This window comes from Arthrobacter burdickii, assembly GCF_030433645.1.
GTDB classification, from domain to species: Bacteria; Actinomycetota; Actinomycetes; order Actinomycetales; family Micrococcaceae; genus Arthrobacter_D; species Arthrobacter_D burdickii.
On sequence record NZ_JAROCG010000002.1, the window covers coordinates 629,454 to 744,273 of the forward strand.

Consider the following 114,820-nt stretch of genomic DNA (forward strand, 5'->3'; position numbering starts at 1 on the left):
GGGCAGGCGTCTCCCTCCTGTCCGCGCGGAAGCTGTGGCGGGCCATGGGCTTCCCCAACATCGGGGACGACGACGTCGCCTTCACCGAGAAGGACCTCCACGCGCTCACGACGATCATCGACATGGTGCGCCAGGAGCAGCTCACCGAGGACGCCGCGATCTCGATCACCCGTGCGGTGGGACAGATGACGGACCGCATGGTCGTGTGGCAGATCGAGGCGATCGTCGAGGAGATGGTGGCCCAGCGCGGACTCACGGACGCCGACGCGCGCAAGACGCTCGTGTCCGAGCTTCCCGACCTCCTCGAACCGCTCGAGAAGACGCTCGTGTATGCGTGGCGCCGCCAGATGAACGCCGCCGTCCAGCGGCTGGCCCTTCGCGCGGAATCGGGCCTGATCTCCAGTGAGGCCGGGCGCGACGGCGACGAACAGGACGCACCGCTCCCGCTGGCGCGGGCGGTCGGGTTCGCCGACCTCGTCTCCTACACGAGCCTGTCGCGGCGGATGAACGAGCGCACCCTGGCGCAGCTGGTGCAGCGCTTCGAGAACAAGTGCGCGGAGATCATCTCCGTCGGCGGCGGCCGGCTCGTGAAGACCATCGGGGACGAGGTGCTCTACATCGCGGAGTCACCCGAAGCCGGTGCCGAGATCTCGCTGGCCCTCGCGAAGGCCTTCACCGAGGACGAATTCCTTCCCTCGGCGCGGTGCTCCCTCGTCTGGGGGCGGGTGCTGTCCAGGCTCGGCGACATCTACGGTCCGACGGTCAACCTCGCGGCCCGGCTCACCGCGCTCGCCGAGCCCGGGGAGGTGCTCGTCGATTCCGCCACCGCGGCGACCCTCGAGCACAACGAGAAGTTCGTCCTGACGCCGCACGAGCCACGGCAGGTGCGCGGTTTCGGCGAGGTGCGGCCGGTGACCCTCGCCCGGGGGACCGGCACGGGAATCGTCCTCGACTAGCGGCAGGACCCGCCGACGCCGCGGAATCTATCGGGAGGCAAACCGGCAGTGCAGAATGGGGGAATGACCGACCAACCCCTCAGTACCCCCCAGGCCGGCCCCCCGCGGGACGTGCACCTCGCCTACGGCTTCGCGACGGATCGGGGATTGCGGAGGGAACTGAACGAGGATTCCCTGATCGCCTCCGAGCCGGTCTTCGCCGTGGCGGACGGCATGGGCGGCCACGCAGCCGGAGAGGTCGCCAGCGGTATCTGCGTCCGGACGCTGGGCAACAGCCCGATTCTCGGGCGTCACCTGCCCGAGTTCTCCGCCGCGGAGCTGGAGGAGCTCATCGACGACGCGGACCAGGAGATCCGCCGGCAGGCAGGCGGACTGGCGGGGACGACACTCAGCGGCGTCGTGCTGGTCCAGGAGGAGGGCGTGCCCTCCTGGCTGTTCTTCAACGTGGGCGACTCGCGCACCTACCGCCTGAGCCGGGACAGGTTCGGACAGATCTCCGTGGACCACTCGGAGGTCCAGGAGCTCGTGGACACCGGCAGCATCTCGATGGAGGAGTCCCGCACGCACCCCCGCCGGCACGTGGTCACGCGGGCACTCGGCACGGGGGACGACTCCGAGGCGGACTTCTGGCTGATGCCCGTCGAGGACGGCGACCGCATCCTGGTCTGCTCGGACGGCCTGAGCGGCGAGGTGTCCGATGACGCCATCTACGACGTCCTCAGCTCCGTCGCGGATCCACAGGAGGCATGCGAGGAGCTCGTCGAGGCGACCCTCCGCTCCGGGGCGCGCGACAACGTCACACTGATCGTCGTGGACGCACACGTCGACGGTGCGGCGGGCGCGGGTGTCCCTCGAGGGGGGATGTTCGCGGCCGACGTCGGTCACGTGGTCCCCACTGGCGGCGGCGGCGGCGCCGGCACCGACGGCGGCGCCGGCAGCGGCACCGGCACCGGCACCGGCACCGACACCGGCACCGACACCGGCACCGGCACCGGCACCGACACCGGCACCGGCACGCAGCCGGACGACGTCGTGCGCGCGAACGGCTCGCACGCCGTCCTGCGGTCGGACGCGGCGCCCGGCTTCCCGCACCAGTAGCACCGGGCGTTCCGCCGGCTGCCCGGGCCGGCCCTTTCGACCTGCCGTCCCGAGTGACCGCCCGCCTCGGCGCCGGCAGCGGCCGCCGGCGGGCCGCGGCAGTGGCCCGCCCTGTAGCCGTAGGGCAAGATGGGAAAGTGACCACAGGAACCGAAGACGCAGCCGATACCGCCGGAACCGTGGACCGGAACCCGCCGGGCGAGGAGCTCCGCGAGGAGTACGCCCAGCTCGCCGAGGAGATCCGCGCCCACCGCATCGCGTACTACCAGGACGCCGCCCCCACCATCTCGGACGCGGAGTTCGACACCCTCTTCCGGCGGCTCGAGGAGATCGAGGCACTGCACCCGGAACTCGTCGCCAACGACTCCCCGACTCAGGAGGTGGGCGGCGAGGTCTCGTCCGCCTTCGCCCCGGTGCAGCACCTCGCCCGCATGTACAGCCTCGAGGACGTCTTCTCCCTCGACGAGCTGAAGGCCTGGCTGGACCGGGCGTCCGCCGGCGTGGAGCAGCGCAACCCGGGAGCCACCATCGCGTGGCTGACGGAACTCAAGATCGACGGCCTCGCGGTGAACCTGCTGTACCGCAACGGTGAGCTGGTCCGCGCAGCCACGAGGGGTGACGGCGTCACTGGTGAGGACATCACGCACAACGTCCTGACCATCGCTTCGATACCCCAGCACCTGGCCGGGACCGACCATCCGGAGGAGGTGGAGATCCGCGGCGAGGTGTTCTTCCCCACGAAGGAGTTCGCCCAGCTCAACGAGCGCATGGTCGCCGCGGGCAAGGCGCCGTTCGCCAACCCGCGGAACGCGGCCGCGGGGTCGCTGCGGCAGAAGGACCCGGCCATGACGGCCGAGCGCCCGCTCGACATGTACGTCCACGGCATCGGCGCCCGCACCGGGCTGTCGGCCGGGACGCAGTCGGAGACCTACGACCTGCTCAAGGCCTGGGGGCTCCCGACATCCCCCTACTACAAGGTGCTCGCGACGCAGGACGAGGTCATGGCCTTCATCGAGCACTTCGGGGAGCACCGCCACGACCTCCTTCACGAGATCGACGGCATCGTGGTGAAGGTGGACAGCTTCGCCCTGCAGCGTGCGCTCGGGCACACCTCCCGCGTACCGCGCTGGTCGGTGGCCTACAAGTACCCGCCCGAGGAAGTGAACACCAAGCTGCTGGACATCCTCGTCAACGTGGGGCGGACGGGACGCGTCACCCCGTTCGGACTCATGGAGCCCGTCAAGGTCGCCGGGTCCACCGTGGGCATGGCGACGCTGCACAACCAGGAGGTCGTGAAGGCGAAGGGGGTCATGATCGGCGACATCGTGGTGCTGCGGAAGGCCGGTGACGTCATCCCCGAGATCGTGGGGCCGGTCATCGCGCTGCGCGACAAGCAGGACCCGCCGGTGCGCGAGTTCGTGATGCCCACCGAGTGCCCCTCCTGCGGGACGACGCTCCAGCCCGCCAAGGAGGGCGACGTCGACATCCGCTGCCCCAACGCGCGGTCCTGCCCCTCCCAGTTGCGTGAGCGCGTGTTCCACCTCGCAGGACGCGGTGCCTTCGACATCGAGGCCCTCGGCTGGGAAGCGGCGATCGCGCTCACCCAGCCCGCCGAACCCGAGGTCCCGCCCATCACCACCGAGGCCGAGATCTTCGACCTCACACCGGAGAAGCTCGCGGACGTCCGCATCGAGCGGGACAAGAAGGTCAAGGGCGTGGTGACGGGCCGCGAGCTCGTCCCCTACTTCTACTCGAAGGGGACCGCCAAGAAGCCCTCCGAGCCGAGTGCCACGACCCGCAAGCTCTTCACCGAACTGGAGAAGGCGAAGAAGCAGCCGCTGTGGCGCGTGCTGGTGGCGCTGTCCATCCGCCACGTGGGGCCGACGGCGTCGCGCGCCCTCGCCACCGCGTTCGGATCGATGGAGCGGATCCGCACCGCGAGCGAGGAGGAGCTGGCGAATGTCGACGGCGTGGGCCCCACCATCGCCGCAGCCCTCAAGGAGTGGTTCGCGGAGGACTGGCACCGCGAGATCGTGGACCGCTGGGCGGCAGCGGGCGTGCGCATGGAGGACGAGGTCGACGAGAGCGCCCCGCGGACGCTCGAGGGCCTGACCATCGTGGTGACGGGTTCCCTGCAGCAATACAACCGCGACGAGGCGAAGGAAGCGATCATCACGCGGGGCGGCAAGGCTGCCGGCTCGGTATCGAAGAACACGAGCTACGTGGTGGCGGGGGAGAACGCCGGCACCAAGCTCGAGAAGGCCGAGACGCTCGGCATCCCGGTCCTCGACGAGGACGGCTTCATCGCCCTCCTCAGCAACGGTCCGGCCGCCGCACCCTCCGTCGGCGGTGCCGTCGACGAAGCCGGCCAGAAGAACATCGGCGAGGACATCGACGAGGACACCGAGGTGGCCGAGGAGCTGCAGGCGGGAGCGGGCGCAGGTCCCGCCCGGGGCGGGGACACCGCGTGAGCGACGGGGCAGGGGACCCGGCAGCGGACCGGGTAGCGAAGGGCCCGACGGTCGCTCCGGAAGCCCTCCTGCACCTCGCGCGGCAAGCCGCCGCTGCCGGTGCCGGAGTCCTTGCGCGTCGGGACCCTGGGGCGCTCGGCGCCACCAGCAAGAGTTCGGACAGCGACTGGGTGACGGCGTTCGATGTCGCGGCGGAGCAGGCGGTACGCGCCGTCATCGCCGACTCACGGCCGCACGATGCCATCACCGGCGAGGAGTTCGGCACCACCGTACCCTCGGGCGCCGAACCCCACGGCGCCCGGATCCGCTGGTCCATCGACCCCCTCGACGGCACCACCAACTTCATCCGCAACATCGTCTACTACGGCACCTCCGTGGCTGCCGCGGACGTGGACGGCACCTGGCTCGCCGGCGTCGTGCACGCCCCGGCACTGTCCCGGATCTACTGGGCCTCCCGCGGCGGCGGCGCGTGGGTCAGCGACCACGGCGCGGTGCGGCGCCTCACCGGCCCGACGGCGGACAATGGCCGCATCCTCGCCACGGGATTCGCGTACGACCGGCCCACACGCTCGGCCCAGGTCGCGGAGCTCGGCCCGCTCCTCGAGGAATTCGGTGACCTGCGGCGCCTCGGGTCGGCAGCACTCGACCTCTGCCTGGTGGCCGACGGGACCCTCGACGCCTTCGTGGAACGAGGCCTGAACGAGCACGACTTCGCCGCGGGCGCCCTGATCGCCGAGGAAGCCGGCGTTCCGGTCCACCGGCCGGCGCTGCGGCCCATGCTCGACGGCGGTCCCTCGGAGGCTGAACGGCTCGCCGCGGTCACGGCGGCCGGCCCCGCCGACTTCCTGGCGGCGGCCCGCCGGGCGTCCCAGCTTCCCGAAAGGCAACCATGACAACGTCCAGCCCAACCCCCGAACCGATGCCCAAGCCGACCCCCGAGCCGGCCCCCGGTGCACCGCCGTCCTGGCAGAAGGTCCTCTCCACACTCGCCGGCGAGCGGGCCCGCACACTGTACGCCCGCGCCGTGCTCGGCCAGCCCCTCGACGCGGCCCCGAAGGAGGTGCAGCGCCTCGTCGACGCCGGGCTCCTCACGGACGACCTCCATGTCAACGGGCAGCTCTTCAAGGCGGTCCTCGCGGCCGCCGCACCCGGCACGCCCAAGGGCGTCGACCGTTTCTTCCGCGAGGGACGCATCGACGGCCTGCCGCGCGCGGGCCAGGACCGCGAGGACCTCCTGTCCCACCTCGCCGAACGGCTCATCCCGGCGGACGAGGAGATCAGCGAGCCCGAGGTCAACCGCCTGCTCGCCACCGTCACGCACGACATCCCCACCCTCCGGCGGGCCCTCGTCGACTACGGGTACATGGAGCGGTACCCGGACGGCACCGGGTACCGGCGGGTGACCGAGGCGTCCTGACCTACGGCTGGGTTCCTCGTCGCCGGTGATGGCTCGGGACGACGCCACCGAGTGGAGCAGGGCCGGGTGCCCCCGCTGCTGAGCCGGGGTCAGGAGCGGGTGTCGTCGTGTGCCGGGCGCCGGGGTGCCTGGTCGGTGGCGGCCCAGGTGGCCAGGAGCTGGAGGCTGTCGTGGGAGGGGGAGCCCGGTTCGGCGGTGTAGGCGATGACGGACAGTCCGTTGTCTGAGGCGACGGCCAGTCCTTCGAAGGTCAGGTCGAGGTCTCCGACGATCGGGTGGTGCACGTTCTTGGCGCCGGAGTGGTGCAGGCGGACGTCGTGGGCGGCCCAGAGGGTGCGGAAGTCATTGCTGCGGGTGGACAGTTCCCCGACGAGGTCACTGAGTGCCCGGTCGTAGGGATCCCGTCCTGCCGCGCTGCGCAGGAGCGCGACGGTCTGCCGGGCGGCGTCGTCCCAGTCCCGGTAGAAGGTTCGGGACCGGGGGTCGAGGAACAGGAACCGGCCGAAGTTCGGCGGCCGCTGCGGCTGGACGTACATCTCGGAGTAGAACGCGGCACCGAGTTGGTTCGAGGCGATGAGGTCGAGACGTTCGTTCTGCACAATGGTCGGCAGGGCGGTCATGGCGTCGATCATCCGCTGTACGCCCGGTCGGACCTGCTGGGCCCGGACCGGTCCGCGTCTGCGTTGCGGGGCGCCCTGGTTGGCGGTCCGGACGAGGTCGTAGAGGTGGGTGCGTTCGGCGTCGTCGAGGCGCAGTGCCTGGCTGATGCCTTCCAGGACTGCTTCGGAGACGCCTTTGGCGTTCCCGCGCTCCAGGCGCACGTAGTACTCGGTGCTCATGCCGGCCAGGAGGGCGACTTCCTCACGGCGTAACCCCGGCACACGCCGCTGGCGGTGCCCGAACACCGGCAGGCCGGCCTGCTCGGGGGTGATCCGGGCGCGCCGGGTGGTCAGGAACTCCCGGATGTCGTTGGCGTTGTCCACCCTTCGACGCTACGCGCGATCCCCGGGGTTAGGGGGTTCCTGTCATTAACCGGATAGGCAGGGACTCCCTCGTGTTCTGGAGGCGGCGTTCACTGGAAGAACAACCAGCAAGAACACCGATAGAACAACACCAGAAGGACATCATCATGACTGATCAGGAAGTCTGGTTCATCACCGGAGCAGCCCGCGGCATGGGCATCGACATCGCCCGCGCCGCCCTTGAGGCCGGCCACGCCGTCGTCGGCACCGCCCGAGATGCGTCACGGGTCATCGAGGTCCTCGGTGAGCACGAGAACCTGCTGGCCGTATCCCTGGACATCACCGACGAGGCCGCGGCGAAGGCTGCGGTCGATGCGGCTGTTGCGCGGTTCGGTCGGATCGACCGGCTCGTGAACAACGCCGGGAACTTCTACGCGGGGTTCTTCGAGGTCCTCAGCCCTGCCCAGTTCCGCCAGCAGATGGAGACGAATTTCTTCGGTCCCCTGAACGTGACCCGGGCCGTGCTGCCGGTGATGCGCGCCCAGCGCAGCGGACATGTCATCACGTTCAGTTCCACCGCCGGGCTCACCGGGCAGGAGTTCGTCGCCGCGTACTGCGCCTCGAAGTTCGCCCTCGAGGGCTGGATGGAATCCCTGCGCTTCGACGTCGCGCCCTACGGCATCGACACCACGATCGTCGAGCCCGGGTTCTTCCGCACCGAACTGCTCGTCGAAGGCGCGTCCACGCTCTGGCCGGAACTGTCCATCGAGGACTACGACCAGCGCACGAAGGACACCATCGAGGCGTGGCAGTCCATGAACGGCAAGCAGGGCGGGGACCCCGCGAAACTCGCCGCCGCCCTGATCACCGTCGCAGCCGAGGCCCAGCCGCCGCTGCGCTGGCTCGCCGGCGCCGACGCCGTCCAGACCGCAGAGGACAAGGCACGCCTGCTCCTGGAACAGGCCGACGCCTACCGGGACCTGTCCTCCTCCCTCGCCCACGACTGAGGGACGGCCGCTCACCCGCAGGCCCCGGGTCCGCGCGCCGGACGGGTCCCTGCCCGTAGCGCAGATCGGACGGCGGGTGACCGGTCCTCAGCGGCCTCGGAACACCTGCGCCACGTGGCAAAATGGGCCGGTGACTCCAACACCCTCCGGGAGCGCCCTGCGCGATTCCCTCATCAGCATCCGGCCGATCCGCACCGAGGATTACGACGACGTCCGCCGCATCACGCGCGGTGCCTATCTCGAGGCCGGCTATTTCGGCGATGAGTCGCATCCCTACATGGCGGTGCTGGCCGACATCGAGCACCGCGCCGAGCACGCGGAGGTCTGGGTCGCCGAGCGCGACGGCGTGGTGGTCGGCTCGGTGGCCCTGACCTTCGCCGGACAGCGGTACACCGACATCGCGATCGAGGGCGAACTCGAGTTCCGGATGCTGGCCGTCGATCCTGCCGTCCAGCGGGCCGGTGTCGGCCGGGCCATGGTCGAGCGCATCATCGAGCACGCCCGCACCCTTCCCGGCATCGAGGCGGTGAGCCTGACGAGCGGCTCCGACATGGTGCGTGCCCACCGCCTCTACGAGTCGATGGGCTTCGTCCGCGTCCCCGAGCGCGACTGGGAGGTCCCCAACGAGGACATCCTGCTCTGGGTCTTCCGCCTGGCACTCTGACTCCCCGGCACCACCCGGGCGCCGTCGTCGTCGCCCGTTCCTGATGCCGGCTGCCACACGCGCCAGCACTAGACTGGAGGCAGATACCCACTTCCGACTTCCAGGGGAGATCCATGGCTGAGATCAACCGGGACGACGTCGCGCACCTTGCACGGCTCGCCCACATCGACATGAACGACGACGAGCTCGACCGCATGGCCGAAGAACTCGCCGTCATTGTCGATGCCATCAAGACCGTGAGCGAAGTGGCGGGCGACGACGTCCCCGCCACGAGCCACCCCATCCCGCTGAGCAACGTGTTCCGCGACGACGTCGTGGGGGACACCCTCAGCAACGAGGAAGCGCTCCTCGGCGCACCCGACAACGCCGATGGACGCTTCAAGGTCCCTGCAATCCTGGACGGGGAGTAACCCATGACAGACCTGATCCACCTCACCGCCGACGCCCTGGCACAGAAGCTCGCGTCGAAGGAGGTCTCCGCCGTCGAGGCTACGCAGGCCTACCTCGACCGCATCGGTGCCGTGGACGGCGCCATCAACGCCTTCTTGCACGTCAACACCGACGAGGCCCTGCTCGTCGCCGCCGAGGTCGACAAGGCCCGCGTGGACGGCGACACCCTGCACCCCCTGGCCGGCGTGCCGATCGCGGTGAAGGACCTCATCGTCACCAAGGGCCAGCCCACCACGGCCGGTTCGAAGATCCTCGAGGGCTGGCAGAGCCCCTATGACGCCACCGTGGTCCGCAAGCTCCGCGCGGCGAAGATGCCGATCCTCGGCAAGACCAACCTGGACGAGTTCGCCATGGGTTCCTCCACCGAGCACTCGGCGTACGGTCCGACCCGCAATCCCTGGGACCTCGACCGGATCCCCGGCGGTTCCGGCGGTGGATCCGCTGCGGCCGTCGCAGCCTTCGAGGCGCCGCTGGCCCTCGGCACCGATACCGGCGGCTCCATCCGCCAGCCCGGCGCCGTCACGGGAACCGTCGGAGTGAAGCCGACCTACGGCGGGGTCTCCCGCTACGGCGCCATCGCCATGGCGTCCTCGCTCGACCAGATTGGCCCGGTGTCGCGGACGGTCCTCGACAGCGCCCTGCTGCACGAGGTCATCGGCGGCCACGACCCCCACGACTCGACGTCGCTGACCGACCCGGTCGGCGCGCTCGTCGAGGCCGCCCGGCTCGGGCAGGTCGACGGCATGCGTATCGGCGTCATCAAGGAACTGCAGGGCGAGGGCTACCAGGCCGGCGTCCTCACCCGCTTCCACGAGTCGCTCGAGCTGCTGCGCTCGGCGGGCGCGGAGATCGTCGAGGTCTCCTGCCCCAACTTCCGGTACGCGCTCGGCGCCTACTACCTGATCATGCCGTCGGAGGCCTCCAGCAACCTCGCCAAGTACGACGGCGTGCGCTTCGGCCTCCGCGTGGTGCCCGACGGCGCCCCGACGATCGAACGCGTCATGGGCGCGACCCGCGCCGCCGGCTTCGGCCACGAGGTCAAGCGCCGCATCATCCTCGGCACCTACGCACTGAGCGCCGGCTACTACGACGCCTACTACGGTTCGGCGCAGAAGGTCCGCACGCTCATCCAGCGCGACTTCGCCGCCGCGTTCGAGCAGGCCGACGTGCTGATCTCGCCGACCGCCCCGACCACGGCCTTCAAGCTGGGGGAGAAGCTCGACGATCCGCTGGCGATGTACCTGAACGACGTCGCGACCATCCCCGCGAACATGGCCGGGGTCCCCGGCCTGTCGCTGCCCGGCGGCCTCGCGGACGAGGACGGACTGCCCGTCGGCATCCAGCTCCTCGCCCCCGCCCGCCAGGACGCACGCCTGTACCGCGTGGGCGCCGTCCTCGAATCGCTGCTCGAAGAGACGTGGGGCGGGCCCCTGCTGGCCCAGGCCCCCGAGATTGCAGGTGGGAAGTAATGACTGCTGTAACCGATGAGGTCCTGTCCTTCGACGAGGCCATGGAGAAGTACGATCCCGTACTCGGGTTCGAGGTCCACGTGGAGCTCAACACGAAGACCAAGATGTTCTCCTCCGCGCCCAACGCGTTCGGCGACGTCCCCAACACGAACGTGACGCCCGTGGACCTCGGCCTGCCCGGCGTCCTGCCCGTCGTCAACGGCGTGGCCGTGGAATCCGCGATCAAGATCGGCCTCGCGCTGAACTGCAAGATCGCCGAGAAGTGCTACTTCGCGCGGAAGAACTACTTCTACCCGGACACCCCGAAGAACTTCCAGACCTCCCAGTTCGAGGACCCGATCGCGTACGACGGGCACATCGACATCGAGCTCGCCGACGGCACCGTGTTCCGCGTCGAGATCGAGCGCGCCCACATGGAGGAGGACGCCGGCAAGCTCACGCACATGGGCGGCTCCACGGGCCGCATCCAGGGTGCAGAGTTCTCCCTCGTGGACTACAACCGCGCCGGGGTCCCCCTGATCGAGATCGTGACCAAGCCCATCGAGGGCGCCGGCTCCCGCGCTCCCGAACTGGCCAAGGCCTACGTCGCCGCGATCCGCGAGATCGTCAAGAACCTCGGTGTCTCCGATGCCCGCATGGAGCGCGGCAACGTGCGCTGCGACGCGAACGTCTCCCTTCGCCCGCACGGCCGCGAGAAGTTCGGGACCCGCACCGAGACCAAGAACGTGAACTCGCTGCGCTCCGTGGAACACGCGGTCCGCTACGAGATCCAGCGCCACGCCGCCGTCCTGGACTCTGGCACGCCGATCATCCAGGAGACGCGCCACTGGCACGAGGACACGCGGTCCACCACCTCGGGTCGCCCCAAGTCCGACGCCGACGACTACCGCTACTTCCCCGAGCCGGACCTCGTGCCGGTCGTGACGAACGAGGCGTGGATCGAGAAGCTGCGCGCCGAACTGCCCGAGCCGCCCGCCGAGCGCCGCAAGCGCCTGCAGGCCGACTGGGGCTACTCCGACGCCGAGTTCCGCGACGTCGTCAACGCGGGCGTGATGTCCTCGATCGAGGACACCATCGCCGCCGGTGTGAGTGCCGCCGTCGCCCGCAAGTGGTGGATGGGTGAGATCTCCCGCCGCGCCAAGCTCGCCGACGTCGAACCCGCCGACCTGGGCGTGACGCCCGAACTGATCGTGGAGCTCAACGCGCTCATCGAGTCCGGCAAGATCAACGACAAGCTGTCCCGCGACGTGCTCGACGGCGTGCTCGCCGGCGAGGGCACGCCCGCGGAGGTCGTGGAGAAGCGCGGCCTCGCCGTCGTGTCCGACGACGGCCCGCTGCTCGAAGCGATCGACGGCGCCCTCGCGGCTCAGCCGGACGTCGCCGACAAGATCCGCGGCGGCAAGATCCAGGCCGTCGGCGCGATCGTCGGTGGCGTCATGAAGGCGACGCGCGGTCAGGCCGACGCAGGCCGCGTGCGCGAGCTCATCCTGCAGCGCCTCGGCGTCGAGGGATAGCACCAGCAGCACAGGGGAGGGCGCGGTGGCGGTTCTGCCGAGGGCAGAGGTCGACATCGGGCCCTCCCTTGTCGTATCCCTGCTCGCCGACCAGCATCCCGACCTCGCCGGCCTGCCCCTTGCGCGGGCCGGGAACGGCTGGGACAACGAGCTGTTCCGGCTGGGACCGGACCTCGTGGTGCGGTTGCCCCGGCGGCAGGTCGCGGAGTTGCTGATGGTCGCCGAACAGCGGTGGCTGCAGGGCCTGACCGCGCACCTGGACGTGCCGACGTCGGCGCCGCTGCGCGCAGGAAGGCCCGGCCCGGGTTATCCGTGGCACTGGTCCGTCTGCCGGTGGATCGACGGGGCTGCCGGAACCACGGTGCCGCGGGCCGACCGCGCTCCGGCGGCCCGTGCGCTCGCGCGGTTCCTCGTGCAGTTCCAGCAGGAGGCTCCGGCGGACGCCCCGGTGAGCCCGGTGGGACGGGGCGGGCCGCTGGCGGGGCGCGACGACGTCGTGCGGAGCCGACTGGCAACGCTCCCTTCGCTGCCTTCACTGCCTTCGCTGCCTTCGCTGCCGCGCCTTCCGGTCGAGCGGTTGTTCGGCATATGGGCCTCGGCCCTCGCAGCCCCGGAGTGGTCGCGGCCCGCCCTGTGGCTGCACGGTGACCTGCATCCGGGGAACCTCGTGCTGGCGGCGGACGGCACGCTGGCCGGCGTCGTCGACTTCGGCGACCTGTGCTCCGGTGATCCGGCCACAGACCTTGCCGCCGCGTGGCTGGTGTTCGACGCCGCGGGCAGGGAGGCTTTCCGGTCGGAGCTCGATGCCCTGCGGCCGAGCGATGCCGCGACCTGGGACCGGGCTCGGGGCTGGGCGCTGAGCATGGGCAGCGCCATGGTGGCCTCCTCCGACGACTCGCCGGACTTCCTCGCGCTGGGCCTCGAGATCCTGTCGGCGGTCCTCGAGGACTGAGCTCGCCGTCGGCGGCGCCGCTCCTCGGCGTCCCGCTGCCGGTTGCTGCACCCGGCTCGGGTGCGCAAAGCCGGGGCGGCGTTCCCACGGGTCCGGGCGCCCGGCGCGGCGGCCCACCGCCGAAGGACCGGCGGCGGCCCACCCGACAGCACCACCGGCGCCCCGCTGATAGTGTGACTGCGGGCACATCCCGCCCGGCACTCGTACCGCTCAGGCCCAGCCCATCCCGCTGGACGCCAGGAGCGGCATGGAAGGAACGAACAGTGAAGGCGCTGTACAAATCCGGGGCGCATCCCGGCTTCGAGCTCGTGGACCGGCCCGAACCCGACGCAGGGTTCGGCGAGGTCAAGATCCGGGTCATGACCACCGGCATCTGCGGCACGGACCTCCATATCGAGAGCTGGGATCCCTGGGCGCAGGGCATGATCCCGGCACCCCTCATCCCCGGCCACGAGTTCTACGGCGAGGTCGTCGCCCTCGGCGGAGGCATCCGCGGCGTGAGCATCGGGGACCGCGTCTCCGGCGAAGGGCACGTCGTCTGCGGGGTCTGCCGCAACTGCCGCGCCGGCCGCCGCCAGATGTGCATTCACACCTCGAGCGTGGGGGTGCAGCGCGACGGCGCGTTCGCGGAGTTCGTCGTCGTTCCCGAGACCAACGTCTGGGTCCACGACGCGAGCATCACGCCCGAACTCGGCGCCGTCTTCGACCCCTTCGGCAACGCCGTCCACACCGCGCTGAGCTTTCCGCTCGTCGGAGAGGACGTCCTGATCACCGGCGCCGGGCCGATCGGGCTCATGGCGGTCGCCGTGGCCCGCCACGCGGGCGCCCGCAAGATCGCGATCACCGACGTGTCGGCTCCGCGGCTCGAGCTCGCACGCGGCGTCGGAGCGGACATCGCCATCGACGTCAGCCGCATGCGCATCGCCGACGCCCAGCGGGAGCTCGGCATGAGGGAGGGTTTCGACATCGGAATGGAGATGTCGGGCCACGCGGCTGCCCTGCCGGAGATGATCGACAACATGACCCACGGCGGGCGCATCGCGATGCTGGGCCTGCCCTCCGCCCCCATCGCCATCGACTGGGGCAAAGTCGTCACGCACATGCTCACCCTCAAGGGCATCTACGGGCGTGAGATGTTCGAGACCTGGTACGCGATGAGCGCCATGCTGCAGTCCAACCGGACACTGCGCGACGCCGTCTCGTCCGTGGTCACCGATTGCCTGCCGGCCCAGGAGTGGCAGCAGGGATTTGCGACAGCGCGCGACGGCGCGAGCGGCAAAGTGGTCCTCGACTGGACCACCTTCTAGGAGGCAGGAACACCATGTATTCAGCAGTCCGCGACCAGCTCGCCGGTGAACTCGACGACATCCGCACGGCCGGCCTCTTCAAGCGAGAGCGCCCCCTGTCCTCGCCGCAGTCCAGTTCCGTTACGGCCGGGGCGGACGGCGCCCGGGTGCTCAACTTCTGCGCCAACAACTACCTGGGCCTCGCCGACCACCCGGACATCATTGCGGCCGCCAAGGCAGCCCTCGACGAGCGCGGGTTCGGGATGGCGTCGGTCCGTTTCATCTGCGGCACCCAGGATCTGCACCTCGAGCTGGAACGCCGCGTGTCGGACTTCCTCGGCACCGAGGACACCATCCTGTTCTCCTCCTGCTTCGACGCGAACGGGGGAGTCTTCGAATCGCTCCTCGGTGCGGAGGACGCCGTGATCTCCGACGCGCTGAACCACGCCTCGATCATCGACGGCATCCGCCTCTCCAAGGCACAGCGCTTCCGCTACGCCAACCGCGACATGGCGGGCCTCGAGGCGAAGCTGCAGGAGGCGTCCGGGGCACGACGGCGCCTGGTCGTCACTGACGGCGTTTTCTCCATGGACGGCTACCTCGCCCCCCTCGAGGCCATCTGCGACCTCGCGGAGCGCTACGACGCGATGGTCATGGTGGACGATTCGCACGCCGTCGGCTTCATGGGCGCGACCGGCGCCGGTACGCCCGAGCATGCCGGGGTCTCCGACCGCGTGGACATCTTCACCGGGACCTTCGGTAAGGCGCTCGGCGGGGCGTCCGGCGGGTACGTCGCGGCGCGGAGGGAGATCGTGGCACTGCTGCGGCAGCGTGCACGCCCGTACCTGTTCTCGAACTCGCTCGCTCCGTCCATCGTCGCCGCGACCCTGACCGCGCTCGACCTGGTGCAGGACAGCGCCGACCTGCGCTCCACCCTGACCGCCAATGCGGCCCTCTTCCGCCGCCGCATGACCGACGAGGGCTTCGAGCTGCTCGAGGGCGAGCACGCGATCATCCCGGTCATGTTCGGCGACGCAGTGCTCGCCGCCCGTACCGCCGACGCGATGCTCGCGCACGGGGTCTTCGTCACGGCCTTCAGCTACCCCGTGGTCCCGAAGGGCGCCGCCCGGATCCGCGTCCAGCTCTCCGCGGCGCACACCGGCGAGGACCTCGAGGCCTGCGTCCGGGCCTTCGTCGCCGCGCGGGCCGAGGTGAGCGGGGACCAGCCGGACGCCGCCGGCGGGGACCAGCCGGACGCCGGGGCCCCCGGTGCACATCCCGGGGACGGGGCGTAGGCTCCCGGGCTCCGGGTGGCATCTGAAGGGGGACGTCCGTCCTAGGATGAGCGGATGAGTTCCCTCGAGTGCGATGTCCTGATCATCGGTGGCGGAATCGCCGGCCTGTCGCTGGCCTCCGTGCTGGCACCGTTCGCCAGCGTGGCCCTCGTCGAGTCCGAGCCCACGCTCGGGTACCACACGTCGTCGCGCTCTGCGCGGCAGCTCATCCCGAGCTACGGTCCGGAACACGTGGTGGACCTGACCCGCCGCACGCTGGACCTGCTGGCAGGGGTGCAGTCCTCCACCGGACTTCCCCTGACGGTGCCCCGGTCCTTCCTGCTCATCGGTTCCGCGGCGGACGTCGCGGCGGAGGCGAACTCCTCGATGCGCAGTCTGGCCAAGGCCGAGGCCCTCGAGCTGTGCCCGCAGCTCCGCCCGGAATCGTTCGAGGCCGCAGCCCTTGATACCGACTGCGTCGGCACCGACACCGACCTCCTGCTGGAGTACCACCGCAGGAGCGCCGGTGACGACGGCGTCATCATCCTTCCGGGCTCTCCCGTCACGTCCGCCCGCTACGACGGCGCGGGCTGGAGCGTCCGCGCGGGCTACCGCACGATCAGCGCCGGTGTGGTCGTCAACGCCGCCGGGGCGTGGGCGGACACGGTCGCCGAACTCTGCGGCGTCGGACCCCAGGGCCTCGTCCCGCTCCGGCGTACCGCCGCGATCGTCGCGGCGGACAACGCGCCGCGGATGGGGACGCCCATGGTCGCGGCCGCCGATGACTCGTTCTACTACCGGCCTGACGCTGAGGGGGTGCTGATCTCCCCGAGCGAGGCGGAGCCCGCCGAGCCCGGAGACGCCCAGCCCCACCCGGGCGACGTGGAGGCGCTCATCGACCACCTCGGCACGGTCACCACCCTCGGTATCACGTCGGTCCTGCGATCCTGGACCGGGCTCCGGACGGAGCGGGCCGGCGGTCTGCCCGTCGTGGGCTTCGACCCCGGCCACCCCGGCTTCTTCTGGCTCGCCGGGCAGGGCGGCTACGGTTTCCAGACGTCGTCGGGCATCGCAGAGCTCGCGGCCGTCCTGCTCACCGGCGCCGATCCGGTGGACCTCGGAGCCGACCCCGCCCGGATCGCAGCGGCAGCCACAGCCCTCCGGCCCGCCTGAGCCCCCCGACGTCGCCGCCCGCAACGGGCGCCACGGCGGGCCGGACCACGTCCCGGCGGCGAGGAGTTTCCGTACAGTAGGAACCGGAGACCGCCGGCACGCGTCGGCGGGCCGACTGCCGGTACATCGAACGTAGGGAACGGATCATGTCAGCAAGTGGAGGCAACAAGGCGATCATCGCGGCCCTCGCCGCGAACCTCACCATCGCCGCACTCAAGTTCGTGGCCTTCGCGCTCACGCGCTCGTCGTCCATGCTCGCCGAGGGCATCCACTCCGTGGCAGACTCCGGCAACCAGCTGCTCCTGCTCGTCGGCGGCAAGCGGTCCAAACGGCAGGCCAGCCCGGAGCACCCCTTCGGCTACGGCCGCGAGCGCTACATCTACGCCTTCATCGTGTCGATCGTCCTCTTCAGCGTCGGCGGGCTCTTCGCGCTCTACGAGGCGTACCACAAGTACCTCGACCCCCACCCCATCGAGGGGTCGTTCTGGTGGGTGCCCCTCGCCGTGCTGATCGGCGCCATCATCGCCGAGGGGTTCTCGTTCCGCACGGCCATCAAGGAGTCCAACCACACGCGCGGCAGCATGAGCTGGGTGCGCTTCGTGCGGACGGCGAAGTCGCCCGAACTGCCGGTGATCCTGCTCGAGGACTTCGGCGCCCTCGTAGGCCTGGCGTTCGCCCTGTTCGGCGTCTCCATGACGCTGCTCACCGACAACGGCCTGTGGGACGCCGCCGGCACCGCGATGATCGGCGTGCTCCTCGTGGCGATCGCCGCCGTCCTGGCCATCGAGACCAAGAGCCTGCTGCTCGGCGAATCGGCGTCCGCGCCGGCCGTGGCGAAGATCGAGGCAGCCATCAGTGACGGCGGGTCCACCCGGATCATCCACCTCAAGACCCTCCACCTCGGCCCGGACGAACTGCTCGTCGCCGCCAAGATCAGCGTGGAGAGCCAGGAGAGCGGCGCGCAGATCGCCGCCGACATCAACAGGGCCGAGGAGAGGATCCGGGCCGCCGTCCCCATCGCCACGACCATCTACCTCGAGCCCGACCTGTACGACCCGAGGGCCGCCTCGACGCCCTCAGCGAACGGAAGCTCCACCAGGCCCCTGCCCGGCAGCGACTAGCCGGCACAGGTCTAGGATGGGCGCATGAACGTCATTGAAACACCCCTCCCGGGTATCGGAGTGCGGCGCGAGATCCTCACGGGCTCCGGCCGGAGGGTGGGAATTGTCGCCCAGCGCGACGGCGACCTCGACCTGATCATCTCCAAGGCGGGGGACCCGGATGCCTGCGTCGCGTCCATCCCGCTCACCCCGGACGAGGCCGCCACCATCGGCAATCTCCTCGGCTCGCGGCAGCTCGTCGCGCAGCTGACGGAGGAGCACCGGGACCTGCCCGGCGTGACCACGCGCCAGTTCCTCATCGAGCGGGGCTCGCCCTTCGACGGCCGTCCGCTCGGGGACACGCGCATGCGCTCCCGGTCCGGGGCGTCGCTCGTCGCCGTCCTCCGCTCCGGCCAGGTGCAGGCATCGCCCACGCCCGACTTCACCCTCGCCGCCGGTGACCTGCTGGTGGTGGTGGGCACGTCCGAAGGCCTCGACGCCGCGGCGGACATCCTGCGTAACGGCTGAGCCGCCGGTGCACACGACCGCCCTGACCCTGATCGAACTCGGCGCCATCCTCCTGTTCCTCGGTATCCTCGGGCGGCTCGCCGGCCGGATCGGGCTCTCGCCGATCCCGCTCTACCTCATCGGGGGCCTGTTCTTCGGGCAGGGCGGCTTCATCGAACTCCAGGGCGTTTTGGAGTTCAGCGAGGTCGCCAGCGAGATCGGCGTGGTCCTGCTGCTGCTGATGCTCGGCCTCGAGTACACGGCGAAGGAACTCGTGACCGGCCTCCGCCAGTCCTGGCTTGCCGGGATCGTGGACTTCGTCCTGAACTTCACCCCCGGAGCCCTCGTCGCCGTCATCCTCGGCTGGGGCTCCGTCGCCGCGCTCGTGATGGGCGGCGTCACGTACATCTCCTCCTCCGGCATCGCGGCGAAGGTCATCGGCGACCTCGGCAGGCTCGGCAACCGAGAGACACCCACGGTCCTCGCGATCCTCGTCTTCGAGGACCTCGCCATGGCCATCTACCTGCCGGTCCTGACCGCGGTCCTCGCCGGGCTCAGCTTCGCCGGAGGGCTCGGGACCGTCGGGATCTCGCTGCTCGTCGTCACGCTCGTGCTGGTGATCGCCCTGCGCTGGGGCAACGTCGTCTCGGCCGTCGTGGACAGCACCGACCGCGAGGTCTTCCTCCTGACCCTCATCGGTGCCGCGCTCCTCGTCGCAGGACTCGCCTCGGCGCTGCAGGTCTCGGCGGCCGTCGGCGCGTTCCTCCTCGGCATCGCCATCTCGGGCGCGACGGCGGAGAACGCCGCGCGCATCCTCGAGCCGCTGCGCGACCTGTTCGCGGCCATCTTCTTCGTGGTGTTCGGGCTGAACACCGACCCGTCCTCGATCCCGCCGGTCCTCGGCGTCGCGCTGCTCCTGGCCGTCGTCACGTCGGCGACGAAGATCGCGACCGGCTGGTGGGCCGCCCGGCGGCAGGGCATCGGCCGGATGGGCCGGGCACGCGCGGGCAGCGCGCTCGTGGCGCGCGGGGAGTTCTCGATCGTGATCGCCGGGCTCGCGGTGGCGTCGGGCGCCGTCCTTCCGGAGCTCGCCGCACTGGCCACGACCTACGTCCTGCTCATGGCCGTCCTCGGACCGGTCCTGGCACGCCTCGCCGAGCCGGCGATGCAGCTCGTCGAACGGATCCCGAAGAGGCGTCCGCGGGAGGCCACGGGCCTGGCCTCGTGACCGCCCGGTGACAACCGGCCCGACGGGACCCTAGGAAGCCCGTCCTACCCCGGCCCCTGCCGGAAGCAGTCGGCCAGCCATGCCTGGGCCGGGCCGGTTGTCGTGAAGTGCCTGGTGGGGTAGGGCGGGTGGTGCTGCTGCTTGTAGTACGCGGTGATGATCGGATCCCCGCGTTCGGCTCCGACGATGGCCAGGGCCGCGATATCCAGCCCCGTCGCCAGGGAATGCAGCGCTTCCTCGGTGAGCGAGACCAGATGGTTGAGGCGGATGAGCATCGGTGGGCAGACCGACGGGCTGAGCTGGTGGACCCGCGCCACCAGCGCTTCCGCGACAGCGTTCGTGACATCCGTGCTGGACTCGCACTCGACCCACAGCACCTCTCCCCGCATCTCGGCCCGGAACGCCTCCCCGGGAGCTGAGGCGCCGTCCGACCCCGGGTCCTCCCGGAGCCAGGCGATCGCATCGGCTTCCTCGGTGAAGTACCGGCTCGGTGTCGCGGACCTGTAGTTGAAGGCCGTGAGTACCCTGCTCACCTCGTCGACGCCGACGACGGCTGTCCGGGTGGAACAGGTGTCGTCCACGAGCAGCTGCTTGGCTTCCGGCGTGATCCGCTCGACCCGGCCGATATACACCAGCAGCGGGCGCCTGCCCCGGGGGGACGCGGCAGTGACGGCCGCAATCGTCGATTCGATGTCCTCGGCCTGCAGGGTGACGCCGGACGCCCAGCGCAGGCACAGGAAGTCACCTGCGTCGCTCAGCGTGTAGCGCGGCAGCACCTGCTGATCTGTTGCGGTCATCTTCCCCCCGGTCCGCCGATCCCCTCCTGCCATGGTGGCCCCGGGAGCCCCTACTTTCAACCGCTCCGCAGGATGGACTCGCGACGCTACCGGCGCGGTGGGCCGGGGCCGGGCCCGTCCTAGTCGTCGAGGATCTTGCCGATCGGCTCGCGCTTCTCCGCCTGGAAGGTGTCCTCCTCGCGGCCGTACGCCCAGTAGCCCGACAGGGAGACCTGCGAGCGCGCGAGGTTCTTCTCCTTGAACAGGACGTCCCGCAGCGCCTTCATCGCCCCGCGCTCCCCGTGCACGAAGGCGTCGACGCGGCCCTCGGGCCACGGCCCGGCGGCGACGGCGTCCGCGAGCAGCGTCGTCGTGCCTGCCGCCTGCCCGTCCCGGTACAGCCAGTGCAGCTCGAGGCCCGCGGGAGCATCCAGGGGGAGGACCTCGGCGGCGCTGTCCACCTCGAGGTACGCGTGCCCGACGGCGGCCGGGTGCAGGGCCTCGATGCCGGCGGCGATCGCGGGGAGCGCGGAGTCGTCGCCGACGAACAGGTGCCAGTCGGCGTCCTGGTCCGGCGACCACTTGCCGGACGGTCCCATGAGCACCAGGGCGTCTCCCGGGGAGGCCTGCGCGGCCCAGGGACCGGCGATGCCCTCGTCCCCGTGCACCACGAAGTCGATGGCGAGGCGCCGCGCCTCGCGGTCCAGCGACCGGATGGTGTACGTCCGCTTCACGGGACGGTCGTCGGCCGGCAGCTCATCCTGCAGCGCCGCGAGATCGTAGGGCGGCACCAGCCCGAGCTCGGGCTTCGCGAAGAGCAGCTTCGCGTACATGTCCGTGGCGTCGCACTCCTGGAGGTCGGAGAAGCCGGGCCCGCCCGCGACGACCCGCACGAGGTGCGGGCTCAGCCACTGCGTCTCCTCCACGGTGAGGACGGCTTGGGGGCGCGGCGGCTTGCGGATCGATGCGGACACGGGCGAGGACATGGAGCGGCGCTTCTTTCTCGGGGAAGTAGTTAGTCCACCCTAACAAGCTTCACTGAAGAGGTGCTGGGAGCGTGCCGACCGCAGCGGCCAGCAGGGACCCGTCGTCGACCAGCATCCGGGCTGCCTCGATCTCCGGGGCGAGGTAGCGGTCCGTGCCCGGGCCCTCGACATCCTCCCGCAGCCGCGCCCGGACGGCGGTGATGGGAGCGGAGCTGCGCACACCGGCAGCACCGGCAGTGCCGCCGTCGCGCATGTCCAGCGCCCTCGCCGCGGTCAGGATCTCGATGGCGAGCACGCGGGTGAGGCCGTCGATGGCCTTCCGCAGCTTGAGCCCCGCCGCCCAGCCCATGGAGACGTGGTCCTCCTGCATCGCGGAGGACGGGATGGAGTCGACGGATGCGGGGTTCGCGAGGCGCTTGAGTTCCGAGACGATGCCGGCCTGCGTGTACTGCGCGATCATGTGGCCGGAGTCGACGCCGGGATCGTGGGCCAGGAACGCGTTGAGGCCGTGGCTGCGCGACTTGTCGAGGAAGCGGTCCGTGCGGCGCTCGCTCATGGAGGCGACGTCGGCGACGGCGATCGCGAGGAAGTCGAGCACGTAGCCCACGGGTGCTCCGTGGAAGTTGCCGTTCGACTCGATCCTGCCGTCGGGGGTGATCACGGGGTTGTCGATGGCGGAGGCGAGTTCGATCGAGGCGACGGACTCGGCGTGCGCGAGGGTGGCACGCGCCGCGCCGTGGACCTGCGGTGCGCACCGCAGCGAATAGGCGTCCTGGACCCGGGTGAAGCGGTGGCGGCCGGTCTCCGAGGTGAGCTGCTCCGCGATGAGGGGGGAATCGTGGAGCAGCGACCGGATGTTGGCTGCCGACGCCACCTGGCCCGGATGCGGACGCAGGGCGTGGAGATCCTCCGCGAAGACGGCATCGGTGCCGAGCAGTCCCTCGACGCTCATCGCCGCCGCGAGGTCCGCCGTCGTGAAGAGCCGGTGCAGGTCGGCCGCGGCGAGGACCAGCATTCCGAGCATCCCGTCCGTCCCGTTGATCAGGGCGAGGCCCTCCTTCTCGCGCAGCTGCACGGGGGCGATGCCCGCCGCCGCGAGGGCTTCGGCGGCGGGGACGAGGTCGCCGGAGCCGGTCCGGACGCTGCCCTCACCCATCAGGGCCAGGGCCACGTGGGACAGCGGCGCGAGGTCTCCCGAGCAGCCGAGGGACCCGTATTCGCCCACCACCGGGGTGATGCCCGCGGTGAGCATCGCCGCGTAGGTCTCGGCGACGACGGGCCGGACGCCCGTGCGCCCCGTCGCGAGGGTGGAGAGGCGTCCGAGCATGAGGCCGCGCACCACCTCGCGGTCCACCTCGGCGCCGGACGACGCCGCATGGCTGCGGATGAGGCTGCGCTGCAGCTGGCTCCGCTGGTCCAGCGGGATGTGCTTGGTGGCCAGGGCGCCGAAGCCGGTCGAGACACCGTAGTGGGGCGTGCCGTCGTCGACGAGGGAGTCGATGACGGCACGGGACGCGGCCATGGCGGCCAGCGCCTCGGGAGCCAGCTCGACGGCTGCTCCGTGCCGTGTCACCGCCACGACATCGGCGGGGGACAGGGGGCCTGTGCCCACGATCACGGAGTGCTGGTTCACGGTGTGCCTCGGTTCCTGCGGCGGTGCCGCTATTGCCATAGAGTGAAAAGGACGTTTCAATAAGTGAAATGCATGGCAAGGCTGAAAGCAAGGAGGGGACCGTGGCGGAATCATCGACACGCACCGTCGAGCGCGCCCTCGTGCTCCTCGGGGCGGTCTGCGACGCGGGGTCGCTGACCCTCGCGGACGCGGCGCGGGAGACGGAGCTCTCGGCGTCGACCGCCCTCCGGCTCCTGCGCACGCTGGAGGGCACGGGATTCGTCCGGCGGGACGGGCTCGGGACGTACCGGCCAGGACTCCGCGTCATGCAGCTCGGGGCGCAGGCACTCGGCCACGAGTCGCTCGTCTCCCTCGCGGAACCCGCGCTGGAACGCCTCGTGGACCAGACCGGCGAATCGGCCTACCTGAGCGTCCCGTCCCACGACGGCGAGGGCGTGTACCTGGCGATGCGTGAGGGGACGCACTCCGTCCGCCATGCCAGCTGGGTGGGACGCAGCATCCCGCTGGCGGGAACCGCCGTCGGCGCCGTCCTGACCGGGGGCCCCGCCGAAGGCTTCGTCGTCGTCCGCGACGGCGTCGAGGCGGACGTGACCGCCATCGCCGCGCCCGTCTCGCCGGGCGGCAGGGCCGTCGCGGCGCTCAGCGTCGTCGTCCCCAGCTATCGCATCACCGAGGCGGAGGCCCGCCGCATCGGAGCGCTCGTCGCGCGGGAGGCCGCCGCCCTCCTCACACCATCCGCCCGCGTCACCGCGACCGGGGACCTGACAGGAGAACCAGCATGACCAGCAGCCCCACGACCCCCACGCACGACCCCTCCCGCTCCATCCGGGCGGCCCGCGGCACGCAGCTGACCGCGAAGAGCTGGCAGACGGAAGCGCCCCTGCGCATGCTGATGAACAACCTCGACCCCGAGGTGGCCGAACGCCCCGAGGACCTCGTGGTCTACGGCGGCACCGGCCGGGCCGCGCGGAGCTGGGCGGCCTACGACGCGATCGTCCGCACGCTCGAGACCCTCGACGACGACGAGACGCTGCTCGTGCAGTCGGGCAAGCCCGTCGGCGTCTTCCGCACCAACCCGTGGGCACCCCGGGTGCTGCTGGCCAACTCCAACCTCGTCGGCGACTGGGCCACCTGGCCCGAGTTCCGGCGCCTCGAGGCCGAGGGCCTCATGATGTACGGGCAGATGACCGCGGGGTCCTGGATCTACATCGGGACGCAGGGCATCCTGCAGGGGACCTTCGAGACGTTCGCGGCCATCGCGCACAAGCGGTTCGGCGGGAGCCTCGCCGGCACCCTGACCCTGACCGGCGGCTGCGGCGGCATGGGCGGCGCCCAGCCCCTCGCCGTCACCCTCAACGGCGGCGCGGTCCTGATCGTCGACGTGAGCGAGGCGCGCCTCTGCCGCCGCGTGTCCAAGCGGTACCTGGACACTGTGGCGGACACGCTCGACGACGCCGTCGAGCAGGTCCTCGCGGCGAAGCGCGAGAAGCGCGCGCTGTCGGTCGGCGTCGTCGGCAATGCCGCCACCGTCTTCCCCGAACTGCTGCGGCGCGGGCTCGACGTCGACATCGTCACCGACCAGACATCCGCCCACGACCCGCTGAGCTACCTGCCGGAAGGGATCGCTCCCGACGAATGGGAGCGCGAGGCCTCCGCCGACCCCGAGGGTTTCACCAAGAAGTCGCAGGCCTCCATGGCCCTGCACGTCGAGGCGATGGTCGGCTTTATGGATGCCGGTGCCGAGGTGTTCGACTACGGCAACTCCATCCGCGACGAGGCGCGGAAGGGCGGCTACGGCCGCGCGTTCGACTTCCCCGGCTTCGTCCCCGCCTACATCCGCCCCCTGTTCTGCGAGGGGCTCGGCCCGTTCCGCTGGGTGGCGCTCTCGGGCGATCCCGCGGACATCGCCGTCACCGACGCCGCCCTCAAGGAACTGTTCCCCGACAACGGCCACCTGCACCGCTGGCTCGACGCCGCCGCGGAGCACGTCGAATTCGAGGGCCTGCCGGCGCGCATCTGCTGGCTCGGCTACGGTGACCGCGCGAAAGCCGGGCTGCTGTTCAACCGGCTGGTCGCCGAGGGCAAGGTCTTGGCCCCGATCGTCATCGGCCGCGACCACCTCGACTCCGGGTCCGTGGCCTCGCCCTACCGTGAGACCGAAGCCATGGCGGACGGCTCCGACGCCGTCGCCGACTGGCCCCTGCTGAATGCCCTGCTCACGACGTCGTCGGGGGCCACCTGGGTCTCCATCCACCACGGTGGCGGCGTGGGCATCGGACGCTCCATCCACGCGGGCCAGGTCTCGGTCGCGGACGGGACGGACCTCGCCGCCCAGAAGCTCGAGCGCCTGCTGACCAACGACCCCGGCATGGGAGTCATCCGCCACGTGGACGCCGGCTACGAACGGGCCCGCGAGGTCGCCGCGGAGCGCGGCGTGCGCATCCCCATGGAATCCTGAGTAGTCCCACCACCCCGCCACGACCGGAAGGTACCGCCATGCAGACCGTCTCCGCAGTCCTCGATTCCATCAGCGACATCGGCCGCGACCCGTCCCGCGGCGGGTACTCCCGGGGCGTCTACACGGGCGCCGAACGGTCCCTCCGGGAGTGGTTCGACGCCGAGGCGACGGCCCGCGGGCTGTCGGTGGAGACGGACCGCAACGGGATCCTCTGGGCCTGGTGGGACGCCACGGACAGCCGCGACGGCGCCCTCGTGACCGGCAGCCACCTCGACTCCGTCCCCGGCGGCGGGGCGTTCGACGGGCCGCTGGGCGTCGCCTCGGCGCTGGTCGCGGTGGACCTGCTGAGGGAACGGGGGGTCGAGCCGCGCCGCTCGCTCGCCGTCGCCGTGTTCCCGGAGGAGGAGGGTTCACGGTTCGGGCTGTCCTGCCTCGGGTCGCGCCTGCTCACGGGTTCGGTGGACCCCGACACCGTCCGGTCCCTGACCGACACCGACGGCACGACGTTCGCCGAGGCCTCGCGGGCCGCAGGCATCGACCCGGCGCACCTGGGCCGGGACGAGGACGCCGTCCGGCACATCGGGGACTTCGTCGAACTCCACGTCGAACAGGGGCGTGGCCTGATCGACCTGGACTCCGCCGTCGCCATCGGGTCCACCATGCTGGGCCACGGCCGGTGGCGCCTGTCCATCGCCGGCCAGGGCAACCACGCTGGCACCACCCTCATGGCCGACCGCGCCGATCCCATGATCGCCGCGGCGCAGGTGGTCCTCGCGGCGCGGAAGATCGCCGCGGAGCAGGACGGCGCGCGCGCCACCGTCGGCCGCCTCCAGCCCGTGCCGGGCGGGACGAACGTCATCGCCTCGCGCGTCGACCTGTGGCTCGACGTACGCCACGAGGAGGACGCGGTGACGGCGTCGCTCATCGAGAAGATCCACGGCCAGGCCCAGAAGATCTGCGCGTTCGAGGGCTGCCGCGCCACCCTGACGGAGGAATCGCGCAGCGGTACCGTCCACTTCGACGGTGCCCTCCAGCACACGCTGGCCTCGGCGCTCGGCCGGTCCTTCCCGGGCACGCCCACCCTGCCCACCGGGGCCGGGCACGACGCCGGCATCCTGGGAGCCATCGCCCCGACGGCCATGCTCTTCGTCCGCAACCCCACCGGCATCAGCCACTCGCCCGAGGAGTTCGTGGAGCGCGACGACGCCGACGCCGGGGCCGTGGCGCTCGCCGACGTCCTCGAAGACCTGCTGTGAGCGGACGGGACGCCCGCACGGCTCCCGCGCCGGGCCCGGACGCGGCCCGGCGCGGCGTGGTCCGCGCCGTCTGGTGCGAGCACGCCTGGCTGGACGCGGACGGCGTGGTCGACGCCGTCCGCGTGGAGGTCGACGCCGACGGGACGGTGGTCGGTGTCGCTCCGGGCGTCGCCGCGCAGGACGGCGACGTCGTGCTTCCCGGCGTCGCCTTCCCCGCGGCCGCCAACGCGCACTCGCATGCGTTCCACCGTGCGCTGCGGGGCCGGACCCACGACCGCGGGGGGACGTTCTGGACGTGGCGGGAGACCATGTACCGCGCGGCCGGAGCCCTGACGCCCGCGCTCTACGAGGACCTGGCCACCGCCGCGTACGCGGAGATGGTCGCAACCGGGTGGACCAGCGTCGCCGAATTCCACTACGTCCATCACCAGCCCGACGGCACCCCCTACGGCCAGGGGCCGGACGACGGAGGCGAGGGACCGGGCTGCGACGGGCCTCACGCCATGGAGCTGGCCCTGGCGCGTGCCGCGGTCCGTGCGGGCATCCGACTGACACTGCTCGATACCTGCTACCTCGCCGGCGGCTTCGGCACGCCCCTCGAGGACGGGCAGCTCCGCTTCTCCGACGGCACGGCCGCGCAGTGGCTGGACCGGCTCGCGTCCCTCCGCGCCACGATCTCCGTGCTGTACCCCGCGCACCAGGTGTCCGTCGGCGCCGCCATCCACTCGGTGCGGGCCGTGCCCGAGGACCAGCTGGCCGTCATCGCGCGGCACCTGCCGTCCGGGATGCCGCTGCACATCCACCTCTCCGAGCAGCCCGCGGAGAACGAGGACTGCCTCCGCGCCACCGGCACCACGCCGGCCGGGCTGCTCGGCCGGTACGGGCTCGTGAGCGAGCGCCTGTCCGCCGTGCACGCGACGCACGTCAGCGACGCCGACGTGGCGATCCTCGGGAACGCCGGGGCCGTCGTCGTCCTCTGTCCCACGACGGAAGCGGACCTCGCGGACGGCATCGGACCGGCCGGCGGGTTCCGCGGGGCAGGCGCGGTCCTGGCCCTCGGCACCGACCAGCATGCCGTCGTCGACCCGTGGCTCGAGATGCGCGCGCTCGAGCACGGCGAACGCCTGCGCACCGGACGCCGCGGGCACTTCGACCCGGCCGGGCTCCACGGCATCGCCGCGGTGGGCGGGGCCACCGCGCAGGGACGACCCGGCGCCGGGTTCCGCCCGGGCTGCGCGGCGGACTTCATGGCTGTCGACCCGCACAGCGCGCGGACGGCCGGTTCCGCGTGGGAGCAGCTCGCGTACACGGCGACCGCGCAGGACGTCACCGCCGTCGTCGTCGGGGGTGCGCTGCTGGCCCGCGACGGCGTGCATGCAACCCTCGGCAGGCCGGCCGACCTCCTGGTGGCGGCCATCGCGCGCCTCGACGAGGCCGCGGACTCCCTCTCACCCAAGGAGCACCACGAATGTCGCAGCTGATCACCAACATCGGTGAACTGATGACGCAGGACGGCGAGGCCGCGGTCCTGAGGAACGCCGCCGTGGTCCTCGAGGGCGAACGCATCAGCTGGATCGGTCCGGCCGCGCAGGCACCCGCAGCGGACGAGGCGTACGACGCCGGCGGACGGGCCGGACTGCCGGGCTGGGTCGACAGCCACACCCACCTCGTGTTCGCGGGCGATCGGACGGCGGAGTTCGAGGCGCGGATGGCGGGGGAGTCGTACGCCGCGGGGGGCATCGCCGTCACGGTCAACGCGACCCGTGCCGCCGGCGATTACGACCTCACGCGCCTGCTCCTGGGCCGCGTCGCGGAGGCCGCCGCGGGTGGAACCACCTACCTGGAGACGAAGACGGGCTATGGGCTCGACGTCGGGCAGGAGGCGCGGAGTGCGCGCATCGCCGCCGGCGCCGTCGACGAGGTGACCTTCCTCGGTGCGCACCTGGTCCCGGCCGGGTGGGATCCGGACGAGTACACGGACCTGGTGTGCGGCCCGATGCTCGACGCCGTCCGCCCATACGTGCGCTGGGCCGACGTCTTCTGCGAGACCGGCGCCTTCACCGCCGAGCAGTCCCGCCGCGTCCTGTCGGCCTGCGCGGAGGCGGGGCTCGGCCTGCGCGTCCACGGCAACCAGCTCGGCCCGGGCGACGGCGTCGCGCTCGCCGTCGAGTTCCGGGCCGCCAGCGTGGACCATGCGAACCACCTCACCGACGACGACGTCGACGCCCTCGCCGGAACCTGGGCGGGATTCCGCGCAGGCTCCGGGGCGCAGGGCACGCCGGGCACCGTGGCCACCTGCCTGCCCGCCTGCGACCTGTCCACGCGCCAGCCGTTCCCGCCCGCGCGGAGGCTGCTCGACGCCGGAGTGCAGCTGGCGATCGCCAGCAACTGCAATCCCGGCACCTCCTACACGACCTCCATGGGGTTCTGCGTCGCGACCGCCGTCCTGCAGATGGGGCTCACCATCTCCGAGGCGGTACGGGCCGCAACCGTCGGGGGAGCCCTCGCCCTGCGGCGGCACACGGGCGAGGACACCGACGGCCGGCGGGCGATCGGGTCGCTCGCCGTCGGGCACCGGGCGGACCTGCAACTCCTCGACGCGCCGTCGACCACGCACCTCGCGTACCGCCCCGGCATGCCCCTCGTGCATGCCGTCTGGCGCGCTGGCAAGCGCGTGCGGTAGGGCTACTGCCGGGCCGCCGGACTGGGAATCCCCAGCTACCGCTGGAAGGATAGCGCCATGCCTGCCGAGTCCACGTCCGCCCCGTCAGCCGTCGATACCCGGACGGATGCCACTCCGCGACGCATCACCGCGGAGCTGCTGATCGTGTTCGGACTCTCCCTCGGACAATCGGCCGTGTACTCCATCGTGAGCCTGGCGGAGAAGCTGACGCGCGGACCCCTGGCGGCGCAGACCACCACCCTGAACCCGGTGCTGAACGACCGGCCGTATTTCGACCTGACCTACCAGGTGCTGGGCATCCTCTTCGCGCTGGTGCCCGTGGCCCTCGTCCTGTTCCTGCTCAGCGGGCACGGCGTCCCGGCGTTCCGTCGCCTCGGGCTCACGCTCGACAGGCCCCTGCGCACCATCGGTCTCGGGATAGGGCTGGCTGCCATCATCGGCGTCGGGACCCTCGGGGTGTATGCCGGCGGGCGGGCGCTCGGCATCACCACGGCCCTCGTCCCGGCCGCCCTGGACGCCTACTGGTGGACCGTCCCGGTCCTCGTCCTGTCGGCCGTCCGCCACGGGGTGCTGGAGGAGGTCCTCGTGGTGGGCTACCTCTTCCTCCGCCTGCGCGAGCTCGGCTGGTCCACTCCCGCCATCGTCCTCACGAGTGCCGTACTGCGGGGCAGCTACCACCTCTACCAGGGGTTCGGGCCCTTCGTCGGCAACGTGCTGATGGGCCTGCTGTTCGCCTGGTTCTACACGCGCACGGGCCGCGTCCTGCCGCTCGTCCTGGCGCACGCGATCATCGACACGGCGGGCTTCGTGGGATTCGCGCTCCTCGGACCCGCCATCGGGATCGGCGGGTGACGGGGTCGATAGATTGGCCGACGAACTGCTCAGGGAAGGCTCACCTACGCTGATTTGCGCGCGAAAACCGTGACTAAATTATCGGCTGACCCCGGTGTTACCGTGAGTTCCACCAGCACAACGGCGGCTCCGACCGGGGCTCCACCGGACCACCAGGAGGAATCATGAGCGTCGTCACCAGTGTCTCTGAGTGCAGTGTCCACAACTGCTCGTTCAATCACGAGGGCTGCACCGCCGTCGCGATCACCGTGTCCGGGAGCGAGGAACACGCGTCCTGCGCCACCTTCATCGACACCTCCATCAGCGGCGGCCTGCCGAAGATGCTCGCGCACGTGGGAGCCTGCCAGCGCTCGGAGTGCAGCTACAACCACGACCTGCTGTGCGGCGCCCCCGCCGTCAAGGTGGGACCCGGCGCCGACGCCGCCGACTGCCTGACCTACACCCACGCCTGACGGCGCCTCCGCCCGACGCGCGGAGAGCAACAGGAAAGGGCCGGACGACTGTCCGGCCCTTTCCTGTTCGTTCTGGTGATGTCAGAGGGTGATGTCAGATCTCGATGCGGCCGTCGGCGGTCTCGAAGGTCACGGACATGATGCCCGGGGTGCCGTTCGGGGCGATCCACTGGACCTGCACGCCGTCGAGCGTCTCCTCGACAGCGGTGCCGAGCCACTCGGTCACCCGTTCGGATGATCCTGCGATGGTCAGGCAGGACAGTTTGACCGACGCCGGGCGCGCCTGGGAGGGGTGCAGGGCCTCGGTGCCCTCGTCCCAGCGGAGCAGGTAGGGGACCTGGGGATCAGCGATGAGCCCCTTGATGCCGATCTGCTGCCACGTCAGTTCCTGGCCGTCGGGGAACTTGCGGTTGCCGGGAACCGCGCTGCGGCCGAGGCGCTCCTCGAACGGGGCCAGGTCGTCCACGGCGACGCACCAGCCCATCCAGCCTCCGCCGGCCTCGGACCGCGCGCGCACGGCCTGGCCGAAGGGCGCCTTGGTCGACGCGGGGTGGTCGAGGACCTCCACGACCTCCAGGTACTGGCCGTTCACCAGGGGGAAGATCATGTTCCGGGTGCCGAAGCGCGGGTGCACGCCACCCTTCACGGGGTCCATCCCGAGGTTGGCTGCGATCCGGTCGGCAGTCGCAGCAAGTCCATCGGGTTCGCAGGCATATGAGACATGGTCCAATCGCATGCGGTTATCTTGGCACTAAGTGATGCACGTCTCGACTTAGGATCGCCTTACTCCTGCTGGTCCTCCGATGGCGTCGCCGCCGCCCGTCCGCACGCTGCTTCACGGAGGGTCATCCGGCTTGCCGGATCCGCTCCGATGGGCTTTCATGGGTGCAGGTCATGAGTGCCAGCACGAAGCCCCGGCTTGCTGGCCGGCAACCCTCCAACCGCGGTGGGGTGCCCCGGGTGAAGACCAGGTTCGGCGCTATTCCGGCGCCGTGCAAGCGCGGGCTCCTGCGGGAGCCGGTCTCCTGGAGCGGCACGCACCGGCCGGAGCACCGGACCAGGCGGGGCCCCTTCCGACAGGGAGCACCATGTCCAACGATTGGTCTTTCGAGACACGCCAGATCCACGCCGGCCAGGTACCGGACGCAGCCACGGGAGCGCGTGCGCTTCCCATCTACCAGACGTCGTCGTTCGTCTTCCCGAGTGCCGAGAGTGCCGCCAACCGGTTCGCGCTGACGGAGCTCGCGCCCATCTACACGCGCATCGGGAATCCCACGCAGGAAGCAGTGGAGACGAGGATCGCCAGCCTCGAGGGCGGAGCCGGCGCCCTGCTGCTCGCCTCGGGCCAGGCCGCCGAGACCTTCGCGGTGCTGAACATCGCGGAGGCGGGGGACCACATCGTGGCCAGCCCCAGCCTCTACGGCGGCACGTACAACCTCTTCAAGCACACGCTGAAGAAGTTCGGCATCGAGACCACCTTCGTGGAGGACCCGGACGACCTCGAGCAGTGGCGGAAGGCCGTCCGGCCGAACACCAAGCTCTTCTTCGGCGAGGTCGTGTCCAACCCCCGGCAGGACGTCCTCGACATCGAGGGCATCAGCTCCGTCGCCCACGAGAACGGGCTTCCCCTGATCGTGGACAACACGCTGTCCACGCCGTACCTGATCCGACCCATCGAATGGGGAGCGGACATCGTGGTGCACTCCGCGACGAAGTACCTCGGGGGCCATGGCAACGCCATCGCCGGGGTCATCGTCGACTCGGGGAACTTCGACTTCGCCCGGTATCCCGAGCGGTTCCCCGGTTTCAACACGCCGGACGAGAGCTACCACGGACTCGTCTATGCACGCGACCTCGGCGTCGGCAGCGCACTCGGCGCGAATCTCGCGTACATCCTCAAGGCCCGCGTCCAGCTCCTGCGCGACCTCGGCTCCTCCGTCTCGCCGTTCAACGCCTTCCTCATCGCGCAGGGCCTGGAGACCCTCAGCCTGCGTGTCGAGCGCCACGTGCAGAATGCCCAGGCGGTCGCCGAGTGGCTCGAGGGGCACGACGACGTCGAGCGCGTCTCCTACGCCGGCCTCGCCTCGAGCCCCTGGTACGAGCGCGGCAGGAAGTACGGGCGGAAGAACGGGACGGGCGCGATCGTCAGCTTCGACATCGTCGGCGGGCTGCAGGCCGGCAAGCGCTTCGTCGACGGACTGGAACTCCACTCGCACGTGGCGAACGTCGGCGACGTCCGCTCGCTCGTCATCCATCCGGCGTCCACCACGCACAGCCAGCTCGGGGCGGAAGCGCAGCTCACCGCGGGCGTGCGTCCGGGCCTCGTCCGACTGTCCGTGGGCCTCGAGAACATCACCGACATCCTCGCCGACCTCGACGCGGGGTTCCGCGCCGCCAAAGGAGTCTAGCCCTTCGTGACCACCTACCCTCCTGCTCCGCTGCACCCCGGGATCGACGACGCGCGCCCTTCGGGGGACGGGCTCCTGCGCATCGCCCCGATCGGACCGCTGGCACTCGAGACCGGGGGTGAGCTGCCGGACGTGCAGCTCGCCTTCGAGACCTGGGGCCGACTGAACCGGGATGCATCGAACGCGGTGCTCGTGCAGCATGCCCTGACCGGCAGCTCGCACGTGGCACGCGGCGCATCGGAGGAGGAGGGCTGGTGGGATTCGCTCGTCGGCCCCGGCCGCCCGGTGGACACCGACCGGTACTTCGTGGTGTCCGTCAACATGCTGGGAGGGTGCTACGGCTCGACGGGGCCGGCCAGCCTCGCTCCCGACGGCACCCCGTGGGGATCGCGCTTCCCCTTCGTCACCATCCGCGACTCCGTCCGGGCCGAAGCCCTGCTCGCCGACCGGCTCGGCATCAAGCAGTGGCAGTCGGTCCTCGGGGGATCGATGGGAGGGGCACGAGCGCTCGAGTGGGCACTGATGTACCCGCAGCGGGTGGAGCGGTGCGCCGTCATCGCTTGCACTGCCGCCAGTTCGGCCGAACAGATAGCGTTCGCCCAGGCGCAGCTACAGGCAATCCGGCTCGACCCCGCCTACCGCGGCGGCGACTACTACGACGGCCCGCATCCGGATGCGGGCCTCGGGATCGCCCGGCGCATCGCCCACATCACCTACCGCTCCGAGCAGGAACTGGAAGCACGCTTCGGTCGCGCGGAGCAGGACGCCGAACAGCCCTTCGGCGCCGTCCTGCCCGCCGAGCGGGGCCGCTACCAGGTGGAGAGCTACCTGGACCACCAGGCGGACAAGCTCGTGGGCCGCTTCGACGCGAACAGCTACGTCATCCTGACCGAGGCGCTGATGAGCCACGATGCCGCGCGGGACCGCGGCAGCCTCGACGCGGCGCTGGGGGAGGCCACGGCGGAGTTCTTCATCGCCGCCGTGGACACCGACCGGCTCTACTTCCCGGAGCAGTCGGAGCGGCTGGCCCGCGGACTGCCCGGGGAGGTGCCCGTCCACATGATCTCCTCCCCGGTGGGCCACGACGCGTTCCTGACCCAGATCCACCAGCTCGACGCGCAACTCCGCTCGGCCTTCTACGCGGGGTAGCAGTTATCGGTTGGGTTTCCCCGGACGGGCACCTAGTCTTGGAGCTAAGCCTGCTTAGCAATCGGCGGCAGGCAGGTCTGAGGTAGACGCCCGGACTCGTCGACGGAAGATGAAGGGGAGCTGTTCATGGAACTGAGCACCATTGGCTGGAACCAGGAAGCACGCGACAAGATCCTGCTGGACTCGGACCGGGCACTGCAGGGCGCGGTCCGCGAGGCCGTCGAGACGATGGGCGGCAAGTCCCGCGAGGAGGTCTACGAGTTCCTCTTCCAGAAGCTGCAGCCGCAGTTCGTCGACTTCAAGCCCGGGCCGGACCTGAGCGCGTGCGCGGACGCGGTCGCCAATGGCGAGGTCTCGCTCGACAGCTGACCCGCCGCCGACCCCTGACGCGCGAGATGACAGAAGTGACCGGCCGGCCACCCGCGGGCCGGTCATTTCTGTCGTCTCGGCGAGAACGACGGCGGCGGACCCCGCCCCATCAGGTCGTGCAGGAGTGCCGGTAGGCGATAGCGCACTGTGCAGGGCGCGCTGCCGGAACGGGCGACGACGTCGCTAGTCGGCGGCACCCGGCGGCATACCCGGACCGAAGATGGGCGCGGCCTCCGGACGCTTGGCGAACACGCCGTCGCCCGACGACTGGTGCCGGAGGCGCCGCAGGACCCACGGCACGAAGTACTCGCGTGCCCAGACGAAGTCCTCGGAGCGTGCCTCGCGCCACGTCCGCGCCGGGAGCTCCTTGGGCTGCAGCGGCTGGAGGGTGTGCCGGACGGCGAGGGTGTCCAGGACCATCGCGGCGATGGTGTGGTGGCCGAGCGGCGAGAAGTGCAGCCGGTCGGAGGACCACATCTGCGGGTTGACCAGCTGCCGCAGGGCCCACATGTCGGCGATCACGGCCTCGTGGCGTGCGGCGATGGTGCGCAGGTTCTCGTTGTAGATCGCGGTCTTCGAGCGGATGCTGCCGAGGACCGTCTCGCGGACGTCCGGCCCCGTGAACAGGACGACCGTGGCGCCCGAGGCGGCGAGCGTCCCGACGACGGCGTCGAGCCGGGTGGCGAGCAGGTCGGGATCACCACCGGGACGCAGCAGGTCGTTGCCGCCGGCGGAGATGGTGACCAGGTCCGGATGCAGCGCCAGCGCCGGTTCCACCTGCTGGTCGATGATCTGCTGCAGGAGCCGTCCGCGCACGGCGAGGTTCGCGTAGGCGAAGCTGGCCTGCCCCCGGGCCAGTTCCTCGGCGACCCGGTCCGCCCAGCCGCGATTGCCCCCGATGCTCTCCGGGTTGGGATCCCCGATGCCTTCCGTGAAGGAGTCCCCGAGGGCGACGTACCTGTGCCAAGGGTGCGGTTCGGAGTTCAGGCTCGGATCGATCATCGGTCCGTTCAGGAGGGAATCGGTTGCGCCCGGCAGGGGCGTTCCGGCGTTTGCAGAGCTCACCGGGACATTCTCCCAAGGAGTCCCTCTCCTGCGCCAACGCGGCTTCGAGCCTTCGGCGGGGCGTGCCAAGATTAAGCCATGACTGAATCCGCCCGTGGCACATCCACGTCCTCCGCCGGCGCCTGGGACCCCGTGGTCCTCTGGTCGAAGCCCGAGTCCGAGCGGGAGGGCACGCCGCTGCTCGTCCTGTTCCACGGGTACATGGCCAACGAGGAGGACCTCATGGGCCTCACCGACCACCTGCCCGCCGAGTTCACCGTCGCGTCCCTCCGGGCGCCCCAGGCCGTGGGACCGGGCTTCTCGTGGTTCCCGCTGTCGCGGGAGGCGGACTATTCGGTGGAGCGCGTCGTGGAGAGCGTGGCTGCTGTGTCCCGATGGCTCAACGAGGTCCGCGGACGCCACTCGAGCGTCAGCATCCTCGGCTTCTCGCAGGGCATGGCGGTGGCGACGTCGCTCCTGCGCCACCGGCCCGCCGACTTCGCCTGCGTCGTCGGCCTCTCCGGATTCGCCGTGCCGTCGGAGGGCCACGAGTTCTTCCGGGACGACGAGGCCGCGGCGGCGCCCGTGGAGTTCTTCTGGGGGCGCGACCAGGAGGACCAGGTCATCCTGCCCGAGATGATCGAATTCACCCACGCCTGGCTGGTCAAGCACACCAAGCTGACGAAGATCCTCTACTCGAACATGTTCCACAGCATCAACCTGCGGGAACTCGCCCACGTCCGGGAGTTCCTCACCATGACGGTCCTCGGCCGCCGCTGACCCCGGGCGGGCCACGCCGGTCCGTACCGGGTGTGGCCGAGCGGGTACCGCGGCGGGCGCGGGGCTGGTAGTGCGGCCGGTGCCGGCCGGTAGGGCGGAACCGGGTGCTAGGCGCGCGTGATGCGTACGGACTGCCCGTTGACGCTGACCGTGTCGCCGGGGTGCAGCTGGCGTCCGCGGCGCTCCTCGATCTCGCCGTCGACCTGCACCAGTCCGTTGTCGATCAGGGCCTTCGCCTCGACACCGTCCTCTGCGAGCGAGGCCAGCTTCAGGAGCTGCCCGAGCCGGATCATGTCGTCCTTGATGGGGAGTTCGGTGGGCGCGTCGTCGGTCATGCACTCCATTCTGCCCGACACCCATGCGGACAGGGATGCCCGGCACCGGCTACTAGGCTGTACGGGTGTCCTCTGCGCCCACACTTCCGCCGGCCGTCGGCTTTCCGCTCGCCCTTGCCGCGGGCCTCGCCATGCCCGTCCAGGGCAGGATCAACGGGGCGCTGGGTGCCGTGCTCGACGACGGCATCGCTGCAGCGTTGGTCAGCTTCGGCACCGGCCTCATCGTGATGGTCGCCATCACGCTCGTGCTGCCGGGCGCACGTGCCGGCGCACGCCAGATCATCCCGTCGGTCCGCGAGCGACGCTTCCCTCCCTACTACGTGGCCGCCGGCGCGATCGGGGCGTTCTTCGTCTTCTCCCAGTCGCTGACCATCGGCATCCTCGGCGTCGCCCTGTTCACGGTGGCGACGGTCATGGGCCAGTCGCTCAGCAGCCTCCTCGTCGACCGGGCGGGCATCGGGCCCGGGGGGAAGCGCGCCGCCACGCCGATGCGGGTGATCGGCGTCGTGCTGACCGTCCTGTCCGTCGTCTGGGCCGTATCGCCCCGCTTCGGGTCCACGGGGGAGGTGTCCACTTGGCTGGTTCCCGTCCTGCTGCCTGTCGCGGCGGGGGTGCTCATGAGCTTCCAGCAGGCGATGAACGGTACGGCCGCAGTGCACTACGGAACGCCGCTTGCCGCGACGCTCATGAACTTCATCGCCGGCACGGCCGTGCTGGTCACCGCCTGGCTCGTCAAGCTGGCTGTCGCGGGTCCGGGGAACCCCCTGCCGTCGGAGTGGTGGTACTACCTCGGCGGACCCATGGGCTGTATCTTCATCGCGCTCGGCGCCCTGCTCGTACGCAGCCTCGGCGTGCTGATCACGGGCCTGTGCATGATCGGCGGGCAGCTCGTCGGTTCGCTCCTGCTGGACCTGGTGTTTCCCGCCCCGGGCACCATCGTGGTGTTCGCGACCGTCGCCGGCACCCTGCTGACCCTCGGCGCCATCATCCTCACGACTCTGCCCTGGCCCCGGCGCGCCGGGCGTTAGCAGGACCGCCCACCTCGACGACGGTCGTCGGGTCCCGTCGTCCTCCGGTCCCGTCGTCCTCCGGTCCCGTCGTCCTCCGGTCCCGTCGTCGCCCGGCCCGTCGTCGCCCGGCCCGTCGTTGCCCGCCGTCGTATCCGGCCCCGCCGTCGTGCCCGGTCCCGCCGTCGCCCGTCCCGCTGTCACCGCCGCCGTCGGTGCCCGGTCCGGTCCCGCCGCTGCCCACTGCCTCTCCCGGCCGGGGTGCCGCGTGAGGCGGACCCGGTAGGCTTACGGGGTAGCTTTCCGCCCTGCGACAGCGGTGGCGAAGCCCGACGCGACCCCCACCTGCGGACCGCACCCAGCGGCCTGCACAGAACTGGAGAAGAATCCCATGGCAGCAGCCAAGTCAGCACTCGACCCCATCATCTCTCTCGCTAAGCGGCGCGGCTTCGTGTTTCAGTCGGGGGAGATCTACGGCGGTTCCCGCTCTGCCTGGGATTACGGGCCCCTCGGTGCCGAGTTCAAGGAGAACATCAAGCGCCAGTGGTGGCAGACCATGGTGCGCGGCCGTGAGGACGTCGTGGGGCTCGACTCCGCCGTGATCCTGCCCCGCCAGGTCTGGGAGGCCTCCGGGCACGTGGAGGTCTTCAGCGACCCGCTGGTCGAGTGCCTCTCCTGCCACAAGCGGTACCGTGCGGACCACCTCGAGGAGGAGTACGAGGAGAAGAAGGGCCGCGCTCCGGAGAACGGCCTGAAGGACGTGACCTGCGCCAACTGCGGCACCAAGGGCCAGTGGACCGAGCCCCAGGAATTCTCCGGCCTGCTCAAGACCTTCCTCGGCCCCGTCGCCTCGGAGGAAGGCATGCACTACCTGCGGCCCGAAACCGCCCAGGGCATCTTCGTGAACTTCAACAACGTGCTGACCACCGCGCGCAAGAAGCCGCCGTTCGGTATCGGCCAGATCGGCAAGAGCTTCCGCAACGAGATCACGCCGGGCAACTTCATCTTCCGCACCCGCGAGTTCGAGCAGATGGAGATGGAGTTCTTCGTCGAGCCCGGGACGGACGAGGAATGGCACAAGTACTGGATCGGCGAGCGCTTCTCCTGGTACACCGACCTCGGCATCAACCCCGACAACCTGCGCCTCTTCGAGCACCCGCTCGAGAAGCTGAGCCACTACTCCAAGGGCACCACGGACATCGAGTACCGCTTCGGCTTCACCGGTTCGGAGTGGGGTGAGCTCGAGGGCATCGCGAACCGCACGGACTTCGACCTCTCCACGCACTCGAAGCACTCCGGTACCGACCTCGGCTACTTCAACCAGGCGACCAACGAGCGCTTCACGCCGTACGTGATCGAGCCGGCGGCCGGCCTGACCCGCTCGTTCATGGCGTTCCTCGTCGACTCCTACACCGAGGACGAGGCACCGAACGCCAAGGGCGGCGTGGACAAGCGCACCGTCCTGAAGCTGGACCCCCGGCTGGCCCCGGTCAAGGCGGCCGTGCTGCCGCTCAGCCGCAACGAGGACCTCTCCCCGAAGGCCAAGGACCTCGCGGCCCAGCTGCGCAAGGCCTGGAACATCGACTTCGATGACGCCGGGGCGATCGGCCGCCGCTACCGCCGCCAGGACGAGATCGGCACGCCGTTCTGCATCACCGTGGACTTCGACACGCTCGAGGACCAGGCCGTGACCATCCGCGAACGCGACACTATGACGCAGGAGCGCGTGTCGCTCGACCAGGTGCAGGGATACCTCGCCGCACGCCTGATCGGAGCCTGATGGCCGTCGAATACCGCGCCTGGCAGGAGGGCGACGACCTCGAGCTCATCCAGCTCTGGGGCGGCCCGGAATCGGCTGCGGCCGAACAGTTCCGCGGGTCCTTCCGCACGCCGTCGGACAGTCCGTGGAACCGGTGCATCACCGTGGTAGACCAGGGCATCCCCGTCGCCGCCGCCTGCGTGTACGGGGCGGCACTCCACCCGGACCGCCTCTGGTGCTACATCGAGGTTGCCGCGGACCACCGCCGCGCCGGCATCGGGTCGACGCTCCTCACCATGCTCCAACACGAGGCCGCCGCGTCGCCGTCGGGCATCACAGCCCTGCGGTCCAAGGTGACGCCGGGGACCACCGGCGCGGCATTCGCCGAGGCCACCGGCTTCACTGCGCTGCAGCGCTCGCGGCTCGTGATCATCGAGCCGGGTGCGCTCGCCGCGCCCGCCTTCGACGACGCCGCGGGGCCGCAACTGGAGGAAGCGGCGACCGGATCCGTGGAACTGACCCGCGCCCTCGCCTCCTTCTACGAGTCCGTCCACGGCTGGGACCGGGCGGACATCAGCCTGGGCCGCGCCCAGCAGCTGTTCCTCGCGGACGCGAGCGGAGCGGGCGGAGCGATCGTCCTGCGTGATCGGCCCAGGGCCGACGGCGGTGCCATCGCGGCCTTCGCGGTCAGCTACACGCAGGCCCGGACCGATGACCCTGCGGACGTCCTGCTCGGCTACGACACCACCCTGGCGCCGCAGGAGCAGCAGGCGGCCGTGGCCACCATGATCGCGATGCTCGTGCACCAGTACCCCATCCAGCTCGAGGTGGACGACTCCATGGAGGCCCTGGTCGCCGTCGTCGAACCCCTGCTGGCCACCGGTGCCGCGCGGCTCGCCGGACCCGAGACGCTCGTCGTCGCGACCGCCTGAGGCCTGCATCTCGGCGCGGGGCAGCGTCAGCCGCGGTCGTGCCGGCCGGCCTTCTTGTCGGCGACGTCCGCGGCGTCGCGCTCCGCGTCGGTCATCGCCCCGCCGCCGAGCCGGGCGGGCATCCACCAGGCACCCGGTTCGGGTGCCAGGGGGAAGTCGGTGATGCAGGTGTCGATGCCGTCCTGCAGTTCCCGGCGCAGCTGCTCCGTCTCCTCGGCGACATCGAGGCCGGGGGCGTGGCGGATCGGCGGGCTGACGTGGACGCGGACGGGCGCCCTCCAGGCGCGCCTGAGGGAGAACCCGTGGCCGCGGCTCAGCAGCCGGTGGGACCCCCAGACGGAGATCGGGATCACGGGCACGCCGGCCTCGGCCGCGAGCCGCACGGCGCCGGTCTTCAGTGCACGGACGTTGTAGCTGCGGGACACACCCGCCTCGGGCAGGATCGCCACGTACTCGCCGGCGCGGAGCTTTGCCAGGGCGTCGTCGTACGCCGGCGCGCCTGCCTTGCGGTCCGTGACCACGTGTCCGAGCCCGAACACGAAGGGGCTCACGAACCAGTGATCGGCAGCGCGTTTCGAGATCATGTAGCGTGCCTGGACGCGGGCGTGGTCCCACAGGACCAGCTCGGCGAAGGCGAAGTCGAGGTAGCCGAAGTGCGTGATCGCGACGACGGCGCCCGACCCGGGGACCGCGCGCCGGGATCGCCCGTGCAGCGGGTCCGGGGCCGGGAGGTTCTCCGTCCCGGTGACCGTGACGGGCAGGCGCAGCGCGGCGAAGAACGCCTTGCCCGCCTACACCACGAACCGGTACACGCGGTCGTTCTGCCGTGGCTTCCATCCCATGCCCAGATCCCTCTTCCTGCCCATCGGCGCGAGCGGGAAGACCCCGCCCGTGCTGCCCGTTTCCCGTACCCGTTCTCTTTGTACCCGTTCCGTACCCCGGCCGGCCGGACCTACGCCTTTCCGGTCCGGTGTTTTCCGGACCTGTCGGCAGCGACCCGGAGCCGGCCCGCCGCCGGCCGACTCGGGACCGGCGGACTCTCGGCAGGAGAACCCCGGAGCCGGCGTACGCGAGGCAGGCGCTCCCGAGTCAGGCGCCCAAACAGGACAGCAGGCGCTCAGACGATGATCCCGAGCGGATCAGGAGCGCGGTAGAGCGCGGCGGACCGCTCGAGGAGGCGGGCCTCGACCGCCGCGCCGGTGTCCTCCGCGAAACGGCGGAGCAGGAACGACGTGCTCAGGCCATGCCAGACCCGAACGGTGCGGAACATGAAGTGGCCGGCCCGCGCCATGCTGACGTAGTGGACATCTGCCGCGACACCCTGGGCGCGGCGGGCGAAGGACAGGGACTCCGTGGGACTCGTCCACCGGTCGGCATCCCCGTGCATGATGAGGACGCTGCGGCCCCGCACCGGTTCCACCGGAATTGCGGGCGCCAGCCAGGGAGCGAGGGCCGCCACGGCCCGGACCTGCGGATGACCGGCGGCGTAGAGCGCCGAGAGTCCTCCCATCGAGTGCCCCAGCAGGTAGACCGGCACCGACGGGTGCTGCACCGCGATGCGGTCGAGGGCCCACCGGGCGTCCGTCAGGGCCGACTGCTCCGCGCCGTTCCAGCCCCTCACACGATTACGCAGCGTCCAGACGGCCAGGCCGTGCGCCGACCCGCCCGCCGCGAGGCGCGCCGCGAAGGGACGCATGCGGAGGGGGCTGAGGTGCTGGGGCTGCACGGGGTCGAAACTGTCCGCGCGACCACCGTGCAGGACCAGCGCCACGCCACGCACGGTTCCCGTCGCACCGCTCACGGTTGTTATGGGGTCCCGACCCCCTGCCGAAGATGCATCCGGTGCCATGGACCGTCCCTTTCCGCCCGGAGGCCTGTTCATGCTGCAACGCCCTGCCGGCATCATCGTCGGGCATGCCCTGCCCGGCTGGCTCCCAGCATGCCCTGTCCTCGGGCCGGCGGGGCGCTCCCGCGAATCATGCGGTGCCTCCGCACGATCGCACGCGTTCCTGCGTAGAATCCGAGAGGTGCGCCGCGGTCCTGGTGCTGGTCCGGCTCGCCCTGCAGTCGATGGGCGTTCCGTCCCGCCACCCGTCCCGCGCGACGTCCCGCACGCTGTCCGGCACGGCGTCCCGCACGGCGTCCAGCACGCACCGTCCGACCACCGAACGACCATCCGAGGGAAGTCCGTGGGCACCAGCCACCTCCACCCGACCGAGAGTCCGGGGCCCGCCGCGATCGCGATGCGGCGACGGGCCACCCTGCTGCTCTCGGCGATCCTCGTACCCGTCGGGGTCATCACCCTCATCGCCATGGTGCTCCTGTGGCCGGACGGGGACCGCAGTTCCCTCTCGGTCACCAGTCCCTACGCGACGGCGGAGGGGGTCAGCTTCGAGCACGGCACCGTCCGCGAGGTCCGGGAGGGCGACTGCCCGTCGTCGCAGCCGACGGTCGACGCCGGCGGCACCGCGCTGACCTGCACGATCGCGGACACACAGCCGGCGAAGGGGGGAGACGTGATCCCCGTGGAGGTGACGCCCGAACTCGCGAAGACCGACGCGGTGGAGGTGGGCGACGAGATCCGCTACCTCGACCTCTCCACGGTGATGCAGGGCGGAGCGGCACCGTACGTGTTCGTCGACTTCGTGCGCTCGGTCCCGATCGTCGCGCTCGCGGTCGGATACGCCGTCGTCGTCATCGCGGTGGCCCGGTGGCGGGGACTGCGCGCCATCATCGGACTCGTGGGCGCCCTGGTCGTCCTGGCGCACTTCATCCTCCCCGGCCTCGTGGAGGGCCGGCCGCCCCTGCTGCTCGGGCTCGTGGGATCCGTGGTCATCATGTACGGCGTCCTCTATTTCGCGCACGGCTTCTCCGCCCGGACGTCCACCGCCCTGCTGGGAACCGTCTTCGGCCTCGGCGTCACGGCGGTCCTCGCGGCCTGGGCCACGGACGCAGCCCACCTCACCGGCGTGGGCGACGAGAACGCCTACACGCTCGTCAATGCCTCGGACGGCCTCTCGATCTTCTCGGTCATCCTGTGCGGCCTCATCATCTCGGGCCTCGGCGTCCTCAACGACGTGACCATCACGCAGTCCTCGTCCGTCTGGGAGCTGTACGAGCTCGCACCCGACACCCCGGGCCGCAGGCTCTTCTCCTCCGCGATGAGGATCGGCCGCGACCACATCGCCTCCACGGTGTACACGATCGCCTTCGCGTACGCAGGGGCGGCGCTTCCCGTCCTGATCCTCGTCTCCCTCTACGACCGCGCCCTGATCGACACCCTGACCAGCGGGGAACTCGCTGAAGAAGTGGTGAGGACGCTCGTCGGCTCGATCGGCCTGGTCCTGGCCATCCCGCTCACCACCGGAGTGGCCGTGCTCGTGGTCAAGGCGGTCGACCCGAAGAGCACGGGCGGGCGCGACGACGGCGGCATCGGTGCGACGACGGCGGAGCCCGCCGGTACCCCGGGCACCCTCGCCCCGGGTGCTCGGCTCGTGGCACTCGGCGGGCCCGGTGCCCGGCGCAGGACGGAGCCGGGCGCATGACCAGCGCCTGGCGCAAAGCCGGCCGGGAGCGACGGCGCACAGCGAACAGCGGCACCGGATTTGCGGCCCCTTGCGACAATGGGAGGGTGACTGCAGTATCGACACTCTCCGCTCCGTCCACCGGTGATCCCCGAGCCGACGCGCCCGCGGGCCTTCCCACCGGTCCGGCCGACACTCCGACCGGCACCCCGGCCGGCATCCCGGCCGACGCCGCGCTCCGGCTCGACCTCCCGCCGCTTACCCTCGGCAACATCACGGTGGACACGCCGGTGATCCTCGCGCCGATGGCGGGCATCACCAACAAGGCGTTCCGCCGGCTGTGCCGTGAATACGGCGGCGGGCTCTACGTCTCCGAGATGGTCACCTCCCGCGCGCTCGTCGAGCGCAGCCCGGAGTCGATGCGCATCATCTCGCACGACGACGACGAGAAGGTGCGCTCCGTCCAGCTGTACGGCGTGGACCCGAAGACCGTGGGCGCAGCAGTGCGCCTGCTCGTCGAGGAGGACCGCGCCGACCACATCGACCTGAACTTCGGCTGCCCCGTCCCCAAGGTCACCCGCAAGGGCGGGGGAGCGGCCCTGCCGTGGAAGCTCGACCTCTTCACCGGCATCGTGCAGACCGCCGTGCGAGAGGCGTCGAAGGGGGACGTCCCGCTGACCATCAAGATGCGCAAGGGCATCGACGAGGACCACCTGACCTTCCGCGAGGCAGGCAAGATCGCCCGCGACAGCGGCGTGGCCGCCGTCGCCCTGCACGGCCGCACGGCCTCGCAGTTCTACTCGGGCAAGGCCGACTGGAACGCCATCGCCGAACTCCGCGAGGCGTTGCCGGACATTCCCGTGCTCGGCAACGGCGACATCTGGAGCGCGGAGGACGCCGTCCGCATGGTGCGGGAGACCGGTGTCGACGGCGTCGTCATCGGCCGGGGCTGCCAGGGGCGCCCCTGGCTCTTCGGTGACCTCATGAGTGCCTTCGAGGGCAGCTCCTCCCGCCACCAGCCGGGGCTCGGGCAGGTCGCCGACACCGTCTACCGGCACGCGGAACTGCTGGTCGAGACCTTCGGCAGCGAGATGATGGGGCTCCGTGACATCCGCAAGCACATGGCCTGGTACTTCAAGGGCTACGTGGTGGGCGGGGAACTCCGGGCCAAACTGGCCACCGTGCCCACCCTCGAGGTGCTGCGCGGGCTCCTCGACGAACTCGACAAGGACTCGCCGTACCCCGGCTCCGACGCGGAGGGCCCGCGCGGCCGGGCCGGTTCCCCGAAGAGGACCGCACTGCCCGAGCACTGGCTCGACGGCCGCATCCTCAACGCCGCGCAGCAGGCGGACATCGCCGCAGCCGAGGTGGACGTATCCGGCGGCTGACGCCCATGCCGCGCCCGTCCTGGCCGCGCAGGCCTCCTTGTCCACAGGGGCCGGCGCCCACGGGCCCCTTCCTTCATCGTTGCGCTAGAAAGGCATCATGAGCTTCCCCGAACTGTCCGCCACCACCGGTTACAGTGCCGCGGACACCGAGCGGTGGGTGGAGGAGCCGCCCAAGAGCTCGCACCGCACCGACTTCGAGCGCGACCGGGCCCGGGTGCTGCACTCCTCCGCGCTGCGCCGGCTGGGCGCGAAGACCCAGGTCGTCGCGCCGGACACCGATGACTTCGTCCGCACGCGCCTCACGCACTCGCTGGAGGTGGCGCAGGTCGGCCGGGAGCTGGGCAGGACGCTCGGATGCGACCCCGACATCGTCGACACCGCGTGCCTCGCCCACGATCTCGGGCACCCGCCCTTCGGACACAACGGCGAGACCGCGCTCAACGACATCGCCCACGGCATCGGCGGGTTCGAGGGCAATGCGCAGACCCTGCGCCTCCTCACCCGGCTCGAGCCGAAGGTCCTGCAGGAGGACGGCGGGCCCGCCGGCCTGAACCTGACCCGGGCGAGCCTCGACGCCGCGTGCAAGTATCCGTGGACGGTTGCCTCGGCACCGGTGATCAGCGGCCAGCGCACCACGAAGTTCGGCGCGTACGACGACGACCTGCCGGTCTTCGAGTGGCTGCGCGACGGCGCCCCGGACAGCCGCTCGTGCCTCGAGGCGCAGGTCATGGACCTCGCAGACGATATCTCCTACTCCGTGCACGACGTCGAGGACGCGATCGTCGCCGGCCACCTGCAACTCAAATGGATGGACAGCGCCGACGCCCGCGCGCGCGTCGTCGGCTACACGCAGCAGTGGTACCTCCCGGGCACCGATCCGGCCGCCGTCGACGCGGCACTGTCCCGCCTCGAGAAGACGCCGGTCTGGGTGCGGGAGGCGGACGGCACGCGCCGGTCCATGGCGGCCCTCAAGAACATGACGAGCCAGCTCATCGGCCGCTTCTGCCTGAGCGCCATGCAGTCGACGCGCTCCATCTACGGGCCGGACCCGCTGACCCGCTACAACGCGGAGATGGTGGTGCCCGAGGAGACCATTATGGAGATCGCCGTCATGAAGGGCCTCGCCACCACCTATGTGATGACGACGGACCACCGCCAGCCGCTCTACGAGCGCCAGCGCGAGATCCTCGCGTCCCTCGTCGCACAGATCCACGCCGACGGCGACCGCTACCTCGAGCCCATGTACGCCGCGGACTGGCGGGAGGCACCGGACGGGAACGCCCGCCTGCGCGTGGTCATCGACCAGGTGGCGTCGCTGACGGACGCCTCCGCGCTCAGCCTCCACGAGCGGATCGTCGGACCAGTCCCCGCCCTCTGGTAGGCGCTGTCCGGCGGTGGTCCGGCAGTCGGCCGACGACACGGCCGACGACACGGTCGCAGGGCCGGTCCGGCACCGGGTCCGGCCCTCGGTCCGGCCTTCGGTGCGCCGTCCGTCCGGCACCCGGCCCGGCACCCGGTCCGACACCCGGTCCGGCAGGGGAGGCGTTGCGCACATCCCGTCCGGCAGCGGTCGGGCGGCGCTGGCCGCGGGCATAAACTGGGTTTCATGGCCGGACTCATCAAGCGCGAAGACATCGATGAGGTACGCCAGCGGACCGACATCAAGGAAGTCGTCGAGGCCTACGTCACGCTGAAGTCGGCGGGCATCGGGTCCTGGAAGGGGCTGTGTCCGTTCCACGACGAGCGGTCGCCCTCCTTCCATGTCCGCCCGCAGATGGGCTCGTACCACTGCTTCGGCTGCGGCGAGGGCGGAGACGTCATCTCCTTCGTGCAGAAACTCGACCACACCTCCTTCAGCGAGACGGTCGAGAAGCTGGCGGCCCGCATCGGCTTCGAGCTGCACTACGAGGACGGCGGCACGGGGCCGCGGCGGGAGGACGTCGGCCGGCGGCAGCGCCTGCTCGACGCCCATAAGATCGCCGCGGAGTTCTACCGGGACCAGCTCCTCACCCAGGGAGCAGCCACGGCACGCCAGTTCCTCCAGGAACGCGGCTTCGACCGCGGGGCCGCGGAGCAGTTCGGCGTCGGCTATGCACCCCAGGGCTGGGACACGCTGCTGAACCACCTCACCGGCCGCGGCTTCACCCTGGACGAACTGAAACTGACCGGCATGTTCAGCGCGTCCTCGAGCAACGCCGGGAGGTACTACGACCGCTTCCGGGGGCGTCTCATCTGGCCCATCCGGGACATCACCGGGGACACCGTGGGCTTCGGCGCGCGCAAGCTCTACGAGGACGACCAGGGGCCGAAGTACCTCAACACCCCGGAGACATCGCTCTATAAGAAGTCCCAGGTGCTGTACGGCATCGACCTCGCCAAGCGGGAGATCGCGAAGAACCGGCAGCTCGTCGTCGTCGAGGGCTACACGGACGTCATGGCATGCCACCTCGCAGGCGTGGGCACCGCCGTCGCCACCTGCGGTACGGCATTCGGTACGGATCACATCAAGATCGCGCGCCGGCTCCTGTCCGACGACGGCACGGGCGGCGAGGTGATCTTCACGTTCGACGGCGATGCCGCGGGCCAGAAGGCGGCGCTGCGCGCCTTCGAGGAGGACCAGCGGTTCAACTCACAGACGTACGTCGCCGTCGAGGCATCCGGAGCGGATCCGTGCGACCTGCGGCAGACCCGGGGCGACGACGCCGTCCGCGCGCTCATCGCCGACCGCCGCCCCCTCTTCGAGTTCGCGATCAAGGCGTCCTTCGCCAACTTCGACCTCTCCTCGGGGGAGGGACAGGTGAAGGCACTGCGGCACGCGGCCCCGATCGTCGCCCAGATCCGCGACGTCTCCCTCCGGTCCACCTACACGCGCGAGCTCTCGCGCTGGCTGGGCATGCAGTACGTCGGCGAGGACCAGGTGGCCCGCGCCGTCACCGCGGCAGCACGCCGCGACAGCGGCCCGGCGTCCGCCGGCGCCCGGCACGGCCAGCAGGGGAGCCCTGCCCAGCAGGGCAGTGCTCCGTCCGGCTCGCCGGCCGCCGGTGCCACCTCCTCGGTAGCCCCCGACGAGCCGTACTTCGAGCGCCCCGATCCGCGGGACCCCATCGCCCGGATGGAGCGGGAGGTGCTCGAAGTGGCCCTCCAGCAGCCCACCCTCCTGACCGCCACGCAGTGGGAGAGCTTCTCCACCTTCCGGTTCACCGTCCCCGTCTACGAGGCCCTGCACACTGCGGTGCTAGCAGCGGGCGCGGCGGGGACCGAACTGCCCCGGTGGGTGGAATCGGTGCGCGAGGGCGTCCCCGACGTCCTGCGCCCCCTGGTCAGCGAACTGGCCGTCCGGCCGCTGCCCGCGAAGGACGCCGACGCGATGGTGGCGTATTGCCGCGACATCCTGAACCGGCTGACCGAGCTCCGGATCACCCAGCAGAAGGCGGACAAGCTGGGGCAGCTGCAGCGCATGGATCCCGCCTCCGACCCGGCGCTCTACAACCAGCTGCAGCGCGACCTGATGGAGCTCGAGATGCAGCGGAGACAGCTCCGAGAGGAGTGATCGGGCGCCGATTTCACATCCCCCCGGAAGGTATGTAAAGTAGAACTCGCGCTTTCCTCCGTAGCTCAATTGGCAGAGCATTCGACTGTTAATCGAAGGGTTACTGGTTCAAGTCCAGTCGGAGGAGCAAATATGCCCCTGACCTGTGGAAACACAGGTCAGGGGCATTCTTTTTGGCACCCGCCCGGCACTTCCTCCCGCCAGACCCGTCGGCATCAGGATCCGGGCCGGACGGAGGTCCAGAGACGTCGGGAGGCTCCGCCGCGGACCCGCCGGAGTGTCGGACGGCGGGCGTAGGCTGTGCGCATGGACAACGACGGCGCGCGCGGCAAGCTCATCCTGGTCACCGGAGCCACGGGATACATCGGCGGTCGCCTCGTCACCAAACTGGTCGCGGAGGGGCGCCACGTCCGGGTGGTCGTCCGCTCCCCGCAGAAGCTCAAGGACGTCCCCTGGGCCGACTCCGTCGACATCGTGCAGGGGGACCTGCAGGACGCCGAGACCATGCGCGAGGTCAGCCAGGGCGTCGACACGCTCTACTACCTCGTCCACTCCATGGGGTCCGGCAGGAACTTCGACGAGCGCGAGGCGGACATCGCATCCACCGTGGCGGCGGCGGCCACGGTGGCCGGGGTGCGCCGGATCGTCTACCTCGGGGGCCTCCACCCCGAGGGCGTCGAGCTGTCCACCCACATGCGCTCACGCACCCAGGTGGGCAGGATCCTCCTCGAGTCCGGGACGCCGACCATCGCCTTCCAGGCCGGCGTGGTCATCGGGTCGGGATCCGCGTCCTTCGAGATGATCCGCCACCTGTCCGACGTCCTCCCGGTGATGCCGGCGCCCAAGTGGGTCCTGAACCACATCGAGCCCATCGCCGTCCGTGACGTCATCCACTACCTGGTCGGGGCGCTGGATCTTCCCGCCGGACTGAACAGGACCTTCGACCTGGGATCCCGCGAGGTGCTCACCTACGCCGACATGATGAACCAGTACGCCGCGGCCGCAGGACTCCCTCACCGCCGGATCCTCGCCTTGCCGGTCCTCACGCCGCGCCTCGCCGGGCACTGGGTGAACCTCGTGACGCCCATCCCGCGGGCCATGGCGATGCCGCTCATCGAATCGCTGCAGCACGACGCCGTGACCTCCGAGCACGACATCGACCAGTACGTCCCCGCGCCGACGGGCGGGCTGACCGGCTACCGCCTGGCCGTGGACATGGCACTGGGCAGGATGCGCGCGGGAGAGGTGGAGACGAGCTGGGCCGGGGCGTCACAGATCGACACCGAGGCCGATCCGTTGCCCTCGGACCCCCAGTGGGCCGGCCACACGGTCTTCACCGACGTCCAGACGTACAGCTCGACGGCGTCGACCCAGAGGCTCTGGAGCGTCGTCGAGGGTATCGGCGGCGAGAACGGCTGGTACTCCTGGCCCGTCGGCTGGGCAGCCCGCGGCTGGATGGACAAGCTCGCGGGAGGCGTGGGCCTGCGCCGCGGACGGCGGGACGCGAAGGAGCTCCTCACGGGCGAGGCGCTGGATTTCTGGCGTGTGGAGGAACTGGTCCGGGGGGAGCGCCTGCGGCTCCGTGCCGAGATGAAGGTCCCGGGCAGGGCATGGCTCGAGTTCCGGGTGGAGCCCGACGGCTCCGGGAGCTCCTACTACCAGCGCGCGGTGTTCTTCCCGCAGGGGCTCTCGGGCCGCCTCTACTGGTTCGCGGTGCTGCCGTTCCACGGCTTCATCTTCGCGGCGATGGCACGCAACATCGCCAGGACGGCGGAGGCCCTGCCGGCGGAGCCGACCGCGGCCTGAGCAAGCACCCTGCAGGAACCCGCTACTGCAGGAACGCGCTACTGCAGCGCGGGCACCGTCCGGGGCCGGACGATGGTCCACAGGAACACCACGCCGAGGGCGATGCAGGCCGCCATGACCAGGGCCATCGGCGTGGCCGACTCGATCCCCTCGCCCAGCAGTCCGACGAGGGGCGAGATCACGCCCGCCGTGCCGAAGGTCACCGCGCCGAGCAGCGAAGCGGCCGTCCCGGCCTGCGCGCCGTTGTTGATGAGTGCGAGGACCTGGACGCAGGGGAAGATGAAGCCCGTCGCCATGATGTAGAACCACAACGGAAGGGCGGTGCCCCAGAACCCGAGGCCCAGCTGGTCGAAGGCGATGATGAGCAGCGCCATGATGACCTGCACGACCGTCGCCAGGGCGATGACCCACTGGGGGCCGACGCGCCTCAGCACGCGCGAGCTGACCTGGACGCCGGCGACGATGCCCAGGGAATTGATGGCGAACAGCAGGCCGTACTGCTGCTCGTTCAGGCCGTACGGTCCCTGGAAGAGGAAGGGCGACGCCGACAGGTAGGAGAAGAGCCCCGAGAAGTTCATGCCGCCGACCAGCAGGATACCGACGAAGATGCGGTCGCTCAGGACCGCCCTGTACCGCTGAGCCACGGTGAGGCCGGACTGGCGGCGGTTCTCCCGGGGCAGGGTCTCGATGATGAACAGTGACACGGCCACGATCACCAGCACGCCGTAGCACGCGAGGAACCAGAAGATGCCGGGCCAGGGGAACAGCAGGAGCAGCTGCGACCCGATCACCGGGGCGAAGATGGGCGCCATGCCGTTGACGAGCGCCATGTAGGACAGCATGCGCACCAGCGTGTAGCCGCCGAAGAGATCCCTCACCATGGCCATCGCCACGACGCCGCCGCCCGCCGCACCGATGCCCTGGAGGACCCGGAACAGCATCAGCATGTTGATGTCCTCCGACGACGCCGCCCCGATGGAGGAGCAGACATGCAGGGTGGTCGCCAGGATGAGCGGCAGGCGCCGGCCGATCTTGTCACTGAGCGGGCCCACGAGCAGCTGCCCGCTCGCGAAGCCGATGATCGTCCCGGTGAGGGTCAGCTGGACCGCGGCCTCGGAGACGCCCAGGTCCGACTGCAGGGCGGGGAAGGCCGGCAGGTAGAGGTCGATGGTGAACGGGCCGAGTGCCGTCAGTGTGCCGAGGATGAAGACGTAGATGATCTTCTCGCGACGGGAGAGGGTGTCGCCTGGGTGGGTGATGGTGCTCACGATGCTGCCTAACGAACGGGAGGTGCTGCCGGTGGATACGGAGAGGGGCGGAACGGCATCGATCGCGGCGGCGGCCCGGCGACGACGGCGGAGCGGCTCGCGGCACGCAACCGCTCGTCCGGTACCGGACGATTTGGTTGCTGAGGCGAATCAACGACCCTCCCATCCTACGGCCCGCGTCAACCCTTCCAGCATGGTGGGTGGAGGTGCGAGGCGCCCGGAGCCGCTGCTAAGCACGCTTCGGATTGACGTAGGGTGAGAAACACGGATCGAGCAGGGAGAACCCAACATGAGCGAGCACGACGCCGGATCGGACACGGCGCAGTCACCACAGCACCTCGCGCGGGTGATCGCGATCACGGTCGCAGCCGCCGTCGGAGGGCTCCTGTTCGGTTTCGACACCGCCGTCATCAACGGCGCCGTGGATTCGATCCAGGCCGACTTCCAGTTGAGCCCCACCGTCCTGGGCTTCACCGTCGCTATCACGCTCCTCGGCTGCGCAGCAGGCGCCTGGTTCGCCGGCGGACTGGCCGACCGCTGGGGCCGGAAGAAGGTCATGGTGGCGGCCGCCCTCCTGTTCGCCGTCAACTCCGCCGGGTCTGCCTACGCCGTCTCCGAGTGGGACCTCATGGCCTGGCGCCTCGTCGGCGGTCTCGCCATCGGCATCGCTTCCGTGATCGTCCCCGGATACATCGCCGAGATCGCCCCGTCGAAATGGCGCGGCGGCCTGGCCTCCGTCCAGCAGCTGGCCATCACCGTCGGCATCTTCGCCGCACTGCTCTCGGACGCCTCGCTGGCAGGCGCTGCAGGGGGAGCCGGCAACGAGCTGTGGTGGGGGCTGTCCGCGTGGCGCTGGATGCTCCTGATCGGCGTGATCCCCGCCGTCATCTACGGGGTCCTGGCGCTCATCATCCCCGAATCCCCCCAGTTCCTCATCCGCGCCGGCCGCGACGAGGAAGCGGCCCGCGTCCTGTCCCGTGTCTCCGGCATCGGCGACACCCGGGGCAAGATCAGCCAGATCCGGGAGAGTTTCGAGCGCGAGGACCGGGCGAGCTACCGCGACCTCCGTGGCCCCGCCTTCGGCCTGCAGCCCATCCTGTGGGTCGGCATGGCCATCGCCGCACTGCAGCAGCTGGTGGGCATCAACGCGATCTTCTACTACTCGACCACGCTCTGGAAGTCGGTCGGCTTCAGCGAGAGCGATTCGTTCACGACGTCGGTCATCACCTCGATCATCAACGTCGCCATGACCTTCGTCGCCATCTTCTTCGTCGACCGGGTGGGTCGCCGCAAGCTGCTCCTCGTCGGCTCCATCGGGATGGCCGTCGGCCTCCTGGCTGCGACCCTCGCATTCCTGCAGGCCGAGGGATCGGGCGAGGACATCACCCTGCCCGGGGCATGGGGGCCGGTCGCCCTCGTCGGTGCGAACCTCTTCGTCATCTTCTTCGCCGCCACGTGGGGCCCGGTCATGTGGGTCACCCTCGGCGAGATGTTCCCCAACCGCATCCGCTCCATCGCCCTCGGCGTCGCCACGATGGTCAACTGGGTGTTCAACTTCATCGTGACACTGACCTTCCCCTGGGTCAGCGAGAACCTCGGTCTCTGGATCATGTACGCGGCCTTCACGGTGTTCGCCGTCCTGTCCTTCCTCTTCGTCCGCACGAGGCTTCCCGAGTTCACCGGGAAGGACCTCGAGGACAACAGGGAACTCACGTCCGCCTGACGGTTCCGACGGCGGCGCACTAGCGCACCGAAGGCCCTCCGGTCCCGTACCGGCAGGGGTCGACAGGAGGCGGAACCCGGGTAGGCGGCCGGTGGTAATTTTGGTTCAGCGAATTTCCAGCTAGACACACACGAATGGAGGCAGGGCCTATGAACAGCTCGGCTAGTACGCGCGGCAAGCGGTCCACAGGCTCGCTCTCGCTGTTTGGACTCATCAAACTCCTGGCGCGCCTGACGCCGCGGCAGGTCAGCGACGAGTTCTCGATCGCCGTCGCACAGATGAAGCAGAAGGGCATCAAAGCCGGAATCGCGGCCGCCTTCCTCGTCGTCGCGCTCGTCTTCGTGCTGTTCTTCGCCGTCGCCCTCGTGGTCGCGGCCATCATGGGCCTCGCCGAGATCATGCCGGCCTGGCTGGCCGCCCTGCTGGTGGCACTCCTCTTCCTCGTGATCGGCGGCCTCCTCGCGCTGATCGGCGTCTCGCGGCTGAAGAAGCAGCTCCCGCTGGTACCCCAGGACGCCATCCGCGGCATCCGCTACGACCTGGGCGTGCTGAAGGAAGGCCGCAGCTTCGACCCCGCCACCCTCGACGTGAAGAAGCCGAAGGAGGACAGGGACTCCAGGGACGACGTCCAGGACACCAAGCCCAAGGAACCCACGCCGTCCTACGAGGAACTGCGTGGCCGCACGGGCGAGCGCCGCACCCACATCGCCGACGCCCGGGATTCGCTCGGCACCCGCGCGGACGTCAAGGCGCGGCTGGACAAGGCCCGGCACCGCTCGCCCGAAGGCGGCACGAAGGCCGACGGGGCGAAGGGCAACGGCAGGGTCGCGGCCGTGGCAGTCCGCCGCGAGGTCCCGCACAACACGAGCCTCGCCGACCGGTGGAAGCCCCTGAGCGTCCTCGCTGCCTCCGTGGCCGCGATGCTCGTGATGCTGCGCCGACTCCTCAGCAAGTAGCAGTACGTTCCAGGGCGGCCGCTCGCCCGTGACCAGCACCGCACCGCGGGAGGCCACGGGAGAGCGGCCGTACCACTGCATAATGGGGTGGGGAGGCACACGTGACGAAATCGATCGGGACCGGAGCGCCGTCCGGCAGTGAGGGCACTGAACTCGCGACGGCATGGACCCTGCCGAACCTCATCACCATCGTCCGCTTCCTCGGCGCCCCCCTGTTCGTCTGGTTCATTACCCAGCAGCGGTACGGCGCGGCAGTCCTGACCCTCTGCATCGTCGGGTCCACCGACTGGGTCGACGGCTACATCGCCCGTCGCCTCCACCAGGTGTCCGTCGTCGGGAAGTGGCTGGACCCCTTGGCCGACCGTACCGCCCTGATCGTCGTCGCGGTCACGTTCGTCGTGGACGGCATCGCCCCGGCGTGGCTCGTCTGGGCCATCGTCATCCCGGATGTCCTGCTCATCATCAACGCACTCGTCCTGTTCCGCGGGCCCCTGCATCTCCCCGTCGCCACGATCGGCAAGATCCGGACCGCGCTGCTGCTCGTCGGAGCGCCGCTGCTCCTGCTGCACCGCGTCGAGGGCTTCGGACATGAATGGATCCTGATCGTCGCGCAGGGGCTGCTCGCCGCCGGGTGCGCGCTGCACCTCGCCGCGTTCTACGCCTACTTCACCGCAGCCCACCGCAAGTACCGGCTGGAGCGGGCCGAGCAGCAGTCGTGCCGCTCCTAGCCATAGCGCTCGCGCTGCTGGGCGCGGTCTTCCTCGCGTTCGGAGCGCAGCGGCAGGGCAGTGCCGTGCGGGCGAACACGGGCGGGTTGTCCCTCAGCTCGTCGGGGTTCGCGCGAATGCTCACCAATCCGCGGTGGCTGTTCGGCCTCTTCCTCCTGGGAGCGGGGACGGCCCTCAACGTCGTCGCGCTGAGCCTCGCGAGCCTCACGGTCGTCCAGCCCATCGGCGCGATCGCGCTGGTCATCACCACCGTGGTCAACTCCAGGGACCAGGGCATCCGCATCAACCGCCCCACCGTCGCCGCGATCACGGGGTGCGTGAGCGGCAGCGCCCTCTTCGTGCTGCTCGCCGTGAACGTCACGCGCCAGAACCATTCCGTGGATCCTGCCCAGGAACTGTCCGTCGTGCTCCTGCTCGGTGCCGCCGTCGCGGTCTTCGGTTCCCTGGCGGTGCTCGGCCGGCACCGGCTCAATGCCTTCGCCTACATCCTCGGGGCCGGCGTCCTCTTCGGGTTCGTCGCGGTCCTGACGAAGGTCGTCGCCGGCCACCTGCTCGATCCGAACGGCCGGTTCCTGCTCAATGTCCCGTTCCTGACCCTGGTCGCACTCGCCGGGGCCGCGGCCCTCGGATCCTGGTTCGTGCAGAGCGCCTACGCGACAGGACCCCCCGATCTCGTCATCGCGGGGCTCACCGTCATCGACCCCATCGTGGGCATCGCCGTCGGGATCACCATCCTCGGCGAACTCCAGCCGGATGTGCAGACGGTCACCGCCCTGGGCATGGGTTCGGCCGCCCTCGTTGCTATTGTGGGGGTCGTTGCCCTGTCCCGACATCATCCCGACGTCGTGAAGAGGCAGCGCTGACACGACCTGCACCAGTTCCGTCCAGCACACCGACGTAGGGGATCCACGCGTGAGTTACCCGGTTGATTACAAACCCCTGACCATCCTGATCGCCGCGGACACGTATCCGCCCAACGTGAATGGCGCTGCGCAGTTCGGGTACCGGCTCGCGAAGGGCATGAGCGGGCGCGGGCACACCGTGCACGTCCTCGCGCCCCGGGCGTCCAACGGCAGGAGCTTCACCGAGCCGGGTGGTGACTGGACGGTCCACCGCCTCCGCTCGCACAGTGTGCCGACACACGACTACTGGCGCATCTGCTACCCGTGGGAGATTCGACGGGACATCAGCCTGCTCTTCGACCAGGTGCAGCCCGACGTCGTCCACATCCAGTGCCACTACATGGTGGGGGAGTACACGCTGTACGAGGCGGTGAAGCGGGGCATCCGTGTGGTGGCCACCAACCACTTCATGCCCGAGAACCTCAACCCGTTCCTGCCGTTCCCCGAGTGGCTGAAGCGGATCGTCGCGAAGAACTCGTGGAAGGACATGGGCAAGGTGATGGCCAAGGCTGCCGCCGTGACCACGCCGACCCCCCTCGCCGCGAAAGCCATGCGGGACCACGCCTTCCTCACCGAGGTGCTGCCCGTCTCGAACGGGATCGACTCCGCCGCCTACGAACTGCAGCCCGGTGAGACCGTCGAGCCCCACCAGCACCCCACCGTCCTCTTCGTGGGCCGGCTCGCGGAGGAGAAGCACGTCAATGTGCTGATCGACGCAGTGGCCAAGACCCCCGAGCACCTCCGCGTCCACCTGGAGATCGTCGGCGGCGGCGAGGTGAAGGCCGCCCTGCAGGCGCAGGCCGCCCGCCTCGGCATCGGTGACCGTGTCATCTTCCGGGGTCTGATCGACGACGAGGAACTGCGCAGGAGCTACATCCGCGCCTCGCTGTTCTGCCAGCCCGGGACGGCGGAACTGCAGTCGCTCGTCACGCTGGAGGCGATGTCCGCCTCGACGCCGGTGCTGCTCGCCAATGCCATGGCGCTGCCGCACCTGGTGTCCGACGGCACGAACGGCTTCCTGTTCCCACCCGGGAGCTCCGACGAACTGGCCCGCCGCATCACCGAGATCCTCGAGCTGTCCCCCGAGGACCAGCAGAAGATGGGAGCGGCGAGCCGGGAGATGGTGAACAAGCACGACATCAACACGACGCTCTCGACCTTCGAGGGGCTCTACTACGGGACCCTCTCCACGCACGGGACCCTGAACGGCTCGGCCGACGGTTCGGCGCGTGGCTCGGCCGATGGACCGGCCGACGAATCGGCCGACGAGCCCACCGGCAACGAGGCGGACGCCCTCCGCTTACAATGAAACCTGCGTTCGGTGCCCCGGGGAGCAGTCCGGGACCGATGCATCGGGGGCAGCACGCTCCTGGGGGCTGTAGCTCAGCTGGTTAGAGCAGCGGACTCATAATCCGTTTGTCCTGGGTTCAAGCCCCAGCAGCCCTACCGACAGGGTCGAGCATGACCCTCGCGAATGCGCCATTCACGCCAGTGGGTGGCGCATTCGTGCTTTCCTGACTCGCGGCGGCCGGACCGATGGCGGGCCGGCTTGTGGCAGGCGCCGCCCCCAGCGCTCCGCCGGGGACCACTGGCGCCCTAAGTTACTGGCGAGTAACATTGGGCCATGAGCGCGTCGCGCCCGTCAGGCTGTCCGCCTGGAGTGTGCTGGTCGCCGATGACCAGAGGAAGGGAATTCCGATGAGCAAGACGTCGATCGATGTCAACGACCTCCCGTACCCGGGCGGCGACTTCTATGCATTCGAGGAGCTGCTGTCCGACAAGGAGCGCTCCCGGCTCGAGGAGATCCGGTCCTGGCTCGCCCTCGAAGTCCGGCCGAACGCCGTCGCCTGGTGGAACCAGGGCTCCTTCCCGCAGGAGCTCATCCCGAAGATCGCCGAACTCGATCCGGTGAGCCCCGTGCACCGTCAGGGCTACTCCAGCCTCTTCGCCGGCATCTCCCACGCCGAGTTCACGAGGGCGGACACCTCCTTCGCCACCTTCCTCGGCGTCCATGACGGCCTGTTCACCGGCTCGATCGAATTGCTCGCCTCGAAGGAGCAGCAGGAGGAGTGGCTGCCCGACATCTACGCCCTCCGGAAGATCGGGGCCTTCGGCCTGACGGAACCGCTCGGCGGCTCGGACGTCGCGGGGGGAACCCGGACCACGGCACGCCGGAACGGCGACTCGTGGACCCTGAACGGCGCCAAGCGCTGGATCGGCAACGCCACCTTCTCCGACTGGGTGGTCATCTACGCCAGGGACCTCGAGGACAACCAGGTCAAGGGCTTCCTGGTGGACACGAGGGCACCCGGCTTCACCTCGACGAAGATCGAGAACAAGATCGCCCTCCGCTCCGTCGAGAACGCGGACATCGTCCTGGACAACGTCGTCGTCTCCGATGATTTCCACCTGAAGGGCGCGAACAGCTTCCGGGACACGAACAAGGTCCTGAAGGTGACGAGGCTGGCCGTCGGATGGCAGGCCGTGGGCCAGCAGCTCGCAGCCTTCGACGTGGCACGCCGCTACGCGGTCGAGCGCGAGCAGTTCGGCAGGCCCATCGCCAGCTTCCAGCTCGTCCAGCAGCAACTCGTCCAGATCCTCGGCAACGCCATGAGCTCCATGGGCATGATGGTGCGCCTCTCCCAGCTCGAGGACGCAGGCAAGGCGAAGGACGAGCAGTCGGCCCTCGCGAAGGCCTTCACCACCGCCCGCATGCGCGAGAGCGTCGCCGCCGGACGCAACATCCTGGGCGGCAACGGCATCGTCACCGACTTCGAGATGGCGAAGATCTTCTCCGACGCGGAGGCCGTGTACTCGTACGAGGGCACGCAGGAGATCAACACGCTCGTCGCGGGCAGGTCCATCACGGGCATCGCCGCCTTCGTCTAGGGGGAGGCGCGGCGGGGGAGGGGTCGGACGGGCACCGTCCGGCCCCTCCCTGCTTCCCGGTGCGAGCGTCGGCCACCCAATGGAAGGAGCACCGAGGGGCGCCGGTCCGTCACGAAGGACAGCGGGTCCACGTAGTCGCCGTCCACACGGACGCCCCAATGCAGGCACGGCTGCCCGCAGTGCCCCGGAGGGACGCCGGCCGCCGGCCCGGCGAGCATCGCCACGACGTCACCCCGGCCGACCCGCCGGCCTTTCGCCAGATCCGTGGTGACGGGCTCGAAGCTGCTGATCCGCCCGCCGCCGTGATCGATCGACAGCACCCCGCGGTCCACGACGGTTCCCGCGAAGGAGACGACCCCGTCGGCAGGACTCAGGACGGCGACCGGCCCGCCGGCACCTGCGGACAGGTCCACGCCGCGGTGGCCTCGTTTCCATCGCTGCGGCGGCTTCTCGAAGGGTCGCAGTACCTCCGGAACCGGGGTCAGCGGCCAGGACCATTCGGGGACGACGTCTGCGGCAGCCCCGGCAGGACCTGCGGGGCTGCCGACCACGGTGCCGGCCAGCACCAGGACCACGATCGCGGGGAAAGCCCTACGGACCGCCGCGCGGACCACGATCCCGGGGAAACCCGCGCGAACAGGGCGGACGCGGGTGCGGGCGGGACGGCGTGCCGGGAGACCAGTCATGAGGAAACCCTGCCGGACGCGCACCCCGGCGGGGACGGCGGCCGGAGCCATGTGGACAACTGCGGCCCCCGGAATCGCGACGGCCCGGGAGCAGGGACCGCCGTCGTCGGGCCCGGTCCGGCGCCGGCGCTGTAGTACACTTGGACGAGCAGCCTGCTGCTCCCACCTCCTCGTGCCTACGGCATCGTCGCGGGATGGGATCCTCAGGCTGACTACGCGTGCCTGCGATTCAGTACTCATAAAGGGTGCCGAAGTGCCCGCCCTGCGGTCCGGCAAAGTCCGGAAGGGGAGGGGACGTCTTCGACGACGACCAGGCACCAGGACGTACCAGCCACCCCGGCCAGTACCGAGATAACCGTCAACAAGCTTTCGGCGGCGCATCGCGCCCGAGCCGAAGCTGAAGAAAGGCAGAAAATGCCAGTCGTAACCATGCGCCAGCTGCTCGACAGCGGCGTCCACTTCGGTCACCAGACCCGCCGTTGGAACCCGAAGATGAAGCGATTCATCTTCACCGAGCGCAACGGCATCTACATCATCGATCTTCAGCAGTCGCTGGGCTACATCGACCGCGCGCACGAATTCGTGAAGGCCACCGTCGCCCACGGCGGAACCGTCCTCTTCGTCGGCACGAAGAAGCAGGCCCAGGAAGCGATCGCCGACCAGGCGACCCGCGTCGGCCAGCCCTACGTGAACCAGCGCTGGCTCGGTGGAATGCTCACCAACTTCCAGACGGTCTCCAAGCGTATCCAGCGCATGAAGGAACTCGAAGAGATCGACTTCGACGACGTCGCCGGCTCGGGCCACACCAAGAAGGAGCTCCTGCTCCTCAAGCGTGAGCTCACCAAGCTGCAGAGCAACCTCGGCGGTATCCGCAACCTGACCAAGGCCCCCTCGGTCGTCTGGGTTGTCGACACCAAGAAGGAGCACCTCGCCATCGACGAGGCCAAGAAGCTCAACATCCCCGTCGTCGCGATCCTCGACACCAACTGCGACCCGGACGAGGTCGACTTCCCGATCCCGGGCAACGACGACGCCATCCGCGCCGTCAACCTCCTCACCCGCGTCATCGCGGACGCCGTGGCCGAAGGCCTCATCGCCCGCAACAACCGCGCGAACGGTAACGACGCCGCAGCGGCCGAAGAGCCCATGGCCGAGTGGGAGCGCGAACTGCTCGAGGGCGGCTCCGATGCTCCCGCAGCCGAGGCAGCAGCTCCGGCGACCTCCGAGTCGCCCGCTGCCGACCAGGCTCCCGCCGAAGCCGAGGCGCTCGCCGCCGAGGCCCCCGCAGCTGCAGGCCTGCCTGCCGAGGAAGTCTCCTCCAGCGACACCAAGTAGTCCTCATTGCGTAAGGGGTGTGGGTCAAACCACGCCCCTTACGCATGTTCCGCAGGCGCTCACCGGGTGACGCCTGCGCCGCGGGTCGAGGCCCGCGGTAGCTCGTCGTAGATCCACATCAACTTAGGAGTTCGTATGGCAAATTTCACTGCCGCTGACATCAAGGCCCTGCGCGAGCGCACGGGCGCCGGCATGATGGACGTCAAGAAGGCCCTCGACGAAGCCAACGGCGACGCCGACAAGGCCCTGGAACTGATCCGCATCAAGGGCCTCAAGGGTGCCACGAAGCGCGAGGGCCGCTCGACCGCCGAGGGCCTCGTCGCCGCTCGCGTCGACGGCAACGTCGGCGTCATGGTCGAGGTCAACTGCGAGACCGACTTCGTCGCGAAGGCCGGTCCGTTCATCGACTTCTCCAACAAGGTGCTCGCCGCCGCCATCGAGTCCGGTGCCGCCGACGTCGAGAGCCTCCTGTCCTTCGAGCTCGACGGCAAGCCCGTATCCGAGCACGTCATCGAAGCCGGCGCGCTGCTGGGCGAGAAGGTCGACGTCCGCCGCATCGCGCGCGTCGAGGGCAAGATCGTCGACGCCTACCTGCACAAGACGTCCAAGGACCTCCCCGCCCAGGTCGGCGTGCTCTTCGCCGTCGAGGGTTCCGGTGACGCCGCTGTCGAGGCAGCGCACGACGTCGCGGTCCACATCGCCGCCTACGCGCCCACGTACCTGACCCGCGAGGACGTCCCCGCCGAGCTGGTCGAGTCGGAGCGCCGCATCGCCGACGAGACCGCACGCGCCGAGGGCAAGCCCGAGCAGGCACTCGCGAAGATCGTCGAAGGACGCCTCACGGGCTTCTTCAAGGAGGGTGTCCTGGTAGACCAGGCATTCGCCAAGGACGCGAAGAAGTCCGTCGCGACGGTCCTGTCCGACGCCGACGCCAAGGCCACGGCCTTCGCACGCTTCCGCGTCGGCGCCTAGGCTCCAGGCCGAGGCCCAGCACGAAACGAAGGGCGGCCGCCATCGAGGTGGCCGCCCTTTCCTGCGCTCGGGAGGCGCCCCGTATCCTGTAACGGGTCCGGCAACATCCCGCACCTCGCACCACCCGCCGTCCGATCAGGGACGGCCGACAACCCAACGCCACGGGAGGCACTTCATGGACACCACTTCCACCGCTCCGACGGGCGGTACCGGAGGCCGGCGCCGGGTCCTCCTCAAGCTCTCCGGTGAGGTCTTCGGCGGCGGCAAGCTGGGCGTCGACCCGGAGACCGTCCGGTCCGTGGCAAAGCAGATCGCGGCCACCGTCGGCGACGTCGAGGTCGCGATCGTCGTCGGCGGAGGCAACTTCTTCCGCGGCGCCGAACTCTCGCAGAGCGGCATGGACCGCTCGCGCGCCGACTACATGGGCATGCTCGGGACCGTCATGAACTGCCTCGCCCTGCAGGACTTCCTCGAGCAGGACGGCGTCGAGACGCGCGTGCAGAGCGCCATCACGATGGGCCAGGTCGCCGAGGCCTACATCCCGCGGCGCGCCATCCGCCACCTCGAGAAGGGACGCGTGGTCATCTTCGGTGCCGGCGCGGGCCTTCCCTACTTCTCCACCGACACCGTGGCAGCGCAGCGCGCCCTGGAGGTCCACGCGGACGAGGTCCTGATGGCGAAGAGCGGCGTCGACGGCGTGTACACGGCCGATCCCCACAAGGATCCGACGGCGGAGAAGCTCGACACGCTGTCCTACGACGAGGCCCTGCGCCGTGACATCCGCGTCATGGACCAGACCGCCATGACGATGTGCAAGGACAACAAGCTCGCGATGGTCGTGTTCGGCATGGAGGGCGAAGGCAACGTCACGCGCGCCATCCGCGGCGAGAAGCTCGGCACGCTCGTCACCGTCTAGCCGCTCCGCCTACCCGCTCGGCGCGCGCGGGGCAATGGCGCCCTTCCGGCGCCGCGACATCACGCGTCCCCGTCTGAGGGCTTGAACTAGGATTGAACACTGGAACGGTTGCCGGGCAGCCGACTGCGGACCGAAGGAGACATTGTGATCGAAGAGACCTTGCTGGAAGCCACCGACAAGATGGACAAGGCCGTGGAGGTTGCAAAGGACGATTTCGCCACGGTCCGCACCGGGCGTGCCAACGCCTCGCTGTTCTCCAAGGTGGTGGTGATGTACTACGGCGCTCCCACCCCGCTGCAGCAGCTGGCGTCGTTCCAGAACCCTGAAGCCCGCACCCTGCTCATCACGCCGTTCGACCGAGCCTCGCTCAACGACATCGAGAAGGCGCTGCGTGATTCCGATCTCGGCGCCAACCCGTCGAACGACGGCAACGTGATCCGGGTGGTCCTGCCCGAGCTGACGCAGGAGCGCCGCAAGGAATACGTGAAGCTGGTGAAGACGAAGGCGGAGGACGCCAAGATCTCCATCCGCAACATCCGCCGCAAGGCGAAGGACGGCATCGACAAGGCAGTCAAGGACGGCGACTCGGGCGAGGACGAGGGCTCGCGCGCGGAGAAGGAACTTGACGCGCTGACCAAGTCCCGCGTCGACCTCATCGACGACCTGCTGAAGCGCAAGGAAGCCGAGCTGCTCGAGGTCTGATGGCAGACCTCGATCCTCCCGGCGCGGGCCTCGGGCGACCAACAGGTCCCGACGCCGGGACAGACACCACCCGCGCTGTCGTCGTCTCGGCCGACGTCGCGCCGTCGGGTGCGTCACCGGACGCAGCGCCGGGTGCAGCACCGGGTGCTGGAGACAGCACGCCCGGTGCCGTATCCACGCCCGGACCGCGCAGGGCGACCCGTGCCGGGCGCGCATCCGGCCACGGGCTGTTCCGGCGTCGCCGTCCCATCCGCGAGCCGGGCAAGCCCTCGCGTGCCGGCCGCAACCTTCCGGCCGCGATCGGCGTGGGCGCGGGGCTCCTGATCCCGGTCCTCGTGGGCCTGCTGTTCTTCCCGATCGTCTTCGTGGGCATCGTCACCCTGTTCGGCGCCGTCGGCGTCTGGGAGATCTGCCGCGCGCTCGAGATCCGACGCATCCACGTGCCCCTCGTGCCCACCCTCGCCGGTGCCCTGGTCCTTCCGTCCTCCGCCTATTTCGGCGGAGCCGAGGGCCTCGCCGCCGCCGCGGTCTTCTCCGTGGTCGGCCTCTTCCTCTGGCGTTCGCTCGATCCCGCGCCCGACGCCGGGAAGAGCCTCATGGCCGGTGCCTTCACGGTGCTGTGGGTGCCGTTCATGCTGAGCTTCGCGATGCTGCTCATGCGTGCGGAGGGCGGGTTCCTCGTGATCGCGACGCTGCTGCTGCTCGTCGTCGCGAACGACACCTTCGGCTACCTGATCGGGGCGTTCTTCGGAAAGCACGCCATGGCGCCGAAGATCAGCCCCAAGAAGTCCTGGGAGGGCTTCGGCGGATCGATCGGCGGGGCCTTCGTGGTCGGCGGCCTGTGCGCCGTGTTCCTACTGGGGCAGCCGCTGTGGATCGGACTGGTGCTCGCCGTCGCCATCGTGGCGTCCGCCACTGCCGGCGACCTCGCGGAATCGATGATCAAGCGCGAGCTCGGCGTCAAGGACATGAGCACCATCCTGCCCGGCCACGGCGGGGTCATGGACCGCCTCGACTCGATCGTCTTCGCGTCCCCGATGGCGTACCTGCTGTCCGCTACATTTGTATCGGGGATGATGTAGCCGCAGGTCAGCGGCGGAAACCCCCGGAGCCGGACGGCTCCCGCACGGTCTCACGAAACACTCGCCAGAAGGACTGACCATGGATGTCGCCCGCCCGGGCAGTTCCCCGTTCGCACGCGTCGGACGCCGGGAGTTCGGCTACAACACGCGCCAGGTGGACCGCTTCCTGACGAAGGCCCGCGCACACTACAACGCGGAACATCCCGACGGTGCCATCACGAGCACGGATGTCCGCGGCATGTCCTTCGACCCGGCTAGGGGCGGCTACGAGCCCCAGGCCGTGGATGCCGCGCTGGACCGGCTCGAGGACGTCTTCGCACAGCGGGAACGCGACCACGTCATCGCTACGCAGGGCGAGGAGGCGTGGCTGCGGACGATCGGGCGCACCGCCGCAGTGCTCCGGAGACGCCTGCACCGCCCCGCGGGGGAGCGCTTCCGCCGTCCGACGAGGACGAAGAGCCCGAGCTACAACGTCGAGGACGTCGACCGCCTCTGCGACGAACTCCTGCAGTACCTCGAGAACAGCGTCCCGATGAGCGTCGACGTCGTCCGCCGGGCCGTGTTCCGGGAGACCAGGGGCGCGGACGGCTACGAGGAAAACCAGGTGGACGTCTTTATGGAGCGCGTCGTGGAACTCATGGCGGGCATCGACTGACAACCTGGCGTCAGTGCGTCTCCGGCGTGTGGAGGCGGGCGAGCACGCGGGAGGCGGATGCCGGCCGCCGCCCCGCCGTCGCCCGCGAGACGAGCACCATGGTGAGGAACGCCGTCGGCACGGTCCACAGCGCGGGCTGGTCCAGCACCACCCACCGGTCACCGGCACGCGGCCCCAGCAGTGCTGATCCCGCGATCGCGCCCCCGCACAGCACCGCTCCGGCGAGCATCCCCGCGACGGCTCCTGCATCCGTCAGCCCGCGCCACCAGATCCCGAGGAGCAGCAGTGGGCAGATGGTGGAGGCCGTGAAGGCGAACACGGATCCCACGCTGCCGGCCAGCGCCAGGCTGTCCGTCAGCAGGGCGATGACGAGCGGGACGAGCGCCGAGAGGAGTGCCGCCCGCCGGAAGCCGGCGACGCTGCCCTGGAAGAACTCCTGGCTCACCACGCCGGCGAGCGACACCACGAGGCCGCTCGTCGTCGAGAGAAACGCCGCGAAGGCGCCCGCGGTCACCAGGGCGGACAGCAGGTCGCCGGCGGCCCCGTCGAAGATGCGGCCCGGCAGCAGGAGGACCGTGGCGTCCGCCGCTCCCTCGGCCGCGAGCTCCGGCATGTGGATCCTCCCCAGGATCCCGTACACGGTCGGGAACAGGTAGAACACGGAGAGCAGGCCGAGGACGATCAGCGTCGTCCGCCGCGCCGACGCGCCGTCGGGGTTCGTGTAGAAACGGACGAGGACGTGGGGCAGCCCGAGGGTCCCGAACAGGAGCGCGATGACCAGCGAGATGGTGCCGTAGAGGGACGCGTCCGCCGTCGCGTCGAGGTCGGTGGTGAAGGCGCTCCCGCCTGCCGTGACGGGTCGGCCCTCCGCGCCGAGACGGACGAGGATGAATGCCGCCGGAACCGCGAGGGCCGTGAGCTTGAGCCAGTACTGGAAGGCCTGCACGAAGGTGATCGAGCGCATCCCCCCGGTCACCACGCTGAGGCAGACCACGACGACGACGGCGAGCGGGCCCACCCAGGCGGGGAGGCCCGTGGTGATCCGGACGGTCAGAGCCGCGCCATGCAGTTGCGGGACGATGTAGAGCCAGCCGACGACGACGACGAGCATGCTGGTCACGCGGCGCACCAGCAGCGAATCGAGCCGCGCCTGCGCGAAGTCCGGGATGGTGTACGCCCCGGAACGGCGCAGGGGAGCGGCGACGAACAGCAGGAGCATGAGGTACCCGGCGGTGTAGCCGATCGGGAACCAGAGGGCGTCCACGCCGGAGATCATGATGAGGCCGGCGATGCCGAGGAAGCTGGCCGCGGACAGGTACTCGCCGCCGATGGCGGAGGCGTTCCACCAGGGGCGCACGGTGCGCGACGCCACGTAGAAGTCGCCGGTGGTCCGCGAGATGCGCAGGCCGTAGATACCGATCAGCAGGGTGCAGAGCGCGACGAGGACGAGGGCCGTGTAGCCGACGGCGGGGCTCAGCTGCAGGGCCTCGTTGTCGAGGGCGTCAGTCATCGTCCACGAGGTCCTGGAAGCGGCGCTCGTTGCGCGAGGCGCTGCGGACGTAGAGGACGGCGCACCCGATGACCAGGGGATAGACCCCGAGGCCGAGCAGCAGCCAGGGGACGGGCACGGTCAGGATCGTCACGCCGTTGATCGCGGGGAACAGTGCGAGCAGCACCGGGATGCCGATGAGGATGACCAGGAACCCGCCGGCCACCACGAGGGCCAGGCGCAGCTGCGACCGGATCAGGGAGGCGACGAACAGCTGGCCCACCTCGGACTGCTCGGCCATCTCGCGTGCCACGGGGAAGGAAGCCCCGGCGGCACGGGCGGCCGTCCTGGGGGCAGTGACCCGGACGCGGCGGGGAACCTCCGGACTGTCGTGCATCAGAGGGACTCCTCCCTGGAGAGGGTCACGGCCGGCAACGAATCCACGCGGCCGTCAGTGGCTCGGACGGAGCCGGGTCGCCTCGAGCTTCTCCCGGACGTCGGGAAGGTGCCGGCGGCTGACCGGCAGCTCCGCGTCGCCGACGAAGAGGCTGGCGCGGCCGGCACCGATGCGGACCTTCCGCACCTGGTCCATCGCCACGAGGTAGGAGCGGTGCGTTCGGAGGAACCCGGCCTCGGCCCACTGGCGCTCGAGGTCGTTGAGGGGGATGCGGATCAGGTAGCTCGCCTCGGAGGTGTGCAGGCGGGCGTAGTCGCCCTGCGCCTGGACGTAGCGGACGTCGTCGCGCCGGATCATCCGGCTCACGCCGCCCTGGTCCACGGTGATCACCTCGGGCGCCGCCGTCGAGCCTTCCATCAGTTCGCAGACCCGGCGGACGGACTCCGCGAGCCGCTCGGTCCGGACGGGCTTCAGGAGGTAGTCGACGGCGCGCAGCTCGAACGCCTCGAGCGCGCGGTCCTCGTCGGCGGTGACGAAGACGACGGCGGGCGGACGGCTGAAGCGCGAGATCGCACGGGCGATGTCGAGCCCGGACAGGGACGGCATGTGGATGTCGAGGAACAGGGCGTCCACATCGTGCTGCTCGAGGGTCCTCAGCGCCTCCGCGCCGCTCGACGCGCGGTGGATCGTGCCGATCCGGGCGTCCTTGCCGAGCAGGAATGCCAGTTCCTCGACGGCGGGGAGTTCATCGTCGGCGATGATGACATTGACCATGGATCCTAGGTTACGCGTCTCACGCCTGGTGGTCGGGCTGCGACTTGGGCACGCGCATGGTGATCAGGGTGCCCGCACCGGGCGCCGTGTCGATGATGAGGCCGTGGTCGTCGCCGTACACCTGGCGCAGGCGCGAGTCGACGTTGCGCAGGCCCACGTGGACTCCCTCGGTGTGGCCCGCGAGGACCGACCGGAGGTGCTCCGGCTCGATGCCCACGCCGTCGTCCTCGATGGTCACCTCGGCGAAGGATCCGACGTCGTGGGCCGTGATGGTGATGTTCCCGACGCCGTCCTTCGAGTCGAGGCCGTGGCGCACCGCGTTCTCGACCAGGGGCTGGAGGCTGAGGAAGGGGATCACGGTGCTGAGGACCTCGGGGCCGATCTCGAGGCGGACCTTCAGCCGGTCCCCGAAGCGCGCGCGCTCGAGCAGGAGGTAGCGGTCGATGCTCCGCAGTTCCTCGGCCACCGTGGTGAAGTCGCCGTGGCGGCGGAAGGAGTAGCGCGTGAAGTCGGCGAACTCGACCACGAGCTCACGCGCCCGCTGCGGGTCCGTATTGATGAAGGACGCGATGGCGTTGAGCGAGTTGTAGATGAAGTGCGGGCTGATCTGCGCGCGGAGGGCACGCACCTCCGCCTCCGCCAGCAGTCGCCGGGACGAGTCCAGTTCCGCGAGCTCCACCTGCGTGGACACCCAGCCCGCGAGCTCATTGGTGGCGCGGACGAGTCCGGCGTTTACGTCTCCCGCGAAGGCGCCGACAGTGCCCACCACGCGCTTGTCCCCGCGGACCGGGGACAGCACGAGCTCGCCGAGGCCGGTCAGGCCCGCCGCGTCGAGGCGCTGGCGGCGGAAGATCTGGGTGCGGCCGCTCTCGAGGACCTGCCGGACCAGCGGCATCACGTCGGGCGCGGCCGTGCGCCCACCGTCCCATGCCAGCACGCCCGCGTCGTCGCTGATGAGGAGGATGTCGCAGCGCAGGAGTCCGCGCAGGTGGCGCGCCGCCTTCGGTGCCCCGGCCGGCGTGAGGCCCTCGCGCAGGTGCTCGGAGGCGAGGGCGGCAGTGTGGAGCGTGTCATAGGTGGCGCGGTCGGCGTCGGAGCCGAGATCCCGGTAGGAGCGTGAGAGGCGGAACCCGAGCGAGGCCACGACGGCCAGGGTGATGATGGCGACGGCGCACACCAGCGCGGTGTCGACGGCGGCGCTGAACATGGCTCCAGCCTAACCTCCGGGCTTTCCGCCCGACGGGAACAGGCGGCCGTCCTGGCACGGACCCCCGGGGGCTGCGCGACGTCCGCCGACCGTTCGGCGCATCGTGCTGTGCACTCACCGACGGGGTGCGGCGCGCTGCTGGTGGCGGTCGTCGTCGTGCTGCACAGTGATGGGAGTCACACCGACGTGCCTTTGTGCGCGGCGACGATGCCGCGCGGCGGCCGGCGTGACGTCCGATAGAAGGAGGAACAATGGGTTCGCACCCAGTCGAGCCGGTACCCGGCTCCGGTGCTGCCGTCGACTTCACCGAAGTCCAGCAGACCGAGCAGTTCAAGGACCTGCGCAAGCGCCATCGCAGCTTCGTCTTCCCCATGGCAGTGTTCTTCCTGCTCTGGTACTTCGCCTACGTGCTGCTGGCGGACTACGCGCACGACTTCATGGCGACGCCGGTCTTCGGCAACATCAACATCGGCATCATCCTCGGGCTGCTGCAGTTCGTCAGCACCTTCACCATCACCATGTGGTACGTCAGCTACGCCAACAGGCGTCTCGACCCCATCGCCGCCTCCATCCGGCATGAGCTCGAGGAAGCGGCACCCGACGTATTCATAGACCCTGCAGGCGGGAACAAATGATCACCATGACCGGTGGGGGCCTCCGCCTGCCACTCCAGACCGCCGAGGCGACGACCGTCGGTTCCCCGATCCTCAACATCTCGATCTTCGGCCTGTTCGTCGCGATCACCCTCGTGATCGTGCTGAGGGCCAGCCGCAACAACAAGACGGCCGCCGACTACTACGCGGCCGGGCGCTCGTTCACCGGACCGCAGAACGGTACCGCGATCGCGGGCGACTACCTCTCGGCCGCCTCCTTCCTCGGCATCGTCGGCGCCATCGCCATCAACGGTTATGACGGATTCCTGTACTCCATCGGTTTCCTCGTGGCCTGGCTCGTCGCGCTGCTCCTCGTTGCGGAACTCCTCCGCAACACGGGCAAGTTCACCATGGCGGACGTCCTGTCCTTCCGGCTCAAGCAGCGGCCCGTCCGCATCGCGGCCGCCATCACGACTCTGGCGGTCTGCTTCTTCTACCTGCTCGCCCAGATGGCCGGTGCGGGCGGACTCGTCTCGCTCCTGCTCGGCATCAACGACAGGCTCGGACAGTCCATCGTCATCACGGTGGTCGGTGTCCTCATGATCATGTACGTGCTGATCGGTGGCATGAAGGGCACCACCTGGGTGCAGATCATCAAGGCCTGCCTGCTCATCGCCGGCGCATTCGTCATGACGGTCTGGGTCCTGGCGATCCACGGCTTCAACCTCTCCACCCTGCTCGGTGCCGCCGTCGAGACCTCCGGCAACGCGGCGATCACGAGCCCGGGCCTGCAGTACGGCGTCAGCGCCATCACGAGGCTCGACTTCCTGTCCCTGGCCCTCGCACTCGTGCTCGGAACGGCTGCCCTGCCGCACGTGCTCATGCGCTTCTACACGGTGCCCACGGCCAAGGAAGCCCGCCGCTCGGTGGTCTGGGCCATCTGGCTCATCGGCGCCTTCTACCTCTTCACCCTCGTGCTGGGCTACGGCGCCAGCGCGCTGATCGGCGCGGACCGCATCGCGGCCGCACCCGGCGGCGTGAACTCCGCGGCACCGCTGCTGGCCTACGAGCTCGGCGGATCCATCCTGCTCGGACTCATCTCCGCCGTCGCGTTCGCCACCATCCTGGCAGTCGTCGCAGGCCTGACCATCACGGCAGCCGCCTCGTTCGCCCATGACATCTACGCCAGCGTCATCCGTCGCGGCAAGGTGGACCCCGACGGCGAGGTCAAGGTGGCCCGCCGCACGGTGATCGTGATCGGCCTGGTGTCCATCGCCGGCGGTATCGGCGCCCAGGGGCAGAACGTCGCCTTCCTGGTGGCGCTCGCCTTCGCCGTCGCGGCCAGCGCCAACCTGCCCACCATCCTCTACTCGCTGTTCTGGCGGAAGTTCAACACCCAGGGAGCGGTCTGGAGCATGTACGGTGGCCTCGGCTCCGCGATCCTCCTCATCGCCCTCTCGCCCGTCGTCTCCGGCGGCGAGAAGTCGATGATCCAGGGGGCGGACTTCTCGCTGTTCCCCCTGAGCAACCCGGGCATCGTCTCCATCCCGCTCGCGTTCTTCCTCGGCTGGCTGGGCACCACGCTCTCCAAGACGAAGGAGGACCCGATGAAGCAGGCCGAGATGGAAGTACGGTCGCTCACCGGCGTCGGCGCCGAGAAGGCAACCGACCACTGACGCACACTCCGCAGGACGAAGGAGGCCGCCCCAGCCGGGGCGGCCTCCTTCGTCTTATGGGGACTGCGGTTCCAGGAGCCGGAGGACGCCGGACAGTGCGGCCGGCATGCTCACCCCCGGGTCGTACAGCCACTGGAGCTGGATGCCGTCGAACACCCCGATGATGATGCGCGCAGCGTCCTCGGGGGAGATGTCCGCGCGGATCTCACCCCGGGCCTGTGCGTCGGCGATGTTCCCGGCGGTCCTCTCGACGAGCCAGGCGTAGCGGTTCCGGAAGTAGTCCCTGGCAGCGTGTCCCGGCCGGGTGGCGGTCGCGGAGGCCACGGCGAACAGCGCGGTCAGGCCGGGATGCTGCTCATTGCGCTCGGCGATGCCCGGAAGGTCGGCGAGGGCTATCGCGGCTCCGCCGGTTCGGACCGTGTTCTGCTCGTCGCGGTCGGCGAGCACCGCGGTCAGCAGGTCCTGCTTGCCGCTGAAGTAGTGGAACAGCGTTGCTTCCTTGATGCCCGCCCGCTCAGCGACGAGCTTGAGGGTGGTGCCCTCGAATCCCTCGGCGGCGAAGACGTCCGCAGCGATCCTCAACAGGTCGCGACGCCGTTCGATGCCCTTGGCATAGGTTCCCGGCGCCTTTCCGCTCATGCGTCGAGTGTAAAGGGTTGCCTGCAGCCACAGCACAAAACCCAGTGTCGCTCGGTTTTGTGTACTCTGGCTTCCACCAGGACAACCTGTACCCATTACGAAGGAGTAATCATGGGCAAGAATCCGGACGCGGGAACGAGCCGCGGTGCGGCCCCGCGCAAGAGCGCAGCAGGCAGGCGTCGGGGTCCCGTCGCCGCCGTCACGGCCGGTGCACTGCTGGCGACGATCCTCGCCTCAGGGTCGGCGGCCAGCGCAGCTCCCCAGCAGAAGGTCCGCCAGCCGGCACTGGACAGCAGGTCCGCGGCGATCATCACGGTGGACGGCCGGTCCTTTCGCGACCTCGACGGGAACGGGACGCTGACCCCGTACGAGGACTGGCGCCTCACCCCGGAGGAACGCGCGAAGGACCTCGTCGCAAGGCTCTCCCTCGAGGAGAAGGCCGGGCAGCTCATGCACGCCTCCCTGACGGGCAAGGGCACCTACGACCGCGCGGCGTTCTCCCGGCTCCTCACGGAACGCCACATCACCACGTTCATCTCCCGGCTCGGGGTCGGGGCGGGAACCCTCGCGAGCGAGCACAACGACCTTCAGGCGCTCGCGGAGCAGCAGCCCTTCGGCATCCCCCTGAAGATCAGCACCGACCCGCGCAACGGCTTCACCGTGACAGAGGGGCAGACCGTCTCGAACGGCGACTTCACGCCCTTCCCCGACCCGATTGGGATGGGCGCGGTGGACGATCCGGAGACGACCAAAGCCATGGCCGACATCATCCGCAGGGAGTACCGCGCAGTCGGTATCCACGAGGCACTGTCCCCGCAGGCGGACCTCGCCACCGAGCCGCGGTGGACCCGTATCAACGGGACGTTCGGTGCCACGGGCGAGGAGGTGCGCGAGCACGTCCAGGCCTATGTCGAGGGGATGCAGGGCGGATCGGACGGTCTCACCCCGGACAGCGTCGCCACGGTCGTGAAGCACTGGGTGGGCTACGGCGCCCAGGTCAACGGCTACGACAGCCACTACTACTACGGCCGGTACGCGGCGTTCCCCGGCAACAACTTCGAGGAGCACCTGACCCCCTACGAGGGCGCCTTCGCCGCCGGGGCCTCGGGCATCATGCCGACCTACTCGATCCTGCAGGACCTGGAGCGCGACGGGACGGCCGTGGAGCAGGTGGGCGCGAACCACAACGAGTACCTCCTGCAGGACGTGCTGCGCGGGGAGTACGGGTTCGACGGCGTCATCACGTCGGACTGGGGCATCGCCAACGACTGCCCGGCGTCCTGCCTGGCACTCCGTCCGCCGCTGTCCTTCGTCGGAGCACACGGAGCGGGCATGCCCTGGGGCGTCGAGGACCTGACGCTGGCCGAGCGCTACGCGAGTGCGGTGAACGCGGGCGTCGACATCATCGGCGGCAGCGACAAGCCGCAGTACATCCTCGAGGCGGTAAGCCAGGGGCTGCTCGGCGAGGAGCGCGTGGACGAGGCGGCCCGGCGCGTCCTCCAGCAGAAGTTCGAGCTGGGACTCTTCGAGAACCCCTACGTCGACGGAAGCGCTGCGGAGCGGATCGTCGGCAGCACCAAGTCGGCGAAGGCCGGTGACGCGGCGCAGGCTGCGTCGCTGACGCTGCTGAGCAACGACGGCGTCCTGCCGGTGTCCCGCAGGGACGTCCGGAAGGTCTTCCTCTCCGGGATCGACGCCGACGCCGCGCGCGACGCGGGCTTCACCCCTGTGGCCACGCCCGCCGAGGCGGACCTCGCCGTCGTCCGGCTCGCCGACCCGCGTGGCGGGGCCGACCTGACGGACCTCGACTTCAGCGGTGACGAGCCGGGCTACCAGGCGCTGCTCGCGGCGTCGGACGCCGGCGTTCCGACGGTCGCCGTCCCGAACCTCGCACGGCCGCTGATCCTCGGCAACGTCGTCGAGCACGCGGATGCGGTCCTTGCCGACTACGGGGTGTCGGACAGCGTGCTGCTGGACGTGCTGCGCGGCAAGGGGGAGCCGGGCGGGCGCCTGCCGTTCGAGCTGCCGTCGTCGATGGCCGAGGTCGAGGCCCAGCTGCCCGACGTGCCGAACGACACCGCCAACCCGCTGTTCCCGGCCGGATTCGGCCTGTCCTACACGCGAAGCGGCCGCTGACCGGTGCGGCGTCCTGGCCGGGAGGTCAGGGCGCCGTGCGCGGCCCGCGCGCGAGCAGCGGCTCGACGCGGAAGGGGATGAGCTCGCCCATGGCGAGTGAGGTGTCGCAGCGCTCCACGCCGTCGCACGCGAGGATCTTGCCGTTGATCCGGAAGAGGTCCTCGGCGTCGACGGCGACCACGCGGACCAGGATGTCGGCCTGCCCCGTCAACCCGAACGCCTCGATGACCTCGGGGACGGCGGCGATACTGTGCGTGATGGACGCCAGCTTCTGCTGCTGCACGTGGACGTGGATGAAGGCGGTCAGTGGGTAACCGAGCGAGACGGTGTTGATGCGCCGCTCGAAGGAGAGGAAGACTGCCTTCTTCTCGAGCTGGGCCATCCTCGCCTGGACCGTGTTCCGTGACAGCCCCAGCTTCTGCGCGAGGGCGACCACCGTGCGGCGGGGGTCCTTGGCCAGGGCTTGCAGCAGCCGCGTGTCGGTGAGGTCGAGGGGTTGCATAGTGCGCAACGCTAACACGGCCTGAAGGGGCCGAATAGTGCATAGTGCTCAGCCAGGGACAAAACGGTTGTGCCACCTGTTCGGCGTGAGTAGGGTCACAATCACTCCGGGCAAAGGCGCCCGGAGCCCCTCCTCACGGGTCGCCCGCGGAGGGTGCCTGCGAGTGTGAAGGTTGCGTGCGATGACCCAGGACGGCGCCCGGCCAGGATCGGGATTCACCGGTGGAGACGACGACGCCGGACCGGCGAGCGGGCTGGTCCTCCCCGGCCCCGCCCGCCCCGGCGCGGATGAGCCCGTCCAGCTCATCGACCCCTCCGGGGTCCGCCACCCGCACGGACACTACGACCCTCTCGTGGCCGACGTCGACGGCGCCGCCCTCCAGAAGCTCTACGAGGACATGGTGGTGGTGCGGCGCATCGATGCCGAAGCCACCGCGCTGCAACGCCAGGGCGAGCTGGCACTCTGGCCGCCGCTCCTCGGGCAGGAAGCCGCTCAGATCGGCTCCGGCCGCGCCCTGCGATCCGACGACTTCGTCTTCTCCAGCTATCGCGAGAACGCCGTCGCCTACTGCCGGGGAGTGGACCTCGCGGACATCCTGCGCGTCTGGCGCGGCAACGCCTCCTCGGGGTGGGACCCCTACACGATCAACATGGCGACGCCCCAGGTGATCATCGGCGCCCAGACCCTCCACGCCACGGGCTACGCGATGGGCATCATCAACGACGGTGCGGACTCGGTTGCGGTGACCTACTTCGGGGACGGAGCCACGAGCCAGGGCGACGTCAACGAGGCGATGGTCTTCGCCGCGAGCTACCAGGCGCCCGTCGTCTTCTTCTGCCAGAACAACCACTGGGCCATCTCCGAGCCGGTGGGCCTGCAGGCACACGTGCCGATCGCGCGCCGGGCGCCGGGCTTCGGCATCCCGTCCGTACGGGTCGATGGCAACGACGTCCTCGCGTGCCTCGCCGTCACGCGGGAGGCCCTCGCCCGGGCGCGCTCCGGCGGCGGCCCCACCTTCATCGAGGCCGTCACCTACCGCATGGGCCCCCACACGACGGCGGACGACCCCACGCGCTACCGCGACCCGAACGAACTCGAGGACTGGGCGGCCCGCGATCCGCTGGCACGGCTCGCCACCCTGCTCGACTCCCTCGGCCTCCTCGAGGCCGACTACACGGATGCGGTGAAGGCCAGGGCCGACGCCGTCGCCGCGGAACTGCGCGAGGGCTGCCTCTCGATGCCCGAGCCGGCGCCCTCGGACGTCTTCCGCCACGTCTACAGCGCACCGCACTCGGAACTCGAGCGCCAGCAGGACCACTACGAGCGCTACCTCTCCTCCTTCGACCAGCCAGCACAGGAAGGACACCGCTGATGTCCACCATGACCTTCGGTCGCGCGATCAACGCGGGCCTGCGACGCGCCATGGACGACGATCCCAAGGTGGTCCTCCTGGGCGAGGACATCGGCAGGCTCGGCGGCGTCTTCCGCATCACCGACGGACTGCAGAAGGACTTCGGGGCGCACCGCGTGATGGACACCCCGCTCGCCGAGGCGGGCATCATGGGCACGGCCGTGGGCATGGCGTACCGGGGCTACCGCCCTGTCGTCGAGATCCAGTTCGACGGTTTCATCTACCCGGCATTCGATCAGATCGTGAGCCAGGTGGCCAAGCTGCACTACCGGACGCGGGGCGCGGTGAGGATGCCGATCACCATCCGCGTGCCCTTCGGCGGCGGCATCGGTTCCCCGGAGCACCACTCGGAGTCGCCGGAGGCCTACTTCACGCACACGTCGGGCCTGCGCGTGGTCAGTCCCTCCAACCCGCAGGATGCCTATTCGATGATCCAGCAGGCCGTCGCCAGTGACGACCCGGTGCTGTACTTCGAGCCCAAGCGCCGCTACCACGTCAAGGGCGAGGTCGACGAGGCCGAAGACCTGTCGGCGTCGGACATGGGTTCCGCCCGTGTGGTCACCGAGGGAAGGGACGTCACGCTGGTCACCTACGGGCCCCTTGTGCCGACGGCACGCGACGCTGCCATCGCAGCGTCCGACGACGGCATCTCGATCGAGGTCATCGACCTGCGTTCGCTCGCGCCGATCGATTTCCCCACGGTGGAGGCCTCGGTGCGGAAGACGGGCCGGTTGGTCGTCACGCACGAGGCCGCCCGGTCGGGTGGGCTCGGCGCGGAGATCGCCGCCAGCATCACGGAGCGGTGCTTCGACTACCTCGAGCACGCTCCCGTCCGTGTCACGGGCTTCGACATCCCCTATCCCTACTCCAAGCTCGAGTTCCACCACCTGCCGGACCTCGACCGCATCCTCGACGGCGTGGACCGCGTGCTGCGCCGGCCGAACTCTTTGAGCGGACTGGACATGGAAGGACCGGCACAGTGACGGCGGCACCAGAGACAGCACCGGGAACAGCACCGGGAACGGCGGCACCGGGACCGGGAAGCCGGATCAGGGAGTTCCGGCTTCCGGATCTCGGCGAGGGCCTGACCGAATCGGAGATCCTCCAGTGGCACGTCGTCGAGGGCGACACCGTGGAGCTGAACCAGATCATCGCCGATGTCGAGACCGCCAAGGCCGTCGTAGAACTACCGTCGCCATACTCCGGTGTCGTGGTGCGCCTGCACGAGGCCGCAGGGACCGTCGTCGACGTCGGATCGCCGATCGTCTCCTTCGAGGTGGCGGCCAATGATGACACCCCGGTGACCCAGGCCCAGCCGTCGGGTTCCTCCTCTCCGTACCCGCCGGCTTCAGCGACCGGTTCCGCGACCGGTTCCACGACCGGTTCAGCTACCGGTTCCGCGATCGCGTCCGCGCCGGTGAGCGACGAAGCCCCCACGAAGCGGGAGCCCAACCTCGTGGGGTACGGTGCGGCCGTCGAGAAGGGCGGGCGTCCGCAGCGCCGGAGCCGCACGTTCCAGTCCGCAGCGCCGGCGCCCTCCGGACCTGCGACGCCCGTACCCGCAGCGCCGGTACCTGTGGCCCCGGTACCCGCAACACCGCTGGCGAGCGCGGCAGTGCAGCCCGCAGGCCCGGTGACACCGGCTGCACCGACTGCATTGGCTACGGCGCCAGCACCGCCTGCACCGGCTGCACCGCCTGCACCGGCTGCACCGCCTGCGTTGACCACATTGCCTGCACCGGTTGCGTCACCTGCGTCGCCTGCACCGGCAGGCCCTGTTGCACCGCCCGCGTCGCCTATGGCGCCTATGGTTCCGCGAAATGCCCAGAGCGGGGACCGGCCGCGATCCACACCGCCGGTGCGGAAGCTCGCCCGCGACCTCGGGATCACCCTCGACGCCCTGACCGGCACCGGCCCCGGAGCCCTCATCACGCGGGACGACGTCCTGGCCGCGCTCGCGGGAACCGCGGGAAGTCCCGTACCACCGAGCGAAGCACCAGCAGCACCCGACGCCGCACCGACAACGCCGTCGGCCGCCGCGCCGGCGCCGTCAACCGGCACTGCATCCGCGCATGCCTCAGCGGGGGAGACCCGGACGCCGATTCGGGGGATGCGCAAGCACACCGCGGCCGCCATGGTGGCGAGCGCGTTCACAGCGCCGCACGTGACGGAGTTCTTCACCATCGACGTCACACCCACCATGGACCTGCTGGCCGAGCTGAAGGCCGCCCGGACCTTCGAGGGCACGAAGGTGACGCCCCTGACCATCGTGGCGAAAGCGGTGTGCATCGCTATCGCCCGCAATCCCACCCTCAACTCGTCGTGGGACGAGGCTGCCCAGGAGATCGTGCAGTACGCGGACGTGAACCTCGGTATCGCCGCCGCTACACCGCGAGGCCTGCTCGTGCCGAACATAAAGGCCGCGCAGGCCCTGACGCTGGTGGACCTCGCTCGGGCGATCGGGACGCTGACGGAGACGGCCCGGGCGGGCAGGACTCCGCCGGCCGACCTCGCTGGCGGAACGGTCTCGATCACCAACATCGGAGTGTTCGGCATCGACGCCGGCACACCGATCCTGAACCCGGGCGAAGCGGCGATCCTGGCCGTAGGTGCGGTCCGCAGCATGCCGTGGGAGTACCAGGGCACCATCGCGCTGAGGTCGGTCCTGACACTCAGCCTGTCCTTCGACCACCGGCTCGTCGACGGCGAGCAGGGATCCCGGTTCCTGGCCGACGTCGGCGCGATCCTCCGGAACCCGGCGATGGTCCTGACGATGGTCTAGCCCTACGGATGGCCCAGCTGGGCGGATGGTCCAGCTGGGCGCCCCCGCCGCCGGGGCGACCACCACGGAGCGCTCGGCGGAAGGCTACGGCAGTTCGAGGATGAGTTCCCGCACGACGGCGCCGCGCGCCGGCGCGAAGCCCTGCGTCTCGCCGACCTGCTGGAAGCCCCAGCGCTCGAGGATCCGGATGGAACTCGCATTGTCAGCCACGGCCCGGGCGCGGATGGGCCGCTGGGTCACCTCGTTGAGGAACTGGCCGACGGCGGCGGTGGTGATGCCCTGTCCCCAGCGGGAGCGGTCGATCCAGTAGCTGATCTCCGGGGTCGCGTCGTGGTGGTAGGCGAGGATGCTGCCCACCACCTCGCCGTCCGAGAGGATGGTGCGCACCGTGATCTTGCTGTCGTTCAGGATGTCCTGCCAGTGGTGGTCGAAGACGCCCCGATCCGAGGGGTTCTTGGCACCGAAGGCCGCCATGTGGTTGGCGCTGGGGTCCAGCTGGTGCGAGAAGAAGGCGTCGATGTCGGAGGCTTCAACGGGACGTAGCGTGATCACAGCGGTACTTTCAGTCGGTGGAGTGGCCGGGCGGACAGCGCGGCCGGTACTTCTCTTGCTTCAGCGTACTAGGCGACTGCGCATGGCCGGCGGGGGCCCGATTCCGGCGTCATACGGTCAGGGCGGCCCACGCCATGTCCTGCAGCAGGTCCCGCAACGCACCGAGCTCACGCCCGGAAGTCGTGCCGTGCGCGGTGTGGGGGGTGGAGTTGATCAGCCCGAACACGGCGTGGACCTTGCGTCGCAGCAGCGAGCGGTCGGTGTCCGGGAGGTAGTCGGCGAGCTGGTCCACCCATACCTGCACGTAGCTCCGCTGCAGGGAGCGGACCGTGCGTTCGTCGTCGTGCGCCAGTGAGCCGAGGTCCCGGTCCTGCACGCGGATGACGTCGGCGTTGGTCAGGGCGAACGCCACCTGGAAACGGATCAGCCCCCGGAGCGCCTCCTCCGGGGAGGACGCGCCGTCGGCGACTGCCCGCCCACCCTCCAGCAGGTCCTCGCTGACACCGGTGAGCAGGGCGGAGAGTACCGACGGCTTGCCGGGGAAGTGCCGGTAGACCGCCGGCCCGCTCACTCCCGCGGCGGCGCCGAGGTCCTCGATGGACACCCCGTTGTAGCCGCGGTCGGCGAACAGGTGCGCCGCGGCGTCGAGGAGCGCCGCGCGCCGGGTGGCCTTCGCGATGCTGCGGCCTGTCACGCGGTCTTCGGTGGGCAGTGCCTCCATGCAGGTCCTTGTCGTCCGCGGGGGAGTTGTCCCATCATTCTGATGGACAGGCAGGTTAATGACCACTAACCTGAATCGGGTTAGCGCCTGCTAACTGAACAGTGTGCGAGGAAGTAGTCGATGGAGACTCTGGCTTCGAAGGTCGATCCGCTCTCAGCGGCGTTCGCGGCGAATTCCGCGGCCCAGGCCGATCTCGTGGGGGACCTGCGGCGCCGCCTCGCCACGGCGGCGCTGGGCGGACCGGAACGTTCCCGGGAGCGCCATGTCGCGCGCGGCAAGCTTCTGCCGCGCGAGCGCATCGACCAGCTCCTCGACGACGGCAGCCCCTTCCTGGAGATCGCACCGCTGGCGGCGGACGGCATGTACGACGACGAATGCCCCGGTGCCGGCGTGATCGCCGGTATCGGCCTGGTCCACGGGCGCCACGTGCTCGTGATCTCCAACGACGCCACCGTCAAGGGCGGGACGTACTACCCGATGACGGTCAAGAAACACCTGCGGGCCCAGGAGATCGCCCTTGAGAACAACCTGCCGTGCGTCTACCTCGTCGATTCCGGCGGCGCCTTCCTGCCGCGCCAGGACGAGGTCTTCCCGGACCGCAACCACTTCGGCCGGATCTTTTACAACCAGGCCACCATGTCGGCCCGCAAGATCCCTCAGATCGCAGCCGTCCTGGGTAGCTGCACCGCAGGCGGCGCCTACGTGCCGGCCATGAGCGACGAGACCGTGATCGTCCGCAACCAGGGCACCATCTTCCTCGGCGGGCCCCCGCTCGTGAAGGCCGCGATCGGCGAAGTGGTCACGGCCGAGGAACTCGGCGGCGGCGACGTGCACTCCCGCGTGTCCGGGGTCACCGACCACCTCGCAGAGAACGACCAGCACGCACTGGAGATCGTGCGGGACATCATCGCGACGCTTCCGCCGCCCGTCCCGGCCGACCCGTACGGGTCCTCGGTCCCCGAACTGCCGGTCCTCGAGCCGGTGGTTCCGCAGGACGAGCTGTACGGAGCGGTACCGACGGACGTCAACGCCTCCTACGACGCGCGGGAGATCATCGCCCGGATCGTCGACGGCTCGCTCTTCCACGAGTTCAAGCGCGAGTACGGCACCACGCTCGTCACGGGCTTCGCGACGATCCACGGCCACCGCGTCGGGATCGTCGCCAACAACGGCGTCCTGTTCAGCGAGTCCGCCCTCAAGGGAGCCCACTTCATCGAGCTCTGCGATCAGCGGGGGGTTCCCCTGGTCTTCCTGCAGAACCTGTCGGGGTTCATGGTCGGGAAGGACTACGAGGCGGGCGGCATCGCGAAGAACGGAGCCAAGATGGTCACCGCCGTCGCCACGTGCCGGGTCCCGAAGCTGACCGTCGTCGTCGGCGGGTCCTTCGGCGCCGGCAACTACTCCATGTGCGGACGTGCCTTTTCCCCGCGCTTCCTCTGGATGTGGCCGGCCGGCCGCATCTCCGTCATGGGCGGCAACCAGGCCTCGTCGGTCCTCGCGACCGTCCGGCGCGACCAGCTCGAGGCCCGCGGTGAGGACTGGTCGCCAGAGGAGGAGGAGGCGTTCCGGACCCCCATCCGCGACCAGTACGAGGCCCAGGGCAACCCCTACTACTCGACGGCGCGCCTGTGGGACGACGGCGTGATCGATCCGGCTGACACCCGCACCGTCCTCGGCCTCGCGCTCGACGTGTGTGCCAACGCGCCCCTGCCCGACACCTCCTTCGGCCTCTTCCGGATGTGACCCCATGACACCCAACACTCCCTCCCCAACGGGCTCCGCGAACTGGCCCTTCGATACCGTCCTCGTCGCGAACCGGGGCGAGATCGCGAGCCGCGTCCTCCGCACGGTCCGTGCGCTCGGCCTCCGCTCGGTCGCCGTCTACAGCGACGCCGACGCCGGAGCGCGGCACATCCTCGAAGCGGACCTCGCCGTCCGCATCGGCGGGGCGCCGCCGTCGGAGAGCTACCTGTCCATTCCCGCCGTGCTCGATGCGTGCCGCCGCACCGGAGCGGGGGCGGTCCACCCCGGCTACGGGTTCCTCAGCGAGAACGCCGCGTTCGCGGATGCACTGCGGGAGCAGGGCATCGTGTTCATCGGGCCCTCCGTCCACGCGCTGGACGTCATGGGGGACAAGATCCGGTCGAAGAACCACGTCGCCGGCTTCGGCGTCCCCGTGGTGCCCGGCATCGCCGAGCCCGGGCTGTCCGACGACGACCTCCTCGGCGCCGCCCGCGACGTCGGCTTCCCCCTGCTCATCAAGCCCTCGGCCGGCGGAGGAGGCAAGGGCATGCATGCCGTGCACCGACCCGAGGACCTGGCGGAGGCGCTCGCCACGGCCCGACGTGTCGCCGAGCGCGCCTTCGGCGACGACACGCTGTTCCTCGAGCGTCTCATCGAGCGCCCCCGGCACATCGAGGTGCAGGTGCTCGCCGACTCGCACGGCACCGTGATCCACCTCGGCGAGCGCGAGTGCTCCCTGCAGCGCCGGCACCAGAAGGTGATCGAGGAGGCTCCCTCGGCCCTGCTGGACGAGGCCACGCGCCAGAGGATCGGCGAGGCAGCCTGCAATGCGGCGCGCAGCGTCGACTACACGGGAGCCGGGACGGTGGAGTTCCTCGTGTCCGATGCCGCCCCCGACGAGTTCTTCTTCATGGAGATGAACACCCGCCTGCAGGTCGAGCACCCGGTGACGGAACTCGTGACCGGCGTCGACCTCGTCGAGTGGCAGATCCGCATCGCCGCGGGCGAGGAACTGCCGCTGGCGCAGGAGGACGTCGTCCTGACCGGTCACGCGGTCGAGGCGCGCGTGTATGCCGAGAACCCAGAGGCAGGGTTCCTGCCGTCCACCGGCAGCATCCTGGCACTCACCGAGCCGGCGGGGGAGGGCATCCGCGTGGACAGCTCGCTCCTGCCCGGCGGGACCGTCTCGTCGTCGTACGATCCGATGCTCGCCAAGGTCATCGCCTGGGGTGCCGACCGCGGGCAGGCGCTCGACCGCCTGGACGCGGCGCTGGCCGGCACGGTGGTGCTGGGCGTGGACACCAACATCGAGTACCTCCGCCTGCTGGTGAACGACGACGACGTGCGGGCGGCACGCCTCGACACCACCCTGATCGAGCGCCGGCTCCCGGGCCTGCCCTTCCGGCACGTCACCGCCGAGGAGATCGCGCTCGCCGCCGTGCTGCTCGTCGAGGCCGAACCCGGAGGGCCTCACGGATCCGCCGGGTCGCCCTGGCATCGCGGGGACGGCTTCCGGCTCGGGGCGGCCCGTCCCCGCACGGTGACGCTCGAACTCGACGGCGGTACGACGGCGACCGTCCGGCTCCTGCGTGCGGGCAGCGGGTGGTCCGTGTCCGGCGAGGACGGTCCGGAGGCAGCCCTGACGGTCCAGGTTCACGACGGCGGCGGAGTGACCATCGACGGTGTGCGGTCGCGCCGGCAGCACGCCGTCCACGGGGACACCGTGTGGCTGGGCGAGGCCGGCTGGTCGGCCCGCCTCCGCCGGCCCGGGCGCCGGGAACTACTCGACGCAGCCCTGTCCCGGATCACCCGCGAGGAAGGAACGGCCGATCCGCTGGTGCGGAGCCCCATGCCGGGGACCGTGGTGTCCGTAGCCGTCCAGGACGGCGCCGCCGTGCAGGTGGGCGACGTCCTCGTTGCGGTCGAGGCCATGAAGATGGAGCACCAGCTCACCGCCGCACTGTCCGGCGTCGTCCGCCTGTCCCTGAAGCCCGGGGATCTCGTCCGGGCGCAGCAGGTCGTCGCAACCATCGAGGCCGCCCCGGAGGGCGGTCCCGTACCAATCCCAGAGGAAGGGAACGCAGCATGAACTTCGAACTGAGCGAGGAATACCAGGACCTCGTCGACACCGTCCGCGAATTCGCGGACGAGGTCGTGGCGCCGGTCTCCGCGAAGCACGACGCCGAGCACAGCTTCCCCTACGAGGTCGTCAAGCAGATGGGGGACATGGGTCTGTTCGGCCTGCCGTTCCCCGAGGAGTACGGGGGCATGGGCGGCGACTACTTCGCGCTGTGCCTGGCCCTCGAGCAGCTGGCCCGCGTGGACCAGTCCGTGGCCATCACCCTCGAGGCCGGGGTGTCGCTCGGGGCCATGCCGGTCTACCGGTTCGGCACGGAGGAGCAGAAGCAGCAGTGGCTGCCCTCCCTCGCGGCGGGCACGGCCCTCGGCGGGTTCGGCCTCACCGAGTCCGAGGCGGGCTCCGACGCCTCCGGCACTAAGACGACGGCGAAGCTCGAGGACGGCGCCGACGGCCCCGAGTGGGTGATCAACGGCACCAAGGAGTTCATCACGAACTCGGGCACCGACATCACCTCGCTGGTCACAGTCACCGCCGTGACCGGGACCTCGGAGCGCCCGGACGGCTCCGTGAAGAAGGAGATCTCCACTCTCCTCGTCCCCTCGGACACCCCGGGCTTCACGGCCGAGAAGGCCTACAACAAGGTGGGCTGGAACGCCTCGGACACGCACCCGCTCACGCTCCGGGACGTCCGCGTACCGGAGGCGAACCTGCTCGGCCTGCGCGGCCGGGGCTACGCCAACTTCCTGCAGATCCTCGACGAGGGGCGGATCGCCATCGCGGCGCTCGCGACCGGTGCGGCGCAGGGCTGCGTGGAGGAGTCGATCCGCTATGCCCGGGAGCGGATGGCCTTCGGCAGCACCATCGGCGCCTACCAGTCCATCCAGTTCAAGATCGCTCGCATGCAGGTCCGCGCGCACACCGCCCGCCTGGCCTACTACGACGCCGCGTCGCGCATGCTCGCCGGCAAGCCGTTCAAGACGCAGGCCTCGATCGCGAAGCTCGTGGCCGGGGAGGCAGCCATGGACAACGCCCGCGATGCGACACAGATCTTCGGCGGCTACGGTTTCATCAACGAGTTCGTGGTGTCCAGGCACTACCGTGACTCGAAGATCCTCGAGATCGGTGAGGGGACCACGGAGGTCCAGCTCATGCTGATCGCGAGGGAACTCGGCCTCTCGGCCGGCACCCCCGGGGCGCAGTAGCGGCCCCGCGAGACGTAAGGAGAAGCAGTGATCAACAAGGTGGTTGGCAGTGCGGCAGAGGCCGTGGCGGACATCCCCGACGGTGCCTCACTCGCCGTCGGCGGATTCGGCCTGTGCGGCATCCCGGCAGCCCTGATCGGGGCCCTGCACGCGCAGGGCACGGCGGAGCTCGAGACCGTGAGCAACAATTGCGGCGTCGACGACTGGGGCCTCGGCATCCTGCTGTCCGAGCACCGGATCCGCCGGACCATCAGCTCCTACGTCGGGGAGAACAAGGAGTTCGCGCGCCAGTACCTCGCGGGTGAGCTCGAGGTCGAGCTCACGCCCCAGGGCACCCTCGCCGAGAAGCTCCGGGCGGGCGGTGCGGGCATCCCCGCGTTCTACACCACGGCGGGTGTGGGCACCCAGGTCAGCGAGGGTGGCCTGCCCCAGCGGTACGACGACGCCGGCAACGTCGCCGTCGCATCCAAGCCCAAGGAGGTGCGGTCCTTCGACGGCGTCGACTACGTGCTCGAGGAGTCCCTCCGTCCGGACTACGCACTGGTGCATGCGTGGAAGGGCGACTGCCACGGCAACCTCGTCTTCCATGCCACCGCGATGAACTTCAACCCGCTGTGCGCCCAGGCCGGCAGGATCACCATCGCCGAGGTCGAGGAGCTCGTCGAACCCGGCGAGCTCGATCCCGGCTCCATCCACACACCCGGGATCTTCGTCCAGCGCGTGGTCCTCGCGCCCGACGCCGAGAAACGCGTCGAGAAGCGCACCGTGTCGCTCGCCGCTTCCGCCCCCGAAGGAGCATGACCATGGCACTTACCCGCAACGAACTCGCCGCCCGGGTCGCGCAGGAGCTGGAGAACGGACAGTACGTCAACCTCGGCATCGGCATGCCCACCCTCATCCCCAACTACATCCCGGCGGGCGTCGAGGTGGTGCTGCACTCGGAGAACGGGATCCTCGGCGTCGGCCCCTATCCCGCCGAAGACGCGGTGGACCCGGACCTCATCAACGCGGGGAAGGAGACCGTCACCGCCAATCCCGGGGCGGCGTTCTTTGATTCCGCGGCATCCTTCGGCATGATCCGCGGGGGCCACGTCGACGTCGCCGTCCTCGGTGCCATGGAGGTCGCCCGGAACGGGGACCTCGCCAACTGGATGGTCCCCGGCAAGATGGTCAAGGGCATGGGCGGCGCCATGGACCTCGTCTTCGGCGCGAAACGCGTCATCGTGATGATGGAACACGTCGACCGCTCCGGCCGGCCGAAGATCGTCGACTCCTGCACCCTGCCGCTCACGGGGAAGGGGTGCGTGGACCGGATCGTCACCGACCTCGCCGTGATCGACGTCGAACCCGACGACGGCGGCACCCTGGTGCTGCGCGAGACCGCGCCCGGTGTCACCGTCGAGGACGTGATCGCCGCGACCGGGGCCCCCCTGCGGATCGAACTCGGGGAAGCCGCCGCGTGAGCGGTGACGCCGTGCCGACCGGGCGCGTCATCGAGCAACGCGGACTGTACTTCGACGAGCTCGAAGTCGGCACGGTGTACGCCCACCGGCCCGGGCGCACCCTGACGGAGGCGGACAACGTCCTGTTCACCACCCTGACGATGAACACCCAGGCCCTGCACCTCGACGCCGCCTGGTCCGCCGGGCAGCCCTTCGGGCAACGTCTCGTGAACTCCATGCTCACCCTGGCGACGCTCGTCGGCCAGTCGGTCACTCAGCTCACCCAGGGCACCATCGTGGCGCAGCTGGGGCTCAACGACGTCGCCTTCCCCCGGCCGCTCTTCCACGGCGACACCCTGTACACCGAGACCGAGATCACCGGCGTCCGCCCGTCGTCCTCGCGCCCCGGCCAGGGCATCGTGTCCATGGCCCACACCGGGCGCAACCAGCACGGCGAGGTCGTGGCGACAGCGACCCGCTCCGTGCTGATGTGGTCCTCGACGGCGACCCGGGAGGGACAGTCGTGAGCGCATTCACCCTCGGGCCCGCGCTGCTCTTCTGCCCGGCGGACCGCCCGGAGCGCTATGGCAAGGCCGCCGACCGCGCGGACACCGTCATCCTCGACCTGGAGGACGCAGTCGCGCCCGCGGCCAAGGAAGCCGCGCGGGCGGCGCTCGCCGAGGCCTCGCTCGCCCCCGAGCGCACTGTGGTGCGGCTCAACGCGGTGGGCACTGCGGACTTCGCGCTCGACTGCGAGGCCGTCCAGCGTACCGGCTACCGGACCGTCATGCTTGCCAAGACGGAGTCGCCCGAGCACGTCGCCGCGGTTCGGAAGGCCCTCGGGGACGTGGAAGTCATCGCCCTCGTCGAGACGGCCCGCGGAGTCGTGGAGGCTACGGCGATCGCCCGTGCCGACGGCGTCACCGCGCTGATGTGGGGTGCCGAGGACCTCGTCGCCTCGCTGGGCGGCACCTCCAGCAGGACGTCGGGCGGTACCTACCGTGCGGTGGCACTCCAGGCGCGCTCGCAGGTACTCCTCGCGGCCGGGGCGGCGGGCGTGGGCTGCATCGACGCCGTCTACGTCGACATCGCCGACACCGAAGGTCTCTCCGCCGAGGCCGAGGATGCTGCCGCTTCCGGCTTCGCGGCGAAGGCCTGCATTCACCCCGGCCAGGTCGCCGCAATACGGGCCGCTTTCGCACCCGACGACGCCGAGGTGGAGCGTGCCCGTGCGCTGCTCGCGGCCGCGGAGAACGAGCGGGGCGTGTTCGCGTTCGAGGGGCGCATGGTGGACGAGCCGATCCTGCGCCACGCCCGTAGCGTCCTGGGCAGGGCGTCGGGCCGATAGGGGCCGGCCTCGCTGGAGATGTGGAGAGCCGGGGCATCGAAGACAGCGTCCTGGGTGCATGTACACCAGCCTGATCGGACGCCCCGGACGCCCTGCACCCCGGTCTATCCGCCGCACGCCCGTCCGTCCGCTGTTCGCTCGACCCGCGGGAGCTCGCATCGAGGCTTGCTCAATCCGCTCCGGAGCGCCGTGCCTGTCACTTCGCTCGTCAGAAGGGCGGCGGAGAATCGGCGTGGGACTTCCGCCCGGTGCGCATCGCCGTCCCGAGATCGTTCATGATCCGCGCGGTCCCCGACGAACGCGAGTCGGCCGGCGGTGGCTCGGGCGGCGTCGTATAGGTCCGACCTCCCGGCGACAGCCAGACCAGTCCGCCCTCGGGATCGGGACTCGGCGTCCAGCCGGTTCGGTGCTTCAGCATGTGGTGCCGCTTGCAGACGGGATAGAGGTTGTCCGCACTGGTGGAGCCGTCGTCGGCCCAGGACACCAGATGATCGAGATCGCAGCGACTGGCGGGACGGGAGCAGCCGTAGAAGCTGCACGTCTTCTCCCGGAGCTGAATCCAGGTCCGTAGGTCCTCGCTCGGTCGGTACCGCGTCCGGTCGAGGCTCAGGATGGCACCCGAATAGGGGTGGGTGAGTAGACGCAGCCAGGAGGTGGCGTTCCCGGCCAACTGGCGGGCGGCCTCGGCCGGGATCGGTCCGTAGCCCTCGAGTTCGCCCGGCTCATCGCTGAGCCCCATCAGCGAGAACACCGGGACGGTGACCACGATCTTCGCCGTGGAAGAGCGCGCTCCGTGCCCGGCACAAGCCCCGTCGGCGCGGCCACCCTCGGCACTTCCGCACCGGCAGCACTCGCCCGAGCCAGGTGCCACGCCGATAGGTCCGGCGGCGCCGAGCAGCATGTCGGCCAGGACGTCGGCCCGCAGTTGTGGCAGGGTCCGCGGATCGTCGACGCTCCGCAGGGTGCGGGCAGCCGCATCCACCGTGGTGTGGACGGCCAAAGCCTGCTCTGCCGACAGGTAGGCGCTCAGCCAGGCCATCCCGTCGCGGTCAGGTTCGAACACCACGCAGCGATCGGCCACCGCTCGCACCCGGCGGGCGGTCAACGTCTCGGGATGGAGCTTCTCCCGCAGCCGTCGGCACCGCGCGGTGAGCCTCGGCCGGTTCAGATCCCCCGCGACTCTCAGGATCTCGCTCTCGAACGCGGCCACGGCCTCGTCCGGAAGGGTGCGGGACTGCTCGACGATGACCGATGCTCGCCCCGAGCAGATCTCGCCGTTCTCCAAGGCCGTCAGTGTGGCCGTCAACGGGCCGGTCAACGCCAGTGACTCCGAGACGAGCCGGGCCGCTGACCCTTCGGACAGCTTCAGCAGCGCCGCGGTCTCGGCGACCGTCTCGGTGAAGGCCAGCGACGAGGCCGGACCGGACCAGGAGTGGTGGTCCGGATTGCTGAAGGTATGGACCCGGGCGACCAGGCGGGCCCGCTGCGCAGCGGTCCAGGAGGCCAACCGGTCTGTGGCCCGCAGGAGATCGAGCGTGACGGCCAGACTCGGCGAGTCCGTAGGTCCCGATCCGGTGTCCAGCAGCCGGCCCAGTAGGCCGTACGGCGAAGCACCTTCGACGGCCGCACGGGCGTGCTCGTCGATCCCGGCATCGTTGAACTCCCCACCCCGGCCGAGGACCTCCTCGAACGGATCCGCGGGCCAGTCCCAGGTTGCCTCGTCGTAGGCGTCCTCGAGGTTCAGCAGCGCCGCCGATCCTGTGATCATGGCCATAGTCAATCACCTCGCACTGACGAAATAGCCGGTGGTCCCGCTGCCAGAAGGAACCGCTCGCGAGGCGCACAAGGGGTTGCCCGCCCTCGGGTTCAGCCGACCCCGACGGAGCCGGGAGGATGGACGCCGACAACCTGCGGGATACTGGGGCCATGGATTTCAGCAACCCCTCCCGGGAGCACCGGCGCGTCTCCATCCTCGGTTCCACCGGCTCCATCGGGACCCAGGCACTCGAGGTGATCGCCGCGGCTCCCGACCGCTTCAGCGTCGCCGGACTCAGCGCCGGCGGGCGGAACCTGGAGCTTCTGGCCCGCCAGGCCGTGGCGGTCCGGGCTCCCGCCGTGGGGGTTGCCTCCGCATCCGAGGCGGACCTCGACCGCGCGATCGGGCGGGCCGCCGACGCGGCCGGTGCCACCGGGTACGCGCCGGAACTGTTCGCGGGCGACGGCGCCGCAGCGAAGGTGGCGGCCTGGCCCGACGCCGACGTCGTTCTGAACGGCATCACCGGCTCGATCGGCCTGGAGCCGACCCTTGCCGCGCTCGCGGCCGGACACCTGCTCGCACTGGCCAACAAGGAATCGCTGATCGCCGGGGGAGCGCTCGTGCGGGCGGCGGCCGCCCCCGGGCAACTCGTCCCCGTCGACTCGGAGCACTCCGCGATCGCCCAGGCGCTCCGCGGCGGAACGGCGGACGAGGTGGACCGCCTGGTCCTCACGGCGTCGGGTGGCCCGTTCCGTGGCCGGACGCGCGCCCAGTTGCAGGACGTCACGCCGGCGCAGGCCCTCGCCCATCCGACATGGGACATGGGCCGGGTGATCAGCACGAACTCCGCCTCCATGGTCAACAAGGCGCTCGAGGTGATCGAGGCGCACCTCCTCTTCGACATCCCGCTGGAGCGGATCGACGTCGTCGTCCACCCGCAGTCCGTGATCCACTCGATGGTGCAGTTCATCGACGGTTCCACGCTGGCTCAGGCCTCCCCGCCCGATATGCGCCTCCCGATCGCCCTCGGGATCGGCTGGCCGTTCCGGGTGCCGGGTTCGGCGCGTGCCTGCGACTGGAGCCGGCCCGCCGAGTGGACGTTCGAGCCGCTGGACGAGGAGGCCTTCCCGGCGATCTCGCTCGCCAAGCGCGCGGCAGCCGAGGGCGGCACGCGCATGGCCGTCTACAACGCCGCGAACGAGGAGGCCGTGGACGCCTTTCACAGGGGAGCCATAGGTTTCCCTGACATCGTGGACATCGTGTCCGCCGTCGTCGACGACCAGCGCGCCGAAGAAAGCGGGGATGCCGGTGGAGCGCTGACCCTGGCTGCGGTGCTCGACGCGGAGCGATGGGCACGGGCGAGGGCCCGGGTCCGTTGTGGCCTCGAGGAAACTCCGCTGGGGTCGCCGCTGCCGGACACGGCAGCCCGTTCGGAAGGCCAGAAGGAAAAGCTGTGACTGTTCTCTTGTTCATCGCCGGCGTGCTCTTCGTCGTGATCGGCATCGCGGCGTCGATCGCGTTGCACGAAGTGGGGCACCTGGTACCCGCGAAGCTGTTCCGGGTCCGCGTCACGCAGTACATGGTGGGTTTCGGTCCCACAATCTGGTCCCGGCGACGCGGGGAGACCGAGTACGGCCTGAAGGCGATCCCTGCCGGCGGCTACGTCTCGATGGTGGGCATGTTCCCTCCCGCGACGACGGCGGCCGGCGCGGTACGGCAGTCCAGCACCGGTGTCTTCCAGCAGCTCACCAACGACGCCCGGCAGGCCGCCGCCGAACAGCTGCAGCCCGGCGACGAGAACCGTGTCTTCTACAAGCTGCCCATCTGGAAGCGGATCGTCATCATGCTCGGCGGGCCACTGATGAACCTCCTGATCGGGACGGTCCTGTTCGCCGTGCTCATCATGGGTTTCGGCACCGCCCAGGCGACAACGACGGTGTCGGAGGTCTACCGGTGCGTGGTGCCGGCAAGCCAGCAGGCGGCCACCGGCCAGACCGACTGCGCCCCGGACGATCCCGCCGCCCCCGCCTTCGAGGCGGGCCTCGAGCCGGGGGACCGGGTCGTCGCCTTCGACGGCAGGGAGGTCACGAACTGGGACGAGTTCTCCGGCTGGATCCGTGACGCAGCGGGCCGCGAGGTCGGCATCACCTACGTGCGCGACGGCGAGACCGTCGACTCCACCATCACGCCCCTGCTGACGGAGCGGCCGGTCACGACGGCCGACGGCGCCGTCGAGGTCGACGACGAGGGAAACGCGGTGACCCAGGAGGTCGGTTTTATCGGCGTCGGGTCGACGCAGGAACTGGTGCCGCAGCCGGCGAGCGCGGTCCTCCCGGCCGTCGGTGACTCGCTGACCCGCGTCGCGGGAGTGGTCCTGAACCTCCCGCAACGCGTAGTCGAGGTGGGCCAGGCAGCGTTCTCGGATGCGCCGCGCGATCCGGAGGGTCCCATCAGTGTGGTGGGCGTCGGCAGGATCGCGGGGGAGATCTCCGCGATGGAGGAGATCCCCGTGGCCTCCCGCGCGGCGACGCTCGTCGGACTCGTCGCCGGCGTGAACCTTGCCCTGTTCGTGTTCAACCTGGTCCCGCTTCTCCCGCTCGACGGCGGGCACGTGGCGGGAGCGCTCTGGGAGGGGCTCCGTCGCGGGATCGCCCGCCTGCTGAAGAGGCCGGACCCCGGGCCCTTCGACATGGCCAAGCTCCTGCCGCTCACCTACGCCGTGGCGGTCCTGCTCATGGGGATGGGTGTCCTGCTGGTCTACGCCGACATCGTGAAGCCGGTCGACCTCTTCGGCTGATCGGTTGTATTTCAGAATTCAACCCCATACGGTTGACGAGTGTTCGTCCTCACCATCGACCAGGCGGGCAGCCGATCCTCGGAGGATCGCGTCCCGGACCTGCTTGAGCTCCTGCATCCCATTCCCACGGTGCTGCCCTGGGAGCGGTCCGTCGGCGACGAGGCGCAGGGCGTCGTGGCCTCCGCGGCCGACGTCGTCGAGGCCACGATGCTCTGCCTGCGTGCGGGTGGCTGGTACGTCGGGATCGGCATCGGAGAAGTGGAGCAGCCCTTTCCGGCCTCTCCCCGGGAGGGTCGTGGGTCGGCCTTCGTCGCTGCCCGGAAAGCCGTCGACCGCGCCAAGAGGACGGGGGACCGCGCGCCCCTCGCCGTCGAGGGGCCGGATGGCCGGGCCGGCGGCGCAGGGGAGGCGGAGGGAGTGCTCGCGCTGCTCGGCCGGCACGTCATGGGCCGCTCGGAGGCCGAGTGGCGCATCCTCGACCTCCTCCAGCCCGGCGAGCGAGGCACGCAGACGGCCGTGGCACGGACGCTCGGCATCAGCCCGCAGGCAGTGAGCAAGGCCGCGGCCCGCGCCGCCTGGCACGAGGAGCACGCCGTCCGGCCCGCAGCCGCCCGCCTCCTGGCCTGGGTCGACGGCGCGGCCGAGGAGCCGAGCGCCTAGCTGTGTCGCGCTGGTGGGAGGACACACGGTCGTCCCGCGCCCGTCGTCCCGCGTCCGCCGAGACGACACAAAAGACCACCCGAGAGGTCTCATCGTGGTCATGTCTGTCGTTTCGACGGCTCGCCTGCCGTTACGTAACTCGCCTTGAAGCTTTCGCCCAGCCGCCGTCGTCGTCCCGCCCCCCTTCCCCGCCCGTCGACACGACATAAAAGACCACCCGAGGGGTCTCTTCGCGGTCATATGTGTCGTTTCGGCGGCCCGCCCTGACCGCAAACGGGGGAGCAGCACCGTTGGGGGTGCTGTGGGGTAGACATGGAGGAAGGACGAAGGAGGCTCGGTGGACGCACTATGGATCGCGGTGGCGCTGCTCGTGGCGGGCGGCATCGGCTCACCCGTGACCATGCTCGTGCTGCGCCTGGCCCGGTCGGTGGACACCGCGGAACGGCGCCGCGAGGAACCGCCCGAGCCGGCGGACCAGCCCCAGTTCGACCTCCCCGCTCCACCCGCCGATCCGCCCCAGGCACCGGTCGACGCCCTGCCGCCGGGCGTGCTCCGCGGAGGGCTGGTCATCGGCGTGCTCGAGCGGCTCGCGGTGACCGTCGCCATCCTGGGCGGGCAGCCGGTCGCCATCGCGTACGTCGTCGCGGTCAAGGCGCTGGGGCGCTACGCCGAACTCAAGGAGACCCCCGCGGCTTCCGAGCGGTTCATTATCGGCACGCTGGCCTCGATGCTCTGGGCGGCAGGCGTGGCGACGATCATCAAGGTCTACCTGCTACAGGTCCCGTAGGGTGAAGCCCATGAGTATCTTCGCCGTCGAGTACGTATACAGCCCCGACCACAACGACCTCCGCGACGAGCACCGGCCGGCCCACAGGGCATGGCTGCAGGGGCTCGTGGAGCAGGGCCGCGTCCTGACCTCCGGCCCCTTCACCGATGGCACGGGTGCCCTCCTGGTCTTCTCCGCCGAGACCGAGGCGGATCTCAACCAGCTCGTGAGCCAGGACCCGTTCGCCGTCGCCGGAGCCATCGCGGCCGTCAAGACCATCGGGTGGAATCCTGTCGTCGGAGCGTTCCGCGACCTCGTGTGACCTGGATCGCCACAAGGCCGTCGGTCGTTGGGGCGGGTGGATAATGAAATCAAGAATCTCGTCAGACGTGCGGTCAAGGCCGCCAGCATGGAGGATGTTTTGACCTCGGTCAACCTAGGAATGCCAGCAGCACCGCCGCCCGTCCTCGCCCCCCGGCGCAAGACCCGTCAGATCAAGGTCGGATCGGTGGGCGTGGGATCGGATTCCCCGATCAGCATCCAGTCGATGACCACCACCCCCACCACGGACATCAACGCGACGCTCCAGCAGATCGCGGAACTGACCGCCACCGGCTGCGACATCGTCCGTGTGGCCTGCCCGTCCGCGGACGACGCCGCCGCGCTCCCGATCATCGCGAAGAAGTCCCAGATCCCCGTGATCGCCGACATCCACTTCCAGCCGAAGTACGTGTTCGCCGCGATCGACGCCGGCTGCGCGGCCGTGCGCGTCAACCCCGGCAACATCCGGAAGTTCGACGACCAGGTCAAGGAGATCGCTGCAGCCGCAAAGGCCGCGGGCACCTCCATCCGCATCGGCGTCAACGCCGGTTCGCTGGACCCGCGCCTCATGGAGAAGTACGGGAAGGCCACGCCCGAGGCCCTCGTCGAGTCCGCCGTCTGGGAGGCGTCCCTCTTCGAGGAGCACGACTTCCACGACTTCAAGATCTCCGTGAAGCACAACGACCCCGTGATCATGGTCCGGGCCTACGAGCTGCTTGCCGAGCGCGGTGACTGGCCCCTGCACCTCGGCGTGACCGAGGCCGGACCGGCCTTCCAGGGCACGATCAAGTCCGCGACCGCCTTCGGGGCGCTCCTGTCCAAGGGCATCGGCGACACCATCCGCGTCTCGCTCTCGGCCCCGCCGGTCGAGGAGATCAAGGTGGGCAACCAGATCCTGCAGTCGCTCAACCTGCGTCCCCGCAAGCTCGAGATCGTGTCCTGCCCGTCCTGCGGCAGGGCCCAGGTGGACGTCTACACGCTCGCCGAGGAGGTCACCGCCGGCCTCGAGGGCATGGAGGTCCCGCTGCGCGTGGCCGTCATGGGCTGCGTCGTCAACGGGCCGGGCGAGGCCCGCGAAGCCGACCTGGGTGTCGCATCCGGCAACGGCAAGGGGCAGATCTTCGTTCGGGGCCAGGTCATCAAGACTGTCCCCGAGGACCAGATCGTTGAGACACTCATCGAGGAAGCGATGCGGCTCGCAGAGGAAATGGGTGAGGCTGATGGCGAAACTGCTGGCCAGGGTGGCCCCATGGTTACCGTTAGCTAGGCCCCAGCCCGATCCCGAAGGGCCCTGGTCCTTCCGGGTCCTCGGCGAGGAGGACACGAGGGACCTCTGGGCGATCGTCGCCGCCGATCCGGTGGCCAACGTGTTCGTAGCCTCCCACCTCGAGTCCATGGGCACGGCTGCGCCGTCGTTCTCCGGCGGGGAGATCATCGGCATGTTCCGGCACAACGAGCTGCGTGCCGCCTGCTGGGCGGGAGTGAACCTCGTGCCGATCGGTGTGACGGACGAGACCGGGGCCATCTTCGGCGACCACCTCGGCCGGTCGGGCCGGACCTTCTCGTCGATCTTCGGGCTCTCCGAGGGCGTCATGGACCTGTGGTCGACGCTCGAGGACTACAGCGCCGAGCCGTTCGACGTGCGCCCCACGCAGCCGCTCATGGCCATCGACACGGACCCGCTGCTCGCCCCCGCGCCCGACCTCCGGTTCACGCGGCCCGACGAACTCGACCGGCTCCTGCCCGCCTGCGCTGCGATGTTCGAGGAGGAGGTGGGCTACTCGCCGTTCATCGGCGGGTCGGACCACTACCGGCGCCGCGTCGCGTCCCTCATCAGCCGCAAGCACTCGCTCGCCGCCTTCGGCGACGACGGCGAGGTGGTCTTCAAGGCCGAACTGGGCACGGTGTCGTCCCAGGCCGTGCAGGTGCAGGGCGTCTGGATGAACCCCGACCATCGGGGCAGGGGACTGAGCGCCGCCTACATGGCCGGCGTCGTCGTCGCCGCCCGCTCGCTGGCCCCGACCGTGAGCCTCTACGTGAACTCCTACAACGCCCGGGCCCTCGCGGCCTATCGGCGCGTGGGCTTCGAGCAGGTGGACACGTTCGCGACCATCCTCTTCTGAGGAGGGGTCGCGGGCGCGGTGGCCCGCGGCGGTCCGGCGGACGGAACCCGCTAGATTGGTACCTGTTGTTTCCCGCCGGACGGCGGGAAGGTGAATGGCAGTACCGATATGAACGGACACCCGCGTGGTCTTACGACTCTCGACCCTTTTCCTGCGCACCCTGCGTGAAGATCCAGCCGACGCCGAAGTCGCGAGCCACCGCCTCCTGGTGCGCGCGGGCTACATCCGGCGCGCGGCGCCGGGTATCTACAGCTGGCTGCCGCTGGGGCTGAAGGTCCTCGCCCGGGTCGAGGCCATCGTCCGCGAGGAGATGGAAGCCATCGGCGCACAGGAAGTCCACTTCCCGGCGCTGCTGCCCAAGGAGCCCTACGAGGCGACCAACCGCTGGACCGAGTACGGCGACGGCATCTTCCGCCTGCAGGACCGCAAGGGCGCGGACTACCTCCTGGCGCCGACGCACGAGGAGATGTTCACCCTGCTCGTGAAGGACCTGTACACCTCGTACAAGGACCTCCCCGTGAGCCTGTTCCAGATCCAGACCAAGTACCGGGACGAGGCCCGCCCCCGTGCGGGGCTGCTCCGCGGACGCGAGTTCATCATGAAGGACTCCTACTCGTTCGACATCGACGACGAGGGCCTGGAGGCGAGCTACCAGCTGCACCGCGCCGCGTACCTCCGCATCTTCGAGCGCCTCGACCTCGACGTCGTTCCCGTGACGGCGACCGCCGGGGCCATGGGCGGGTCGAAGAGCGAGGAGTTCCTGCACCCGACGCCCATCGGCGAGGACACCTTTGTCCGGTCGGCCGGCGGCTACACCGCCAACGTCGAGGCCGTTACCACGGTCGTTCCCGACCCGATCGACTACGCCGAGGCACCCGCAGCGGAGGTGCGCGACACCCCCGACACCCCCACCATCGGCACCCTCGTGGACCACGCCAATGCGGCGGTGCCCCGGGACGACCGTGCCTGGACCGCGGCCGACACCCTCAAGAACGTCGTGCTGGCCGCCGTGCTGCCCACCGGCGAGCGCGAGATCGTCGTCGTCGGTGTGCCGGGCGACCGCACCGTGGACCTCAAGCGCATCGAGGCGAACATCGCCGGCCACCTCGAGACGGGCGGCGAGGTCGCCGTGGAGGCAGCCAACGAGGAGGACCTGAAGAAGCACCCGGGCCTCGTCAAGGGGTACATCGGCCCGGGAATCGCACTGGATTCCGCCGTCATCGGCGCCGAGGCGTCCACTGGCCTCCGGTACCTCGTGGACCCCCGCGTGGTTCCCGGCACGTCGTGGATCACGGGTGCCAACGAGCACGGCAGGCACGTCTTCGGGCTCATCGCGGGCCGCGACTTCACCTGGGACGGCGTCATCGAGGCCGTCGAGGTGCGCGAGGGCGACGAGGCACCCGACGGATCGGGTCCGCTGATCGCTGCCCGTGGCATCGAGATGGGCCACATCTTCCAGCTCGGCCGCAAGTACGCGGACGCGCTCGGGCTGAAGGTCCTCGACCGGAACGGCAAGCTCGCCACGGTCACCATGGGCTCGTACGGTGTCGGGGTCACGCGCGCCATCGCCGCCCTCGCCGAGTCCAACCACGACGACCGCGGCATCGTCTGGCCCCGCAACGTCGCTCCCGCCGACGTCCACATCGTCGCGACCGGCAAGGGTGCGGAGGTGTTCGAGGCCGCAGAGAAGCTCGCCGCAGAGCTGGAGGCGGCAGGCCTCGCCGTCCTGTACGACGACCGGCCCAAGGTGTCCCCGGGCGTGAAGTTCGGCGACGCGGAGCTCATCGGCGTGCCGACCATCGTCGTCGTCGGGCGTGGGCTGGCCGACGGGGTCCTCGAGGTCAAGGACCGCAGGACGGGTGAGGCGCAGAACGTCCCCGTCGCCGAGGCTGCCGCGCTGCTGCGCGGACTCGCCGCCTCCTAGTCCGCGGTGGGCTCGGGACTCGAGGAACTGCACCTCGCGACGATCCTGCTGGTGCTCGTCGCGGGGTTCGCCGCCGGGTGGGTGGATGCCGTCGTCGGTGGAGGGGGCCTGCTGCAGCTGCCGGCGTTGCTGCTGGTACCCGGCATCGCGCCCGTCGAGGCCCTGGCCACCAACAAGCTCGGGTCCATCTTCGGAACGACGACGAGCGCCGTCACCTACTACCGGCGGGCCCACCCGGACCTGAAGACGGCGCTGCCGATGGCGGGGATCGCCCTCCTCGGCAGTTTCGGTGGGGCGGTTCTCGCGGCGTCCCTTCCGTCGTCGGTGTTCAAGCCGGTCATCGTGGTGGCGCTGATCGCCGTCGCGGTGTTCACCGCGCTGAAGCCGTCGGTCGGGACTCTCACGCAGTTGCGGCACCAGGGAGCGCGGCACTACGGGACGGCCGGTGCGATCGGGCTCGTCATCGGGTTCTACGACGGCCTGATCGGGCCTGGTACGGGCTCTTTCCTCATCATCGCGATGGTCACGCTGCTCGGCTACAACTTCCTCGGTGCCAGCGCGAAGGCGAAGATCGTGAACATGGCGACGAACTTCGGTGCCCTGATGTTCTTCCTCCCGAACGGCTCCATCCTGTGGGGGCTGGGGCTCCTGCTCGGTGTCGCGAACATGGCCGGTGGCTATACAGGGTCCCGCATGGCGATCAGCCAGGGCAGCAGGTTCATCCGTATCGTGTTCCTCGCCGTGGTGGGGGCCCTCATCCTCAAGCTCGGGTCCGACGTCTGGGTGGAGAACGTGCGCCCGTTCCTGGCCGGGGCCCGGTAGCAGCCCGCGCCAGTAGCAGCCGGCGGGCGCTGCAGCGTTAGAGGACCGGCAGCTCGCCGACCGGCGGCAGTCCGTCCAGCGTCCGCCCGAGCACCGAACTCGCCACCCACAGGGACCGCTGCGCGTCGCCCGGCCGACCATGGGCGAGGTAGGACAGCGCGTTGCGCACCTCGCGGACGACGGTCCAGCCCCGGCCGAGGCCGGCATCGAGACCGGCGGCCGCCGCCAGGGCCGTGGAGTGGGCACGAAGGTGACCTGCCGGGTCCGCGGCGTCGAGCTCGGACAGGCGGTTCCACAGCATCGGCGCCAGGGCGTACTCGGCGTCGCCGAGCACCGGCTTCGGGTCGATCGCGGTGAACTCCCGCAGCTGTCCCCGCGAGGACGGCAGGAGGTTCCCGTAGTGCAGGTCGGAGTGCACGAGGACGTCGCGCTCCGACCGTCGCCCCACGATGCCGCGCGACTGGCACACCTCGAGCGCAGACTCCATGAGCCACCGCGGGAACGGTTCGCCGAGTTCGTGCCACCGTGCGGGAAGGGTGTCCGTCCACCGCTCGGCGTCGGACGCGAGGTGCGGGAACGCGGCCCAGGGGGCGCTGTCGCCGGCCGGTATCGACAGCCGGCGCAGGACACGGCCCCACGGTTCGGGCGTCTCGTCGAGCGGGACGTCCATCAGGGAGTGGTCGCCGTCGAGCCGGTCGAGCAGCAGTGCGAAGTCGGGGCGCGACGCCGCGAGCAGGCGCACCGCCCCTGTCCCGTCCCAGAGTTCCAGCGCATCGGGTTCCGGCACGGCCTCGTCGTGCGGGATCGTGAGTTTGAGGACGGCCTCCGCCGGGTCATTGCCGTCCCGTCGGACGACGGGTACGACGACGGCGCATCGGCCCGCCCACACGGGCTGTCCGTGCCGCAGGTCGAGGACCAGGTTCCAGGCGTCGAGCCTCCCGGCCAGCAATTCCCGCCATTCCCGGGTCCATCGGGCACCGCCGTCGATGCTCCGCGCGCTCTGCAGGAGCCGGGGTGGCAGGTCCGGAAGACCGCCCGGGGTGCGGTCCTGGTCGCTAGCCACCGTTCGGCCCTGCCGGTGCCGGAGTGCCCTCGGGTGCCGGCGCGTCCTCGGGAGCCGAAGTCGCCCCCGGCCTCGTTGCGCTGGCGGAATCCCCGGCGGATCCGGCCCCGGATTCCGTCGCCAGACCGGGGAAGGCGTCGAGCGGCGTTCCGGCCTCGAGACTGCGTTGGACGGCCGCGTTGTAGGAGGCGACGGCCCACGCGCGGACGTCCGGGCCGACAGCGGACACGAGGCCGGCGTACAGCTCGGCGTGGTCCTGTTCGAGCTCCCGGAGGGCTGCCTCCGGATCGGCGCGGAAGGCCGGGGCGATCGCGAAGCCCGCAGGCGCAGGCGCCACGGGGACGCAGAGCTCCGCGAGGCGCCGGGCGGCGGCGTCGGCTGCCGCCTGATGGACAGCTGACCGTGCGAGCGCAGCTGCGGGGTCGGGCACCAGTGCAGCGGCGACCTCGTAGCCGTAGCGGGCCTCGTCTTCGGCCCTTTTCGCGTTCTGCAGGGCCTGCCGGTCGGCCTCGGTGCCGAGGGGGGTCCCGGCGCAGTCGTCCGGACTGGCGGCGTCGGCTGACGAGGCGGGTGTGAGTGCGCCGGGAGGGTCTCCTGACGAATTAGGAGCGGGCGCGTCGGCAGGGTCGTTAGCGCCGGCAGGGTCGGCTGACGAAGTAGGAGCGGGGACGCCGGCGGGGCCTCCTGACGGGGCAGGACCGGTGGACGAGGTAGGACCGGTGGGAGCGACCAGCCCGGCTTCGTCGGCTGTGAGGTCCGCGGCGGACAGAGTGTCGGCAGCAGGGAGGCCGGGCTCGGTCCCGAGCGCCTGTCCGATGAGCACCGCCTGCCGCCACTGGTTGGCTCCTGCGGAGGCCAGCACACGTGCGGGACCGGGTTCGGCGTCGACGGCGTCCCGCAGGCTGCGCAGGGCGCTGTCCCGGAGCATCGACAGGAGGCGCGGTCCGTCCACCGGCACCTCGGCGCTCGAGGACGCTCCCGTCGCCGGGACCGGGTCGATGGGCGTGCCGGCCGACGTGGAACCGGCGGACGTGGAACCGGCCGACGCGCCGCCGGCATCCGTCCCCTCCGGTGCCGGGGCGGGGGAGCGCGGCAGGGAGACGGCGTCCGCCTGCGCGTCCAGGTCGGCCGCGACCGCTGCCAGCCTCTCCCCGAGGGCCGCCTCGAGGGCCGGCTGGAGTGCCGCCGCGGCCCGTGCGTCGGCGGCCAGTGCGCGGTACCGTCCCTCGGCGTCGAGCTGGGCCTGTTCGCCGGCCGAGTAGACGGGGGCCGGCGGTTCGGCGGACCGGAGCCCGATCCCGACGACGATTCCCGCCATGAGCAGGACGACGGCGAACAGCCCGATGAGCCCCGCGGACCAGCGCAGGACGCGTCCGGCGACGCGGCTTCCACGCACCCGCTGCCCGCCCGTCTCCGCCCGCATGTTCACAGTTCCCGATGATGCCACGGTGGGTTGCGTTTCACCCGGTCCTACACCCGGCACCGCGGAATGTCGGTACTCTTGGAGGACAACATCATCGAGTGGGAGGCAGCCATGGCGGTCCGGTCCGGGAACGAAAAACATGCTCCGACCCGCAAATCGGCCCTGGAGGCCGAGCTGCAGGCCGAAGCCCAGCGCCTGCGGACCAGGCTGCAGCCCGTAGTGGAACAGCACAACCTCTACCTCGAGGACGTCGACATCAAGGTCGCCGGCTCCCACCGCACGGTCCACGTCGTCGTGGACCTCCCCGAGGACGCCTCGGGAAGCGTGGGACTCGATGTGATCTCGGCGATCTCGACGGACCTCTCGGCCGCGATGGACAGCGACCCCCAGGATGACGACCGCCCGTACAACCTCGAGATCTCCTCACCCGGGGTGTCCCGTCCCCTCACCGAACCGCGGCACTGGCGCCGCAGCGTGGGACGCGTGGTCGAGGTCAAGCCGGTGACCGGCGACGTCGTCGTCGGCCGCCTGCAGGACGTCACCGCCACGGGAATCCGGCTGATCCCGCACCTGCCCGTCAAGAAGGGCATGAAGCCGAAGCAGGGCGATCCGCTCGCCCTCGAGTTTTCCAAGATCCGCAAGGGGACCGTCCAGGTCGAATTCGCGCATCTTGAGGACGAACACCACGAGAACAGCGATGGGGCCGATCCGGACATCTCCGGCGCCGTGCACCCCGCGTAAGGAGACCTACATGGACATTGATATGAGCGCGCTGAGGCTCCTCGAGCACGAGCGCGAGATCCCGCTGGACAAGCTGGTGCCCACGATCGAGCAGGCACTGCTCATCGCGTACCACCGCACACCCGGCGCCCACGAGACCGCCCGCGCCGAGCTCGACCGGCGCAACGGCCACGTCACCATCTGGGCGACGGAGAAGGACGACGACGGCGAGACCGTCGGCGAATTCGACGACACCCCCAGCGGATTCGGCCGCATCGCCGCGAGCACCGCGCGCCAGGTCATCCTCCAGCGGCTGCGCGACGCCGAGGACGACAACATCCTCGGCGAATTCCGGGGCAAGGAAGGCGAACTCGTCGCCGGCATGATCCAGCAGGGCACCAATCCGCACATGATCCAGGTCAACCTGGGATCGGTGGAGGCCGTGCTGCCGCCGCCGGAGCAGGTGCCGGGGGAGAAGTACCTGCACGGCACCCGGCTGCGGGCGTTCGTCGTCGACGTGCACCGCGGCATGAAGGGCCCCTCCATCACCCTGTCCCGCTCGCACCCAGGCCTCGTCCGGAAGCTCTTCGAACTCGAGGTCCCGGAGATCGCGGACAAGACGGTCGAGATCGTGGCCCTGGCCCGCGAGGCGGGGCACCGCACCAAGATCGCCGTGAAGGCCAACGTCCCGGGCGTGAACGCCAAGGGTGCCTGCATCGGGGAGATGGGCACGCGCGTCCGCGCCGTCATGAACGAACTGAACGACGAGAAGATCGACATCGTCGACTACAACGACGACGCCGCGTCCTTCATCGCGAGCTCGCTGTCGCCGTCGCGCGTCACCTCGGTGACGATCACGGACGAGGCCACGAGGTCCGCACGCGTCGTCGTGCCGGACTACCAGCTGTCCCTCGCGATCGGCAAGGAAGGCCAGAACGCCCGCCTCGCCGCGAAGCTCACCGGCTGGCGAATCGACATCGTGTCCGACGCGGCGAAGCCCGCCTCCGCCGCGAAGGCCTAGGCCGGCCGGTCTGCCGGCGGGGCCGGAAGGGGTAGAATGGATACGACTGATGTCGGGTCGCGCCCGGAAGACTCTGCTCACCGAGAAGATACTGCTCACCGAGAAGAGTCCGGGCACCAGCCGGAGGACACCCATCCGATACGCACCTGCGTGGGATGCCGCCGGCGGGACCGCCAGTCACACGTGATGCGGGTTGTCGCACGACCGATCGACGGGCAGGATGTCGCCGTCATCGATGAGCGGCGCCGGCTATCCGGACGGGGTGCTTGGCTGCACCCCGACCCGGCATGCATGGAAACGGCCGTCAAGCGGAAAGCCTTTCACAGGGCCTTCCGCCGACCGGTGGACACTGCTCAGTTGGCAGCGGACTTCCAGGCACACCTGGAGCGTCGAGATGAACGCTCCGATTCACCACCGTCCTCCCGGAAAGCGGGTCAGTACCCTCATGGAAACCCGATGAGAACCCAGCGATGAGTGCGCAACGATGATCAATCCGTTGCGCTCTGCATTCGGTCTACCAGGCGCCCTAGCGGCTGGGATCAGCAGTAGGAAATAGACGGTTCGTGCCTGACTCGGTGCGGACCGAGACAGGAGAAATGTGGCCAAGGTCCGCGTACATGAGCTTGCGAAAGAGCTCGGTATAACCTCGAAAGACGCAGTTGCGAAACTGCAGGAACTGGGCGAGTTCGTCCGTTCAGCCTCATCCACCATCGAGGCCCCGGTCGTGAAGAAACTTCGCGGCGCATTCCCCGCCGGCGGCACCAAGCCCGCCGCAGCCCCTGCCCCCTCACGCCCCGCGGCCCCCGCGCCGTCGGGCCCGAAGCCGGGCGCTGCCCAGGCCGCGCCGGAGGCACCCGCCCCCGCCGCTCCCGCAGCACCCGCCCCTGCCGCCCCGGCTGCTCCGGCCGCTCCGGCTGCCCCACAGGCATCACCGTTCTCGAACGGTTCCGCTCCCGCGGAAACCCCCGCCGCGCAGGACACTCCTGCCCCGGCTGCACAGAGCACCCCCGCACCCGAGCAGGGCACGCAGGGCTCGACGCCGGGCGCCCGTCCGGCTCCGCGTCCGGCCACCCCGCCCGCTGCTCCTGCCGCGGGTACCACCCGTCCTTCGGGCGCCCGTCCCGGTGGAGCGCCACGTCCGGGCAACAACCCGTTCGCACCCTCGCAGGGCATGGGCTCCCGCCGTGGTGAGACCGACCGTGGTGCAGACCGCGGCGCGTCGGAGCGTCCGCCGCGTCCGGGTAACAACCCGTTCGCACCCTCGCAGGGCATGCCCCGGCCCGGTCGTCGTGACGATGCCCAGCAGCGTCCCGCCGCGGGTCCGGGTGGACCCCGTCCCGCAGCCGGTGCAGGTGGACCCCGTCCCGCAGCCGGCGCCGGTGGACCCCGCCCGGGCGCGCCGCGTCCCGGCGCTCCCCGTCCGGCCGGAGCCCCCGGCTCACGTCCTACCCCGGGCATGATGCCCAACCGCACCGAACGTCCCGCTGCCCCCGGCCGCGGTGCCCCAGGTGCAGGAGCCGGTCCGCGCCGCGGTCCCGGTGGAGCACCTGCCAGCCCCAGCGGTGCACCCGCCGGCGGCGGCTTCGGCAAGGGCGGTCGCGGACGCGGCGGCACTGCCGGTGCCTTCGGCAAGGGTGGAGCCGGCCGTGGCAAGCAGCGCAAGTCGAAGCGGGCGAAGCGGCAGGAACTGGAGCAGATGTCGGCTCCTTCGCTGGGTGGCGTGAGCGTACCCCGCGGAGACGGCAACACCATCGTGCGCCTGCGCCGCGGCTCGTCCATCACGGACTTCGCCGACAAGATCGAGGCGAACCCCGCCGCACTGGTCACCGTTCTGTTCCACCTCGGTGAGATGGCCACGGCGACGCAGTCGCTGGACGAGGACACCTTCGAGGTGCTCGGCACGGAGCTCGGCTACAAGATCCAGGTCGTCTCACCCGAGGACGAGGAGCGCGAGCTCCTCAGCAGCTTCGACATCGACTTCGACGCCGAGCTGGCAGCCGAGGGCGACGAGGAGCTCGAGGTGCGTCCGCCGGTCGTCACGGTCATGGGCCACGTCGACCACGGTAAGACGCGACTGCTCGATGCGATCCGTAACACCAAGGTCGTCGAGGGCGAGCACGGCGGTATCACCCAGCACATCGGTGCCTACCAGATCCAGCACGTCCACGAGGACAGCACGCGTGCCATCACCTTCATCGACACCCCGGGCCACGAGGCGTTCACCGCCATGCGTGCCCGTGGTGCGAAGGTCACGGACATCGCGGTGCTGGTCGTCGCGGCCGACGACGGCGTCATGCCCCAGACCGTCGAGGCGCTGAACCACGCCCAGGCGGCCAACGTGCCGATCGTCGTGGCCGTCAACAAGATGGACAAGGAAGGCGCGAACCCGGACAAGGTCAAGGGCCAGCTCACCGAGTACGGCCTGGTGCCCGAGGAGTACGGCGGCGACACGATGTTCGTGCACGTCTCCGCTCTCCAGGGCGTCGGCATCGACGACCTCCTCGAGGCCGTCCTGCTCACCGCGGACGCGGCCCTCGACATGCGGGCCAACCCGAACAAGGACGCCCGCGGTATCGCGATCGAAGCGAACCTCGACCGCGGACGCGGTGCCGTCGCAACGGTGCTCGTCCAGTCCGGAACGCTGAACGTGGGTGACACGATCGTCGCCGGTACGGCGCACGGCCGTGTGCGTGCCATGTTCGACGAGAACGGCGACATCGTCACGAAGGCGGAGCCGTCGCGTCCGGTCCAGGTCCTGGGTCTGTCCAACGTGCCCCGCGCAGGTGACACGTTCTTCGTCACCGACGACGAGCGCACCGCCCGCCAGATCGCCGAGAAGCGCGAAGCCGCGGACCGCAACGCGGCCCTCGCCAAGCGCCGCAAGCGCATCAGCCTCGAGGACTTCGACCAGGCCGTCGCTGAGGGCAAGGTCGACACCCTCAACCTCATCCTCAAGGGTGACGTGTCGGGTGCCGTCGAGGCCCTGGAGGACTCGCTGCTCAAGATCGACGTCGGAGAGGGCGTGCAGCTGCGCGTCATCCACCGCGGCGTCGGTGCGATCACCCAGAACGACGTCAACCTGGCGACCGTCGACAACGCGATCATCATCGGCTTCAACGTCAAGCCGGCGGAGCGCGTCGCGGACCTTGCCGAGCGTGAAGGCGTGGACATGCGCTTCTACTCGGTCATCTACGCCGCCATCGACGATATCGAGCTCGCCCTCAAGGGCATGCTCAAGCCGGAGTACGAGGAGGTGCAGCTCGGAACCGCAGAGGTCCGCGAGGTGTTCCGCTCCTCGAAGTTCGGCAACATCGCCGGTTCGATCGTCCGCTCGGGCATCATCCGACGCAACACGAGGGCGCGCGTCCTCCGTGACGGCAAGGTCATCGGGGACAACCTCTCCGTGGACTCGCTCAAGCGGTTCAAGGACGACGCCACCGAAGTCCGCACGGACTTCGAGTGCGGTATCGGCCTCGGCTCGTTCAACGACGTCAAGGAAGGCGACACCATCGAGACCTTCGAGATGCGGGAGAAGCCCCGCGTCTAGGAGGTAGGTCAGCACAGGCGCCCTGGTTCTCCCGGGCGCCTGTGCTGTCGTACAGCCGGAGCCCGCACGTCGGGTTCCCCACCCTCATCCGCTTCCCTAGGAGTATCAGCAATGGCAGATCCGGCCCGCGCCGCGCGGCTCGCGCAGCGCATCAAAGTCATCGTCGCGGAGGCGCTCCGGCGCCGTGTGAAGGATCCCCGGCTGGAAGCCGTGACCATCACCGACGCCCGCGTCACCAACGACCTGCAGCACGCGACGCTGTACTACACGGTGCTGGGCGACCCGGAGGAGCAGCAGGCCACGCGGATGGCGCTCGAGTCCGCCCGCGGCGTCCTGCGCGCCGAGGTCGGCAGGAACATCACCGCCCGCCTGACGCCGACGCTCGAATTCGTCCCCGACGAGGTGCCGGTCAACGCCAGCCACCTCGAGGAGCTGCTGCAGAAGGCCCGCGAGCGCGACGCCGAGGTGGCAGCGATCGCCCAGGGCGCGGACTTCGCGGGGGACGCCGATCCCTACCGCACCTCCGACGAGGACGAGGCCGGGCGCTAGCTGTACTGGGCTGGGACGTTGTTGACGCTTGGGGCTTGATATGAGGGAGGACCTCCGGGCTTAGTGGAGCTGTCTAGTTCCCACACTTCGCGACCGGAGGTCCTCGTGTCCCACGTTAATGCTCGTCTGACGGTGCATGGAAGACAGTTGATTGTTGATCGGATGGCTGCAGGTCGCCCGGTCGCCCATATCGCTGCTGAGTTGGGCGTGTCCCGGCAGACCGCGTACCGGTGGGTCGGCCGGTACCGGGCCGAAGGAACCGCGGGGCTGCGGGACCGTTCGAGCCGACCACGATCATCGCCCAGGCGTACCAGCGCCGATCGGGAACAGGAAGTCCTGCAGGCCCGGCAGGCTCTGCGCTTCGGGCCGTTGCGGATCGCGGCAGTCACAGGTGTCCCGGCACGGACCGTGACCCGGATCCTGCACCGCCATCAGGTGCCACGTTTGGCGGACTGCGATCCGCTCACCGGGACCCCAATCCGTGCGTCGCGGGCGAGCTCGAACCGGTACGAGCGCACCACCCCTGGCGAGCTGGTCCACCTGGACGTCAAGAAACTCGGACGGATACCGGCCGGCGGTGGCTGGCGGGCGCACGGACGTTCCGAGCAGGTCAGAGGCCGCGGCATCGGCTACGACTACGTCCACGTCGCCATCGATGATCACACCCGGGTCGGGTACGCCGAAGTCCTCCCCGACGAAAAAGGCGTAACCGCCGCGGGATTCCTCGTCCGCGCCGGCACCTACTTCGCCGAACAAGGCATCACCCGTATCGAACGCGTCATCACCGACAACGCCTTCGCCTACCGCAACTCCGCCGCATTCGCCCGGGCCGTGGCGGACCTCGGAGCCGTTCAACGCTTCATCAAACCCCACTGCCCCTGGACCAACGGCAAAGCCGAACGCTTCAACCGCACACTCCAAACCGAATGGGCCTACCGACAGGTCTTCACCAGCAGCGCTCAACGCCAAGCCGCCCTTGCACCCTGGCTCCAGCACTACAACACTGAACGCATCCACACCGGCATCGGAACCACACCCATCACCCGAGTGTCACCAACTTGATGGCCCAGTACAGCTAGCTCCGGCTCCCGTTCCGGGGCACGCACCAGAAAGGCAGCCGACCTGCGGGTCGGCTGCCTTCTGTCGTTTCCCCAGGTGGCGCTCAGGCGCGGGGAGTGGGGAGCCGGGACAGCCCCTCGACGAGCTCGTCCCTCCTGCCGCAGAGGGCGATCCGCACCCAGCCCTCACCCATCGACCCGAAGGCGGTGCCCGGCGCGAGCGCGACTCCCTGCTCCGCGAGGAACGCCCTGGTCCACGCCCGGACGTCCCCGCCGGTGGCGTGGGAGAGGTCGGCCCACAGGTAGAAGGCGCCGCGGGCGTCGAGGTAGCGGATCCCGCGTTCGTCCAGCACCGCCGTGGCCGCGTCCCGGTTGGCACGGTAGTGGTCGAGGGCGGTCCGGACATAGTCCTGCGGACCGGTCAGGGCGGCGACCCCGGCGTACTGCGAGGGGCCCGAGACGCAGGACACGGTGGCCTCCATGACGTTGCTGAGGAGCGTCTCCATCCCGGGCGGCGTGACGAGTGCGCCGATGCGGAGACCCGTCAGTCCGTACGTCTTGGACAGCGTGAGGGAGGTGAGGACGCGGGCCTCGACGGCCTCCGGGACGGCCTCGGGCCCACCGGCGTCGAAGCGTGCGGGGCTGACATGGGGCACGTCGTAGGTGAAGGCCTCGTAGCACTCGTCGGAGATGATCCACAGGTCGTTCTCATGGGCGAACCGGACGAGCTCACGCGTGAGGTCGGTGTCGAAGACCGAGCCGAGGGGGTTCGACGGCGAGTTGAGCATGAGCACTTTCGTGCGTCCGGTCACGAGCCGCCGCAGGTCCTCGATGAGGGGCTGGAAGCCGTGCTGCGGCACCAGGGGGTAGGACACGGGGACGCCGCCGAGCAGCCCCACGGTCATGGTGAACGTCGGATACCCCGGGTCGGGGATGAGCACCTCGTCCCCGGCCGCGATCAGCGTGCTGAGCGCCAGGTGCAGTCCCTGCTGGGCGCCCGCGACCACGAAGACGCGGGAGGGGTCGTCGTCGACCCCGGACAGGGACGCGAACCGCTGGGCGAACGCGGCCCGAAGCGGGGCGATGCCCGCATTGGGCGTGTAGTTGGTGTCGTCCCGGTCGAGGGCCGCCATGGCCGCCTCGAGCACGTGCCGTGCGACGGGGAACGCGGGCTCGCCGATGCTGAGGACGATGGAATCGGGCGTGGCCCATGCCGCCTGCGTGATCTCGCGGATCTGGTTGACCGGGACATTCACCACGTGGGCTGGAGCGGAAGGCATACGCAGGATCGTATCGCGCGGCGGGCGGGCGCCCGGGAGCGCGCAGCAGCGACCCTATACTGGGAGGCGTGAATTCCGGGCAGGTCCACTCAGGGCTGATTATCGTGGACAAGCCTCAGGGCTGGACCAGTCATGACGTCGTGGGGCGCCTGCGCCGCCTGGCGGGGACCCGCAAGGTGGGCCACGCCGGAACCCTCGACCCCATGGCCACCGGCGTCCTGGTGATCGGCATCAACCGCGCGACGCGCCTGCTGACCTTCATCGTGGGCACCTCGAAGACCTACACCGCCACCATCCGGCTCGGACAGTCGACCCTCACGGACGACGCCGAGGGCGAGGTCACGGGCGGGAGCATCGCCGCGGCCGTGACCGAGGAGGACATCCGCACGGCGGTCGCCCGGCTGACGGGTGAGATCCAGCAGGTGCCCAGCAGCGTCAGCGCCATCAAGGTCAAGGGCGAGAGGTCCTACGCCCGGGTCCGTGCCGGCGGGGAGGTGGACCTCCCCGCACGTCCCGTCACCGTGCACCGCTTCGACGTCCACGGGATCCGCCGGGTCAGCAACGGACGGCTGCAGGACGTGGATGTGACGGTCGAATGCAGTTCGGGCACCTACATCCGGGCCCTCGCCCGCGACCTCGGGGAAGCCCTCGGCGTGGGAGGCCACCTGACCGCGCTCCGCCGGACCCAGGTGGGGCCCTACTCCATCGGGCAGGCCCGTACCCTCGAGCAGCTCGCCGCGGAGCTGGACGTGCTTCCGCTGGACGATGCCGGACGGGCGCTGTTCCCCGTGCGGGAACTGTCCGAGGCGGAGGCCGCCGACGTCTCGCACGGCCGGAAGATCGGGCCCAACGACGAGCCCGACGTCCAGGTCGCCGCCTTCGCCCCGGACGGGACCCTCGTGGCGCTGCTCGAGAACCGCGGGGGAGCCGCCCGCACCGTGCTGGTGTTCGCGCCCGGCGGGAGGGAGTAGCGGTGGATCCCTTCTTCCTCGTGGGGTCGCTCGTCTGCGCGGTCTCCGCCGTCCTCTGCATCGGCGCCGCCCTCGTGCGCCAGCCGCCGAACGACATCACCATCCTCTCCGTCGCGGCCGTCGAGCTCTTCCTCCTGGCGTACACGGTGGCTGCAGGAATCCGCCAGCTCACGGGGGAGCCCGTGCTGGGGGAGGCCTGGGAGTTCTGGGGATACCTCCTGACAGCTCTCCTGGTGCCCGTGGGCACCTTCTGGTGGTCCATCCTCGAGAGGACGCGCTGGAGCAATTTCGTACTGGCCGCGGCCGGGCTGACGGTCTTCGTCATGCTCTTCCGCATGGAGCAGATCTGGGATGGGGTGGCCGGGCTGTGAGCGGTCGACGGAACGAGGGATCGCCCGCGGGGCGCGTCGGTGCATCGGGCGCGGAGAGCGCCGCGGGTGCGGGGGACACGAGCCGCGCCCGGGGCCCGGGCCGCCTGCTGATCGCCGTCTACGGAGTCTTCGCGCTGGCCGCGACCGCGCGCGCCGGTTTCCAGATCGCGACGAAGTTCTCCGAGGCACCGCTCGCGTACCTCCTCTCGGCGGTGGCCGCGGTGGTCTACATCGTGGCGACGGTGTCCCTCGCACGGGCCGGGACGCGCGCCTACGCCGTCTCCGTCGTCGCCGTCACCACCGAGCTCGTCGGAGTGGTCGCGGTGGGCCTCCTCAGCATCCTGGATCCGCAGGCCTTCCCGAGCGAGACCGTATGGTCCGCCTTCGGTCGTGGCTACGGGTTCGTCCCCCTGGTCCTTCCGATCCTGGGGCTGGTCTGGCTGCGCAGGAACAGGCCGGGACAGCGCCGCCGGAAATAGGTCCGGGTGCCTGCGGCCGTGAGAGTATGGCGCTAGAGCACCGATCCAGCCTGCCTCCAGGGAGCGACATGACCAGCAACAGCCCCGAGCACGACGAATCCACCGGATCGGGAGCCGGACGGTCTCCGTCGTCCGATGCCCGCAGCGCTGGCGGCGCAGGGCCGATCCCCTCGAGTGTGCCCTCCGGAGACCGCGACCGGGTCGCCCCGACGGAACCGCCGCAGCGCGGCAAGGCCGCTCCCGCAGGCGGCAAGGGCAGGAAGCCCGGCAAGTCCGCCTCCGGCGGGGACTGGAACGTGTTCCGCACCGTCGTCGTCCTGGTGGGGGTCGTCATCGCCGCGTTCGGTGCCTACTACCTGATCCTCGGCACGGCGGGACTGCCCGAGACGGAAGCCAGCCCCGCCAACCCCACGCTGGAGAGCCAGTTCCGGTTCTTCTCGGCCATGATGGTCGGCGTCGGTGCGGCCTTCATCACGATCGCGGTCAAGTTCCAGTGGGCGAACATGCTCTGGCTCGTCTGCCTCATGGTGTTCGTGGGCGGCATCGGGCGGGTTCTGTCCTGGGCGTTCTCCGGAACCCCCCACTACGTGATGATCGTCCTCATGGTCGTCGAGCTCGCCTTCCCGCCTGCCCTGCTCGTCTGGCACAAGTACATCGCCAAGACGAGCGACCTGCGCCGGGAATTCGCCCAGCGCGACTAGCGGATCCCCTCGCGCAACGGGCCTCCGGTCCCCGGCGGGCACGGAGGTCCGATGCCGCCCGCGGTGTTCGCGTCGGCCATAATGGGGAGCGGCGTCCCGCCGGACACCCGAGGCCGCGGGAATCGGCCGAATCGCGAAGGAGATGCGTGTTCTACTGGAGAGATCTGGACAGTGTGCCCAAGGATTTCGGGCCCTCCGTCCTGACGCTCGGCAACTTCGACGGCGTGCACCGCGGCCACCAGCGCGTCCTGCAGCAGGTCGTCGAGGCGGCGAGGGAGCGCGCCGCGGCCGCCGTCGTCGTGTCCTTCGACCCGCACCCGGCGCAGGTCCACCGGCCGGAGTCGGCGCCGGAGCTGATCATGGGGCTCGACGACCGCGTGGAGACCCTCGCCGAGACAGGCATCGATGCCCTGCTCATGATGCGGTACACCCTCGACCTCGCCGCGCACTCGCCGGAGGAGTTCGTCGAGCGCGTCTTCGTCCGGGCCCTGAAGGCCCGGGCCGTGGTGATCGGCCACGACGTCCGGTTCGGCAGGGGCAACAGCGGTGACCTCGACACCATGCGCGACCTCGGCCGGAAGCTCGGCTTCGAGGTCATCGCCATCGACGACTTCGGTGCGAGCTACCCCCTGGACGTGACGGACGAGGACGGAGACAGGCGGTGCTCCTCGACCTGGGTGCGGGAAGCACTCGAAGCCGGAGAGGTCGGAACCGCCGCGAGGATCCTCGGCCGCCCCCACCGCATGCGCGGAGAGGTGGTCCACGGGGCAGCCCGCGGGCGGGAACTGGGGTACCCCACGGCGAACCTGGCAGCCTCCTCCCAGGGCTTCATCCCCGCGGACGGCATCTACGCCGGCTGGCTCGTCGACGAGGCGGGCACCCGGTGGCCGGCTGCGATCTCCGTCGGGTCCAATCCCACCTTCGACGGAGTGGACCGGCAGGTCGAGGCGCACGTGATCAACCGCCCGCCCGAGCGCGTCCAGGACTTCGACCTCTACGGACAGGCGATCATCGTGGAATTCGTCGAGCGGCTGCGCGGCCAGATCGCCTACACCGGGCCCGAGGCCCTGATCGAGCAGATGAAACTCGACGTCGAGAGGGCCCGTGGGCTGCTTTCGACAGAACAACGGCCCAGACGCTAAACTGGGCACAGGTCCGGCTGCAGTCCGTGGTGGCTGGATTTTTCTGTGACGTCGTGCAAACGACGCTCAGCACTTGTTCACGGTACAACTCTAGGAGTTACTCGTGGCCCTTGACGCCGCCATCAAGCAGGAAATCATCAAGGAATACGCCCTGGCCGAAGGTGACACCGGTTCACCCGAGGTTCAGATCGCGATGCTTTCCCGTCGTATCCTCGACCTGACCGAGCACCTGAAGATGCACAAGCACGACCACCACACGCGTCGTGGCCTGCTTCTTCTCGTCGGTCGCCGCCGTCGCCTGCTGGACTACCTGCGGGACACCGACATCGCGCGTTACCGTTCGCTCATCGAGCGCCTGGGTCTGCGTCGATAAGTAGCATCAAGTAGCATCGGAAGGCGGCATCTTCTCCCCTGGAGAGGGAGCCGCCTTCTCTGCTAGATAAGAAGTACGGGCCCCTCCGCCGCGGCCCGGCTCCGGACACCGGAGCACCAGGCGGGCGGACCCCGTGTCCGCAGCCGGCAGTATCAGCACGACCTGCACCAGCAGGACCACCGCACAACAGGAGTCAACCGGCACCGCGCATTCGCGGTCCTCGGTAGTGGTCTCCGGAGCGCACCCGCGTTCCGTGGATCTCGATCGAAGACCGGGTGCTGTGGGCCGCCCATGAGGGGCGGAGCCACGTCGGGTGCCGATTGCCTCCGATACCAGGAAACGGAGGTGACTCTCTTGGAGGGTCCCGAAATTCAGTTCGCCGAAGCAGTGATCGACAACGGTCGCTTCGGAACACGCACGGTCCGGTTCGAGACCGGACGCCTCGCCCAGCAGGCCGCCGGCTCCGCCATGGTCTACATCGACGAGGACACCGCACTGCTCTCGGCCACCACGGCGGGCAAGTCCCCCCGCGAAGGCTTCGACTTCTTCCCGCTGACGGTCGACGTCGAAGAGCGCATGTACGCCGCGGGCCGCATCCCGGGCTCGTTCTTCCGCCGCGAGGGCCGTCCCTCCACGGAGGCCATCCTGGCCTGCCGCCTGATGGACCGTCCCCTCCGCCCCGCGTTCGTCAAGGGCCTGCGCAACGAGGTCCAGGTCGTCGTGACCGTCCTCGCGATCAACCCTGACGTCCGCTACGACGTCGTGGCCAT

The 114,820-nt window shown here is 70.0% G+C and carries 107 protein-coding genes, 2 tRNA genes and 1 riboswitch (2 of these 110 only partly in view); of the genes, 85 read left to right on the forward strand and 24 right to left on the reverse strand.

Annotated elements, in window-relative coordinates:
- The 5 genes from P5G52_RS17340 to P5G52_RS17360 form a co-directional block, all read left to right on the forward strand.
- Nucleotides 1–956, forward strand: partial view of an adenylate/guanylate cyclase domain-containing protein gene (locus P5G52_RS17340; RefSeq protein WP_435868726.1) — the 3' portion only. The gene continues 232 nt to the left of window position 1, outside the view; the window shows 956 of its 1,188 coding nt (coding positions 233–1,188); its start codon lies off the left edge, out of view; it ends in the stop codon at nt 954–956.
- A 63-nt stretch (nt 957–1,019) separates the two neighbouring features.
- Nucleotides 1,020–2,054 carry a PP2C family protein-serine/threonine phosphatase gene (locus P5G52_RS17345; RefSeq protein WP_301229840.1) on the forward strand — a complete coding sequence of 345 codons (1,035 nt, stop codon included), beginning with the start codon at nt 1,020–1,022 and terminating at the stop codon, nt 2,052–2,054.
- Nucleotides 2,055–2,191: 137 nt separating this feature from the next.
- A complete protein-coding gene (ligA, locus tag P5G52_RS17350) occupies nt 2,192–4,525 on the forward strand; it encodes an NAD-dependent DNA ligase LigA (RefSeq protein WP_301229841.1) in 2,334 nt (777 codons plus the stop codon).
- 68 nt (nt 4,526–4,593) lie between these two features.
- Entirely contained in the window at nt 4,594–5,418 is an 825-nt protein-coding gene (locus P5G52_RS17355; RefSeq protein WP_301230209.1) for an inositol monophosphatase family protein, read from the forward strand.
- Nucleotides 5,415–5,942, forward strand: coding sequence for a DUF2087 domain-containing protein (locus P5G52_RS17360; RefSeq protein ID WP_301229842.1), 528 nt, complete (start codon nt 5,415–5,417; stop codon nt 5,940–5,942). The genes P5G52_RS17355 and P5G52_RS17360 overlap by 4 nt, the downstream gene beginning before the upstream one ends.
- An 89-nt stretch (nt 5,943–6,031) precedes the next feature.
- Here the strand turns inward: P5G52_RS17360 and P5G52_RS17365 are convergent, their stop codons facing one another.
- A complete protein-coding gene (locus P5G52_RS17365; RefSeq protein ID WP_301229843.1) occupies nt 6,032–6,925 on the reverse strand; it encodes a helix-turn-helix domain-containing protein in 894 nt (297 codons plus the stop codon).
- Nucleotides 6,926–7,071: 146 nt separating this feature from the next.
- On the opposite strand from P5G52_RS17365, the gene P5G52_RS17370 reads away from it, so the two are divergent.
- The 12 genes from P5G52_RS17370 (at nt 7,072) to P5G52_RS17425 (ending at nt 19,528) form a co-directional block, all read left to right on the forward strand.
- Nucleotides 7,072–7,911, forward strand: a complete 840-nt coding sequence (locus tag P5G52_RS17370; protein ID WP_301229845.1) for an SDR family NAD(P)-dependent oxidoreductase — start codon at nt 7,072–7,074, stop codon at nt 7,909–7,911.
- 130 nt (nt 7,912–8,041) lie between these two features.
- A complete protein-coding gene (locus P5G52_RS17375) occupies nt 8,042–8,575 on the forward strand; it encodes a GNAT family N-acetyltransferase (RefSeq protein ID WP_435868718.1) in 534 nt (177 codons plus the stop codon).
- A 113-nt stretch (nt 8,576–8,688) separates the two neighbouring features.
- Nucleotides 8,689–8,985 (forward strand): Asp-tRNA(Asn)/Glu-tRNA(Gln) amidotransferase subunit GatC, encoded by a 297-nt coding sequence (gatC, locus tag P5G52_RS17380; RefSeq protein WP_301229847.1) that lies wholly within the window; start codon nt 8,689–8,691, stop codon nt 8,983–8,985.
- Nucleotides 8,986–8,988: 3 nt separating this feature from the next.
- A complete protein-coding gene (gene gatA / locus P5G52_RS17385) occupies nt 8,989–10,494 on the forward strand; it encodes an Asp-tRNA(Asn)/Glu-tRNA(Gln) amidotransferase subunit GatA (protein ID WP_301229849.1) in 1,506 nt (501 codons plus the stop codon).
- Complete coding sequence (gene gatB / locus P5G52_RS17390; RefSeq protein ID WP_301229851.1) at nt 10,494–12,008, forward strand: Asp-tRNA(Asn)/Glu-tRNA(Gln) amidotransferase subunit GatB; 1,515 nt, start codon at nt 10,494–10,496, stop codon at nt 12,006–12,008. The genes gatA and gatB overlap by 1 nt, the downstream gene beginning before the upstream one ends.
- 25 nt (nt 12,009–12,033) lie before the next feature.
- Nucleotides 12,034–12,960, forward strand: a complete 927-nt coding sequence (locus P5G52_RS17395; RefSeq protein ID WP_301229853.1) for an aminoglycoside phosphotransferase family protein — start codon at nt 12,034–12,036, stop codon at nt 12,958–12,960.
- 263 nt (nt 12,961–13,223) lie between these two features.
- Nucleotides 13,224–14,267, forward strand: coding sequence for an L-threonine 3-dehydrogenase (tdh, locus tag P5G52_RS17400; protein WP_301229855.1), 1,044 nt, complete (start codon nt 13,224–13,226; stop codon nt 14,265–14,267).
- 14 nt (nt 14,268–14,281) lie between these two features.
- On the forward strand, nt 14,282–15,541 hold the full coding sequence (locus tag P5G52_RS17405) for a glycine C-acetyltransferase (RefSeq protein WP_301229857.1): 1,260 nt from the start codon (nt 14,282–14,284) through the stop codon (nt 15,539–15,541).
- 54 nt (nt 15,542–15,595) lie between these two features.
- Nucleotides 15,596–16,693, forward strand: coding sequence for an NAD(P)/FAD-dependent oxidoreductase (locus tag P5G52_RS17410; protein ID WP_301229859.1), 1,098 nt, complete (start codon nt 15,596–15,598; stop codon nt 16,691–16,693).
- Nucleotides 16,694–16,839: 146 nt separating this feature from the next.
- Nucleotides 16,840–17,814 (forward strand): cation diffusion facilitator family transporter, encoded by a 975-nt coding sequence (locus tag P5G52_RS17415; protein WP_301229861.1) that lies wholly within the window; start codon nt 16,840–16,842, stop codon nt 17,812–17,814.
- A gap of 24 nt (nt 17,815–17,838) precedes the next feature.
- Nucleotides 17,839–18,321, forward strand: coding sequence for a cation:proton antiporter regulatory subunit (locus P5G52_RS17420; RefSeq protein ID WP_301229863.1), 483 nt, complete (start codon nt 17,839–17,841; stop codon nt 18,319–18,321).
- A 7-nt stretch (nt 18,322–18,328) separates the two neighbouring features.
- A complete protein-coding gene (locus P5G52_RS17425) occupies nt 18,329–19,528 on the forward strand; it encodes a cation:proton antiporter (RefSeq protein ID WP_301229865.1) in 1,200 nt (399 codons plus the stop codon).
- A 44-nt stretch (nt 19,529–19,572) separates the two neighbouring features.
- Here the strand turns inward: P5G52_RS17425 and P5G52_RS17430 are convergent, their stop codons facing one another.
- The 3 genes from P5G52_RS17430 to hutH all read right to left on the reverse strand — a co-directional run bounded on the left by P5G52_RS17430 (nt 19,573) and on the right by hutH (nt 22,962).
- Nucleotides 19,573–20,325 carry a SpoIIAA family protein gene (locus tag P5G52_RS17430; protein WP_301229867.1) on the reverse strand — a complete coding sequence of 251 codons (753 nt, stop codon included), beginning with the start codon at nt 20,323–20,325 and terminating at the stop codon, nt 19,573–19,575.
- Between the two features lie 119 nt (nt 20,326–20,444).
- Nucleotides 20,445–21,290, reverse strand: a complete 846-nt coding sequence (locus P5G52_RS17435) for a siderophore-interacting protein (RefSeq protein WP_301229869.1) — start codon at nt 21,288–21,290, stop codon at nt 20,445–20,447.
- Nucleotides 21,291–21,339: 49 nt separating this feature from the next.
- Entirely contained in the window at nt 21,340–22,962 is a 1,623-nt protein-coding gene (gene hutH, locus P5G52_RS17440) for a histidine ammonia-lyase (protein WP_435868719.1), read from the reverse strand.
- 62 nt (nt 22,963–23,024) lie between these two features.
- On the opposite strand from hutH, the gene P5G52_RS17445 reads away from it, so the two are divergent.
- The 7 genes from P5G52_RS17445 to P5G52_RS17475 all read left to right on the forward strand — a co-directional run bounded on the left by P5G52_RS17445 (nt 23,025) and on the right by P5G52_RS17475 (nt 30,624).
- Entirely contained in the window at nt 23,025–23,705 is a 681-nt protein-coding gene (locus P5G52_RS17445; protein ID WP_301229873.1) for an IclR family transcriptional regulator, read from the forward strand.
- Nucleotides 23,702–25,381, forward strand: a complete 1,680-nt coding sequence (hutU, locus tag P5G52_RS17450; RefSeq protein WP_301229875.1) for a urocanate hydratase — start codon at nt 23,702–23,704, stop codon at nt 25,379–25,381. The genes P5G52_RS17445 and hutU overlap by 4 nt, the downstream gene beginning before the upstream one ends.
- A gap of 38 nt (nt 25,382–25,419) precedes the next feature.
- On the forward strand, nt 25,420–26,637 hold the full coding sequence (locus tag P5G52_RS17455; RefSeq protein WP_301229877.1) for an allantoate amidohydrolase: 1,218 nt from the start codon (nt 25,420–25,422) through the stop codon (nt 26,635–26,637).
- Complete coding sequence (locus P5G52_RS17460) at nt 26,634–28,118, forward strand: formimidoylglutamate deiminase (RefSeq protein ID WP_301229879.1); 1,485 nt, start codon at nt 26,634–26,636, stop codon at nt 28,116–28,118. The genes P5G52_RS17455 and P5G52_RS17460 overlap by 4 nt, the downstream gene beginning before the upstream one ends.
- Nucleotides 28,106–29,320: an imidazolonepropionase gene (gene hutI / locus P5G52_RS17465; RefSeq protein WP_301229881.1), complete on the forward strand. Its 1,215-nt coding sequence runs from the start codon at nt 28,106–28,108 to the stop codon at nt 29,318–29,320. Before P5G52_RS17460 ends, hutI begins: the two co-directional genes overlap by 13 nt.
- Before the next feature lie 57 nt (nt 29,321–29,377).
- A complete protein-coding gene (locus P5G52_RS17470; protein ID WP_301229883.1) occupies nt 29,378–30,172 on the forward strand; it encodes a CPBP family intramembrane glutamic endopeptidase in 795 nt (264 codons plus the stop codon).
- Between the two features lie 164 nt (nt 30,173–30,336).
- Entirely contained in the window at nt 30,337–30,624 is a 288-nt protein-coding gene (locus tag P5G52_RS17475) for a DUF1540 domain-containing protein (RefSeq protein WP_301229885.1), read from the forward strand.
- Between the two features lie 94 nt (nt 30,625–30,718).
- Here P5G52_RS17475 and P5G52_RS17480 read toward each other — a convergent pair whose 3' ends face one another.
- The gene (locus tag P5G52_RS17480; protein ID WP_301229887.1) at nt 30,719–31,360 is read right to left on the reverse strand and encodes a VOC family protein; all 642 of its coding nucleotides are present in this window, start codon (nt 31,358–31,360) and stop codon (nt 30,719–30,721) included.
- 154 nt (nt 31,361–31,514) lie between these two features.
- Nucleotides 31,515–31,631: riboswitch (SAM riboswitch) on the forward strand.
- A gap of 81 nt (nt 31,632–31,712) precedes the next feature.
- On the opposite strand from P5G52_RS17480, the gene P5G52_RS17485 reads away from it, so the two are divergent.
- From P5G52_RS17485 to P5G52_RS17495, 3 genes are all read left to right on the forward strand, one after another.
- On the forward strand, nt 31,713–33,032 hold the full coding sequence (locus tag P5G52_RS17485; protein WP_301229889.1) for a bifunctional o-acetylhomoserine/o-acetylserine sulfhydrylase: 1,320 nt from the start codon (nt 31,713–31,715) through the stop codon (nt 33,030–33,032).
- 6 nt (nt 33,033–33,038) lie between these two features.
- Complete coding sequence (gene metX, locus P5G52_RS17490; protein ID WP_301229891.1) at nt 33,039–34,181, forward strand: homoserine O-acetyltransferase MetX; 1,143 nt, start codon at nt 33,039–33,041, stop codon at nt 34,179–34,181.
- Nucleotides 34,182–34,307: 126 nt separating this feature from the next.
- On the forward strand, nt 34,308–34,550 hold the full coding sequence (locus P5G52_RS17495; protein WP_301229893.1) for a hypothetical protein: 243 nt from the start codon (nt 34,308–34,310) through the stop codon (nt 34,548–34,550).
- Nucleotides 34,551–34,733: 183 nt separating this feature from the next.
- On the opposite strand, the gene P5G52_RS17500 is transcribed toward P5G52_RS17495, so the two are convergent.
- The gene (locus P5G52_RS17500) at nt 34,734–35,552 is read right to left on the reverse strand and encodes an SGNH/GDSL hydrolase family protein (RefSeq protein ID WP_301230211.1); all 819 of its coding nucleotides are present in this window, start codon (nt 35,550–35,552) and stop codon (nt 34,734–34,736) included.
- Between the two features lie 141 nt (nt 35,553–35,693).
- Between P5G52_RS17500 and P5G52_RS17505 the strand changes: the two genes are divergently transcribed.
- The gene (locus P5G52_RS17505; RefSeq protein WP_301229895.1) at nt 35,694–36,374 is read left to right on the forward strand and encodes an alpha/beta hydrolase; all 681 of its coding nucleotides are present in this window, start codon (nt 35,694–35,696) and stop codon (nt 36,372–36,374) included.
- A gap of 107 nt (nt 36,375–36,481) precedes the next feature.
- Here P5G52_RS17505 and P5G52_RS17510 read toward each other — a convergent pair whose 3' ends face one another.
- Nucleotides 36,482–36,709, reverse strand: a complete 228-nt coding sequence (locus tag P5G52_RS17510; protein WP_301229897.1) for an RNA-binding S4 domain-containing protein — start codon at nt 36,707–36,709, stop codon at nt 36,482–36,484.
- Nucleotides 36,710–36,774: 65 nt separating this feature from the next.
- Here P5G52_RS17510 and P5G52_RS17515 point away from each other — a divergent pair, with 65 nt between their 5' ends.
- Nucleotides 36,775–37,737, forward strand: coding sequence for a DMT family transporter (locus P5G52_RS17515; protein ID WP_301229899.1), 963 nt, complete (start codon nt 36,775–36,777; stop codon nt 37,735–37,737).
- Here the strand turns inward: P5G52_RS17515 and P5G52_RS17520 are convergent.
- Nucleotides 37,700–37,960 (reverse strand): hypothetical protein, encoded by a 261-nt coding sequence (locus P5G52_RS17520; protein WP_301229901.1) that lies wholly within the window; start codon nt 37,958–37,960, stop codon nt 37,700–37,702. The two genes, P5G52_RS17515 and P5G52_RS17520, sit on opposite strands and share 38 nt — an antisense overlap.
- 147 nt (nt 37,961–38,107) lie before the next feature.
- Here P5G52_RS17520 and P5G52_RS17525 point away from each other — a divergent pair, with 147 nt between their 5' ends.
- Together P5G52_RS17525 and P5G52_RS17530 are read left to right on the forward strand one after the other, a co-directional pair.
- Nucleotides 38,108–39,496 (forward strand): glycine--tRNA ligase, encoded by a 1,389-nt coding sequence (locus P5G52_RS17525; RefSeq protein ID WP_301229903.1) that lies wholly within the window; start codon nt 38,108–38,110, stop codon nt 39,494–39,496.
- The gene (locus P5G52_RS17530; protein ID WP_301229905.1) at nt 39,496–40,407 is read left to right on the forward strand and encodes a GNAT family N-acetyltransferase; all 912 of its coding nucleotides are present in this window, start codon (nt 39,496–39,498) and stop codon (nt 40,405–40,407) included. Before P5G52_RS17525 ends, P5G52_RS17530 begins: the two co-directional genes overlap by 1 nt.
- Nucleotides 40,408–40,433: 26 nt before the next feature.
- Here the strand turns inward: P5G52_RS17530 and P5G52_RS17535 are convergent, their stop codons facing one another.
- Nucleotides 40,434–41,174, reverse strand: a complete 741-nt coding sequence (locus tag P5G52_RS17535; protein ID WP_363321923.1) for a lysophospholipid acyltransferase family protein — start codon at nt 41,172–41,174, stop codon at nt 40,434–40,436.
- Between the two features lie 350 nt (nt 41,175–41,524).
- Nucleotides 41,525–42,208, reverse strand: coding sequence for an alpha/beta hydrolase (locus P5G52_RS17540; protein WP_301229907.1), 684 nt, complete (start codon nt 42,206–42,208; stop codon nt 41,525–41,527).
- Between the two features lie 388 nt (nt 42,209–42,596).
- Here P5G52_RS17540 and P5G52_RS17545 point away from each other — a divergent pair, with 388 nt between their 5' ends.
- The 6 genes from P5G52_RS17545 to P5G52_RS17570 all read left to right on the forward strand — a co-directional run bounded on the left by P5G52_RS17545 (nt 42,597) and on the right by P5G52_RS17570 (nt 50,675).
- Nucleotides 42,597–43,952 (forward strand): YibE/F family protein, encoded by a 1,356-nt coding sequence (locus P5G52_RS17545; RefSeq protein WP_435868720.1) that lies wholly within the window; start codon nt 42,597–42,599, stop codon nt 43,950–43,952.
- 197 nt (nt 43,953–44,149) lie between these two features.
- A complete protein-coding gene (dusB, locus tag P5G52_RS17550) occupies nt 44,150–45,319 on the forward strand; it encodes a tRNA dihydrouridine synthase DusB (RefSeq protein ID WP_301230215.1) in 1,170 nt (389 codons plus the stop codon).
- A gap of 97 nt (nt 45,320–45,416) precedes the next feature.
- On the forward strand, nt 45,417–46,700 hold the full coding sequence (locus P5G52_RS17555; protein ID WP_301229909.1) for a deoxyguanosinetriphosphate triphosphohydrolase: 1,284 nt from the start codon (nt 45,417–45,419) through the stop codon (nt 46,698–46,700).
- Nucleotides 46,701–46,925: 225 nt separating this feature from the next.
- Complete coding sequence (gene dnaG / locus P5G52_RS17560; RefSeq protein ID WP_301229911.1) at nt 46,926–48,869, forward strand: DNA primase; 1,944 nt, start codon at nt 46,926–46,928, stop codon at nt 48,867–48,869.
- A 54-nt stretch (nt 48,870–48,923) separates the two neighbouring features.
- Nucleotides 48,924–48,996 (forward strand) — tRNA-Asn (locus P5G52_RS17565).
- 179 nt (nt 48,997–49,175) lie between these two features.
- Entirely contained in the window at nt 49,176–50,675 is a 1,500-nt protein-coding gene (locus P5G52_RS17570; protein ID WP_301229913.1) for an SDR family oxidoreductase, read from the forward strand.
- A gap of 38 nt (nt 50,676–50,713) precedes the next feature.
- On the opposite strand, the gene P5G52_RS17575 is transcribed toward P5G52_RS17570, so the two are convergent.
- Nucleotides 50,714–51,943 carry a multidrug effflux MFS transporter gene (locus P5G52_RS17575; RefSeq protein WP_301229915.1) on the reverse strand — a complete coding sequence of 410 codons (1,230 nt, stop codon included), beginning with the start codon at nt 51,941–51,943 and terminating at the stop codon, nt 50,714–50,716.
- Between the two features lie 289 nt (nt 51,944–52,232).
- On the opposite strand from P5G52_RS17575, the gene P5G52_RS17580 reads away from it, so the two are divergent.
- The 7 genes from P5G52_RS17580 to P5G52_RS17610 all read left to right on the forward strand — a co-directional run bounded on the left by P5G52_RS17580 (nt 52,233) and on the right by P5G52_RS17610 (nt 59,141).
- Nucleotides 52,233–53,666: a sugar porter family MFS transporter gene (locus P5G52_RS17580; protein ID WP_301229917.1), complete on the forward strand. Its 1,434-nt coding sequence runs from the start codon at nt 52,233–52,235 to the stop codon at nt 53,664–53,666.
- A gap of 149 nt (nt 53,667–53,815) precedes the next feature.
- Nucleotides 53,816–54,622 (forward strand): phage holin family protein, encoded by an 807-nt coding sequence (locus P5G52_RS17585; protein WP_301229919.1) that lies wholly within the window; start codon nt 53,816–53,818, stop codon nt 54,620–54,622.
- Between the two features lie 101 nt (nt 54,623–54,723).
- The gene (locus P5G52_RS17590) at nt 54,724–55,350 is read left to right on the forward strand and encodes a CDP-alcohol phosphatidyltransferase family protein (protein ID WP_301229921.1); all 627 of its coding nucleotides are present in this window, start codon (nt 54,724–54,726) and stop codon (nt 55,348–55,350) included.
- On the forward strand, nt 55,338–56,213 hold the full coding sequence (locus P5G52_RS17595; protein ID WP_301229923.1) for a DMT family transporter: 876 nt from the start codon (nt 55,338–55,340) through the stop codon (nt 56,211–56,213). Before P5G52_RS17590 ends, P5G52_RS17595 begins: the two co-directional genes overlap by 13 nt.
- Nucleotides 56,214–56,262: 49 nt before the next feature.
- On the forward strand, nt 56,263–57,561 hold the full coding sequence (locus tag P5G52_RS17600) for a glycosyltransferase (RefSeq protein WP_301229925.1): 1,299 nt from the start codon (nt 56,263–56,265) through the stop codon (nt 57,559–57,561).
- A 63-nt stretch (nt 57,562–57,624) separates the two neighbouring features.
- Nucleotides 57,625–57,698: transfer RNA gene (locus tag P5G52_RS17605), tRNA-Ile, on the forward strand.
- A gap of 252 nt (nt 57,699–57,950) precedes the next feature.
- Nucleotides 57,951–59,141, forward strand: coding sequence for an acyl-CoA dehydrogenase family protein (locus P5G52_RS17610; RefSeq protein WP_301229927.1), 1,191 nt, complete (start codon nt 57,951–57,953; stop codon nt 59,139–59,141).
- On the opposite strand, the gene P5G52_RS17615 is transcribed toward P5G52_RS17610, so the two are convergent.
- Nucleotides 59,138–59,827, reverse strand: a complete 690-nt coding sequence (locus P5G52_RS17615; protein WP_301229929.1) for a M23 family metallopeptidase — start codon at nt 59,825–59,827, stop codon at nt 59,138–59,140. The two genes, P5G52_RS17610 and P5G52_RS17615, sit on opposite strands and share 4 nt — an antisense overlap.
- A 414-nt stretch (nt 59,828–60,241) precedes the next feature.
- On the opposite strand from P5G52_RS17615, the gene rpsB reads away from it, so the two are divergent.
- The 6 genes from rpsB (at nt 60,242) to P5G52_RS17645 (ending at nt 65,489) form a co-directional block, all read left to right on the forward strand.
- Nucleotides 60,242–61,162: a 30S ribosomal protein S2 gene (gene rpsB / locus P5G52_RS17620; protein ID WP_301229931.1), complete on the forward strand. Its 921-nt coding sequence runs from the start codon at nt 60,242–60,244 to the stop codon at nt 61,160–61,162.
- Between the two features lie 135 nt (nt 61,163–61,297).
- A complete protein-coding gene (gene tsf, locus P5G52_RS17625) occupies nt 61,298–62,134 on the forward strand; it encodes a translation elongation factor Ts (RefSeq protein WP_301229933.1) in 837 nt (278 codons plus the stop codon).
- A 175-nt stretch (nt 62,135–62,309) separates the two neighbouring features.
- Nucleotides 62,310–63,050, forward strand: a complete 741-nt coding sequence (gene pyrH / locus P5G52_RS17630) for a UMP kinase (RefSeq protein ID WP_301229935.1) — start codon at nt 62,310–62,312, stop codon at nt 63,048–63,050.
- 144 nt (nt 63,051–63,194) lie between these two features.
- Nucleotides 63,195–63,752 (forward strand): ribosome recycling factor, encoded by a 558-nt coding sequence (frr, locus tag P5G52_RS17635; RefSeq protein WP_301229937.1) that lies wholly within the window; start codon nt 63,195–63,197, stop codon nt 63,750–63,752.
- The gene (locus P5G52_RS17640) at nt 63,752–64,834 is read left to right on the forward strand and encodes a phosphatidate cytidylyltransferase (protein WP_301229939.1); all 1,083 of its coding nucleotides are present in this window, start codon (nt 63,752–63,754) and stop codon (nt 64,832–64,834) included. Before frr ends, P5G52_RS17640 begins: the two co-directional genes overlap by 1 nt.
- Nucleotides 64,835–64,913: 79 nt before the next feature.
- Complete coding sequence (locus P5G52_RS17645) at nt 64,914–65,489, forward strand: DivIVA domain-containing protein (protein ID WP_301229941.1); 576 nt, start codon at nt 64,914–64,916, stop codon at nt 65,487–65,489.
- A gap of 10 nt (nt 65,490–65,499) precedes the next feature.
- On the opposite strand, the gene P5G52_RS17650 is transcribed toward P5G52_RS17645, so the two are convergent.
- From P5G52_RS17650 to P5G52_RS17665, 4 genes are read right to left on the reverse strand one after another with little or no spacing between them, the layout of a single operon-like run.
- Entirely contained in the window at nt 65,500–66,966 is a 1,467-nt protein-coding gene (locus P5G52_RS17650) for a sodium/solute symporter (protein ID WP_301230217.1), read from the reverse strand.
- A gap of 25 nt (nt 66,967–66,991) precedes the next feature.
- Nucleotides 66,992–67,375: a DUF485 domain-containing protein gene (locus tag P5G52_RS17655; protein ID WP_301229943.1), complete on the reverse strand. Its 384-nt coding sequence runs from the start codon at nt 67,373–67,375 to the stop codon at nt 66,992–66,994.
- A gap of 54 nt (nt 67,376–67,429) precedes the next feature.
- A complete protein-coding gene (locus P5G52_RS17660) occupies nt 67,430–68,149 on the reverse strand; it encodes a LytR/AlgR family response regulator transcription factor (protein WP_301229945.1) in 720 nt (239 codons plus the stop codon).
- A 19-nt stretch (nt 68,150–68,168) separates the two neighbouring features.
- Nucleotides 68,169–69,356: a sensor histidine kinase gene (locus P5G52_RS17665; RefSeq protein WP_301229947.1), complete on the reverse strand. Its 1,188-nt coding sequence runs from the start codon at nt 69,354–69,356 to the stop codon at nt 68,169–68,171.
- A gap of 251 nt (nt 69,357–69,607) precedes the next feature.
- On the opposite strand from P5G52_RS17665, the gene P5G52_RS17670 reads away from it, so the two are divergent.
- Together P5G52_RS17670 and P5G52_RS17675 are read left to right on the forward strand one after the other, a co-directional pair.
- Nucleotides 69,608–69,991, forward strand: a complete 384-nt coding sequence (locus tag P5G52_RS17670; protein WP_301229949.1) for a DUF485 domain-containing protein — start codon at nt 69,608–69,610, stop codon at nt 69,989–69,991.
- Between the two features lie 5 nt (nt 69,992–69,996).
- Entirely contained in the window at nt 69,997–71,625 is a 1,629-nt protein-coding gene (locus P5G52_RS17675) for a solute symporter family protein (RefSeq protein ID WP_301230219.1), read from the forward strand.
- A gap of 54 nt (nt 71,626–71,679) precedes the next feature.
- On the opposite strand, the gene P5G52_RS17680 is transcribed toward P5G52_RS17675, so the two are convergent.
- Nucleotides 71,680–72,264, reverse strand: a complete 585-nt coding sequence (locus P5G52_RS17680) for a TetR/AcrR family transcriptional regulator (RefSeq protein WP_301229951.1) — start codon at nt 72,262–72,264, stop codon at nt 71,680–71,682.
- 111 nt (nt 72,265–72,375) lie between these two features.
- Here P5G52_RS17680 and P5G52_RS17685 point away from each other — a divergent pair, with 111 nt between their 5' ends.
- Complete coding sequence (locus P5G52_RS17685) at nt 72,376–74,400, forward strand: glycoside hydrolase family 3 protein (protein ID WP_301229953.1); 2,025 nt, start codon at nt 72,376–72,378, stop codon at nt 74,398–74,400.
- 25 nt (nt 74,401–74,425) lie between these two features.
- Here the strand turns inward: P5G52_RS17685 and P5G52_RS17690 are convergent, their stop codons facing one another.
- On the reverse strand, nt 74,426–74,902 hold the full coding sequence (locus P5G52_RS17690; protein ID WP_301229955.1) for an Lrp/AsnC family transcriptional regulator: 477 nt from the start codon (nt 74,900–74,902) through the stop codon (nt 74,426–74,428).
- Between the two features lie 181 nt (nt 74,903–75,083).
- Here P5G52_RS17690 and pdhA point away from each other — a divergent pair, with 181 nt between their 5' ends.
- The 3 genes from pdhA to P5G52_RS17705 are packed head-to-tail and all read left to right on the forward strand — an operon-like array spanning nt 75,084 to nt 79,095.
- Nucleotides 75,084–76,274 carry a pyruvate dehydrogenase (acetyl-transferring) E1 component subunit alpha gene (gene pdhA / locus P5G52_RS17695; RefSeq protein WP_301229957.1) on the forward strand — a complete coding sequence of 397 codons (1,191 nt, stop codon included), beginning with the start codon at nt 75,084–75,086 and terminating at the stop codon, nt 76,272–76,274.
- Nucleotides 76,274–77,296 carry an alpha-ketoacid dehydrogenase subunit beta gene (locus P5G52_RS17700; protein WP_301229960.1) on the forward strand — a complete coding sequence of 341 codons (1,023 nt, stop codon included), beginning with the start codon at nt 76,274–76,276 and terminating at the stop codon, nt 77,294–77,296. The genes pdhA and P5G52_RS17700 overlap by 1 nt, the downstream gene beginning before the upstream one ends.
- On the forward strand, nt 77,293–79,095 hold the full coding sequence (locus P5G52_RS17705; RefSeq protein ID WP_301229962.1) for a dihydrolipoamide acetyltransferase family protein: 1,803 nt from the start codon (nt 77,293–77,295) through the stop codon (nt 79,093–79,095). Before P5G52_RS17700 ends, P5G52_RS17705 begins: the two co-directional genes overlap by 4 nt.
- A gap of 84 nt (nt 79,096–79,179) precedes the next feature.
- On the opposite strand, the gene P5G52_RS17710 is transcribed toward P5G52_RS17705, so the two are convergent.
- Both P5G52_RS17710 and P5G52_RS17715 read right to left on the reverse strand, forming a co-directional pair.
- On the reverse strand, nt 79,180–79,647 hold the full coding sequence (locus P5G52_RS17710) for a GNAT family N-acetyltransferase (RefSeq protein ID WP_301229964.1): 468 nt from the start codon (nt 79,645–79,647) through the stop codon (nt 79,180–79,182).
- 109 nt (nt 79,648–79,756) lie between these two features.
- Nucleotides 79,757–80,368 (reverse strand): TetR/AcrR family transcriptional regulator, encoded by a 612-nt coding sequence (locus P5G52_RS17715; RefSeq protein ID WP_301229966.1) that lies wholly within the window; start codon nt 80,366–80,368, stop codon nt 79,757–79,759.
- A 120-nt stretch (nt 80,369–80,488) separates the two neighbouring features.
- Here P5G52_RS17715 and P5G52_RS17720 point away from each other — a divergent pair, with 120 nt between their 5' ends.
- Genes P5G52_RS17720 through P5G52_RS17750 form a run of 7 tightly spaced genes read left to right on the forward strand, consistent with a single transcriptional unit; the run spans nt 80,489 to nt 88,183 of the window.
- Nucleotides 80,489–82,111, forward strand: coding sequence for a carboxyl transferase domain-containing protein (locus P5G52_RS17720; protein ID WP_301229968.1), 1,623 nt, complete (start codon nt 80,489–80,491; stop codon nt 82,109–82,111).
- A 4-nt stretch (nt 82,112–82,115) separates the two neighbouring features.
- On the forward strand, nt 82,116–84,200 hold the full coding sequence (locus P5G52_RS17725) for an acetyl/propionyl/methylcrotonyl-CoA carboxylase subunit alpha (protein ID WP_301229970.1): 2,085 nt from the start codon (nt 82,116–82,118) through the stop codon (nt 84,198–84,200).
- Nucleotides 84,197–85,393, forward strand: coding sequence for an acyl-CoA dehydrogenase family protein (locus P5G52_RS17730; protein ID WP_301229972.1), 1,197 nt, complete (start codon nt 84,197–84,199; stop codon nt 85,391–85,393). The genes P5G52_RS17725 and P5G52_RS17730 overlap by 4 nt, the downstream gene beginning before the upstream one ends.
- 27 nt (nt 85,394–85,420) lie before the next feature.
- Nucleotides 85,421–86,194 (forward strand): CoA transferase subunit A, encoded by a 774-nt coding sequence (locus P5G52_RS17735; RefSeq protein WP_301229974.1) that lies wholly within the window; start codon nt 85,421–85,423, stop codon nt 86,192–86,194.
- Between the two features lie 2 nt (nt 86,195–86,196).
- A complete protein-coding gene (locus P5G52_RS17740; RefSeq protein ID WP_301230221.1) occupies nt 86,197–86,856 on the forward strand; it encodes a CoA transferase subunit B in 660 nt (219 codons plus the stop codon).
- Complete coding sequence (locus P5G52_RS17745; RefSeq protein WP_301229976.1) at nt 86,853–87,362, forward strand: MaoC family dehydratase; 510 nt, start codon at nt 86,853–86,855, stop codon at nt 87,360–87,362. The genes P5G52_RS17740 and P5G52_RS17745 overlap by 4 nt, the downstream gene beginning before the upstream one ends.
- Nucleotides 87,359–88,183 carry an HpcH/HpaI aldolase/citrate lyase family protein gene (locus P5G52_RS17750; RefSeq protein WP_301229978.1) on the forward strand — a complete coding sequence of 275 codons (825 nt, stop codon included), beginning with the start codon at nt 87,359–87,361 and terminating at the stop codon, nt 88,181–88,183. The genes P5G52_RS17745 and P5G52_RS17750 overlap by 4 nt, the downstream gene beginning before the upstream one ends.
- A 208-nt stretch (nt 88,184–88,391) precedes the next feature.
- Here P5G52_RS17750 and P5G52_RS17755 read toward each other — a convergent pair whose 3' ends face one another.
- Nucleotides 88,392–89,951: an HNH endonuclease signature motif containing protein gene (locus P5G52_RS17755; protein WP_301229980.1), complete on the reverse strand. Its 1,560-nt coding sequence runs from the start codon at nt 89,949–89,951 to the stop codon at nt 88,392–88,394.
- A 158-nt stretch (nt 89,952–90,109) separates the two neighbouring features.
- On the opposite strand from P5G52_RS17755, the gene dxr reads away from it, so the two are divergent.
- The 9 genes from dxr to P5G52_RS17800 all read left to right on the forward strand — a co-directional run bounded on the left by dxr (nt 90,110) and on the right by P5G52_RS17800 (nt 99,352).
- Nucleotides 90,110–91,396, forward strand: coding sequence for a 1-deoxy-D-xylulose-5-phosphate reductoisomerase (dxr, locus tag P5G52_RS17760; protein WP_301229982.1), 1,287 nt, complete (start codon nt 90,110–90,112; stop codon nt 91,394–91,396).
- Complete coding sequence (locus tag P5G52_RS17765) at nt 91,393–92,736, forward strand: M50 family metallopeptidase (RefSeq protein ID WP_301229984.1); 1,344 nt, start codon at nt 91,393–91,395, stop codon at nt 92,734–92,736. The genes dxr and P5G52_RS17765 overlap by 4 nt, the downstream gene beginning before the upstream one ends.
- A gap of 39 nt (nt 92,737–92,775) precedes the next feature.
- Complete coding sequence (locus P5G52_RS17770) at nt 92,776–93,396, forward strand: MarR family transcriptional regulator (protein ID WP_301229986.1); 621 nt, start codon at nt 92,776–92,778, stop codon at nt 93,394–93,396.
- Nucleotides 93,397–93,733: 337 nt separating this feature from the next.
- A complete protein-coding gene (locus P5G52_RS17775) occupies nt 93,734–94,183 on the forward strand; it encodes a hypothetical protein (RefSeq protein ID WP_301229988.1) in 450 nt (149 codons plus the stop codon).
- 10 nt (nt 94,184–94,193) lie between these two features.
- Nucleotides 94,194–94,484, forward strand: coding sequence for a YciI family protein (locus tag P5G52_RS17780; RefSeq protein ID WP_301229990.1), 291 nt, complete (start codon nt 94,194–94,196; stop codon nt 94,482–94,484).
- Between the two features lie 99 nt (nt 94,485–94,583).
- On the forward strand, nt 94,584–95,750 hold the full coding sequence (ispG, locus tag P5G52_RS17785; protein ID WP_087072205.1) for a flavodoxin-dependent (E)-4-hydroxy-3-methylbut-2-enyl-diphosphate synthase: 1,167 nt from the start codon (nt 94,584–94,586) through the stop codon (nt 95,748–95,750).
- The gene (locus tag P5G52_RS17790) at nt 95,704–96,606 is read left to right on the forward strand and encodes a GNAT family N-acetyltransferase (RefSeq protein WP_301229992.1); all 903 of its coding nucleotides are present in this window, start codon (nt 95,704–95,706) and stop codon (nt 96,604–96,606) included. The genes ispG and P5G52_RS17790 overlap by 47 nt, the downstream gene beginning before the upstream one ends.
- A gap of 124 nt (nt 96,607–96,730) precedes the next feature.
- Entirely contained in the window at nt 96,731–98,530 is a 1,800-nt protein-coding gene (locus P5G52_RS17795; RefSeq protein ID WP_301229994.1) for a proline--tRNA ligase, read from the forward strand.
- Between the two features lie 6 nt (nt 98,531–98,536).
- Entirely contained in the window at nt 98,537–99,352 is an 816-nt protein-coding gene (locus P5G52_RS17800; RefSeq protein ID WP_301229996.1) for a sulfite exporter TauE/SafE family protein, read from the forward strand.
- 37 nt (nt 99,353–99,389) lie between these two features.
- Here P5G52_RS17800 and P5G52_RS17805 read toward each other — a convergent pair whose 3' ends face one another.
- Both P5G52_RS17805 and P5G52_RS17810 read right to left on the reverse strand, forming a co-directional pair.
- Nucleotides 99,390–100,415, reverse strand: coding sequence for an aminoglycoside phosphotransferase family protein (locus P5G52_RS17805; protein WP_301229998.1), 1,026 nt, complete (start codon nt 100,413–100,415; stop codon nt 99,390–99,392).
- Entirely contained in the window at nt 100,408–101,862 is a 1,455-nt protein-coding gene (locus P5G52_RS17810) for a DUF4439 domain-containing protein (RefSeq protein ID WP_301230000.1), read from the reverse strand. The genes P5G52_RS17805 and P5G52_RS17810 overlap by 8 nt, the downstream gene beginning before the upstream one ends.
- A 42-nt stretch (nt 101,863–101,904) precedes the next feature.
- Between P5G52_RS17810 and P5G52_RS17815 the strand changes: the two genes are divergently transcribed.
- The 6 genes from P5G52_RS17815 to P5G52_RS17840 all read left to right on the forward strand — a co-directional run bounded on the left by P5G52_RS17815 (nt 101,905) and on the right by P5G52_RS17840 (nt 108,737).
- Nucleotides 101,905–102,579 (forward strand): ribosome maturation factor RimP, encoded by a 675-nt coding sequence (locus P5G52_RS17815; RefSeq protein WP_301230002.1) that lies wholly within the window; start codon nt 101,905–101,907, stop codon nt 102,577–102,579.
- 10 nt (nt 102,580–102,589) lie between these two features.
- Entirely contained in the window at nt 102,590–103,579 is a 990-nt protein-coding gene (gene nusA, locus P5G52_RS17820; protein WP_301230004.1) for a transcription termination factor NusA, read from the forward strand.
- A 36-nt stretch (nt 103,580–103,615) separates the two neighbouring features.
- Complete coding sequence (locus P5G52_RS17825; RefSeq protein ID WP_301230006.1) at nt 103,616–104,053, forward strand: YlxR family protein; 438 nt, start codon at nt 103,616–103,618, stop codon at nt 104,051–104,053.
- 124 nt (nt 104,054–104,177) lie between these two features.
- Nucleotides 104,178–107,126: a translation initiation factor IF-2 gene (gene infB, locus P5G52_RS17830; protein WP_301230008.1), complete on the forward strand. Its 2,949-nt coding sequence runs from the start codon at nt 104,178–104,180 to the stop codon at nt 107,124–107,126.
- Nucleotides 107,127–107,237: 111 nt separating this feature from the next.
- Complete coding sequence (rbfA, locus tag P5G52_RS17835; protein ID WP_087072133.1) at nt 107,238–107,675, forward strand: 30S ribosome-binding factor RbfA; 438 nt, start codon at nt 107,238–107,240, stop codon at nt 107,673–107,675.
- 105 nt (nt 107,676–107,780) lie between these two features.
- Nucleotides 107,781–108,737, forward strand: coding sequence for an IS481 family transposase (locus P5G52_RS17840; RefSeq protein ID WP_301230011.1), 957 nt, complete (start codon nt 107,781–107,783; stop codon nt 108,735–108,737).
- A gap of 100 nt (nt 108,738–108,837) precedes the next feature.
- Here P5G52_RS17840 and P5G52_RS17845 read toward each other — a convergent pair whose 3' ends face one another.
- On the reverse strand, nt 108,838–110,013 hold the full coding sequence (locus P5G52_RS17845) for a pyridoxal phosphate-dependent aminotransferase (RefSeq protein ID WP_301230013.1): 1,176 nt from the start codon (nt 110,011–110,013) through the stop codon (nt 108,838–108,840).
- Nucleotides 110,014–110,081: 68 nt separating this feature from the next.
- Between P5G52_RS17845 and truB the strand changes: the two genes are divergently transcribed.
- From truB to P5G52_RS17880, 7 genes are all read left to right on the forward strand, one after another.
- The gene (gene truB / locus P5G52_RS17850; protein ID WP_301230015.1) at nt 110,082–110,984 is read left to right on the forward strand and encodes a tRNA pseudouridine(55) synthase TruB; all 903 of its coding nucleotides are present in this window, start codon (nt 110,082–110,084) and stop codon (nt 110,982–110,984) included.
- 2 nt (nt 110,985–110,986) lie between these two features.
- A complete protein-coding gene (locus P5G52_RS17855) occupies nt 110,987–111,355 on the forward strand; it encodes a hypothetical protein (RefSeq protein ID WP_301230017.1) in 369 nt (122 codons plus the stop codon).
- A gap of 104 nt (nt 111,356–111,459) precedes the next feature.
- On the forward strand, nt 111,460–111,834 hold the full coding sequence (locus tag P5G52_RS17860) for a hypothetical protein (protein ID WP_301230223.1): 375 nt from the start codon (nt 111,460–111,462) through the stop codon (nt 111,832–111,834).
- Nucleotides 111,835–111,902: 68 nt separating this feature from the next.
- Nucleotides 111,903–112,535, forward strand: coding sequence for a DUF4345 domain-containing protein (locus tag P5G52_RS17865; RefSeq protein WP_301230019.1), 633 nt, complete (start codon nt 111,903–111,905; stop codon nt 112,533–112,535).
- A 146-nt stretch (nt 112,536–112,681) separates the two neighbouring features.
- The gene (locus P5G52_RS17870; RefSeq protein ID WP_301230021.1) at nt 112,682–113,677 is read left to right on the forward strand and encodes a bifunctional riboflavin kinase/FAD synthetase; all 996 of its coding nucleotides are present in this window, start codon (nt 112,682–112,684) and stop codon (nt 113,675–113,677) included.
- A gap of 103 nt (nt 113,678–113,780) precedes the next feature.
- On the forward strand, nt 113,781–114,050 hold the full coding sequence (rpsO, locus tag P5G52_RS17875) for a 30S ribosomal protein S15 (protein WP_301230023.1): 270 nt from the start codon (nt 113,781–113,783) through the stop codon (nt 114,048–114,050).
- A gap of 354 nt (nt 114,051–114,404) precedes the next feature.
- Nucleotides 114,405–114,820, forward strand: partial view of a polyribonucleotide nucleotidyltransferase gene (locus tag P5G52_RS17880; protein ID WP_301230225.1) — the beginning only. 1,846 nt of this gene lie beyond the right edge of the window; 416 of the gene's 2,262 nt are visible here — the first part of the coding sequence; the start codon lies at nt 114,405–114,407; its stop codon lies off the right edge, out of view.

What these genes read in the sequence shown, in the direction of transcription:
- P5G52_RS17680 (WP_301229951.1), bottom strand. Translation starts at nt 72,264, where the DNA reads ATGAGCGGAAAGGCGCCGGGAACCTATGCCAAGGGCATCGAACGGCGT.
- P5G52_RS17640 (WP_301229939.1), top strand. Translation starts at nt 63,752, where the DNA reads ATGGCAGACCTCGATCCTCCCGGCGCGGGCCTCGGGCGACCAACAGGT.
- P5G52_RS17420 (WP_301229863.1), top strand. Translation starts at nt 17,839, where the DNA reads ATGAACGTCATTGAAACACCCCTCCCGGGTATCGGAGTGCGGCGCGAG.
- P5G52_RS17435 (WP_301229869.1), bottom strand. Translation starts at nt 21,290, where the DNA reads ATGTCCTCGCCCGTGTCCGCATCGATCCGCAAGCCGCCGCGCCCCCAA.
- P5G52_RS17430 (WP_301229867.1), bottom strand. Translation starts at nt 20,325, where the DNA reads ATGACCGCAACAGATCAGCAGGTGCTGCCGCGCTACACGCTGAGCGAC.
- hutH (WP_435868719.1), bottom strand. Translation starts at nt 22,962, where the DNA reads ATGGCAATAGCGGCACCGCCGCAGGAACCGAGGCACACCGTGAACCAG.
- P5G52_RS17780 (WP_301229990.1), top strand. Translation starts at nt 94,194, where the DNA reads ATGAGTATCTTCGCCGTCGAGTACGTATACAGCCCCGACCACAACGAC.
- P5G52_RS17360 (WP_301229842.1), top strand. Translation starts at nt 5,415, where the DNA reads ATGACAACGTCCAGCCCAACCCCCGAACCGATGCCCAAGCCGACCCCC.
- P5G52_RS17670 (WP_301229949.1), top strand. Translation starts at nt 69,608, where the DNA reads ATGGGTTCGCACCCAGTCGAGCCGGTACCCGGCTCCGGTGCTGCCGTC.
- P5G52_RS17755 (WP_301229980.1), bottom strand. Translation starts at nt 89,951, where the DNA reads ATGATCACAGGATCGGCGGCGCTGCTGAACCTCGAGGACGCCTACGAC.
- P5G52_RS17700 (WP_301229960.1), top strand. Translation starts at nt 76,274, where the DNA reads ATGTCCACCATGACCTTCGGTCGCGCGATCAACGCGGGCCTGCGACGC.
- P5G52_RS17530 (WP_301229905.1), top strand. Translation starts at nt 39,496, where the DNA reads ATGGCCGTCGAATACCGCGCCTGGCAGGAGGGCGACGACCTCGAGCTC.
- P5G52_RS17570 (WP_301229913.1), top strand. Translation starts at nt 49,176, where the DNA reads ATGGACAACGACGGCGCGCGCGGCAAGCTCATCCTGGTCACCGGAGCC.
- P5G52_RS17505 (WP_301229895.1), top strand. Translation starts at nt 35,694, where the DNA reads ATGACTGAATCCGCCCGTGGCACATCCACGTCCTCCGCCGGCGCCTGG.
- rbfA (WP_087072133.1), top strand. Translation starts at nt 107,238, where the DNA reads ATGGCAGATCCGGCCCGCGCCGCGCGGCTCGCGCAGCGCATCAAAGTC.
- P5G52_RS17585 (WP_301229919.1), top strand. Translation starts at nt 53,816, where the DNA reads ATGAACAGCTCGGCTAGTACGCGCGGCAAGCGGTCCACAGGCTCGCTC.
- P5G52_RS17405 (WP_301229857.1), top strand. Translation starts at nt 14,282, where the DNA reads ATGTATTCAGCAGTCCGCGACCAGCTCGCCGGTGAACTCGACGACATC.
- hutU (WP_301229875.1), top strand. Translation starts at nt 23,702, where the DNA reads ATGACCAGCAGCCCCACGACCCCCACGCACGACCCCTCCCGCTCCATC.
- hutI (WP_301229881.1), top strand. Translation starts at nt 28,106, where the DNA reads ATGTCGCAGCTGATCACCAACATCGGTGAACTGATGACGCAGGACGGC.
- P5G52_RS17790 (WP_301229992.1), top strand. Translation starts at nt 95,704, where the DNA reads ATGGCGAAACTGCTGGCCAGGGTGGCCCCATGGTTACCGTTAGCTAGG.
- P5G52_RS17525 (WP_301229903.1), top strand. Translation starts at nt 38,108, where the DNA reads ATGGCAGCAGCCAAGTCAGCACTCGACCCCATCATCTCTCTCGCTAAG.
- P5G52_RS17485 (WP_301229889.1), top strand. Translation starts at nt 31,713, where the DNA reads ATGTCCAACGATTGGTCTTTCGAGACACGCCAGATCCACGCCGGCCAG.
- P5G52_RS17475 (WP_301229885.1), top strand. Translation starts at nt 30,337, where the DNA reads ATGAGCGTCGTCACCAGTGTCTCTGAGTGCAGTGTCCACAACTGCTCG.
- P5G52_RS17645 (WP_301229941.1), top strand. Translation starts at nt 64,914, where the DNA reads ATGGATGTCGCCCGCCCGGGCAGTTCCCCGTTCGCACGCGTCGGACGC.
- P5G52_RS17730 (WP_301229972.1), top strand. Translation starts at nt 84,197, where the DNA reads ATGAACTTCGAACTGAGCGAGGAATACCAGGACCTCGTCGACACCGTC.
- gatC (WP_301229847.1), top strand. Translation starts at nt 8,689, where the DNA reads ATGGCTGAGATCAACCGGGACGACGTCGCGCACCTTGCACGGCTCGCC.
- P5G52_RS17610 (WP_301229927.1), top strand. Translation starts at nt 57,951, where the DNA reads ATGAGCAAGACGTCGATCGATGTCAACGACCTCCCGTACCCGGGCGGC.
- P5G52_RS17410 (WP_301229859.1), top strand. Translation starts at nt 15,596, where the DNA reads ATGAGTTCCCTCGAGTGCGATGTCCTGATCATCGGTGGCGGAATCGCC.
- P5G52_RS17555 (WP_301229909.1), top strand. Translation starts at nt 45,417, where the DNA reads ATGAGCTTCCCCGAACTGTCCGCCACCACCGGTTACAGTGCCGCGGAC.
- P5G52_RS17370 (WP_301229845.1), top strand. Translation starts at nt 7,072, where the DNA reads ATGACTGATCAGGAAGTCTGGTTCATCACCGGAGCAGCCCGCGGCATG.
- P5G52_RS17665 (WP_301229947.1), bottom strand. Translation starts at nt 69,356, where the DNA reads ATGTTCAGCGCCGCCGTCGACACCGCGCTGGTGTGCGCCGTCGCCATC.
- tsf (WP_301229933.1), top strand. Translation starts at nt 61,298, where the DNA reads ATGGCAAATTTCACTGCCGCTGACATCAAGGCCCTGCGCGAGCGCACG.
- rpsB (WP_301229931.1), top strand. Translation starts at nt 60,242, where the DNA reads ATGCCAGTCGTAACCATGCGCCAGCTGCTCGACAGCGGCGTCCACTTC.
- P5G52_RS17480 (WP_301229887.1), bottom strand. Translation starts at nt 31,360, where the DNA reads ATGCGATTGGACCATGTCTCATATGCCTGCGAACCCGATGGACTTGCT.
- P5G52_RS17825 (WP_301230006.1), top strand. Translation starts at nt 103,616, where the DNA reads ATGGATACGACTGATGTCGGGTCGCGCCCGGAAGACTCTGCTCACCGA.
- dxr (WP_301229982.1), top strand. Translation starts at nt 90,110, where the DNA reads ATGGATTTCAGCAACCCCTCCCGGGAGCACCGGCGCGTCTCCATCCTC.
- nusA (WP_301230004.1), top strand. Translation starts at nt 102,590, where the DNA reads ATGGACATTGATATGAGCGCGCTGAGGCTCCTCGAGCACGAGCGCGAG.
- dnaG (WP_301229911.1), top strand. Translation starts at nt 46,926, where the DNA reads ATGGCCGGACTCATCAAGCGCGAAGACATCGATGAGGTACGCCAGCGG.
- P5G52_RS17815 (WP_301230002.1), top strand. Translation starts at nt 101,905, where the DNA reads ATGTCGGTACTCTTGGAGGACAACATCATCGAGTGGGAGGCAGCCATG.
- P5G52_RS17345 (WP_301229840.1), top strand. Translation starts at nt 1,020, where the DNA reads ATGACCGACCAACCCCTCAGTACCCCCCAGGCCGGCCCCCCGCGGGAC.
- P5G52_RS17720 (WP_301229968.1), top strand. Translation starts at nt 80,489, where the DNA reads ATGGAGACTCTGGCTTCGAAGGTCGATCCGCTCTCAGCGGCGTTCGCG.
- gatA (WP_301229849.1), top strand. Translation starts at nt 8,989, where the DNA reads ATGACAGACCTGATCCACCTCACCGCCGACGCCCTGGCACAGAAGCTC.
- P5G52_RS17500 (WP_301230211.1), bottom strand. Translation starts at nt 35,552, where the DNA reads ATGATCGATCCGAGCCTGAACTCCGAACCGCACCCTTGGCACAGGTAC.
- gatB (WP_301229851.1), top strand. Translation starts at nt 10,494, where the DNA reads ATGACTGCTGTAACCGATGAGGTCCTGTCCTTCGACGAGGCCATGGAG.
- P5G52_RS17675 (WP_301230219.1), top strand. Translation starts at nt 69,997, where the DNA reads ATGACCGGTGGGGGCCTCCGCCTGCCACTCCAGACCGCCGAGGCGACG.
- P5G52_RS17660 (WP_301229945.1), bottom strand. Translation starts at nt 68,149, where the DNA reads ATGGTCAATGTCATCATCGCCGACGATGAACTCCCCGCCGTCGAGGAA.
- P5G52_RS17510 (WP_301229897.1), bottom strand. Translation starts at nt 36,709, where the DNA reads ATGACCGACGACGCGCCCACCGAACTCCCCATCAAGGACGACATGATC.
- pyrH (WP_301229935.1), top strand. Translation starts at nt 62,310, where the DNA reads ATGGACACCACTTCCACCGCTCCGACGGGCGGTACCGGAGGCCGGCGC.
- P5G52_RS17415 (WP_301229861.1), top strand. Translation starts at nt 16,840, where the DNA reads ATGTCAGCAAGTGGAGGCAACAAGGCGATCATCGCGGCCCTCGCCGCG.
- P5G52_RS17685 (WP_301229953.1), top strand. Translation starts at nt 72,376, where the DNA reads ATGGGCAAGAATCCGGACGCGGGAACGAGCCGCGGTGCGGCCCCGCGC.
- P5G52_RS17615 (WP_301229929.1), bottom strand. Translation starts at nt 59,827, where the DNA reads ATGACTGGTCTCCCGGCACGCCGTCCCGCCCGCACCCGCGTCCGCCCT.
- P5G52_RS17715 (WP_301229966.1), bottom strand. Translation starts at nt 80,368, where the DNA reads ATGGAGGCACTGCCCACCGAAGACCGCGTGACAGGCCGCAGCATCGCG.
- P5G52_RS17690 (WP_301229955.1), bottom strand. Translation starts at nt 74,902, where the DNA reads ATGCAACCCCTCGACCTCACCGACACGCGGCTGCTGCAAGCCCTGGCC.
- P5G52_RS17865 (WP_301230019.1), top strand. Translation starts at nt 111,903, where the DNA reads ATGACCAGCAACAGCCCCGAGCACGACGAATCCACCGGATCGGGAGCC.
- P5G52_RS17495 (WP_301229893.1), top strand. Translation starts at nt 34,308, where the DNA reads ATGGAACTGAGCACCATTGGCTGGAACCAGGAAGCACGCGACAAGATC.
- P5G52_RS17725 (WP_301229970.1), top strand. Translation starts at nt 82,116, where the DNA reads ATGACACCCAACACTCCCTCCCCAACGGGCTCCGCGAACTGGCCCTTC.
- P5G52_RS17470 (WP_301229883.1), top strand. Translation starts at nt 29,378, where the DNA reads ATGCCTGCCGAGTCCACGTCCGCCCCGTCAGCCGTCGATACCCGGACG.
- P5G52_RS17845 (WP_301230013.1), bottom strand. Translation starts at nt 110,013, where the DNA reads ATGCCTTCCGCTCCAGCCCACGTGGTGAATGTCCCGGTCAACCAGATC.
- pdhA (WP_301229957.1), top strand. Translation starts at nt 75,084, where the DNA reads ATGACCCAGGACGGCGCCCGGCCAGGATCGGGATTCACCGGTGGAGAC.
- P5G52_RS17580 (WP_301229917.1), top strand. Translation starts at nt 52,233, where the DNA reads ATGAGCGAGCACGACGCCGGATCGGACACGGCGCAGTCACCACAGCAC.
- P5G52_RS17740 (WP_301230221.1), top strand. Translation starts at nt 86,197, where the DNA reads ATGGCACTTACCCGCAACGAACTCGCCGCCCGGGTCGCGCAGGAGCTG.
- P5G52_RS17655 (WP_301229943.1), bottom strand. Translation starts at nt 67,375, where the DNA reads ATGCACGACAGTCCGGAGGTTCCCCGCCGCGTCCGGGTCACTGCCCCC.
- P5G52_RS17455 (WP_301229877.1), top strand. Translation starts at nt 25,420, where the DNA reads ATGCAGACCGTCTCCGCAGTCCTCGATTCCATCAGCGACATCGGCCGC.